Origin of the sequence: Paraglaciecola sp. MB-3u-78, from assembly GCF_002835935.1 — a bacterium.
GTDB lineage: Bacteria > Pseudomonadota > Gammaproteobacteria > Enterobacterales > Alteromonadaceae > Paraglaciecola.
In genome coordinates, this window is sequence record NZ_PJCF01000002.1 from 1 (window position 1) to 115,343 (window position 115,343).

A 115,343-nucleotide genomic window follows, 5' to 3' on the forward strand; every position below is an offset into this window, starting at 1 on the left:
TAATAAACGAGGTTTACTCGGACACGCACATTCAACTGGGTATTGTTGATATGGTATGAAACTCTATGGAATATAAAACGTCATTTTTCATAAGCTTTAAAATATACTTTAGCTCAAATTTTCTATTTCACCTCTTTTTCATATCAATGAAAGAGAGATAGTCAGCCACTTCTCTCCTATTACTCAACCGTTTTCATGTAATTCAGAATTCAAAATAAGCACCTCCCGCTGTTGTGCAAACCAGTTTTGAATATTGCTTTTATTCAAAGAGACTTATCTGAGGCGGCGCTCTACTTTATGAGGGCAATAATTCGGCGATCTCATCATTTTTTGTATTCAGGTGACTAAGTATTTTTTGGATCACCGATAGATGTTCATTAGACACATCCCTGAGTCTCGCCACAATGGGAAACATGCGCTGTGCAAATTGGCTTCCCTGGCGGTTTGATACCAATCACCTTAATTAATTTACCGCCTCGATCTAATCTCAACAGCATCCTCGACTGTCGGCAATGGTGGCATTCCTGCCGGTCAAAACCAGTTTGATCGAGCTACCGCTATGACGGCAATTGGCACAAGTTCTCCTTCAGGTTTAACGCTCGACTGTCCGGTATTAGGCTCTAAGCTGCCAGTCAACCGATTATCTATATGGCACATAGCTCTATGTCAGATTTGGTTAAGCTCTACTATTAATGACTATCAAGTAAGTTCACTAATTCATCTTAGTCAATTCACTCAGGCCTATAGGGAGGGGCGGGTTAAAAGTCTACAGCCTTTTTATGCAACACCGTCGCCAAAGCTTTTCTTACACACCCGCAACTTCAGAAACTTTTATTGAATTATTTTATTGAGTAAATCTATGCATTTTGGATAACAGGTGACTTTTATTTTTAGTGGGACACTTAGTGGTACATGGACATTTTATAGAAAATTTACTACATATTAATCAATAATTTAATTATTATGTTGAGTTCCCGCCAGCTCCACCACAAAATAAAAAAGGCTTATCGAAAGATAAGCCTTTTTTGTATCTGCTATAGGTACTTAAATCGCGACCTAAAGTATCTCAATCTGGCTATTTTCAAGCTCAGTGTTAGCTAACACCCCTGCGCTAGGGCATTGGGCCAGTACGTCCATACTTGCATCGTACGTACTGCTGTTTACTGATGTCATGCCAAGTAATGTATCAAAAAGATTATCGTGGGAAATAGGTTGCTCAGTCACAGACTTTATACACCCTGGGTTTTTATCAAGCATTTCTGATCCTTGCCAATAGATCATTGGTACGTGGGTTTGCTCACTTGGCGCAAACGCATAGGGTAACCCGTGCAGATAGACGCCTTTTTCGCCGAGTGATTCGCCGTGATCTGAGATATACAACATGGAAGTTTCAATATCTTTTATTTGCTCTAATTCTGTCAATTTTTCGATAACCTTACTCAACACAAAGTCGGTATAAGCGATGGTATTATCATAAGTATTAATGAGTTCCTGTTGTGTGCAGTTTTGAATATCACTGCGTTGGCAGTCTGGGGTAAAGGGCCTTTTATCTTGTGGGAAACGCCTAAAGTAGGTGGGCCCATGTGAGCCCATCATATGTAAAACGATGAGTGTATTGTTGTGAGTGAGATCATCGAGTTTATCTGCAAGCGGGCCAAGCAACGCCTCATCAAAACAATATTCGCCATCGCAAAACTGACTGTTAAGGTCTGGGGATAATTCAATACTTTTAACTCTGGCGCAAACGCCTTTGCAACTGCCATTATTATTATCAATCCATAACACATCTGTGCCCGCTAATTGAATAATGTCTAATACATTCTGTTGTGAGTCTGCTTTTTGTTTGTCGTAACTATGTCTATCTAGTCTGGAAAACATACAAGGCACTGATACCGCTGTTGCGGTGCCACAGGATCCCACTTTTGAAAAAGACATCACCCCTTTATCTTGGGTGTATTGATTGGTAGCTATGGCATAACCATTAAGTGAAAAATTTTGTGCTCTTGCCGTTTCACCCAACACTAAGACAGTAAGCTTAGCTGATCCCGCAGACTGAGAAATACTAGGGTCATTATCTAATAATTGGAAATCTCTATGGGGTGAAAAATAGCTTCGCTTGGTGAACTTGACCGCAGAGTCGAGCAATTTGTAAGGTGTGATATACGTAATTAAGTTAGAATTATTTCTACCAACGGCTGCATAATTCACATAAAAACACCCTGCGATCGCCACAATCAGCAGCAAAGTTACTCCAATCAACCGCAGTCTGGTTAGAATGTTTTGTCCAATAGATAATTGACGTATCGGTGCCCAATAGATTAACAATGAGGGAAGCACACCGAACAAAATCAAAAAACCTATCGAGTCAATATTTAAGTACGACAATGCTTCTGTTGTGTCTGTTTCGATGGCGTTTTGCACCATGGTATAGTCAAAAACGGTGCCGTAATTAAATATGGCGTAGAAAATAGTTGAAGATATTAAGACGGTAGTGATTAGCACTGGTTTCAACAAAAAGCCGATAGCCATAACACTATTAATCAATACAAATAAACTCAGAAGAAACAAGGGAACAGATAGTAAAAACAATAGGTTGTAATCATCAGACTTAGTGATCACCGATACAGTTTTAAGCAAAAAAGGTTCGTTGAGAACAAGAGCAACATAGGCACAGGTCAGAACAATCAGTAGGTTGCTTGATATCCTTATATTTTCAAAGGACTTAAACCCACGTTTTGAGCTGTGATAAACAGTATTATATAGCATTGTTCTACCAAGTGATTAACTTGGTAGAACAATAACGGTGTTAACTTAAGCAGCGCTTAAAAGATGCAGAGTATTTTCAATATCCGTATTTATATTCAGGCAAACTTTCAGAGCCCTGTGTACAGTTTTCTAGGCGACTAGCATGATTTAACAAAACCCAATCGACTCTATGGGCAAAACCTAGGTGAATCACTTTATTTGTATCATAACAATCGGTGACCAATTCAAAATTAATAATGACATACCCTTTAGGTCGCACTTTTTGCCATGCCCAAGCCGCAGTCAGTTGTTGTTGATGATCAGTATGATAGCCAAAATGTGTTGTTCGGTATGGCGAAAACAAAATAAACTGTTCGGAGAAATCCACTAAGGCAACTTCAGCATTGGGCTCAATGAACTTGCTCGCTACTCGATATATGTTTTTAGGGGTTTTCGCTTCGTTGAGTAACTCATACCCCAAAGTACTATAAGCCACCCACACCACTGTGATAAAAATCGGCCAACTCTGCCATTTATTGCCTTTCAAGCGTAACAGGCAACTGAGTAAACCCGCCCCACCGACTATGAGAAAAAACAGCCAAGGAACAACATTATATTTATCACTTAGTTGGGCCGCAAAATTAACCTCTGTCAGACCTGCGAGTACAAACACAAAAAAAGCGACAGAGAGCAATGCAACTGTTGCCCAGACCAGATTGATAAGCACCTTACTTTTTATTAACTGCGTAAAATATGGAGCGGTGATCAATGCAAGCATGGGCAATGCAGGCAACACATAAACGCCTCGTTTACCTGCACTCATACTAAAAAACACTATCACTAAAACAATCCAAGCAAGAGGCAAGATAATCCTAGCATCGACTTGTTTAATGGCCTTCCACCAAGGCTTAATTAACCAAGGTAAAGCCAGACTAAGGGGTAACCAAAAAACCGGAATAACAGAACTAACGTAGTACCAAAAAGGTTTAATGTGATGCCATGAATTGGCGTAACGTGTCACGGTTTGTTTAAACAGAATATTGTCACGATACACTTCATACAAAGGATTTTGACTTTGGTCTACCAACCACAGCATAGGTAAAAACCACAGGGATATGGCAAATAACATAACTAGCGGACCGAGATACCAAAGCCATTGCCGAGTGATAATCGGCGCCAGAGTATATGGCTTGCCACAAAAGCGTAACAAAAAGTGAGATATTAACATAAAAAGTGGTAGAAAACCCACACCTTTGGTTATCACCCAGGGCAATCGCATTAAAAATGGCTTGACACAGATCCCCTAATTTGATCTATTACTTCGCTTTACGCGACGTAATATGACCAAATACAAGCCCACACTTATCGAACATTTCAAAGACATTGAAGATCCTCGTCTTCTAAGAAAACAATTACATAAATTAGATGACATCTTTTTTATTACCCTATGTGCCGTTATCTGTGGCTGTGATGGCTGGGTTGCCATTGAAAAATTTGCCAACATTAAACGCACTTGGTTTGAACAATATTTATCCCTAGAAAATGGTATTCCGTCTCATGATACTTTGGGACGTATTTTTTCCTTAATTGATCCTGAGCAATTTCAAACCTGTTTTTCTAGCTGGATCAAAGAGATAGTAAAAAATGTCACGGGCGATGTGATCGCTATTGACGGTAAATGCCTTCGACGCACTCATGATAAGTCATCTAATAAATCAGCTATTTATATGGTTAGCGCATGGTCACATGATAATCAGCTGGCACTTGGACAAGTGAAAGTTGATGAAAAATCGAATGAAATAACCGCCTTACCTTCCCTACTCAAAAACTTAGACATCACAGGCAGTATCATCACAACCGATGCATTAAACACACAAAAGAAATCGGCTGAACTGATCGTGAGTAAAGGCGCTGATTATTTAACCGCACTGAAAGGAAATCAAAGCACCCTACATGATGATGTGATTTTATTCTTTGAAAATACCCCTAAAAGTTATGAGGGCACGTTAAATACTTATAAGAGTATTGATTCAGGGCATGGCCGTATTGAAGAAAGAACAGTGACTTCCTGCAACCGAATTGACTGGCTTACTGAGCATCATACTCACCCACACCTTGCCAGTATTGTTAGCGTCAAATCAAGAAGATTTCTTGCGAACGAATGGTCAGAAGAAACGCGATACTTTATTAGTAGCGTTAAGCATAACGATGCAGAGAAATTTGCTCACTATGTACGTGCTCATTGGGGTGTAGAGAATAATCTTCACTGGAGATTAGATATGGCATTTGACGAAGATCATTGTCGAATTCGTCAAGGATATGCAGATCAAAACATGGCAATATTACGCCACATATCTTTGAATTTATTAACGTCAGATAATGATAATAAGGTAGGTATTAAGATTAAGCGGCAAATGGCAGGTTGGGATAATGATTACTTGCTGAAACTGCTACAAATATTTTAATGCGATTGCCCTGGGTTATCACCCAGGGCAATCGCATTAAAAATGGCTTGACACAGATCCCCTAATTTGATCTATTACTTCGCTTTACGCGACGTAATATGACCAAATACAAGCCCACACTTATCGAACATTTCAAAGACATTGAAGATCCTCGTCTTCTAAGAAAACAATTACATAAATTAGATGACATCTTTTTTATTACCCTATGTGCCGTTATCTGTGGCTGTGATGGCTGGGTTGCCATTGAAAAATTTGCCAACATTAAACGCACTTGGTTTGAACAATATTTATCCCTAGAAAATGGTATTCCGTCTCATGATACTTTGGGACGTATTTTTTCCTTAATTGATCCTGAGCAATTTCAAACCTGTTTTTCTAGCTGGATCAAAGAGATAGTAAAAAATGTCACGGGCGATGTGATCGCTATTGACGGTAAATGCCTTCGACGCACTCATGATAAGTCATCTAATAAATCAGCTATTTATATGGTTAGCGCATGGTCACATGATAATCAGCTGGCACTTGGACAAGTGAAAGTTGATGAAAAATCGAATGAAATAACCGCCTTACCTTCCCTACTCAAAAACTTAGACATCACAGGCAGTATCATCACAACCGATGCATTAAACACACAAAAGAAATCGGCTGAACTGATCGTGAGTAAAGGCGCTGATTATTTAACCGCACTGAAAGGAAATCAAAGCACCCTACATGATGATGTGATTTTATTCTTTGAAAATACCCCTAAAAGTTATGAGGGCACGTTAAATACTTATAAGAGTATTGATTCAGGGCATGGCCGTATTGAAGAAAGAACAGTGACTTCCTGCAACCGAATTGACTGGCTTACTGAGCATCATACTCACCCACACCTTGCCAGTATTGTTAGCGTCAAATCAAGAAGATTTCTTGCGAACGAATGGTCAGAAGAAACGCGATACTTTATTAGTAGCGTTAAGCATAACGATGCAGAGAAATTTGCTCACTATGTACGTGCTCATTGGGGTGTAGAGAATAATCTTCACTGGAGATTAGATATGGCATTTGACGAAGATCATTGTCGAATTCGTCAAGGATATGCAGATCAAAACATGGCAATATTACGCCACATATCTTTGAATTTATTAACGTCAGATAATGATAATAAGGTAGGTATTAAGATTAAGCGGCAAATGGCAGGTTGGGATAATGATTACTTGCTGAAACTGCTACAAATATTTTAATGCGATTGCCCTGGGTTATCACCCCTATCCCCATAAAAAACCAGGCAATGAAGTACCAACGCCATTTACCGTCAACTAAGGTAAACCTTAGCAACCCATAACAACCTAGAGTGATCCAAGCACATACCATGGCATCAATCTGCGCCGTTTTGGCTTGTAACATAAACTGAAGACTAAAGGTAAGTAGCAGTCCTGCGATAAAACCAATTTGAGTTGACCATAACTTGCGTCCAATGTCGTAGACTAAAAATACGGTTAATAAGCCACTCAAAGCTGAGGGGATTAAAAAAGCAAATTTGATCGAGTCGGTTACCCAATAGAAAAACGCAATAGCCCACATGAAAACGGGGGGGTTGTCAGGATAGAGTTCCTGTGCCCTTGCGGGGAAAAACCATTGCCCTGTGTCAATCATTTCTTTAGCTACTAAGGCAAATCTGGGTTCGTCAGCAGGCCAAGGATCTCGTAAACCTAAGCCAATCAATATCAAACTAGCAGCAATCGACATTAACCAAAATAGTGCATGTCGATGCTCAGATGTGACATTATAAAAATACTCACCCCAGCTATGGTTCGGGCTCATTTTCTGACGGCCTCATTTTGTTGAATTTTTTTGGGGTCCACCAGCTCGATGTCGTCGATTAAGCTATCTGCTTTATATTGCTTATACAGTCTGACACTTAACAAACTTGAAATAACAAATAACGCAATACTTAAGACAACTTTCCAGATAGAGAGAACAATCACCCCCTTGCCCATCAAAGCAAAGATGGCCATTTGTGGTAGATAACCAATCATAGAGCCCATCACAAAAGACAACCCACTGACATGGCTGACACCTGCCACAAGGTTGGTGACTAAATTATTTCCAATGGGCAATAGCCTAATAACGATGGTTTTTGTGAAGGGACTTTTTGCCAGGAAGCGGTCGATCAATGTCATTAACTTAAGGATTTAACACATACGTTTATAATTCATTGGGTACTTATTTGGCTTGGTTCTCCGACCTTTTCGAACAAACTTACGGTTGGGTCGAATAACACTTAAATTCTTTGATATTTTATTTATCAGGAGTGCGTATAACTCAAGCTCAGCTAGCTTCATTGTGAACCGTACAACATTATCTTTGAGCTGATTTACTGCAAAGGTGAAATTGATTTTATATTCATAGAGCCTATTGTTTTTAGCTTTCTTTATTTTTGTTTTGCATCATGTATTGCACAAACGGCAAGGTTTTTAGTTAATAGCTTAGCGTGTAAGTCTTGTAAAACACCTTCAACAGAAACACTAGAATAATTCTCAATATTAAGGCGACTTTTCAATACTTTGTAATCTTCTTCAACTCCCCAGCGTTGGTGATATAAATCAGCAAAAAGAGCAGTAGGATAAGCTTGTAGATCTGTTAATGACGAAACTAAAATCTCCGATTCACCTGACGGCAGGTCAACTCGCACTAATCGTAAACGTAGTGATTCGGTCGATATTTTATCTTTTCTGCATCGGCGAAGAGACTTCTCAATACAAGGAAAGTCAACGATATCACTATATTTTCCACTTTTTAAGAAGGCTTTAACAACATTAGAGCTTTGAACAATGCGCATGCAGAAATCAACATTCTTTAGCCTATGGTACTTATAAAACCAAACGGCTGGATAACCTCTGTCGTAAACGACTAAATCGCCTGCTTGGGTTTTATTTAAATGCTTTAGTGCCATTTCACGCTCCCCTGTTGAATGACTTTCAACCTGTAAATCTACCGTAATATTATTCTTAACATCATAAAGTTGAGAAAGACGAACGGCAGGCATAGCAGCATGTGAGCGAGCTTTACCAAAATGCTTAAGTAGTTCGTTAGAGGTTGGTAATTGCGTGACTGACCCATCAACGGCTAACAGTCTGTGTCCTTGCCATTTATCGATGGTTGCAGCTTCATAGAATGCTTGAACTAAATCATTGTTTAACTCAATAAATGCCTGATGAGATAGTTTCATTCTTGCTTTACAAAAGGCGGCAGTGCTAACTGATTTTGTTGACAAGTAGCTATCATCGATAACATTGAAAAACCGAACAAGTTCAGCCTGAATTGAACCATTGAGAGCATTCAACATAAAACTCATTAAACGAGGGAAAGTAAGGGTGCGATTTCGAGTGAAATCGGTAGGTTTTTTGCGGTGATTTTCTAAAAACGCAGTTGAATGAATTTTATTGGTTGTTTTTTGTACTATTTGAATTAAATACTGAACAGCGCATTGGTAATTTCTCTAAATTTTTAATTCATCGACAGATTATCAACTAGGTAACTTGTTGTAAATACGCAAAATAAGCTTAAGTTAATGACATTGAGCGGTCGATAGCAGATACTTTTTGTGGGTAACGCTTTTTAACCTGTTCTCTGACTGCAAATCTTGCAAAATACATGCTCAAGATACAACCGAATCCAGCGGCTAAGGTCGATAGCAATGCGCCATTGATGAATCCAAATGCATAGCCCCCAAAAAAAGCTAACAATTGTCTTGGGCTGCCTAATGCAGTAGCTGCCGCTCCGAGTCCTATAAACAGCAACATGCCAGTCAAACCATTGTCCCTAATGTGGGCATCTATCCAATTTTCGTTGAAAGACTGAAATAGGACATGATTACTGACTATGGCTCCACCGAGCAAACACACCATTAATAACATCATGGCTCTTTTAAACCATTTAAAACGGATAACCGCCAGTAAACGTTTAGTCAAGATCATCAATCACTTCACTAGCTTTATATCGCCGCTGCAGCCACATTACACCTATCATATCAATCAACCCAACACCTAAACGCCCTAACATATTGTATTTCGATTGCCCAAACTGGCGATCTCTATGACTCACTTCCACTACCACAATAGTGCCGTTAAGACGTTTAATGAGGGCCGGTAGAAAACGATGAATATGATCGAAATAAGGTAGCTCTAAAAAGGTTTTGCGGGGAAATATCTTTAGACCACAACCCGTGTCAGGAGTCTCATCTCCAAGCAAATAGCCACGTACGCGGTTGGCAATTTTTGACTGAAAACGCTTCCAAGGTGTGTCTTTGCGATGTTTGCGATAACCTGCCACACAAAAATCTGAACCTTTTGGAAGTTTTAATGCTTCTGTCAATAACAATGGAATATCGGCTGGATCATTTTGCCCATCAGCATCCAAGGTAACAATTAAATCGCCTGTAGCTTTTGATACACCGGTTCTGATTGCCCCACTTTGTCCAACAGAAAAAGAGTGCTTATAAGGCCGTAACGCTGTGAATTTCTCAACCCGCATATAAGTGGCTTCTGCGTAGGTATCGTCTTCGCTACCATCATCGATATAGAGGATCTCAAATGTTGCAACATCCTTCAGCGCAGCGATTATTTCATTTACTAAGGGTTTGACATTCTGCCGTTCATTTTTGGCAGGGATAACGACATACAGCATTAAGTAAAGACTCATCAGCAAAATTAAATAAAAAATAGAATATTTTAATTATATTAAGGTTTACTTAAGGCACCCCAAAAAATATTATTTTAGTACTATTCAACCAAACAATGAGTTCATAACCCATTCATCAATTGTAAATATCAAAAAAGTTAAAACACATGAAAATACAATTGCATGAAAAGTCATTACTTTCCTAATTGTTAAACAACCGCATCTAGATTTTTAATATCGGTAAGTTGTAGCTCTTTTCTGCGTATCTTTAACCCACAATTAAACAGCAAAAGTATGATTTGATTGCAAACTGTATTAGCCAAAAATAAACAAGATTTCCATATTTATATTTCATAAAAACAGAAGACCTAGAAAAACCTGGCATCATAAAGCAATAGAACACATTAAAGAGCAGCAGTGTTAAGCCAGCAATCCTCGGTATTCCTCATATATCCAGCGCAATTAACTATCTTTCTCTTCTGAAACATCAGTGGTGTGAATTCTAATTGTTCAGTATTCTTTTTGGGCAGGTCTAGGCTTACACAGTGAAGTGCATTTAGGTACTCCGCGTTATTTACTCTCGTTTTACAGCGGTTGCGTCGTAATCATCCTCGTTAAGCAGAAGATCCATTAACTGTTCCCAGTCTTCGACTAGCAGTATGCGGATAGTCGAACGCAGGTTTTCCCACAGATGTCGTTTGGAGCCATAGGCTTTCCTACGCCTTATAACATCTTTCAGTTCGAAGACCTGGTGAAAGATAAAGGCTAGCAGGGTTAACAGATACATGTTGAAACTCAGGTTTTGTTCACCATGACTGACGTTGTGGTCTATTTCATAGCCCTGATTTTTCAGGCTGTTAAAGCACTCATGGTGAGGAGGCCGCAGGAGCTTCCCCCGCAGCCTCTCGCAGAACGGTACGTGAACCTCTCAATTCATACCGCTCCCATTAGGCAAACCCTCCTATCATCCCTGCTCGCCAATGGGCGAACAAATGAGGGCTTTGCTTTGCAATTCCTTCCAGAAATTGGATCGCTTTAACCTTGTGTCTACGAAGTGGTTTATATTTGCGTCTTGCCCACCTCACTAGGGCTTTGTTTACGTGGCGGCACATAGCATACAAGGCTGAACGACTATAACGCCCATAGTAACCTATCCACCCATTAATAAGAGGATTAAGCCACCAAGCCAGTTGTTCAATACTTCGGTTTGTTGCCATGCGTACACGTAGTTTTCTGATCTTCAACCGCATCGATTTTAAGGCATGGTTGCTGACCGCTGGCGTAAAATTACTAAATAAGCCATTTTGCTTGCGACTCCAACAACTTCTACGCCTGAAGGTATAACCCAAAAAGTCAAAAGCCGTATTTTCATACTGCCCTTTACGACTATCATCTTTACAATAAACGATTTTGGTCTTTACCGGATGAAGCTCAAGGCCACATTCAGTAAAACGCTGCCTTAATACATCAAGCATATGCTGAGCCTGCCCCTCACTGCGACAGTGCACTAAACCATCATCAGCATAGCGGCACCACAGCGTCTTCGGATAGTGCTTTTGTAGCCACATATCGAAAACATAATGAAGAAACAGATTTGATAAAATTGGACTGACCACACCGCCTTGCGGTGTGCCCCGCTCCCGTTTTATCAATTCACCATTTTGCATCTGCATCGGGGCGGTTAACCATCGTTCAATATACAATCTCACCCAAGGAGAGTCTGTATGCTTGCGTACCGCTTTCAATAGCAAGTCATGGGGAATGTTATCAAACAACCCCTTGATATCGAATTCTAATACCCAGTCATAGCGCCAACAGCGTTCGCGCGTTACCCCCACCGCATCTAATGCAGACTTATTAGGCCGATAGCCATAAGAGTCCGCTAGAAAGTGAGGCTCAACTTGAGGTTCAAATTCGAGTTTCACCACCATTTGTGCAATACGGTCGCTGACCGTTGGTACACCCAAAATACGCTCTCCACCGTCTTTCTTTGGTATTGCTACCGCTTTAACCGGTGGTGGTATATAGCTACCTGAGGATAGCCGGTTCCACAATTTGTAAAGATTATCTTTTAGATTTCCCTCAAAATCCTGAATTGATTGTTGATCAACCCCAGCAGCCCCTGCATTGGCTTTTACCAACTCAAAGGCTCGCATCACCTGCCATTTTGGGATGATATATGGTTTTGTCTTTGCCAACACTTCCTCCTGTTTTATCAACAGTTGAGCAGTAACTAAAGACTGCCTAACGTTACCCCTTCGCTCCACACTCATTACAATTGCTTCAACACTACTACGAGCAACTCCGCCCCAGTGCTACGTATTGGTACTCTCATACTCATCAATTCAGTGACTTGTATTTCTCCCTTAACACCGTAACGACTGGTTCCCACAGTTCCCATTGAAAGCCTAATATAGAGTCACGCCCACTATACGCCGGACACCGCTTGCACAGCATTCGGAATGTACCTGCAAACTTATCCCAGAAGATAGAAACGCCCCTGGTTTTGATGTCAAGTCTTTGGTTAACGACGCGTCAGCATAGGTTCGCCTTAACTCGTCTCTCTATATCTCACCTGCCGGACTATTGTCCGCACTTTGACTTCAACGCTTATGACCATTACTCTTAATAACAGCCACTTGAAGTGGTTTGGAGCCAGCTTCCGACAGCAGACTCCGGTGGGCCTACCACCATCTTTCAATGAGCTTATCCATAAGCAACAGCACATCCCTATGCAACTAACTTATGTGCCTGTGGCACACTCTCGATTTTCCATCTGCATCTGCCAGCTCTGGCTAATTGAATGGCATTCTCTTGAGTCACTGAGATATCGTTCACCCAACTGTTTCGGGATAAGCCATACCGTCCAGTACCCCTATTATCGGCCCTATCTTCGTTGAACTTGCTCACAATAGCGTGCGATTCCCTCACAAGCTCGCCTCGATAAACGCGATAATAGCAGCACTGGATGCTTTCAATGTCTTTGCAAACCAATTGGCAGCATCTAACATATTGTTTTTATTGCAATGACTTCTAGGGACGCGGCACGTCTTAACCCGTATATGGTTTTAGGTGATCGTGGTGACTAATACCAATCACCACAACGCTGCAGATTCACAGGAGACGGGTATATATTGAGGCGGGTAGGGTTTGTTTTGTTCAGGCAAAGGCCATTCGTGGCAGGTGTACCGTCTAAAAGAATAACTGCCAGGGAACGTTGAACAATAGTGGTCAGCGAACTTGTTCAATACCTTGAGAAAGAGAAGTTTTTTATTTGCGCATCTCCAGACAATAACGTAGTTTACACTCAGATGGCGAATCTTAAGTTCTTGCTAAGATTGGCTGAAGAATTTTCTTGCTAAGTCTATTAAATATGGACTTGCGGTAGTCTTGCGTAAATCTTCAGATTCTCTTAAGCGATTCTTAAGCTAATACTCCTAAGATGTATGCTATTCAATAATACATGGGCTGTGTATGCGAGCTGTTGGCAGTTGTTACCACCTTATTCGACCTTTTTTGACTTTTTTCACCATCGCATTAACGATACTCTTTATGTTTCGTTTAGGATTTTTGCTTTGGCAAATAGAGCGCATTGAGAACATCTCAACCGTTGTGCAGGTGATGGTCAATGGACTTAGAATAGACATCAGTACCCTGTGTTATTTACTTATTATTCCCGCCTTGCTGCATCCTGTTATGTTTCTCCTTAAACAATCAAAATCTTGGTTTTCTGTTCTGAGGTATTGGTTTTTGCTGTGTATTGTTTGCTTGGTGTTTTTTGAAGTGGCTACTCCGACGTTTATCAGTGAATACGATCTGAGACCAAACAGGCTGTTTATAGAGTACTTAATCTATCCCAAAGAAGTGTTTAGTATGTTGCTTAACGGGCATCTTGTTGCGGTATTATTCGCTTTAGTTGCATTGTTGCTCTGTTCATTTGTTTGCTGGAAAATCATCTATTTACAGGTATTGCCCAGGGCAAGCAGTGCCAAAGAGTCTAAACACAGCTTGCAAGCCCAAGGTGTTTCTCCTGCTGTGGCTGCGATTTCTTTTTTATTGGTTTTTATTGCTATGTTTGCTGGGGCGAGGGGGACGATGGGCCACCGGCCTATAAACCCCTCATTCGTTTATTTTTCAACTGACCCCCTAATCAACTCATTGACACTTAATTCAATGTACAGCGTTGCATTCGCCGCAAAACAACTTGGCAACGAGATCCATGCTGCCAAGGTTTATGGGCACCTAAGCAATCAACGAGTCATTGACCTGGTCCGCCAGGAAACAGGTCAAAATGTGACTGCATTCCAATCAGACTTGCTTCCCACGCTGAGTAAACAAATTCCTAGTCACAAAGGTAAACCCAAGAACTTGGTCATTATTCTTGAGGAAAGCCTTGGGGCACAATTTGTTGGGCATCTCGGGGGCAAGGGGATCACGCCTGAACTGGATAAACTTATGCAAACGGGATGGAATTTTGAGCGGCTTTACGCCACAGGCACCCGCTCAGTTAGGGGCATTGAAGCGGTTATTAGCGGCTTCACACCCACGCCAGCCAGATCGGTCGTGAAGCTGGATAAATCACAACGCAATTTTTTTACCCTTGCCAGTTTGCTATCACGTCACGACTATGAAACCCAGTTTATTTACGGTGGCGAAAGTCATTTTGACAATATGAAGAGTTTTTTCCTGGGTAATGGCTTTGAGGATATTGTTGATTTTGATGATATAAGTGAACCCCAATTTGTTGGGTCCTGGGGGGCCAGTGACGAAGGGCTATTCAATCAGGCGCATAAGGAGTTAACGGCGCTGCACAAATCGGACAAGCCGTTCTTTAGCCTGGTATTCACCTCAAGTAACCATGATCCCTTCGAAATTCCACAAGGTAAAATTTCAACAGTGGCAGGAGAAGACGATAGAGACCGTGCAATCCGTTATGCCGACTATGCACTGGGTAACTTTATCGAAATAGCCAAACAATCAGATTATTGGCAAGATACGCTATTTTTGATCGTTGCTGACCATGATGCCAGAGTGTTTGGTGCTGAGCTGGTACCGGTAAAATCATTTCATATTCCCGGTCTTATTCTTGGCAAAGATATCACGCCACGACAAGATACCCGTTTGGTGAGTCAGATTGATTTGGCACCGACCTTGTTATCGTTAATGGGCATTGCAGATTACCATCCCATGCTGGGCCATGATTTGATTAAGGAAGACGCTCCGGAGCGGGCCATGATGCAATTTTCCAAGAATTTCGCTTACATGACCAATGACAAAGTTGCGATACTGCAGCCAGACAAAGCCCCTTCCTATTTTGCTTATGATCCCGCAGCCAAACAGTTAGTGCGCAGTCCGGAAGACGCGAAGCTAGGTGAAGTCGCACTGGCACATGCATTATTTGGTAGCTTGGCGTATGACAAGCAGTGGTATGATTTGAAACCGGAGCCGGAGAGTTCAGGCAAGGCAGAAGTAATGGCCAGTAAAACCGATACTAGTGTTGATGGGGCTAACTCGGACTCTATAAGCGGAATACTGCCATCAATCTAAATTACAGCACCCATCATAAATGTTTAAGGGTGCTTTGACTGGTATTAGAAAGCTGAGTAAAGGGCTTCTCCCCAGAATAAGCACAAGTTGACAATTAAATCATCTGTAGCTTTTGATACACCGGTTCGGATTGCCCCACTTTGTCCAACAGAAAAAGAGTGCTTATAAGGCTGTAACTCTGTGAACTTCTCAACTCGCATATCTGCGGCTTCTGCGTAGGTATAGTCTTCGCTACCATCATCAATAGAGAGGATCTCAAATGTTGCAACATCTTTCAGCGCAACTGATTATTTCATTTACTAAGGGTTTGACATTCTGGCGTTCATTTTTGGCAGGGATAACGACATACAGCATTAAGTAAAGACTCATCAGCAAAATTAAATAAAAAATAGAATATTTTAATTATATTAAAGTTTACTTAAAGCACCCCACTATTAATTTCATCTTAATATTATTCAACCAAACAATGAGTTCATAACCCATTCATCAATTGTAAATATCAAAAAAGTTAAAACACATGAAAATACAATTGCATGAAAAGTCATTACTTTCCTAATTGTTAAACAACCGCATCTAGATTTTTAATATCGGTAAGTTGTAGCTCTTTTCTGCGTATCTTTAACCCACAATTAAACAGCAAAAGTATGATTTGATTGCAAACTGTATTAGCCAAAAATAAACAAGTTTTCCATATTTATATCTCATAAAGACAGAAGACCTAGAAAAACCGGGCATCATAAAGCATCAGTAGAACACATTAAAGAGCAGCAGCGTTAAGCGCTTTGACTATCCACCATGTTTATGTCATTCAGCATTCAAGAAAAGGAATGAGTGTTAAGGGTTAAAGCCTACTTTCCCCAGCCATTCAATCTGGGTTGTCTGCCTATGATAGGGCGATAAGGGAAGGGTTATAACAACCTAAGCAGACCGGATATAGTTGATTAGTTCCAACATTTACAATGAAAGCTGTTTTACTATTATTAGTATCTTCACTGGGTTGCGTTTTTGAAGTGACTGAGTTTATGCAGGTTTTAATGGGTACTGTCAAAACCTAAAATTTGACATCTATAGCGGCAGAATCGAATCATGTATGACCTAAGCAGCATTTGATAATAATGCTCGGTTCACAACTAAGAGCCATCTCTAAATTTATAAGGTTGATAAATTGATATCAAAAAAAGTACGTGAATTATTTGCCTCTCTTATGGAGGCCACCAACAATAACGCCACATCTATGGTGAAATTTGACCCTGAAACCGAGATTTATAGCGGTACGTTCAACGTGACGCTACTGAATAAATTCATTCATGAAGGAGTGTTTGAAATAGTTGATAGTCACGGAGATACTACAAATTTATTGATAAATAACAGAGATGATTTCTTAAGCGGTTTTGCATCCGGTGTCAATGAAGCAAAATTAGGAAGGGATCAGTATTACGCCGATTATAATGCCAATCCTTTTGCTTTTTCGGTAGGTTATGAGCATTTTTTGTATATGAATAAAAAACCCAAAAAGCTTGAAGATTATGATTGTCACGGGTTTTAGATATAGAGACTGGAAGTGTCTGCAGCCTTGGTAGAAAGGTATAGGCCCACTATGTTCATCTGGAAGCGCATCTCGTAAAACATTATCAGGAAGAGTTGCACCATTCACCAGTAAATAGTAATTGTTCAGCAACCTGAATGCTTCAAGGGTTGCTTATTAATGACCCGATACGGCAGGAAGTTGGACTTCATTTAGACTTTTTGCTGCTAATGGCCCAAGGTCCAACTTGTATCTCTTTAGCAATGTAATGATGATGCCCATCAAATGCCTTCGTCAGGAGACTTTTCTGATTAACAAATTGGGCTTCATTAACGCTATCATCGGTATCATCGAAAAATGAAGAGATGCTCTTATCACTCAATATTATTCGATAAAAGATATCAACAGCAGCGTCAACAGCAGCCTGTCCCCCAATATCTTCAAATAAATTGATGTTCATCATTTATTACCTTTTTAATATATGTAAACAAATTTAGGGTAACTGTCTTTTGGAAAATGAAATATAGGTAGTATTACTAGTTTTTGATTACCCCCACAAAGTAGAGCACCGCCTCAGATAATTCTGTTTGAATAAAAGTAGTTCATCATCATAAGCAATATTCAGGGCTGGTTTGCACAACAGCGGGAAGCGCTTGTTCTAAATTCTGAATTATGTAAAAACAGATTCAGATTAGTTTTTGTATAAATAACATCACTCTATTCTAAAAAAGGCAACTAACGACCTAAAACGGTCGTAAGAGAATTCGAACTGAGTGAAAAATCATCATACGATTAATTAAACTTGACTGACGGCAATGAGCGATCAAAGGACAGTCAGAACATTCAAGATATAGCGCACTGGCGGGTTTCTTTACACAATTTTGACTCATGAATATTTCGTTAAAATTGATAATTTATCACTGATTGAGTTAATCGGTATCAGTTGTCAGTCAATTTTTATCTACTTTCCAGCTCCTTCCAGTCATAACGGACAGTCAGATTATTTAAACAATTACGTTACTTAAAGGGAACATTCACTGTCTGGTTTCTTTACACAAATTTGACTCATGGATATTTCATCGAAAAATCTGTGCTAGATCACTGATTGATTTGTATGTCTCACCTGCCATCCATTGTTTATCTGCTATCCGCTTCCTTCGAGCGAGAAGCGGAGCATAATACTGAATAAAACGCGACTGTTCGGTGAGCGTCCAAAGCGTAGATAAGCGTAACGCTTACCAATATCCGGTATGTGCTAATTTGGATCGTTAACTGAAAGACTCAGTAATAATCGCTTTTGGCACTAACCTGCCCATATATTTGGAAAATAAAAAATTCGCTGACATATTGTATTATACAAAAAATATTATTGGCATGGTAAGTGCTTAACCAGGTCAATAATAAACGTATTATTTTTTAATAATTACGTATCACTAAAGACGAGGTTTTAAATGAACAAGAAATACAAATTTAGCACGCTGTTATTGGGGTTGGGTTTATTGCTGCTGACGGGTAATGCAGTTGCATCTAATACAGCAGCCATTATTCAAAGCCCCGTTATCGCAGGGGCCGTTGTCGTCGACGATTACCATGAAGATAAATGCACAGCGCAATGTTATATTAAAGCAGCAGCAGCAAAAGCTGAAGCAGTAGCAAAAGCAAAAAAAGCAGCAATAAAAGCAAAAGATGAAGCAGCAGCAAAGGCAAAAAAAGCAGCAATAAAAGCAAAAGACGAAGCAGCAGCAAAGGCAAAAAAAGCAGCAATAAAAGCAAAAGCTGAAGCAGCAGCAAAGGCAAAAAAAGCAGCAATAAAAGCAAAAGCTGAAGCAGCAGCAAAGGCAAAAAAAGCAGCAATAAAAGCAAAAGCTGAAGCAGCAGCAAAGGCAAAAAAAGCAGCAATAAAAGCAAAAGCTGAAGCAGTAGCAAAGGCAAAAAAAGCAGCAATAAAAGCAAAAGCTGAAGCAGTAGCAAAGGCAAAAAAAGCAGCAAAAAAAGCAAAAGCTGAAGCAGTAGCAAAGGCAAAAGCTGAAGCAGAAGTAAAAAAAGCAGCAGGCACACTAATAGGCGTTAATGGCAAGGTTATTATCGAAGAGAACCAGGTAGGTGCTTACTTAGATTATAATATTACAATCTTAGATGAACTCCTGAGTATTACGTCTTTTGGCGTTACCAACAGAGCCAGTGATTACTCTGCTAGCGCAGAAGGTAGAGATGGGTGGATGGGTGAATTTTTAACCAAGAAAGAATGGAACGATGGTTTCAAATTTGATTACCTTGGCAGTAGTCCTACTACAGCTGACTTGGCAAGCTTCGAGTCACTTTTTGGACTCGATGAAGAGGCAGTAGCATGGTTTTGGCTCAGTTCAGAAAACTCAGACACAGCATTAACCAAGGATGACGGCACAATCACCAATGTATTTAAATTATATGATGCAAGAGCCGCCTCTCAATTTGTGGCTTTCAATGGCAGTACGTTAGTCTCTCAAAGTGTTAATGTTTCAGAGCCATCAATAATTATAATTTTGGCATTAGGGATGACGGGGTTAGCCATACGTCGCTTTAAGAAAAAATCTTAAGCATTTTAATTTCACTATCAAAATTGATTGACGACGACGGTATGCCTGAATAAATCCATGTAATCCAATGTTGTTGATAATCATCAAGAAGCATCTTCCAGTTTTTGGTAGATGCTTTTTTTTGCTCATAAAGCTGCGATAAAAATAACGGGTGTCATCTGCTATCTGCTTATCTATACCCAAAGCCATTGGATATTATCCGCTAGCTGTTAAGCTTTGCAGAGCTATCTGGTGTTCAGCGTGTCCGACAGCTAACTGATAATCTAAACAATAGCGGATTTTGAACGTTATTCTTACCCGATTGATGATCAAGTTGCATCGAACAAAACTAAAATGTTTTAATATTGAATTTTGTTCCGTGATTAAACAATAAGGTAGTATTCGATTGTTAGTGTTTGAAAAGATCAGCCATTATTATCAAAACCGCTGTGTGTTCAATGATTTTTCCCTTGAGATCAACGAGCCCAGAGTCCTTATTAGTGGCCCAAACGGCAGTGGCAAAACCACTTTATTAATGCTGGCTGCAGGTCTCATTAAGCCAGATGCAGGTAAGGTGAGTTTCAATCAACAGTCGGTCCTAATGACAGCAAGTAAACAGTATATTGGTATTAGTGCATCTAAGGTGGCTTTACCGGGATTTTTGACTGTGGCTGAATTATTGGATTTTCATCAGCGTCAATTTAATTGTGAACCAGACGAGCATTGGCTCACACAATTTGGCTTAAAGCAGTATTGGCATACTAAAGTCGATAACTTGTCTTTAGGTAATCATAAAAAGCTCAGTTTGCTCACTGCAGTGATGCATCAACCCCCCTTGTTATTGCTTGATGAGCCAGCTAACGGTTTAGATGACAAAGCGCGATTAGCCCTTAATTTATTGCTTAGGGATTACCCAGGGCAGGTCATGATTGCCAGTCATGAAGGGGTTGCTGAAAAACATCAACAAGTAAGACACATTCAATTGCAACGCAGTGAGCCAGAGCCTGCATGAATTACTGGCAGTTTCGGCTCAAGCTCTATAACGCATCACTCAAACAGTGGTTAGACAGTATCAAGCAATTAAGTATGGGCATCGTTGCTTTGTTTCCCCTTGCTTTGCCCGCACTGATTTTTTTACCTTTTGTAGCTTGGGGCATACTGGCGGATAGCAGCAGTGAAAACACTCTGTATTTAAATACCTTATGGGCCTATTTATTGTTCATATATAGCTGGATGTTGATACAACGCCATGGAGTATTGGCCACCCAGCATCGTTATTATGTTGATAGTTTAACGGTGACTGACGTTAAGCGACAGTGGTGTGAAACGGGTTTAATTGTATACAGCGCGAATATTCTTCTGCTTGGGCCGCTGTGCCTGCTGTTATTGATGGTATATGGAGCAGCAGACCGCTTTTTCACTTTCACCCTGTTGCATATTGTTGAACAACTAGCACCTATTTTTGGGCTGGTAGTTTTAGTCAGTTATTACAGTGTTAGTGCAGTACGAGTGTCCAAATTGCCTTGGTTGAGCTTGTTGATATTGCCCTTAGGGGCAATTCCGATGGCGGATGAGCTCGCTAAAACGCAGTGGTTAGTATTGTGGTGTGTGGCAATCATAATTGAGCGTCAATTGCCTATACCTTCTTTTAGTTTAGGTAACTGGCCTAAAGGAATATTCAGGTTGCAACTACAAGCAGATTTACATAATCCTCGTTCTGAAGGATTACGTTTTGTTGCCCTGTTACTAATGACCATTATGTTAGGTATTATGTTCAACGGAGTGAAACTTGAGGCCCAGAGTTATGTTGCAGGCTTTCTCAGTTTTTGTGCCGCGTTACTGATGGCGAGCAGTTTGTTCGATTCGCAAGCTTTACTGCGTTTGTATCAGCCCTATTTTACCAGCTTGCCCATTTCTAAGTATGTATTGCAAAGCTATTGTTTGCTATATATTGGAATAAAAGCCTTACCGGGCTTACTGTTGCTTAGTTATGTTAACTTATTTTCGGCCATACATTGGGCATTGTGGTTATTGTTTTATGTCACGAGTCTAATGGGTATATTGTATCGACCGATATGGTTTTTTATCGCGCCAATTATGAGTGCCATAGCGGTGTTTTTGCTGGTGATCATGGGGGGCTGAATAACCATAAATGGTATCCGTTTGTTAGTTCCGATTAGTGAATTCAATCAATCCAAACTATGGACAGCGGATAGTGAACGGCAGTCAAAAACATCTGCTACCGTACGCTCTTACCCTTGTGAATAGGACGTTTAGAGCTAAAGTGGTCATTTCATCGGCTCATTTTTCAATGAAAAAATAAATAAGACTCTGGTATTTACTAGCAAAATGAGTGGCTATAGATTTCCAATAATCTGAAAATCTTCGGATTAATCGATTTTAGCCAATTGTTGCAATATGCTGCAGTCTGGACTGCTGTCACCACGGCAACTGGTCGCTAATTCAGTTAACACTTGCTGAATATGTTGCAACTCAGAGATTTTTGTCTCAATTTCGTGCAGATGCTGCTCAGCCATCAGCTTAACTGCTCGGCTTTCCCGTTCGGGATCCTGCCACAGGCTTAGTAATGATTTAATCTCATGTAACGAGAAACCCAGATTCCGTGCCTGTCTAATAAACTTTAGCTGATTAAGCTGTTCATTATTATACAACCGGTATCCTGCTTCGGTCCGTGCTGGCCTTTGCAGTAAGCCGGACTGTTCATAGTGGCGGATCATTTTAGCGGTCAAGCCACTCGCTTTGGCCGCATTCCCTATGGTGATTAATTGGTGCATATTTTATCCTCTTAAAACTTTTTACGTTGCAAGCGTAATGCATTGGTAACGACCAGTACGCTACTGACAGCCATCGCTCCACCGGCAATAATTGGATTTAAATACCCTAGCGCTGCCAACGGGATCCCGATGGTATTAAAGGCAAACGCCCAGAATAGGTTCTGCTTAATATTTCGATAAGTGGCTGCTGCAAGGGATATTGCTGCTGACACTAATGCAGGATCACCTCGCATCAATGTAATGGCTGCGGCGCTTATTGCGACTTCTGTACCTGTGGCCATGGCAATACCTAAATCGGCCTGAGCAAGCGCAGGAGCATCATTGATACCATCACCCACCATCGCCACTTGATAACCTTGCTGCTGGTAACGAGCAATGGCTGCTGCTTTATCTTGAGGTAATACTTCAGCCTGATAATCGTCCAGTTCCAGTTCACTGGCGACCTGCTGTGCACTTGCTGCAGAGTCACCGGTTAACATCGCTACTTTGATACCTCTTTGTTTTAGGGACTCCACTGCATTTTTAGCCTGTTCTTTAATTTTGTCGGCAAAACACAACAAACCAAGCAGTCCAATTTTATCATCTTGCTTTCTTGCCAGCCAGGAGACCGATGCACCTTTGGTGGTTATTTGCTGCAAAGGCAATGTCAGTCCCATCTCTTCCATCCAACGACGACTTCCGAGCAACAACTGCTTGCCATTTTCTTCGCCTTGAACGCCTTTACCTGCAATCACCTTAAAGTGTTTTATATCAGGTAATTTTATCGCATCTTGTTGTGCCCTGGTTACGACTGCTTTAGCCAAAGGGTGCTCACTATTTTGCTGCAGACCATATGCCAACATGAGTAGTTCTTGTTCATCGATTTGAAATGGGGTTAACTGAATCAATTCAGGCTTACCTTCAGTTAAGGTGCCCGTTTTATCGAAGACAACCATATCGGTTTGTTTTGCCTGCTCTAGTGCTTGGGCATCTTTTACCAATATACCGTGGCGAGCAGCTGTTCCGGTGCCAGCCATAATGGCAGCCGGTGTAGCCAACCCCAGAGCACAAGGGCAAGCAATAACCAGCACCGCAACGGCATGCAAAATACCCTGAGTCCAGTCACCGCTTATCATCCCCCACCCAATAAGGGTCAATAATGCAATAAGCAGCACTAATGGTACAAACACACTGCTGATTTTGTCGACTAAGGCCTGAACTGGCGCTTTGGCTCCTTGAGCCTGTTCGACCATGTGAATGATTTTCGCCAGTGTGGACTCAGCACCAACGGCAGTGGCCGTTAACTCAAGTACCCCATCAAGATTAATTGAGCCGCCTGTGACCTTATCTCCTAGCGTTTTTACCAAAGGCATACTCTCACCACTAATAAGCGCTTCATCAACATGGCTGTCACCATTGATGATCTTGCCATCAACTGGAATGCGTTCACCGGGTAACACTTTTACTTTTTCATTACGTTGCAGCTCAATTGCCGGAACAGATTGCCAGTTTTCATTTCGCCATACTTTGGCTGTAGTCGGTTGTACACTTTCCAATGCCCGCAACGCGTCTGTGGTATGACGTTTAGCACGCTTTTCTAATAGTTTCCCCATTAACACAAGAGTCAAAACGGCCGCACTACTTTCGAAATATAGATGCGGTGCTCCATGAAGGCCTTCAAAGCTATACCAAAGATACAGCGATAAACCGTAAGCTGCGCTAGTACCTAATGCGACTAGCAGATCCATATTGCTCGTCCCTGCTTTTAATGCATTAAAACCAGCACGATAAAAGCGGGCGCCAAAATAAAACTGTACCGGTGTTGCCAGCAACCATTGCCATAGAGATGGCATCACCCAATTGATGCCAAACAACATAGCTAACATCGGTAACACCAGTGGCAATGTGAGTATTGCAGCTCCGATAACGGGCCAGTTGTCACTGCGGTAAAATGGCAGTGCAGGCTCTTCCGTATCAGCTCGTTCAGCTAAACTTTGCAGCGCAACAAGCTGATAACCTGCTTTTTGTACCGCATCACTGAGCAAGCTCTGACTAAGATTGGCATCACTAATTTGACTTAGTAGCGCGATATTGACCTGTTCTGTTGCCAGATTAACATTGGCTGTCATCACCCCTGCCACATTCAGTAATGCCTTTTCTATGCGGCTTGCGCAGGAAGCACAAGTCATGCCTGTTACTTGGTACTGCCGTGTTTCAGTGCTAACTTGATACCCAGCCCCAGTGATGGCATTTAATAGCTCAGTCGCACTTGGGTTCCCCTCAACTGTTACGATTTCAGTTGCCAAATTAACCGTGGCCTGTTCCACATTCTTAACTTTAAGCAACGCTTTCTCAATACGACCTGCACATGACGAACATGTCATACCTTGCACTGCGAGTTGAATAGAAGATTGCATTTACCTTCTCCTGTTGATACCTAATAAGCGATATGACAAGGGTAAACCTTACCACGATGGCAAGGTCAAGTTGGGTTAGAAAATAAATTAAAAATACGCTGTGTACTTGATAACCACTTGATGATGGTGATGGCTTAGATACTGACAAAATGGCAAGAGGCTTTGCTTTATTTTTAATTAAATGGCATTGATTGGAACAGGGACGATGTATAGGATGTTCAGATCCTTCCACTTAATTAGGCTGGCTAATGAGTGCCCCAACAAGAAATCTATTCTAAATTAAGCTGCGAGTGTGGCCAATTTTTATTATTGAGCTAGTGACATAACTAGCTCAATAAAGTAACAACACAAACAACATGCTAGTAACTAATTTTCAACCCCCACCCTTGCAATACTCCAACGTCAGCAGAGGCTAAATCTCGGATCCTTAACTGCCAAATTCCAGCTATTGATTCATTCAGCAAACCTTGTAGCTGCGGTGTATCTAAAAAACTATAATGACGTTTAAGGTTATTTTTTGAAGCGCCCTCCTTGTCATGCAACAAAATAAGGCGTCCTGAGGGTGCTACCAACTCAACTTGTAGATCGCCGATATAACTATGCTCGATATCAATCCAAGTGGTGATTTCTTTTAGATGTCCCTTTTTGCTTTGGGATATGAGACTGGTAATACCTTGAAAATTGTTATCAGGGATCACCGAGTTAGGTGCAGACTCAATCTCGACTTCCCTCACTGACACTGGGTTCACTTCAATATTCAGCCGCCATGATAATAAACGTCCCACGTCAGCTGATGCGTTATCTTGCACATTAAGGGTCCATTCCCCCTCTACATTTTCCCCATGAAATACACTTAAACTCGCCAGTTCAGTACTGAACCAAGTTTCAAATATGTCATCGCCATCATGACCTTTTCGATCATGTAAAATAACAGAAGTGCCTGAGGGCGACCGTAAACTTAATTTCAAATCACTGATCCAGCTGTGGATTATTTGCACACTTATGGATAATGCTTGTATCTCTCCCGCAGAATTGACGCTCAAATGACTTGCCACACCAGCAGCATCATTGTCTGGAATAACTAAATTTGGAGAGGAGCTAACAATAACCTCACTGGGTATGGTAGACATGCCTGCAGAGAATGTTATGACTGAACCGGGTTCTGACACATCACGAATTTGCATACCAGAATCGGTATCGTCCCATTCACGACTTGAGGGCACAGTTTCATCAGAAATGACAATCCCACTTTGTCCCGAAAACAAGTCAGTATCGTCTCCTGTATTACGATTATTTTCCAAATCTAAATGCCCGTCAGCTTGCACCAAAGCACATTGATAATGTTTATTTCTGGTCCCTTGTTGCCACTCATTTGAGCCTAACGTGTCGCAATGCAAGACCGCTAGACCACTAGATGGCAAATGACTGTCCAAGTCTATTCTGGTGCGGTTTTCAATCACAAAATACTCGTTAGCTTTATCTGTCGTATATTTTAAGATGCTATTGTATTGCCCTTGTAAAGCTGAAAATTCTCCTGGGGAGTTCAAATCTATCACCTGATCCACCCACCCCGCCAACTCACGTAAATAACCACAAATGGGTGAAGGTGTGCGTCGATCGTTTAAATGATTTCCAGATCCCATTAAACAATATCGTCCAATACCTTGGCTTTTTTCAAAATCACCATCACGTTTGCCATAATCATACATATCGGGAAAACGGCACAATAAATGCCCGTTCTCGTGGCATATAGTGCCAATGCGTAGATCAACACTGTGCTGCCCTAAACCTGTCAATTGATAATAATGGGTCCTCATGTTTCCATAATTTAAGCTTTGAAAATGATTGTGTGGCCATAAATCTCCGTCGTATTGAGACTCCCCTGCATATAAAAAGTTAATGGCATCGACTACCCCCTCACTTTTCGAATCAAATTGTTGCAGGTCAATGCCAAGATCATTCACTACTATATCCATGGCCTCTTTTACCAACAGATTATTGATGTAATGACTGCGACGTTTGGACAACCTAATAGGTCCAACAACCAAGTTGCTGTAGGTTAATTTACCGCTGGAAACTATTTCGAAGTAACGTTTTACTGAACAAAAATTACCATTTTGACGGAAGTTATCGCTGTTAAACATAGCATCTACATCAGCATGGAGTATGTTGGTGCGTATATCATCAAAATCCACAATAACGGTAAGGCCTTGCACATTACCGAGATGCAGCTTGCGTCCTTCTAACAATCCTCCTTCTGCGCCAAGTGTTCGCATAACACTTGCGTTTCCTACCTCTTCAGGGGGTCTTAATTGTTGATAGCGTAATCCAAACTTTTGATTGCGTACTTTTGGACTGTCTTTTAGGTGTTTACGCAAAGTTGTGGGTTTATTTTTATGCAAAGGAATACCACTGGACACTAATCGGCCTTCAGCTAACTTTGCATAACAATATTCGCCTCTCTGAGTATCATATACAACTGTATACCCATCTAGCGTTTCTCTTCGAGCATAAAACTCATCACCAAATATTTTTAATTGTATTGAATCACCCACGCTTTGACCCGCAACGATGACTTCACCATTTAATGCACTCATGTTTAATTTCCTTTATATATTCATATAAACATCTTCAAAGAGACAGTGCCAAACCCTATGGGAACTTCCCTTTTCCTTGACAAGCTTAGTATTAATATCTCGTATGAGTGTATTTTCTAATACATTTGTGCCACTAAAATTTGATTGAGTCTTATTACGATGAGTATTCTTTATAAGGAAACGTTTCAGATAAAGTTGACCCCCACGGCATTGCCATAGGATCGGCTTAATTTGCAATGAGATATAAAACTAATTGATTGAATATTCTACATTCGGTTCGATATACATTTAGGACCAAGGCAAGAAAACACTTACCCCATGAGGCTTGGCATGTAGTTCAGCAAAAACAAGGAAGAGTGCAACCAACCTCGACGGCAAACGATAACGCTGCATTAGAAAAAGAAGCGGATATGATGGGTGCCAAAGCTGCTCGACTAGGTGCCGAGTAGAACTTAATTGTTGAGCTAAAAAAACCACCAAGATATTCGTTATAAAACAGCTTGGTGACAGTTCTGGATTTAGGTCATCGTATGCATACGTCATATAACTAACGGGAATTTATCCCCGCCCAAAAGATATAATACTAATGACCCATTTTGTTCCTAAAGTCACAACCAATCAGGATGTGTATCAAAACTAGCACTGTCGATATTTTTCACTAAGTTACCCCAGTGATACGTAAGAGGTAGCTCGCTATTGAAAAAATACTTCATGGCTTGAATTTTTCCGTGATAGAACTTTTCATCGTCACTATGGAGGGCCTTGCCTAGTTGCTTAGTCGCTATCTCAGCTTGTCTAAGCCATAACCAAGCAATAGTAAGGTGGCCAAACATATTCAGATAACTAACAGAGTTAGAGAAAACCAAATCAAGGTTCTGGGTCTTGGAAGCCCCCATTACACTGGTTGTCACTTCCTTGAGGTTGTCCACCGCATGCTGTAACGCAACAGCATAGGTCTGTAAACTTTCCGTCAACTTCACACTTTCGGCAGTGAGCTGTATTTCAGCTAAGAATGCTTGGTAGCCTTTAAAATCGTTCATCGGTACTTTTCGGCAAAGTAAGTCTAACGACTGGATCCCAGTAGTGCCCTCATGAATCGGGTTAAGACGATTGTCACGATAAAACATCTCGACGGGGTGTTCGTTAACATAACCGTGTCCACCTAATACTTGAATGGCTAAATCGTTGGATTTAGGTCCCCATTCTGATGGCCAACTTTTGATAATAGGCGTTAAAAAGTCCAGTATGGTTGATGCGTGTTTGCGCTCACTTTCGGTAGGAGCGGTTTTTTCATCCTCAGAAAGTTGATGCCCATATAGACACAATGCATATGCACCTTCAGAATACGCTTTTTGAGTTAGCAGCATTCGCCTCACATCAGGATGTTCAATAATATTGACTGGAGGTGCTAACGGGTCTTTTGCAGAAAGCAAACGCCCTTGAGGACGCCCTTTGGCGTAATCTAAAGAGTATTGAAACCCAGTTAATGCGGTAAGAGCGGCACCGGTACCGACTAAAATTCGGGCTTCGTTCATCATATGGAACATGTACATCAAGCCTTTGTTTTCTTCGCCTACCAAGTAAGCTTCAGCACCATTTTGTTCTCCAAAACTTAATGCCGTTGAGGTCTGCCCTCGCCCACCCATTTTATGAAACAAACCGGCCAAAGCAACTTCGTTGCGCTCTCCAATTTTGCCATCATCACCGACCAAATACTTAGGCACAATAAACAACGAAATGCCTTTTACGCCTTTCGGTGCGCCTTTCACTCTAGCCAGCACTAAATGCACAATATTTTCAGATAGGTCATGATCACCACCTGATATCCAAATTTTATTACCTTTGACTCGATAAGTGCCGTCTTCTTCTTTAGTGGCAGAGGTAGAGAGATCACCTAGACCAGAACCCGCTCCAGGCTCTGTCATTGCCATGGTGCCAAAAAAACGTCCTTCGCGCTGCGGGATGACCCATTTGTTTATTTGTTCAGGCGTGCCGTAGGCTTCAATCAAATTAGAATTGGCATGCGTCAGTGAAAGATAGCCAATACTGGTACTTGCTGCCGCCGCTAAGTAAGCAGATGCACCACTGGCTGCAATTTGTGGAAGTTGCATCCCGCCCATGGCGTAATCGGTTGTAGGTGCCGTTAGCCCTGCTTCAATAACAGCATCGAGACCTTCTTTAATCTCAGGAATAATATGGACTTTTTTACCGTCAAATGTCGGCTGGTTACTGTCTACCTTTAAACGAATAGGGACATAATATTTTTCGGCAATGGCCTGTGCAATATCGATTGCTGCATCAAAAGATTCACGGTCATGGTCTTGGTAACGCTCGCGAGTAGTTAAAGATTCAACATCAAACATCTCATATAAAAAGAATTCAATATCTCGACGACTTAAAATCGGTGCTGGCATTTATAGCTCCTCTAAAGGTTGAAACAGTAAAAATATAGATAAGTTAAATAAGTAGGCTTTAACACCACATAGTTGCACACAATACATCGCAAAATCACTGCAGACTATCACCATTTTTAATACTTCGATGCCGCTTTAACCGCATGTTTAGATGCGCTATGGGCAGCTTGTTAGCTGCACATAGCGCATCTAAACAAATTAAAAACTTTGAAACTATGGACCCTACAAGCAGACTATATAGACACTAAGAAAGGAACTGCTATTCATTAGGTGGCATCAGTAATTATCAGTGCTAGTTCATTATATTACTTTATGCTCTATCACCTAGATGGGTATTTACATGGGTTACAATGTCGTCGACTATGCTCGGTATTAATTCAACAGGAAAATCATGCCCCATGCCCGGATAAACCTTAAACTTGGCTCTAGGTATGGCATCTGCTGTGGCTTTACCTCCGGCTAAATTCACCAACCCATCACGGTCACCGTGAATAACTAAACTTGGTATATCCAGCTTAGATAATGCATCTTCTCTATTACCCGCGGCCATTATTGATAACATTTGACGGATGGTGCCTTTCACGGTGATCCCCCGCTGCAACATGCTTGCAACGTATTGTTGTAAATCAGTTTCAGATGATGGGTAGTCTGGACTGCCAATGACTTGCCATTTTTTGATGTGGTAATCCGCCTGGTCTTTGTAATCTTTTGAAGCGGGTTTTCGCATCAGCGTTTCACGAATATTTTTGTCAATCCCAGGGAGATTTTTATATCCCGTGGTGGACATGATGGAGGTTAATGTTTTCACTCTTTTGGGGTGATAGATTGCCATCAATTGCGCTATCATTCCGCCCATGGATGCGCCAACTACATGCACTTCAGCTAGGTTAAGTGCATCCAATAGTGCAATTACATCATGCATCATGTCTTCAAGCTGATAAGGCGTTTTAATTGAAAGCCCTAATTTTAACTTGGTTACTACCCACCCCATATTTGGGATAGGAAAATGGTCAAGTTGCTCAGAGCGTCCCACGTCACGATTATCTAAAAGTAAAACCTGAAAGTTGGCGGCAACCAATGCAGCAACCATTGTTTTAGGCCAGCCTGTTAATGGCGTACTTAAGCCATGAATGAGCAATAGTGTCGGGTGTAATGGGTTGCCATGGAGTTGATACGCAATATCAACTCCATTTACATTAATCACATTTTCACACATTACACTGTTATCCATTAATTTTTGGCTCATGCATTTACCATCGCCGATACCATGGCTTCGCGCATTTTTCCTTGAATGGGCGTTGGTTTTTGTGTCTGACGGTCGACAAATACATGGGTTAAACAACCCACTGCTGAAGCGGTGTCTTCGTCCTGCTTAAAAATACCAACACAGTAGTCTACGGAGCTTTTTCCAAGACGATCAACTCTAAAAGTGCCGATCAATTTTTCAGGGTAAGAAACAGAACGAATATAGCTGCAATTTGATTTCACAATAAAACCTATTTGTGCGCTGGTCATAGGTGCAAACCCCGCCTGCTCAATTAAAAATTGATTTACAACCGTATCAAAATAAGAGTAATAATTGATGTTATTCACATGACCGAACATGTCGTTATCCATCCACCTAGTGGTAATGGGAAAGAAAAAAAGGAAATCGGTTTTAGACTCAGTACTCATTTAATCCCTTCCTTGATGTGCTTGACGATAGATATCTTTTACGTCTTCCAAGGTCACAGGTTTGGGATTATTGACCAGCAAACGTGTTTGTAACATTGCATCTTTTGCTAACGTATTAATATCACTCTCGCCAATCCCCATTTCAGCTAAAGTAACCGGCAGTTTAAGTTGTTTTATCAACTCCGCTATAAAATCAATCAGTGCCTGCGCAGTCTGTTGATTACTGCCCTCAACGCTAATGGTGTTACTAATACTTGGCGCAAGTTCAGCATATAATTGAGCACAGTGACTTAAGTTGAACTTCATCACTTGAATTAACACCAAGGCGTTGCTCAATCCGTGAGGGATATGAAAGTGGCCTCCTAATGGATAAGCCAAAGCATGAACGGCTGCGACAGGCGCATTTGCAAAGGCTTGCCCCGCTAAACATGCACCTAGCAACATGGCTTGACGAGCTTCGACGTTGGAGCCATTAAAGGTGGCTTCAACGATATTATTTGATAATAACGTCAAGGCTTGTTTAGCCAACAAATCAGAGTATGGATTTTTCTTAATGGCACTGGTGTAGGCTTCAATGGCATGCACCATTGCATCAATCCCAGTTGCTGCCGTCACGTGTGACGGCAAACCTAAGGTTAAACTGGCATCTAGCAAGGCGATGTCTGGTAAAAGTGTAGCTGAAACAACACCCGCTTTAGTGGTTTCACCTGTAGTGACGATAGCGATAGGCGTCACTTCAGAGCCAGTACCGGCTGTTGTGGGTATCAATATAAGGGGTAAACGTTTACCTCGAATGGCATCAACACCATAAATATCAGCGAGTTGTTCATCTGAGTTGGCTAACAGTGCTACTAATTTTGCCGTGTCCAGTGAGCTGCCACCCCCAAATCCAATGATGCCGTCGGCTTCAACTTTCTGTGCATAGGCAACAGCAGCCAGAACAATATGTTCAGGTGGGTCAGCCACCACTTGGTCAAAGCAGAAATATTCTTTGCCTACTTTTTTAAACGCAGTATCTAATGGTTGAATTAAACCGACATCAACAATGCCTTGATCAGTAATGATCAACGGTTTCGAAATATCAAGTCTCGAACAAATGTCGGCAATACGTTCAATCGCGCCTATTTCACTAATAATGGATTTAGTGGTCGAAAAAATAAAGGGTTTCATGGGTACCTACCTATACACAAAAAGTTTATCGTCTAAATTAACTTTAGGTAGTGTATCTTTTTTTCTGACTAATAATCTTGAGTATGTTGCCAATCGCCCTCACGACCTTTTATTTGAATGCGCTTTGTTGAGCACCTATAGCCGAGGCTTTTTTAAAAGCGGGACGAGCCTGAAGCCTCGCCAGATAGTCTTTGACCTGTGGCGTATACCTGTTGTCTAACCCCAAAGATTGCCCCAAATGCAACGCATATCCCACTGCGATATCCGCTATGGTGAAACGACCATCACACAGGAATTCCCGAGATTCAATGTGCGCATCGAGGCGCCGTAAACGCGCAATAAACCAGGCCGCATAATCCTCTACGGCCTGAGGCAAGCGGCGAGCTTGTGGCTCTAATCTGCTGTAGCGCAACACAATGGTTTGCGGGAATGTCAGAGTGGCATCGCTATGATACAGCCAATTTAGATAATCGCCGTATTCAACATGATCCGGTTTCAGGCCAAATTCATGCTTGTTATATTTTTCAACCAGATAATGACAGATACCACTCGATTCCGTCATGGTGGTATTGTCATCTTCAAAAAAAGGAACGGTTCCCAGCGGATTTATCGCCAAAAATTCCTTTTTGAAAAAACGCGGCGGGAACGGAAGCACCTCCACCTCGTAGGGTAGTTGCATTTCTTCCATCGCCCACAGAGGACGCAAAGAACGAGCGTTATGACAGTGCCAAAGTTTCATTTTCATATCTACAATCCATATTGCCTTGCGGCCAAGTCGCACATAATTTATCCCGAACTGCCCACAATAGCATTGCAACGTACCTCTTGGTAGACACGCAAAATATGTCTGCTATTTCGATGCTAATTGCCCTTTAGATTAGAATATACCAATGACGCTGGTGGCAACCTATAAATACGATGGAGTGCTCCGTTTTCAAATCATTACTAACAACACAATTCAACGTTTAGCTGAAAATAGCTGCCTTAGGGAACGGTCGGTTTGTTTTCATCATGTGCGCTTCGAGCGATCATACGACTGAATGAAACGCGACGGGAAAGTGACCCCTTTGCTTATGAACCACTGACACTGCGCTCGACATCCCATGATTACTCAAAGTGACCACTTTCAGCACACCATAACCCACCATACCCCGCCATAACCCGCCATAACCCGCCATAACCAGACAAGAACATAAATCAGGGAATAGGGGCTGTATGTATTGATTTCGCCACGGTCAAAAAATACCTAACGTAGACTTGCTGGTATCTGCTGGATAATTTTGCGTAATGTAGGTTGCGTAATATTGAGTAATTTAGCCTTTAGCTGTTGACTAAAATCCTGTTGCAATACCGCTGAAAACAATAATTTTTCAATTTCACTCCATAGGTTTTCACCTGTATGGCTGTTTATTATTTGCGCTAACATCCTGGTACAGCGAACCGTCAATTCCTGGATTTGCGGCTGGTTAAATTGTATATCCCTAAGTTTAGCGTGACGTCGGCGCAGTGTTGATTCTGATTTATTTAACTGTTTCGCCACTTGATAAAGGCTATCCCATTTGGCTAAACATAACTCCAGCCATAGTTTTTCTAACCACAAACTGACACAGAGCACAGTCGGTTGTTGGCTCGCCATAATCACTACTTCGCTTAGCACCATGTCTATTTGTTGTAGATCATCATCAGTCGGGGCGGCAATAGATGCTATGGGCGCCCCAGAGTTAACATCGTTGTTAGCCGTGTCATTGCTATCATGCAGATCGTCTAAGTCTAAATGTTCAGGTTCGACAACAGACCCTGAACATAGGATCACGGCGCGCATGATGCAGTTTCGCAATTCACGAACGTTTCCCGGCCACCCATAAGCGCATAACTTACTGATAGCCGTATCCGAAAATCCCCTGATCTTTTTATTATATTGCTGACTAAATTTGTGCAAAAAGTGTTGTGATAATAAGAGCGGGTCATCATCACGCTGATGCAATGGCGGTAAATTGAGGGTAAATACATTGATGCGATAAAATAAATCAGCGCGGAAACGCCCTGCAGCGACTTCATCCGTTAAGTTACGGTTGGTGGCCAGTATCAACCTAACATCGACTTTTTGTACCCGTTGATCGCCTACAGCTACATAGGTTTTTTCTTGTACAAAACGCAATAATTTCGATTGTATATCTAAGGGTAGCTCCCCAACTTCATCAAGAAACAGTGTACCACCATCAGCCTGAGCAATCAGACCTGGCTGGTCACTGCTTGCCCCAGTAAACGCACCCTTTCTATGACCAAATAATTCACTTTCGATAAGTTGTCTCACTAGGGTACTGCAATCTACGGTGATAAAGGGTTTGTCAGGATGTAAACTTTGCTTGTGGATCTGCAAAGCAATCCCCTCCTTACCTGTGCCAGACTCACCAATAACCAGTACCGATACATCGGTAGGAGCGACAAGTTGCACCTGTTGCATCAATGCGTGCATGGCTGGCGATTCAAATAATAACGCTTGCTCACCAGATTGCTGAGGTGCCACAACCTGGTTGTTTTTATCTTGCTGCAAAAGGATGATACGGTCGATTTCGGCGGCTAAATTCGGTGTAACTTGTTGCAACTTTCCGATACACGTTTCAGCGAAACTCTGCTCTTGTCTTTTCCAAAAGACCGTCAACACACCTAAACATTTCCCCTTAATAACAAGGGGAATAACAGCACTGTAATAGGATACTAATTTATTAAAAGGAATAATGTCGCTAGCACACGCAGCCAATTTACTATTTTTTTGCACCCAGTGATGAATTTTTGCTACGTCTACCTCGTCGCTAATAGCACTGCAGGATAAACTCGTTAAATTATCACCTTGTTTCAAATACAGTCCGCTAAATTCGCTTTGCAAGCCTGTAGTGAGTAACTGGCAAATTTGTGTGGAAAATGAGTGTAAAGAGTGAGTAGTGCCAATAAGACGAATAATGTCCCACTGCAAAGTCATTAACCTAAAGTCATCCCCTGGCACCTCACAGAACTTGCCACTCATAGGATCCAAATTGGCCAATATTTTAGTATCTAATTGTGCTTGCCAACTCACAAGCTTACCACCATCTATACTACGAGCAGCTTGCATCGCAGAATTTGCGCGGCGAAATAATTCCAATGACGATTGCTGGCCTAATTGCTCTTCGGCTTCCATAGTGGCCAAACCCACACTGAACTCTAGATTGATTTTCTTGTGCGAAAATAGCTTATTACCCAGCATTTTTAGCATGCGTGTAGCCAAGATCTGCCCTTGTTGTTCGTTGGTATCAGGTAAATATGCTGCAAATACAGCCCCCTTATAACGACTAGCAAAATCATCTGTACGCAACATGTTAGCTATATTAAGCATGATCTCATTGAGCACCTGATCCCCCAGTTCCCGGCCATACTCTTGATTACAATCAGAGAAACCATCAGGATTGATCAGCAATAAGGTCACCGGTTCTCCAGGAGCCTTCAATTCATCGGCCCACTCCTGATTTTGCCAACTGGCCACCTGGCGCAAAATAAGGAGCGTCTCATCATTATGCAGCGGCCCAACAAAGCCGTCTGCCATTATGACAGTGTTATCTAACTGAATGGGAAAAGGCGGTAATCTGGTCATCGAATGCGTCCCCTTCACATCCGATAGAATATGCTGCATTCTGTTCTTAGCCATACTCGAGGGAATTTGTAAGCTAGCAAACCAGTCTTGGCCCACTGCAGGTTGCCCCGACGCCCCCAGCAAGGTTGACAACTGTGGGTTAAGCCTAACGATTTTGCCATCGGTATTTAAGATTAGCGATAACTCGCCAATGCAGTCAGACAATAAGGCGAGTTTATGCACAACACGTTGTCTATCTTGGATCTGGTTATTGTTGTGTTTCAACAAGGATAAAATCGTCAGTAATGCACCTGACGCTCGCCAATCCACAAACCAATGGCTGGGCAATGGGAGATGGCTGGCCAAATCGTCTGTATTATCAGCTAACCAATATACTTGCTGATTTGCCAAGCTGTGCTGGTGAGCAAGAGAATTTGCGTGCCCTTTATCCTGACAAACCACCAGCATCAGTCCTTGCGGCTCAGATTTACCCAGCGGCGTCACCTCAAAGTGAAATTCTGTTTTTGCCACTAGCGACTGTAACTCAGTGACGATGGGGCCATGGTCTTGCCCAACATAAAGTGTAATTCGCTCTGCACCATCAGCTTCAGGGGCACTAACCGGATAAGCTGTCAGCATACCTCTGACATCAGGTGGCTAAAGTCTTGGCTTAACAAAGCGGGAATATATTGAGCGGCTACCGGGCGAGAAAATAAATAACCTTGCAGTAATAACTGTTTTGATTTTTGCAAGATCGCAATCTGGCTGCTGTACTCAATGCCTTCAGCAATCACCCCTAGTTTTAAGCTTCCAGCCAATGCCAATATGGCTTCAACAATCGCCCGATCATCAGGTGCTGAATTGATATCGCACATAAACGAGCGGTCAATTTTGAGAATATCTATAGGGAACCGTTTAAGGTAGCTAAGTGAAGAGTAACCGGTACCAAAATCGTCAACGGCCAGCGATATACCTAAGGATTTTAACTCGATCAAACGCGCGATATTCTCTTCGGCATCACTCATGATCACCGATTCAGTTAACTCTAATTCAAGTAACGACGGGGGTAACTGACTTAATTTTAATACACTAGCTACAATCTGTGTAAAATCGTGTTGTCTAAATTGATGGGCCGAAACATTGATCGCCATGCGAACAGGTGTTCCCATGTCCATCCATTTTTTAGCCTGATAGCACCCTTGTTCTAACACTTGTCGCCCGAGTTCCGTGATCAAGCCTGTTTCCTCAGCAATAGGAATAAACTCATCTGGAGGAATCATGCCACCTTGGGGTGGAAACCAGCGCACCAAAGCCTCGACGCCTACAATACGTCCCGAGTCGGCACATATCTGGGGTTGGTAAAAAGGGACTATTTCATGGTTTTTAAGCGCCTGACGCAGGTCTTGCTCCAGTTGCAAACGAGCAGCCGCTTTGGCGTTCATAGAATCTTGATACAACTTAAAACAGCAACCACCGGATTGCTTGGCAAAATACATGGCGGTATCGGCATTTTTGAGCAAAGTTTGCCCATTTTCACCGTCGTAGGGAAATATCGAAATCCCTATACTTGGGGTGATCACCACCTCAAATCGATCTAATTGAAAAGGTCTACTTAAGCTACGGATAATACTTTCAGCCAGCAGCACGGCCTCATTAGGATCGTTTACGCGGCTCAGAAAAATAGTAAACTCGTCGCCGCCAAAACTAAAAAGTGGAGGTTCTTGGGTTGCTAATGTGCCCCCCATTTGAGCAAACACATCACCGTCTCGCAAATTGGCTTGTAAACGAAGTGCCACCTTTTTCAATAGCTGGTCGCCGTAACTGTACCCCATAGTGTCGTTTATACGTTTGAATCGATCGAGGTCAATAAATAGCATGGCCGCTTGATAATTGTTACGCTGTGCCATGGCTAAAGAATGTGGCAGGTCTTGCATTAAATACTGACGATTGGGTAGACCCGTTAGGGGATCGTAAAATGCAAGTTTATAAAGCTCCTGCTTTTGCGTAATCAAATCTTCAAAGGCTTGGCTGGCGCGCAAAATATAGTTAACGCGCTCACCCAGGATCGGCCACTTAATGGGCTTGGCAATAAAGTCTGTTGCCCCCACTGCGTAAGATTTGTGAATAGAATCCAGATCGTCGGAACCGGTTACCATAATAATCGGAATATGCTTGCCTTTTTCATGGCCGCGAATATATTGACAGACTTCAAACCCGTTCATTTTTGGCATAGACACGTCTAGCAATATTAAAGCTGGGGTATGTTTTTCAAAGAACTCGATTGCGCGCTGGCCATTTTCCGCTTCTAATACCTCAATGCTGTCGGTGGCGAGGGTTTCTTTCATTAAAATCCGAGCGGTGAGATCATCATCACACACCAGAATTTTAATTGTATTTTCCACTGTCATTTCTAAATATATCCAATTTCGCACAACTGATACTGAATGAAGCATCAAGGCTCTGTACTAACACGGTTATTTCATGGTGCTCATTATTGCTCAATTTGACTTCTAATTCTCTACACAATTCGTATAAGGCTTTGGCGCCAGAATTCCCGGCCATTGACTTCAGTGCATGGGTAATGTCTGCTATCACAGAAACATCGATGTCATCCTCACTCACATGCTCGTTAAGGCGCGCAATGAGTTTTTTGGCTTCTTGGGTAAAGGCATCCAATACGCGACAAAAGACCGGTTTGCCCGTCTCTCGCGAGATCTTCAACAAGGTGTCCACTGTCTCCATGTCCAACACCTGATCCTCAGAGTCCAATTCGTCTTCATTACTGGTGCACATAGAGGCGTTCTGCTCTGTTACCTGTCCTAACGAATACGGTAAACGAGACTCAGGCAAAAAACGTAAAAGCGTTTGTTCTAATTCTTGCAAAGAGAAGGGTTTAGACATCACTTCATTCATCCCCGCATCCAAACATTGCTGATTTAGATTATCCCCCATACCAGCGGTAAGGGCAACGATGGGAATATTGGGCCAATTTTTGCGGATCGCTTTGGTTGCTGCGTATCCGTCCATAACGGGCATCTGGCAATCCATTAACACCAGATCTGGTTTTTGTAAATTAACCTGCTCAACGGCTTCGGCTCCGTTATCCGCTAACCATACTTCACAGCCAAGTAATCCCAACATGCTTTTCGCCACTTCCTGGTTGGTCATACTGTCTTCTGCAACCAAAATGTTGGCCTGAAACTTCTGATAATTTCGGTAATGTTCGTTTAGGCAATTTTGCTCTTCGTGATCAATTCCTAAGGCAACATTAAGACTCTTTTGAAGACCGCTAAAGTGCACCGGAAGCGGTAAAACATTACGATATTCATGATCTTGCCACTGAGAAGTGGGCAGCAAACAAATCCAGTTTGATGGTGAAATTCCGGCCTCTTGTAACAATGATTCAGACTCTGGAAGACTAATCCATAAGCCTGTTTTAGCGGTTGCCAGTTCCGATTTAATACGTTGCACATGCACTGTTTTTATATGTAACTTCTTTAACATAGTGGCGATAGACAGTCCTAGCCCGGGGCTTAGATTAACCAAATGCACAGTAGGACACTCACTGATGGCCACTGGCTCTTCAACTGTGTGTTCGATTAGTGGTAAGTCAATAACTAAACAAAAACAACTGCCTTCGCCTATTTTGGAGTGTACCTCTAAGGTTCCCCCCATAAGGGAGGATAACTGTTTACATATGGCTAGACCTAGACCTGTTCCGCCGTATTTTCGAGTTGTCGAGGCATCCGCCTGGGTAAACATTTCAAATACTTTGTGCTGACGGTCAACTTCCATACCAATGCCAGTATCTTGCACACATATTTCAAATCTGCCGTACTGGTATCCCGATGCATCTTTGCCAGACTGAGGAGCACGATAAGGCAATCGCTTGACGATAACATTGACTTCTCCGCGCTCAGTAAACTTAATGGCATTAGTGGTGAGATTGGCAATGATCTGGCGCAGCCTGGCAGGATCGCCATAAACCTGGGGTAATGGCTCACCCGACAGAACAGCGTTTAAGTAAAGGCCTTTGGTATTAGCCGCTTCACTAAATAAATCACACACCTCTTCAAGTAAGGCTTCTAAATCAACAGGCACTGACTCCAATGTTGCTTTGCCTGCCTCTAACTTAGAAAAATCCAGAAGATTGTTCAGAAGATCCAATAATAATCGGCCGGAGCGGTAGACCTGCTGTGCAAAGTGTTGCTGCTTAGGTTTAAGATCTGAACTTAGTAACACTTCGGTCATGCCCAGCACACCGTTCATTGGGGTACGAATTTCGTGGCTCATAATGGCTAAGAAATCGCTCTTCTCTTTACTGGCTAGCTCTGCCAGTTCCCGCGCTTTTTGTGTCTCGTTCATACTAAGCCCAAGCTGTTGATTTGCATGAAGTAATTCAGCGGTGCGCGCTTCCACCTTATCTTCTAGTTCAATCAGACGCTCTATTGCTCGCAAGCGCTTGCGGCGGTATTGCCAAATAAAGTTCAATACTATCAACAGTACGATGATCAAATAAACGCTATAGGCCCATAAAGTTTTCCATGGCGGTGGCAACATATGTATGGGCAAGTTGATGCCTTGGGTATTCCACAATCCCTGGTTATTACTCGCTTGCACCTTAAGTACATAGTCCCCTGCGGGTAAATTGGTAAAGGTCGCTAAACGACTGTGCCCCAACTCTATCCAATTGGGATCTAACCCTTCAAGCTTGTAGCGATATTCATTTTGTTCTGGAGAATTAAAATCAAGGGCAGCAAATTCAAATGAAATGAAGTAGTCAGTATGATCCAATACCAACCCTTGTAGTGTTTGATAGGGCACATCAAACCAAACTTGCTCATTGAGTTTTTTAATACGCACCAACACGACCGGTGGTATAAATTGGTTATCTTTAATCTCATCCGGGTGAAAGCGCACAAACCCGGAATTGCCGCCAAAATACATAATACCCTGGCTGTCCTTAAAGCCAGCCCCAAAGTTAAACTCGCTGTCATTTAAGCCTTCAGAGGTGTCAAAATTGCGTACTACTGCGGTTTTGGGATTCAACCGTGTTAAGCCGGCTGTGCTGCTTAACCATAAGTGACCCTTGTCATCATCGAGGATGGCGTAAATATGACTGCTGGGCAGGCCATTAAAACTGTCGTAGTGGGTAAAATGGTTGTTCAATGCAGCAATATCTTCTGCCTGCCACTTGTTTACCCCCCCCCCTTGGGTGCCAACCCACAGTTGTCCCTTGGGATCTTGATAAAATGACCACGCCATTGAAGCCGACAAACTATCGACATTATCTGGTTGATGCTCAATGTGGTCAAAATCCAAGTTGACGGGATCAAGCAAATTAATCCCCGACACGGTGCCCACTACTATCGTACCGTCAAGGAGCTGATGAACCGCCAGTACGCGATCGCTGTTTAAGCTGCGAGGATTATTTTCATCAAAGCGATAATGGACAAATTCGTCACTTCCCGCCGGTAAGTAGTTTAAACCGCCACCAAAGGTGCCCACCCAAATATTCCCAAAGGTATCAGGGAAAACACTGGGAACCCCATTAAAACTTAAACTGGTTGGATCATCAGGATCATGTACGTAGTATTTAATTTGCTGATTATCAACATTCAGTCTGCCTAAGCCACCGCCGCGGGTACCAAACCACAACATATTGTGATCTCCACTGACTGTCATCACCCGTGCATCGCGCAGAGCCGGCTGACTGTCTTTGTTGAGCACCCGTAGCACGTCGCCATGACTGTTTAGTTGAGTTAACCCTCCATAACTGGCCACCCAAATCGCTGACTCCCCTGCTGATGACTGGGTTTCAGCAAAACCCTGGATAACATTGCTGGCCAGACCTGAATCTATATGTTCGAAGGCTACTTCGATACTTTTGGTAACGCCGCTATAGGTACCAAACCATAGTAAACCCGATGGATCTTGTAAGATTGACAGAACCTTACTATGACTCAATCCACTGTCTTTGTTGTAGGTCGTAAATTTGTCTCGGCCGTTCCACAAACTAGCTCCCGCTTCAGTTCCCAGCCAAATACGTTGCTGCTGATCTTGATAAATGGTGTGAACCAGATTGGCAGCCACACTATCGCCTTGGTTTTCATGATGCTGCCAAGTCGTAATGTTCCCCCCTTGGGGGTCGCCAACACTGATACCCGCATCATGACTGGTCAGCCATAAACGCTGCTGCGCATCGATAAATACCTGGGTTAATCGATCACTAAAAAGCGCCGTACTGGAGCCCGTATAAAAACGGGTCAGCTGTTGGCTGGTTTTATCCAGTTTGAGCAAGCCATTACCATCAGTGGCCAGCCAAATGGCATTGGCATCTTCAGTAATGGAGGTAACCGCGGCATCTTTGTCTAAGCCGGGTAAAAGTTCGCGGGTGTTAAAGTGCTCGAAAACCATATTATCAGGGTTGAATCGGCTAAAATTACCATCGCGATAACCAAGCCAGATGAAATTCTGCGAGTCTAAATAGAGGGACACCTGCCTATTTGAGGTAGGTTTAGCTGATGAATTATCGCCTTCCTGCCAGACTGAAAAAGTCTGATTGGCGGAATTAAATAAATTCAGGCCTCCCCCGTCCGTGGCTACCCAAAAGCGTTTTTTATGATCTTCGAGCACAGCACGAACATTATCAGAACTGAGTGAATCGGGTTTACGGGGATCAGAAATAAAGCTCAGCAGTTGATAGCCATCATAGCGACTCAAGCCTTCTTGAGTCACCACCCAGAAATAACCAGTACTATCCTGATAAATTTGTCTGACGGTATTCTGGGACAGCTGCTTATTCAGATCCGCTGGTGAAAACGTAAAGTTTGGACTCTGAGCAGATCGCAGGCCACAGCTGAAAATAAGGGTAAAGACTAGCCACAAAACCGCGTTTATATACATAAGTGCCTAACGTTTTTTATTTTTGTAAATAAACCATCCTAAAGCCTGATATAAGTCTATAAATCAGTTTTATATAACCCTTTGAACGGTAAAACCAGTGCATATTGGAAGAATTAAGGCCGTTGTAGCCACAATACAGACACTAATATGAACGATTGCTACTTGTGTATAAATAGCGACAAAGCAGTGATGCGTCAAGCCCGAGGATAGGCTTTTACACAGACCCCGTAATAACCATGAAAACACGGTTCCTGCGGTTATTACGAGGTTGGCACAACTTATTCTTGCAGCATGAAGTTTTCTTGATTCATGTGTGCTTCTTCCCACATAAAGGCCTCTTCCCACATAAAGGCTTCTTCCCACATAAAGGCTTCTTCCCACATAAAGGCCTCTTCCCACATGAAGGCTTCTTCCCACATAAAGGCTTCTTCCCACATGAAGGCTTCTTCCCACATGAAGGCTTCTTCCCACATGAAGGCTTCTTCCCACATAAAGGCTTCTTCCCACATAAAGGCTTCTTCCCATACCTCGAACTCGAACCCTTTGATGTAGTAGTTGCCGTTTACATCTTTACGGGCCGCGCCCATGTAGTGTTGCTCACCACTTAGATCAGCAGCGATATCCAAGCCGTTATTAGCGCAACCCGATTCTTTGGATTCAACAGCCCGAACAGCATTCACACTTCCCGCACCCTGCTGGAAAGGGCTATAAGCTAATTTCCCATCAACCTGAGCCATAGTGGTGCTGCTCATAAGACGACATTTCACATCGTTAGCACTCAAACCGGGATCGTTTTGCAGCATAAGCGCGACAATACCGCTTACTACCCCAGAGGATTGTGAGGTACCCGACATAATAAAGCGATCTTCTCCCACCTTATACTGGGGGAATTTACTTGGCACATACATATCTTTGCTGGCCAAACTAAACATATGGCCACCCGGTGCCACCAGATCAGGCTTAATAAAGGCTTCGTGCGTTGGGCCTTGTGATGAAAATGACAGTAAGGTGTCATCATTTTGGTTGTCTTGGGTATAATTATCGCTGATGCCACCTACGCTAATAACGTAAGGTACGTTTGCAGGCACACCAATAGTCATGGCTTTTGGTCCAGTATTACCGGCAGAGGTAACCACCACTATGTCCTTTTCCCATAACGTCATAACAGCTTGGTTTATAGCATCATTCCAATAGTTCGAACGGGGCGGCGCACCAAAGGATAAATTCACAACGCGAATATTCAGTGCTTCGTGATTATCAGCGATGTACTGTAACCCGCGCAGCACATTCAGATAGGTACTATGTCCATCTTCGTAAAACGCCTTAACTACCACTAAGTTGGCATCAGGCGCGACCCCCTGATAATAACTACGCATTTTGCCATCAACGACCACGCGGTCACTGTTAGCAATAATACCGGTAATATGAGTACCGTGACTGTTTTCATCGGTGACACTTTGCGCGGCAACGTCTCTATCCTCAATCGCATCGTAGGCCGCCTTGATCCTGGTGTTGTTAGCGGTGTCGTTACTTAGGGCGCTATGAGCAGCCCAAAGGCCACTGTCAACAACGGCGACAGTCACATTAGTTCCGGTAATACCTTTATCATGTAGCTCGTCAGCACCGATTTGGTTGACATAATAGCTGTTGCTGTCGCCTTCATTCGCTTGAGTGTCATAGCCTTTAACTAAGCTTCTGTCACAGTTTTCTTTGAAACTTACATCCATCGAAAAGTCGCGTTGCTGGTAATTTTTAACGCCATCTTTTATAAGCGAATTTGCAAACGAAACTTCAACCGTCACATCTTCATAAGGGTCTAATTTTGCAAAATCTTGTAGATATGTGATGTCGATAGATAATTCATTTGAATCAGTGCTTAATGCTCCCGAATAGACCGGTGTACCGTTCACTGCAACAGTAAGAACAGACCCTAACGCTTCGGGCCATTTGAATAGCATATGTTCAATGTTAGCCTGAATATCCCGGGCGTTATACAAATTCCAACGAATGCTATTGTCTGTCAACTGAGCAACGTGGCTGCCATATACCAGGCAGTTGTTAAGAGAGCCCGACGTAAAAACAGGCCCATTTTTAGTCACCGTCATTAACGTTGATAACTTTTTCAGTAACACTAATTGTTTGTCGTTAACCCGCGCCCCTATTCCATTTATTATGGGAAGTTCATGGGTGACAATCCCGCCAATTTTCTTTATTTGGTCCCGCAGCACGGCAATCTCAGCGCCTTGGATCAAGACTTCGTTGTGCCTTTCCAGGACGTTACTCAAAACCGGTTCCTGTTTAGGAGCTTCTAAAGGACCCGGCGTTTTAGAGGTATTGACACTTTTTACAATGTCAGTCACCCCAGAATCGGCACCGGTACCAACACCATCAATAAGTAGAGCAGCAAAGCTAACTAATACTGCAAACAACACTGCACTTTTCTTGCTAAATTTCAGTTTCACTTATATCTCCATCTAAAATTAATCACGCGCTAAATAACAGGCAGTAAACCATATTAGATATTACCGATCTCTCCCCTAGTAAAGCAAGTTACATACCAATTCATATACTGTTGATTTTAATGTGCTTTTATTTAAATTGAAAAAAATGACAGGTTTAAAGCGAAAATTTTGAATGTGAAAAATGACTGCAAAACCACTTTGATTGCAATCATATTTTTTAATCTATGTGGTAAAAGGCCAACTTAGCAAGTTATTAATGGCTTGCTAAGCAAGATTACGGGTGGATGTATGATTTTATTGAAAGTGGTTTGCTCAATTTTGTGGTCAAAAAATAAAAGAAAATGAGTACAAGAGTCAATTTAAATGAACTACACATGTTAAACATGTGTTCATTTTTTTGATTTTTCTATGGCAAAGAAGTTAGAGAGGCAATAATCACCAAGTCGTGTTTTGCAATGAACAAAATGTGAAAGCCTATGTGCCTTGGTTAAATCAGTACGCTATTAAATAAAAAGTATCTATTAACCCATGGGTTTTAATGACCAATCATGCTCACCTTTGATGCATGCATTCTCATGAGGCTAATTTAAAGGATGTTTTGGCATATAACCCAATTTTAGTGACGTCATTCAACAGTATAGTAGGTTATGAAAAGGTAGCCGAAATTGCTAAACTTGCTTACGCGACAAAGCGGCCTATCCTCGATGTAGCAAAAAAATGACAGATATAGATCATCAAGAACTTACTAAGCTATTGGATCCTAAAGATTTAATTTCACCATCGACGATGAAGATAAAAATGAGAATTTAACTTTCAAACAAAAGAGGAATCACAGTGAAGTCATCCAATAAATATATATCAACCCTGACGATACAAGATAAAAGCTATCAATATTTTGACTTGAACAGTGCCGGTAAAAACATAAAACGACTACCTCTGACTGCCAAAATTTTGTTAGAAAACCTGCTGCGCCATAGCAATGAACAGTATGTCCAGCCAGAAGATATTCAAACCTTGGCTAGATGGGACACAAGCTCTTCATTAGATACCGAGATCGCCTTTGTGCCTTCCAGAGTCATATTACAAGATTTTACCGGGGTACCAGCCATAGTTGATCTGGCCGCCATGCGCGATGCAATGTTAGATTTAGGCGGCGACCCGAATAAAATCAACCCACTAAAACCCGTCGATTTAGTGATCGATCATTCTATTATGGTAGATGAGTTTGGGAGCCAAGATTCGTTTAAACACAACACTGAAATTGAGGTGCAGCGTAACAAAGAGCGCTATCAGTTCTTAAAATGGGGCCAAAGTGCCTTTACTAACTTCAAAGTTGTGCCACCAGGTAAAGGGATCGTGCATCAAGTCAACTTGGAATATCTCGCCCGAGTGACCTTTGTTGAAAAACAAGACGGCATGGAAATATTGTTCCCTGATACGCTAGTAGGAACAGACTCGCACACGACAATGATAAATGGCTTAGGGGTTCTAGGTTGGGGGGTCGGTGGCATTGAGGCAGAAGCGGCTATGCTTGGCCAACCGGTCACCATGTTAATACCAGAAGTCATCGGTATGCAGTTGACCGGTAAATTGCCAGCAGGTGCTACGGCCACCGATTTGGTGTTGGCGGTTACTCAGCAACTGCGCAAATTTGGTGTGGTAGGAAAATTTGTTGAATTTTTTGGTACTGGGATACAACACTTAACCGTTGCTGATCGTGCAACCATAGCCAACATGTCACCGGAATATGGTGCAACTTGTGGTTTATTTCCTATCGATGAACAAACCATTAAATATCTAGCGTTGACGGGGCGCAGTCAGCATCAAATAGACATCATAGAAGCGTATTCCAAAGCGCAGGGAATGTGGGGAAGTGAAGCTCAGGAAGAAGCTCAATACCACGACACTTTACAGCTTGATTTAACCAAGGTTGTTTCCGCCATTGCCGGGCCTAAACGTCCGCAAGATAGAATTAATTTAGACGATGCTTCAAGGGCATTTAAAAAATGGATAACTGAGCAAAAAGATCTCGCTATTGCTCCAGAAGATAGCCAACAAGGTCGTTTTGAGAGTGAAGGTGGGCCATTAAATGAACCCTCAAAAACCAGTGTTTCTTGTCATTACAATGGACAAGATTTTGAACTGGATGAGGGAGCTGTGGTCATTGCCGCGATTACCAGTTGCACCAACACGTCGAATCCATCGGTATTAGTTGCTGCTGCACTATTAGCCAAAAAAGCCAATGAACTGGGTCTACAGGCAAAACCTTGGGTAAAAACAAGTTTCGCTCCTGGCTCGCAGGTGGTCACAGAATATTTAAACAAAGCGGGCTTATCTAAAGAGCTTGATCAAATGGGTTTTAACTTGGTGGGTTACGGTTGTACTACGTGCATAGGTAACTCAGGTCCCTTACCTGAACCCATCTCTAAGGCGATAAGAGAAGGTAAACTAACGGTCACCTCGGTATTGTCTGGCAACCGTAACTTTGAAGGCCGGATACATTCTGATGTAAAAGCAAATTACCTAGCGTCACCGCCACTAGTGGTAGCCTATGCAATTGCCGGTAATATGAATATTGATGTGACTAAAGAGCCTTTAGGAACTAGCAAAGAAGGCAAACCTGTTTACCTCAGGGACTTGTGGCCAGACCACGACACGATCCAGAGTATAGTCACAGAAGTTGTCAACGAAGCGATGTTTACTGATAAGTATGGAAGCATTTATGAAGGTGATGAGGTATGGCAAAACCTAGAAGCGGTTGATGCCAACATTTACAATTGGCCTGAAAGTACCTATGTCAAAAAGCCCAGCTTTTTTACCGATATGCCCGCTCAACCTGAGGATGTAAAAGCGATTGAGAATGCACGTTGTTTATTGAAGTTGGCCGACAGTGTCACTACCGATCATATTTCACCTGCGGGATCCATTGGCAACGATACACCAGCTGCCGAGTACCTGCGTAAAAACCAGATTGAGCCTAAAGACTTTAACTCTTATGGTTCCCGTCGTGGTAATCACGAAGTGATGATACGCGGTACCTTTGCCAACGTTCGACTTCGCAACGAACTCGCCCCTGGCACAGAAGGTGGGTTTACCTGCAAGCAGCCTAGTGGTGAGGAAATGACCGTGTTTGCGGCAGCGCAGCAATATATCGCTGATAATGTGCCTACAATTGTGGTTGCGGGTAAAGAATATGGCACCGGCAGCTCTCGTGATTGGGCCGCGAAAGGACCATTATTACTGGGAGTAAAGGCAGTCATTGCAGAAACTTACGAGCGAATTCATCGCTCTAACCTGATTGGTATGGGGATTTTGCCCTTACAATTTATGTCAGGAGATGGAGCGAACACCTATGAGTTGGATGGCACAGAGCGCTACTCTATTGAAGCGGTGCAAGCAAAGCAAAAACAAGCCAAGGTAAAGGTTACAAGGGAAGACGGTAGTGAGTTCAGTTTTAATACCGACATTCGCATTGATACGCCAAATGAGTTTGAATACTTCCGACACGGCGGCATTTTGCAATATGTGATACGTTCATTGCTATAGAAAAATTAGTTTAAAAGTGGAATAAGGCTCTCTTTACAGAGAGCCTTATTTAATAGCTTAGCCATGCACCGCCGCATAACCCGGCTCACCATTAAAATTGTATAAGTTCTCGGTTTTAACCACGTCGAATCCGGCTTCGTGAAGACGCGACTGCACGTTAAGTACTTCAGTAAAACTTAACTGCATTGTGGGTGACATAAATCGGCAGCGCCAGTGGTCCACACAATACGTTTCAGAAAAACCCTCTGGCCATACTTTTACGCACCGATTAGTCATTAACTTCAGCTCAAGCTTCGCAGTGCCATACTTTATTGATTTATCACCCAGTTTTTGAGGGATGCCGTCTTGCCACTGAAGAAAAATATCGATGCCGACTAATTCTTTTTTACAGGGTACTTTATGCCCAACCACAGGTAACTTAAGTGGTTTGCTTCCCTCATATGAAGGGGCATTGAGCTGCTTAGGTGATTGACCTAAATTGGCGATGACTGCGTCAGCGAATTCGAGCGTTCCCAATAGTGCTTTGCTTTTACCCTCTTTATAAATATCAGCGGTATGCAAACCTTGCTCAAGCGTAAACAACCAAGCATGATGGATTTTTTCAGCGACATCGTTCTGCCCAATATGAGACAACATCTGGATTGCGTCGTGCAACAAAGCGGATGGGTTGGCGATGTTTTTACCGGAAATATCCGGTGCTGAGCCATGGATTGCCTCAAACATTGCACAATGGTCGCCAATATTTGCTGAACCCGCCATACCTACAGAACCGGCTATTTGCGCAGCCACATCTGAAATGATGTCACCGTACAAGTTTGGCATAACAATAACGTCAAAGTATTCTGGCGTGTCTACAACTCTAGCAGCACCAATGTCGACCATCATGCTGTCATGTTTAATATCGGGATACTCAGCGGCAATATCTTTGAATACTTGATGAAACAAACCATCGGTTAATTTCATGATGTTGTCTTTCACAAAGCAGGTTACGCGCTTGCGATTTTGCTGTTTTGCATATTCAAAAGCATAACGGACAATTCGCTCACAGCCCGGTCGCGTGATCAATTTTAGGCACTGATAAACTTCTTCGGTTTGTCTGTGTTCAATACCAGCATACAAATCTTCTTCGTTTTCTCGCACGATAACAAGATCCATAACCGGATGTTTGGTTTTAACAAAGGGCGCATACGAAATGCAGGGGCGAATATTAGCGTACAAACCTAGCGCTTTGCGCATCCTGACATTTAGGCTTTTATAGCCGCCACCTTGGGGTGTGGTAATTGGGACTTTTAAAAAAACATTGGTTCTTCTTAATGACTCCCAAGAGCTAGCTTGGATACCATTGGTTTGCCCGCTTAAATATATTTTTTCGCCAATCTCTATAGTTTCAGGGGCAATTTGCGCGCCTGCGGCCTCTAAAACCTTGAGCGTTGCGTGCATAATTTCGGGGCCAATACCATCGCCATAAGCGACTGTGATAGGAACGATAGGATGTGTCATAAAACTCCAAAGTTGTTGACCAAATAGTATTAAATCGCGTTACATTGGGAGCATTGTAATGACAATTTTCATCTGTAATGAACGTTTATTGATGCGTGAAAATGGCTCTGGCACCAGATACGCTATCGAAGCCTTTTTTAAGGAAAGGGGCATTAAAGTGCAAAACCCAATTACCATTGCGAGCAACGAAGCAATTAAAGAATATGTGATGGCGGGCTTAGGTATTGGGATTATTGGCAGCATTTTGTTGCATTAAGATATGCAACCCTAGAGGTGCCAGACCTCCTTTAGCCTCTGATTTTACTTGTAACTGTTTAAAGAAATCCAGTGAAAAGTCACGACGATTGTTTTCTTGGAAGATGTCAAAACCGGCCTGCTGTGAAGCCTGTCTATAGTGCAATGGAGTCGATAATTTACTGGTACTGCTATCTGTGGCCCATGGAACAGGATACGTTAACTCTCCATCCTTTTGACGCATAATGTCATAAACACCAAACACCGCCCCAGGTTTTAATACTCTATATATTTCAGTAAATAGCGATACTTTATCGTCAATATTCATGCCCACATGAAGCATAAAGCCGCCATCAAATGCATTATCTTGATAAGGCATCGACAAGGCACTCCCTTGAACAAGGGATACAGATCTCTCAAGATTTAACCCGTGACATAACGCTTTACCGGTTTCTATGTACTCAAGTGCTAAGTCGATGCCTGAAACATGGTGTTTGTGTTTTAATGCCACATATCGAGCAGCCCCTCCTAACCCACAACCTACGTCCAGCAAGTCACTTGATTTAGCAAAATTAAGTTGCTTAAGCAGATGCTCAGTGGCTAAACGTCCGCCAACATGAAATTCATCAACAGCAGCAAGATCCTCGATGGTTACGGTATCGATAGTTTTACCCATAACCAGAAGCGCTATTTTAATAGCATCAAGCAAATTGCCATGTAAATAATGATCCGCTACCGATTTATCATACGACATAAATAGAGACTTCCATGATTAACGATTTAAAATGTAACAGCTGACTGGCACAACATTGTAGCCTATATATATCATGTCCTCACTGCAGCCTTGTTACTCGAGGCCCATGTTCCACTAATGACTAACCTCTAGTCACAATTTGATTTTCCACATATATTATATCGATACAAAAAACCGATAATTAAAAGAAAAATATATTGGAATGTATGCTGCATAGTCTTGGAAGTATTTTAATGCCGTGACAATATGTTCTGTAGCCCGTAAGGTACGCTGTTTAACAGAGTATTTATTAGTATGCATCGTGCTTCTTTTTTGATAAAAAAATCTGTACCTGCCTTTCTGCCTTATAAATGTCTCTATTTTTTATTAGGCTGTTTATTTCTCTCATCCTGTAGCGATACATCTCAGCTTAAGTCCCCTCCCGTTGCTCGCCAAGGGGTCATGGATCTTTCCCAATGGAATTTTGAAAAAGATGGTGTTGTCAGACTTGACGGTGAATGGGGATTTCATTGGAAGCAATTATTGGCCCCGGACGCATTTTCCACGCTAGACATGCCCCAAAAACAAGACTTTGTGAAATTACCAAGTTCTTGGAACGGGTATCAAGTGAATGGTGAGACACTTGGTGGTGACGGTTATGCCACCTACCACCTGCGTATCATCACAAACAACCGCCACAACAAATTGATGTTTAGAACCAGCTGGATGGGCACGTCTTACAATTTGTTTGTTAACGGAAAACTGATCGCCTCCAATGGTGTTGTGGCAACAACACTCGAAACAATGACACCTGAATACTTGCCTCTAATGGCAAGCTATCAAGCTGACGGTGACTCACTGGATGTGGTGTTACAGGTCGCTAATTTCTTCCACACAGAAGGTGGTGCTTGGTATCCTATAGAAATAGGATTAGAGTCCCAGATAATAAATATAAGAGAAAGCCATCTTTCCGTTGACCTATTTTTATGCGGCGCTATTTTCATCATGGGCATATATTATTTAGGTCTCTATCTATACCGCAGGAAAGAGAAGTCATCGCTTATGTTCTCAATATTTTGCCTATTAATGGCATTTCGCTCACTGTTAACCGGCGAACTCTATCTACCCTCTATTTTCCCTGGTATAGAATGGAGCCTATTGGTTCAACTGGATTATCTTAGCTTTTATTTGGGCGTGCTATTTTTTGCAACATTCATCCATGTGCTATTTCCGAAGTTATATTCTCAGTATTTTTTAAATGGCTACATTGTTATTTGTATCCTATTTTCACTGACAGTTGTGGTTTTACCCGTCAATATATTTACCCAATATATTCCTATCTTTCGAATGCTTACTGTCATTTTCGCCTTATATACCACTTATATACTTATAGTGGCCGCTTTGAAAAAAACACCAGGCTCTATGACACTGTTAGCAGGTGGCGTTTTTCTATTTCTATCGATTATTAGCGACGTAATTTATCAGCAAGGTCTAGTCGACCATTATTTTTTCTTTAGCTCAGACCTTGGATATTTTGTTTTCATTTGTTCTCAATCATTAATACTTATGATGAGATACACCAATGCTTTTAACGAATCTGAACGATTATTAGCGTCGGTTAATCGAGCTGAAAGCGCAACGCTGGCGAAGTCGCAGTTTTTGGCAAAAATGAGCCATGAAATTCGCACCCCCTTGAATGGCATACTCGGGGTTGTGCAACTTATGGGAAAAACAAAACTGACACAACTTCAGGAAGGTTATCTAAAACTAGTGGGTGACTCCGGTGCGTCGCTTCTGAACATTATTAACGACATTCTCGATTTATCGAAAGTCGAAGCCGGTAAAATGACCTTAGAGGAAAGATCATTCAATCTAGAGACGTTAACCCAAGACGTGTTATCTCTTTATCGTGCCCAGGCAAGCCAGAAGTCGCTGGAACTATCTCTAGAGTATGATACGAATTTAGCCAAAGTTTTTATAGGAGATTCTATCCGTCTCAATCAGGTGCTACTGAACCTAACAAATAATGCCATCAAATTTACCGAGCAAGGCGCTGTCACCATTCAAATAAGGGGCACGACATTCACGGAAACTCACTCTGGGCTGGAAATAAAAGTTAAGGACAGTGGTATTGGTATCTTACCCAATGATTTGGAAACGCTGTTCGATTCATTTAAACAAGCTGACGAATCGACAACACGAAAATACGGTGGAACAGGATTGGGGTTGGCCATCAGCAAACAAATTATCGATCTGATGGGCGGAAGTATCAGAGCACAAAGTGAGCCACAAGTAGGTTCGACATTTATAGTGTCATTGAATCTGCAGCGTGATGAAAACGACCACCAAGAAGAATCCGCTGAACATGACGATGACGATAAAGGTGAAGAATTAACCACTAAAACCAAATTATTAGGCCACGTACTGGTGGTAGACGATAGCGATATTAATCGCATTATTGTGCAATACATGCTCGAAGGTTTTGGGCTCACCGTGGCGACTGCTGAAAACGGACAACAAGCCTTAGATCAAATTCAACACCAGCACTTCGCGATGATACTCATGGATTGCGAAATGCCAATAATGGACGGTTACCAAGCATCAAGAACCATTAGAAGTATACAATCACCCAAAGCGCACACACCTATTGTTGCCCTTACGGCAAATGCCTACGATGAAAACCGAAAAAAATGCGAGGCAGCAGGTATGGACGATTTTCTCAGTAAGCCCATTATGGAGGACGCGCTATTAGATATTTTAAAGAAATGGATGAAACACCAGTAACCTACCCCAAGGATCCTACTTAACCTGAACTCTGGTTACTTACCTTTTTGCTCCCAATGCATGCATTGGCAATGACTTTAAAACACAGTGTTAATAATTGATGGCGATGGGCTAATGTTTGTTCACAGAAGCCGTTATCCACTCGGCGACCATGTAACTTTGATAAATAATTATCCTTTCAAACATTCATGCAATAGCACAAATACGCCCCCTATTTTTATCGTTTTAACCCTAAGGTGGCGATGGTGACTGACGTTCAACATTTTGAGTTTCTTTGGCTGGACTTGGTTTTTTCGTTTTCACAATTGGCCAAAACAATTGTTCAGCCCATTCTGCTTTTCGCATCCCCTCAACCCCATAACTTAACGGGTACTGGCGGGTTATTTTGGCAGTGCCAAATAAGATATCCCAAAAGAAAAACATATTGCCGTAGTTTCCTTTGTAGTTAGTTGCTGGGTCGTCTTTACGTAACCCGTGGTGGCCGCTGTGCGTGGAAGGCGTAGATATAATTCGTTCTAGCAGCCACATAACTGGGTGTAACAACGGGATTTCATAGAGCGCTTTATCCCATTTCCATTCTGAGTGTGCCCCCATAATAATGGCTAGTTTGGCAACGACGTAAAAGGCGTAGGCCCAGCCTAAGCCCAAGTAAATTAATATGCCTGAAATCCATAAGGAAGGCATAAGCAGGTAATAAAAGAAGTTATTACGATATACAATTCTAATACTCATATATTTTGCATTATGGTGAGCTCGATGCAATTTATACAGCGGTATATAATTATGGCTGGTGCGATGCCACCAATATTGTGTCATGTCATCAAATATAATCAGCAGAGCGAATTGCAGCCATATGGAAGTGTCGCTTAACACCCCAGCAAATTGCGGCACAAGTAACGTGGCTAACCAAGCCGCGCTAAATAATATAAACGGTTGCGTAAAAGCGAATAACAGCACACTTCCCACTAATTCAACGATACCGTCTGCTTTGACTTCATTGCTTTTATTAAAGAAACTTGAGTGGCGTGCTTCAATTAATGCAAAAGCAACAAAAATACTGATAATTAATATTTGATAATTCATGGTCTATCCTTTGTTTACATTTCAACTTTATCAGCGGCATACTGAGTAGAATATATACAAGCATAGAATTGAGTGAAATGAACACATCAAATATGGTTAACGCAGCTATGTCAGAAGAATTACTGATGTTATGTGCTAAGTTTGCCCCCATCAAAGAGTACTCAGACAGGTGCACTATCCATAACCGCGGTGAATTAAAATCAGGGTTATCGATTATTTACTGTGGCCAGGTGAAAATTGGCAATTATGGGCTGGATGGTAAGTATCAGCATATGGCGACATTGTCGAAGGCAGATACTTTTGGTGAATTCACCTTGTTTAATAACCTTCCTCGAACTCATCATGCAATGGCAGTAGGAGCAACTAAAGTGATTCAAATGTCTGCCAGTCAATTTAGCCAATGTTCAAAAGAAACGCCTGAATTGAGCTCCTACTTACTTAGTTCAATGGGCCTTAAATTACATATAGCTCTGGAGCGTTTAGATGATATTCAACGTTTACCTACTTATATTCGATTGGCAAAAGTCTTATTGCAATACACAGATAAACAAGGCCATGTGGTTTTGCGCCAAAAGGATTTGGCGGAACAACTGGGGGTAACCGTATTGTGTTGTCATAAATCCATTAAGAAACTTGCTGCTCTATCATTTATAGAAACCTCCTACGGCGCCATTAACATCAAGAATGTGACAGATTTTACGCTGTGGTTAGAGGAAAAAATGAGTTTAGGGCAATTGTAAAAAGTTAACTGAAGGATACCTAACAAGGAGGTTAATTTAACCAACATCCTTTTATTTTTTTGATAAAAATCTACATCCTGCATGTAACCGATTGCCTATATACAAAGCAATACTCTTCGAGTTGTAAGTAAAACATGCCAGACATTTTGGCTCTGGCATGTTCATTATCAATCAATTTATGTTGTGCTCTGTTGTGTATTTAATTCCCTTACTCAGGGCTTAAATCAATACCCAATGAGGCAGCCGCTTTAGCGACATATTTATTAGTTTGCATCCAACCAGTTTTAAGTTCTTCTGCAGTACTTTGATCTTCAAGTGCATCCCAACTGGCTAATAAGTTTTCTGGGGTTTGTTGCTCTGGCGTTAAGTAAATACCGTCAGTTTCTTTAATGACTGCCCTGGCGTATCCCCCTGCCCCGCAGCCTAAAATAGTGCGATTAGGCGCATTTTGTGCCACTAAAGCTAACAAACCAGTAGTCACAGATTCTACTGTCATAAGTTCAAGTACACGTTTGTCTTTAATGAGTTCTTCTGTCATCGCTGTACGCGCTGTGGGTGATAAACAATTCACATAAATATTATTTTTTTGGCCTTCAATACATAAAGTGTTCATTAGGCCCACGACTGCCATTTTAGCAGCACCGTAATTTGCCTGACCAAAGTTACCGTATAATCCTGAAGATGAAGTGGTCATGACGATACGGCCATAATTTTGTTGCTTCATAATATCCCATACGGCCTTAGTGCAATTCGCCGACCCCATGAGGTGTACATCAACAACCAGTTTAAAGTCTTCAATGGGCATATTAGCAAAGGATTTATCTCTTAATATTCCAGCATTGTTGACTAAAATATCGATGCGGCCCCATTTTTCCATTACTTGCTCGACCATAGTCTGCACTTGTTGCATATTCGCAACATTGGCACCATTAGCCATCGCTTCACCACCCAACTTTTCAATTTCGGCTACTACGGCTAAAGCCCCCTCAGACATTGAACCCTCTGCTGCAGCCAAATCATTGACCACCACTTTTGCTCCTCTTGCTGCTAAAGCCAATGCGTGAGAGCGGCCTAAACCGGCACCTGCGCCTGTCACTATTGCTACCTGATTGTCGTATCTAATTGTCATAAGGTCCTCAAATTATAAATTGTGAATGTGAATCTAAATACGCCCTAGAATGACTGATTACTCGAGGCTTAGGGGTTAATGATGATCATAGTTAACCATTGTGCAGTGAGTGCCGGTTTGTCTACCGAATCGATTTCAATAGTTACATCCCAAGTAAGTAAAAATTGCCCAGGTCTTTTTTCAAGCATGTTGGCCAACACCATATGTCCGCGAATTTTGCTATTGACTTTGACAGGCTGTAAAAACCGAATTTTGTCAAAACCATAATTTAATCCCATCAGGGCATTTTCAATATTCACCCCAGCGTCATAGGCAACAGCTGACAACAAAGATAGAGATAAAAATCCATGGGCAATAGTGCTACCAAAAGGCGTTTCTTTTGCCTTCACAGGGTCGATATGAATAAACTGATGATCGTGAGTGGCATCGGCAAAAGTATCTATTTGCTCTTGAGTAATGGTAAACCATCGTGACACACCGGTTTTTTTGCCAATATAGTCAGTTAAGTGTTGTGCTTGCATTGTAAGTGCCATAGAAAAATCCTTTATCCGTCTGATTTTAGAAATGCTTAAAGCAAATTTTGATAGTGGGCTTTTTAACCCTCGCGTGTTGATTTAACCCAGCCTAAGCCGGTAGTTTTTTGCTCAAGCTGCCAAATTTTAGTTGGCACTTTAAAATGAGCAATCAAATCTGAAAGAAACCACTTTAGACTATAATCGTTAATTTCTTTAATACTTTTAATATAGGTAACTGCCCAAGACGCTTATCCAAACTAGGATCGGGTAAGGCGAACTCTGAAGTTTCAATAATTTGAGGGTGTTGATACACAGCAGATAATAATGCCTTTGATCCTGTCTCCATTTAAATAAACCCGTCTTCATCTAAACCTCTATTATTCCACTAATGCAGACAAGGATAAAAATAGTCACGTTGTGTTAATTGACTTTACTCGTTATTCTGATCCCAGAAAAATATCCAGAGACCTAACAATGAAACCATTCGTTACTGCTGCCGCATTTATTCTTATGCTTTTTCATGCTTGTGTAAGCGCCACAACGAGCGTGCTATTTATTGGGAATAGTTTTACATATGGCTACGGCTCTGCCGCCAAGTTCTATGCGGCAGACTCGGTAACCGATCTAAACAATGAGGGTATCGGTGGCGTACCTGCTCTTTTTAAGTCTTTCACTGAACAAGCGGGTCTTGATTATGATGTTTACCTCGAAACGAGGAGCGGCAGTGCACTCGACTTTCATTTAGAAAACAAGCTGGCTGTCATTGGCACTCAACCATGGGACCAGGTCGTGATGCATGGCTTTAGTACTTTGGATAGCAACAAACCAGGTGACCCGGCTCTGCTTGTTGAGACCACAGTGAAAATGTCAACATTTTTGCAGAAGCTGAATCCAAACGTAGAAGTATTCCTTACCGCAACCTGGTCCCGTGCAGATTTGGTTTATCAGGCTGACCGTCATTGGTCAGGCACACCTATAGAAAAAATGGCGTTAGACGTGCGCGCTGGATACGACAAAGCAGCAGCAGCCGCTCCCTCCGTTAAAGCCGTAAATGGTGTGGGTGAGGCATGGTCTCGCGCAATGGCACTAGGCATTGCCGATACTAATCCGTACGACGGTATCGAATTTGGAAAAGTTAGTCTGTGGTCTTGGGATTATTACCATGCCAGCGCCTATGGTTACTATCTTCAGGCTTTGGTGGTATTTGGTAATTTAACCGGGATGGATCCTCGTTCACTGGGTGACAATGAATGCTCTGGTTTCGAGCTTGGCATGTCACGCCATGAAGTCAACATGCTACAACAGGCTGCCTTTGAGCAGCTCGAGAGCGAGAATAAGGTGAAAGCTGCGCCGTTAATATTACCGAAATCGGTTTATCCAAAACATTGTGGCTTAAGTCAACCAGAATGACGGCAATACCCATTTTAATGTAATCCGCAGATACAACAAAATTTAGTCCAGTAATTCTAAATAATCTTTGTTAAACATTTCATTTACGGTCACCAAATTTATTTATCGACATGAAACAACTGTGTATTTGTTTTAAAGGTATTGCAATCGCATGTTGAAATTAAACACATCATCCTTGTATCAGCTATGCTCAGATGCACTGTGGTGTTGTGGGTAATAAAACATCATCTAATCACAACATCATTGTGGACGAATTTATGTCACTTATTCATAGCGTATTCTATTGGGATAAATAGACTATAAATGTCACCACAACCGTTCAAAAAAATCTAAGTGTAATGTTATACCCATCGGTGTTAGAGATATCGTAAGCGCTTAATAAACCTACGTCCTTATTCCGACGGGCAATCTGCTGCATAATTTCCTCATTACAAACGTATGAGGAAAACAAAGTGACCGCAACATCAAATTTAAAGCAGGAAGCTCCGCTGTGGCGTGAGCATGTGACTCAGTGGCGTGACTCAGGTTTAACCCAAGCTGCCTATTGTCGAGATCACGACCTGTGTCCACACAACTTCAGCTACCACAAACGCAAATACTCAACCGCACTGGTACCCATTAACCACAAACCCTCCGGTTTTGTCAGTGTGCAGCGATTACCTGAGCCGCAACATCATGATCCACTCTCATTGCACTTTACCAATGGTGTTCGTCTGATAGGTATCACGGCAAGTAACGTGTCAGTGGTTAAACAATTAGCCGAGTTGTTGTCGTGAGCAAAGTGATGCGTCCAGGTGTGGAGCTCACTCAGGTTTTTCTTTACCAACAGCCGATTGATTTTCGCAAGGCACACTTGGGATTATCTGCCATCATTGAATGTGAGTTGGGGCACGACCCCTTTGCCGGTCACCTTTATGCATTCACCAATAAACGGCGTAATAAAATCAAGTGTCTGTTCTGGGAAGATAATGGTTTTGTGTTGTATTACAAAAGCCTGTCAGAGGAAAAGTTCAAGTGGCCAAAGCGTGATGATAAGGTGATAACACTGACCGGGCAGCAAATTAATTGGCTGCTTGATGGCTATGATATCAGTGCCATGAAAGGTCATAAAAAGTTGCATTATGAGGCCGTTTTTTAAGGTAATCAATGCGCTAATTTGGTATACTTTACGGCATGAAATTAGCGCCGCAAGACACTGAAAATAAAGCAAAATTACATCTGGATGCGATGAGCCAGATGACCGCATTGCTGTCTGAAAAAGACGATGTCATCGAACAGAAAACGGATGTCATTGCCGAGCAAAAGAAACGAATAGCGATGCTTGAAGAGTACTTGCGGTTGGCCAACTCAAAACGTTTTGGCGCCAGCTCTGAGCAAACACCACCACAGCAAGGTCACCTGTTTAATGAAGTAGAAGCGGTGGCTGAGCCTGAGCCTGTCGACTCACCTTTACCTACAGGCAACGAGCCAAAGGCCAAAACCGGTCGCAAGCCACTGTCCGACAAATTGCCCCGCCTTCAGGTGTTCGCTTATTTGAGTGATGAAGAAAAAGTGGGTGCCATTGACACCTTCTTTGTCAAAGTCAGGGAAGAGCTGGATATCATTCCCGCTCAGGTACGTGTATTGGAATACATGCAGGAAAAAGCGACCTTCAAAACACAAGATGATGGCCGCACGGTGAAAGCCGCCCAGCTTATCAAACATCCTGTCCCCAAGGCCATGGGGAGCGTCAACCTGATGACCTATATCATTATTTCAAAATACGCCGATGGCATGCCGCTTTATCGACTTGAAAACATCATCAAACGTTATGGCGGTGAAATATCAAGGGCCACACTGGCCAACTGGGTGATTGCCCTGTCGAAACAAGCCCAACCTTTAATTAACCTACTCAGGGAGCATCAACATTCGGGCCCACTGATTTGTGCGGATGAAACCCGCATTCAAGTATTGAAAGAGCCAGATCGTTCGCCCACTTCACATAAATGGATGTGGGTAACCCTGGGCGGGTTACCGCAGCAACGAAGTGTCTTGTTTGAATACGATCCCTCCCGTGGCAGGGAGGTACCCTTGCGCCTGCTTGATGGGTTTACCCATGGCTACCTGCAAACCGATGGCTGTGCCAGTTATAACGAGGTATGCAGACAAAATCAGTTAATCTCGGTGGGTTGCTGGGATCATGCACGACGAAAATTCCGTGAAGCCAAAGATGGGCAACCCAGGGCAATGAAAGGCAAGGTAACCAAAGCGGATATGGCACTGAGCCTTATCAATAAGTTGTACGTGGTAGAGCGTCAAATCAAATTGCTAAGCGCGGATGAAATTTATCAGGCCAGGCAACAAAGAAGTGTGCCCATACTCAGCGAGCTGAAAACATGGCTGGAGCTCAATCGCCCCAGAGTCGACAAAGGAGGATTGACGGGCAAGGCGATGACCTATTTACATAATCAGTGGGAAAAGCTAATGGTTTACAGTACGGATGGTCGGCTGAGGCTCAGCAATATTCTGGCTGAAAATGCCATTCGTCCCTTTGCTGTTGGTAGGCGCGCCTGGTTATTTGCCGATACCCCAGCAGGCGCTAATGCCAGTGCAATCCATTATAGCCTGATTGAGTCAGCCAAAATTCATGAGCTTGAACCTTACGCTTATCTCAATGCCGTGTTCAAGGCGTTACCCTATGCTGACACGGTTGAAAAGATCGAAGACCTCCTGCCATGGAATTTCAAAAATTCAAAACCCAGTTGGCTACCCCCGCACGTTCAATAGCGCTTACTGTGAACTGTTAGATTATGACAAGGATATTTATACTTGGAAAGTACGTCGGTTTATTAAGCGCTTACGAGATATCTCACTAGTCCATGAAATTTCAAGCGGTTGTATTTTAGACACCTACAATACAGGGAAATTTGAGCGAGTGGAAAGACTTCATATTGAAGATTTTAAGTAGTAATAATTGGTATATTAGTAAGTACTGAATGGCAAATACATAAAATATAACCAATAAGGTTGATTGCAGGATTTATCATGGGGTCCTGGTATTTTCATCGGAAATTATTCGCTATAAGTCGCCTTAGCTAATTGCAAATAGTATTGAGCCATAATATGTTATTCAACGTAAACATTTTGAATTCTAATTTAAGTCGAGGTACATGATTTATGAGTAAACCAATGAAACTATTTACTACACTGGGTCTGTTTGCGGGGATTGCAATTATTGTATATATTGCGGGCGAATTAGCTTTATCTGACTCCCCTCTAATTGCACTGGTGCCGGTTGGATTGTTGCTGTTGATTATCATACTTTATATTCGGGTAAAGGATAAAAAAAATTGAGGACTTAAGTCCTCAATTTTTAAATTTTTATACTAATAAACGGGTTATAGTATAGTTCTATTAACTCGGCTAGACCCCATCTGGGTACTGCTACGTTGATGTACATTCACATAATCTATGTGCTGTTCTAGTGTTTGAACGCTTTTTTTAACCGCTATAAAAAGCATTAAACATCAACTTAGGTAATATTTATTACGTTTAAATCCACAACAAACTCTTTTTGATTTTTCCCATTGAATATATTTCCATCCATTACGACTGAGTAGAAGCTCATCCTCCTCAGAATAAAAATATCAGCACGCAAAACGTTGTTATTACTCAGAAATTCAAATATCAAATCATGTAAAATATTTGTAAAAAAAGTGAACCCTCTAGTAATTTCAAGAGTACCTGTTTTGCTACTAATGTATTAATCAAGTAGAAATATAATTTTAATCCACAAAAAGAGAAATTACATGATGACTAATAACATCTTTGATAAAGGTAAAGGTTTTTCGTTAAGTCTTGCTAGCTTTAAAGTGAAAACGGTTCTGACCTTATTGTTCTTATTCTTGCTACCTACCTTTGCACATGCCGCAGCGAATCTTGCATCCGACGATTTGTTGGTATTTCGTTCTGGCTAATATCTATGGCGCTAATGGCGTCCACAGTCTTTTTCCTTTGGGAAACGCAAGGGGTAACAGCCAAATGGAAAACATCGCTGGTTGTATCGGCGTTAGTGACTTTTATTGCCGCGGTCCACTATTTTTATATGCGTGATGTGTGGGTTGCTACGCAATCAACACCCACAGTATATCGATACATAGATTGGTTATTGACAGTTCCATTATTAATGATTGAATTTTATCTCATTTTACGTGCTATCGGTGTTGCGTCTGCAGGGATTTTCTGGCGCTTATTAATAGGTACGTTAGTAATGCTGATACCAGGTTACATGGCTGAAGCGGGTTACTTAAACATTACGGTAGGATTTGTCATTGGTATGGCGGGTTGGTTCTACATCCTCTACGAAATATTTCTTGGAGAAGCGGGTAAAGCAGCCGAAGCAACCGCAAGTGAGGCAGTAAAGTATGCATACAAAGCGATGCGTTGGATTGTAACTGTAGGCTGGGCAATTTATCCAATTGGTTATGTCCTTGGCTATATGACAGGAACTGCCGACCAAGAAACTCTGAATATCGTATATAATTTAGCTGACTTGGTTAACAAAATCGCGTTTGGATTACTGATTTGGTACGCTGCAACTAGCGAAAGCCAAGCGTTAACAGAAAAATAAACTCGAATAATTACCTATAATAATTATTGTACTTGTGGGTTTGCAATTTCGTTAAGAGGTTGCAAACTCAATTACACATACGAGTAATATTTATGATTCAAACCGAAGTAAATATGCAATGCCAATCTTCATTCTTATTGAAGCAGTGTGAAGAAGACATGCTTTTTCGATTAAAAGGCAATGAACCTTCATGTTTTCATTTGGCAAGTGGTGGAAGTAGAACCCGCGCAAAATTATGTATCGAAGCCGGTTTAGCACTTCAGCTACCAACAAAAACAATTGTAGCTTTGGCCTGTGCTATTGAATTACTTCACAATGCCTCACTCGTTCATGACGATTTACAAGATGCTGATACCACTCGTCGGGGACGACAATCAGTATGGAAAAAATTCGGCAAGTCTCACGCAGTTTGTGCAGGCGATGTGATGATTTCCGCGGCATTTGGTTCGTTAGCTAATGTAGAGTCTTATAGTTCATTACCTTCTCTATTGACTCAGATTCAAGAGGCTGTTTCGCTAACAGTTAAAGGACAGTCCAGAGACCTTGATGCTCAGACAACAATAACTGAGCACGAGTACGAAGACATAGCCGCAATGAAGTCAGGTCCGTTAATCCAACTGACATTATCTTTGCCACTCATCGCTGCTGGCTACGATGACCATATCAAAACAGTTAATGATGCACTTAACAAGTTCTCAATCGCCTATCAGATACTTGATGACCTAGATGATTGGCAACAAGACCTACAAAGAGAACAGCTTAATATAGTGAATCTATTGGTATCCCGTTATTCCTTAGTAGAATCTATAACTATTGCTCGCAATCGTGTTCATTATTTATTGAACCGTTGTCAAAGACAACTTAACGTACTCCCCTCTAACTGCGCAGCATCAGTTATTACCGCTACTCACAACTTATTAGCAAAAGCCAAGGCAGACTTAAATGAATAAAGCCGTTGTTATCGGAGCTGGCTTCGGTGGAATAGCCTCTGCACTTCGCTTAAGAGCTAAAGGTTATGAGGTTGTGATTATTGATCAACGTGAAAAACTAGGAGGGCGTGCTCAACAATTTAATAAAGAAGGCTTTATTTTTGATGCGGGGCCGACGGTAGTCACTGCACCCTTTTTATTTGAAGAACTATTTTCACTGTTTAATAAACAGATGAAGGATTACATAGACCTAGTCCCAGTAGAGCCTTGGTACCGTTTTGTTTATCCAGACGGAAGTCATTTTGACTACGGTGGCACCATAGAAGAAACATTAGCTCGTATAGCTGAAATTGAGCCTGAAGATCAAGCTGGATATCGTTCACTTCTGGCACAATCCGAAGCCATATTTGATGTCGGATTTACTCAATTATCAGATAAACCTTTTCACAAATTTTCTACCATGATTGCTCAGGTACCGGCACTCATTCGCCTCAAGTGTTATCGCACTGTTTGGCAAATGGTCTGTGCTCATTTAAAAAGTGATAAGTTGCGTCAAGCCTTTTCAATTCAGCCATTGTTAGTAGGCGGAAATCCATTTGCAACAACCAGTATTTATAGTCTTATTCATTATTTAGAGCGCAAGTGGGGAGTTCACTTTGCAATGGGAGGCACGGGTGCCCTAGTTGATGGATTAGCTGAACTTATGAAAGAGCAAGGTATACAAATAAAGCTCAACACCAAAGTATCTGAATTAAGTATTCATGATAATCGTGTTACTGAAGTACACACTGACACTGGCTCTTTTTCATGCGACAAACTGGTATCTAACATAGATCCCAAATATCTGTATCGGCATCTTATACCCAGTCAGAATCAAACCATTAGTGCAAAAATTAAAACTAAACATGCCAAATTATCGATGGGGCTTTTTGTTTTATATTTTGGCACAACAAAACAATACCCAGACATAGTGCATCACACGATTTGGTTAGGAAAACGCTATAAAGCTCTTTTAAGCGATATTTTTGATAAAAAAGTATTGGCCGATGATTTTTCTTTATATCTACATCGACCTACAGCCACCGACCCCAACATGGCACCCAAAGGATGTGACTCCTTCTACGTACTGGCACCCGTTCCTAATAACTTGTCAGAAATTGACTGGCCTAAACAAGAAAAAGACTATGGAGACAGGATTATCAAAGCATTGGAACAGACCATTATGCCTGAACTTTCTTCGCATATAGTGCACCGTTTTGCTAAAACGCCAAATGACTTCGAGCAAGACTACTGCAGTGTTGAGGGAAGCGGATTTTCGATTGCTCCAACCTTCCAGCAGTCAGCTTGGTTTAGATTTCATAATAAAGCAGAAGGTCCAGAAAATTTGTATTTGTGCGGTGCCGGAACACATCCAGGAGCAGGCCTACCAGGCGTATTATCTTCAGCAAAAGTAATAGATCGACTTATTGATAAAGTTCAAACCTAAACAATGAATGATGACCCGACAGAGCTACTAAAAAAGCATGGTAAGACATTTAACTTCGCACGCCTGTTTTTAGGCTCAAAAACCGGTCTTGCCGCAGCGCGTTTGTATCGATTTTGTCGAATAGTCGACGATATAGCTGATGAAAGTCCAGACCCTGAAATTGCCAAGGTAAAGCTTAATGAACTGAAGGAGTCGATAACACAGAACACGGCGGTTCATCCTGTAGTAGAAGACTTTCTTAGATTATGTGAAGAATACCAGATTGAAAGAAATCACGGCATCACACTGATAAATGGTGTCAGCCAAGATCTTAATCTTGTTGCTTTGCCTTCTACGGAAACATTAATCCAATATGCGTATCAAGTGGCGGGTGTGGTTGGTTTGATGATGGCGCCCATATTGGGTGCCAAAAAAGTCGGCTATCCCTTTGCTATTGATTTAGGGATCGGTATGCAACTCACAAATATTGCCAGAGATGTGCTGGAAGATGCTCAAATGGGACGCCGTTATCTGCCTGGTGAATGGGTCAACACACTATCATCATCACAAATTGCGTTGGCAAGTTTTGAACACAGAGAACAGGTACAAGATGCTATAAAGGTTTTATTGAAGCTGGCTGAAGAATATTATCAAAGTGGATTGGCTGGACTCTATTATCTCCCGCCCCGCAACAGGCAAGCAATTGCAGTAGCCGCTTATGTCTATCGGGATATTGGCAGAAAGTTGTTGAAAAATGATTGCCGTTACTGGCTTGGCAGAGTGGTTGTATCAAAACCAAAAAAAACATTCTTAGCTAGCCAAGCGCTTTGGCATTTAAATATAGCCGTTATTCCACGCCATGAAACTGCTCATCAAGACGAATTGCATAGTCATCTGCAATTCGACATTTTGAACAAGTAACCAGCGCAATGTCCTATGACTATGATTTAATCATCATTGGAGCAGGCGCTGCTGGCCTGTCTCTGCTCTTAGCCCTCGATGAAACAAAATATACTCAATCAGTCAAACTGGTTGAACGAAGTTCTGGCCCTCAGAACGACCGAATTTGGAGCTTTTGGAATAACGATTCAGTTCCAGATTACCTCAAGGCAATCATTACGCGCGAGTGGCAAACATGGACGATTTCAGCAGATGACTGTTGTTATTCGATGTCCGATGCGTATCATCGATACTGCTCCATTAGGTCTGAATCACTGACAAAATTAGTACTTGAGCGGATGCAAACAAAAGCCCACTTTAATATTGAATTTGATTGTGACGTTGTGTCTGTGGATTCAGTTAATGACCATGCATTGGTGACGACTCAGAGTGGCCAGTTAACTGCACGATGGGTTGTTGACACCCGCCCTCCTCCATTAAAAACACATCATAATGGACTCCTTCAGTGCTTCTACGGTGAAGAGATTGTTACCGAAGGTGAGGTGTTTAATCCTTCTTCTGTCAAACTAATGCAACAGTTGGCAAGCTCAGAATTGGGGATAGAATTTATATATATTTTACCTTTCAGTGCAAATCACGCGTTAGTTGAGTTTACCTGTTTCAGTCCAACTGTCTTAGAGCGCTCAGTTTTACAAGCTCGCCTTAAAACTAGAATGCGGGAAATAGTAGGCTCGCAAACATATAAGATTGAGCGTAAGGAATGCGCAGTGTTACCTATGTATTATGTTAATGAAAATACTAATAATAAAAACCAACATCTTATCTATGCTGGGATAGCGGGTGGCGCAATGAGAGCATCAACTGGATACAGTTTTCTAGCATGCCAAAGATGGGCTAAGCAGTGTGCTTGTGAGTTAAAATCTAAACAGTCATTATCTGCATCAACTGCTTTGTCATCATTCACACCAATCGGCACCGTTTATCAAAAGATGGATAAGCTGATGTTAACGGTGTTAAGAAATGACATGAGCATAGGTGTGACTCTTTTTGTGCAGATGTTTAAAAAGGTTAAGCCAGCACGTTTTGCGCGATTTATGACAGAACAAGCGACTATTTTTGATTTCATTTGTGTTATTTGGGCCATGCCAAAACGTGCATTTTTTCGCGCTTTATTGTCCCGAGAGAAATTGAGTGACACGGGTGAGTAAATTACGCTACACCCAGTTTTATATCAGCGTTTGCACCTTAGCGTTCCTTGCCACACTGGCCAATATAAATATGGCATCGGACAATTTAATTATTGTATTAGCGCTGGCCGTAACCTTTTTAGGATTGCCGCATGGAGCTCTCGATTTTGCTGTCGCAAAATCATTAAATCTTGTGACGTCTGTCTCATCGGCTATCCGATTTGTGACTATTTATAGCGCAATAGCAGCATTATCTATCATTTTTTGGATTTGGATGCCTGATATAGCGTTAGTGTTATTTTTGTGTATATCGGTATTTCACTTTTCTGCCGACTGGCGAGTTACTATGCCGTTTTTATCACGTGTGGGCTTGGCTAGTACTCTACTGAGTGGCCCTTCCGTTTTATACTCTGCAACTCTTACCGATCTTTTCACTGCCTTATTATTAACAACCCAAGCCGCTAATTGGGTCATTCAAGGTATGCAGATAACGTTTTATGTTGGGCTCTGTGTTTTTATATACAGTGTCATTCAGTTATCGATGCGCAGAAAAAATCCCAGTGTATGGCAATACTCAGAGTGGCTGACACTACTTTTGAGTAGTATTATTTTGAGTCCGTTACTTCACTTTGGGCTCTACTTTTGCTTATTACATTCACCAAAACACCTTATGGATGTCGGGGTAAAATTACATGTGAGTGTAAAGCGTGCAATCGCTATTAGCCTACCATTTGTAATATTAACGATTCTTTTAGCGGCAGGTTTGTATGAATTGTTCGCTTCTAGTGAGTTAAATGTTGATTTGCTTCGTTGGATTTTTATTGGTCTGTTTGGTTTAACCATGTCGCATATGTTGTTAATTCACTTATGGCACAGCGCAGACTGAAAGCATTTGTTGGGGAATATTGTGTCTTGTATGCTCAAATACTTTTGGAAACCACGCAGCAAAAGTATTAGGGTTGTTGAAAAGCTGCTGTAAAACTTCCTGCTCACTCCACCAGCGCACCTCCATGACCTCATCAGAGTTTTGCTGCCAATGAACACTGTCCACTTCAGTTACCAGTATTTTATCTAACTCATGTTCAATCATATTATTGTCGAGCTGATACTTATATTGGATCTGACCTATGTGCGACATACTTAAAAACTCACTGATACCCAGTTCTTCTGATACACGTCTCCTTGCCGCATCTTGTATGTTTTCGTCTGGCAAAGGATGTGAACAACAGGTGTTAGCCCAAAGTCCACCACTGTGATACTTATGCAGAGCACGCCTTTGAAGTAGATATTCTACACAATGATTTTTACGACGAATTATCATCAAGGAAAAGGCCAAGTGGAGATCTCCACGAAAATGAGCCAACATTTTTTCTGCGTAGCCTGTAATTTTGCCTGTGTTGTCAACGAGGGCAACAAGTATTTCGGAGTTTTTGATTCTCATACAACTAAAACAGAGTTCGATACAAAAAAGATCAGTGTCTGCGAGCTTTATATGGAAATAGCTGTGTTTTAAAATAGATCGTAAAAAAATCTCTAAACGTGACTTCAAATGATCAGGTTATCGACTTACCTTAGTCCTTAACCATACCACCAGCCCTGCAATAACAAACAAAAATGGCAGTAAAAACAATATCACTATGACTTGGCGTTTCTGTTTACTGGTTAAATCTAAGCGTTCAACTTTTATCTCTTTAGCGCTGACATAAGTTTTGTAGTCAAGTTCTGCTAACCAGTTAACTATGTTGAGTCCCATCTGAGCGTTGCTATATTGATTAATGTAAACGTTGCTTAAGAAATCCGCGTCGGTGAACACTATCAGTCGGGTATCTAATGATTGATTACTTGGTGGCGCTGCATCTTTCTCTTCAATCACTACGTAAGCAAATGGCACCGGCCCGGCAGTATCGGTATTTGGATCAAATTGAATATCTAAGGTTCTGTTGGTTTCTGCCCAACTGTTTTCGGTTGATGCCGTTGAGACTATGACCGCCTGTTTAATGCTTGCACGACGCTGGGGTAAAACACGAATTGAGCGTGGGCGCACGTAAAAGGTGTAGTCCAAACCTTCGGTTAATGCCTTATGGCGCCCATAGTTTTTAGTCGCAGGGCTGCCAACATCATCACCAATATGGTTGGTAACATCGACCACAATGTCAGACTGAACATCTAGTCCCCATTGATTAAGAATGGCATTTAAGCTTGGGTTTTGTTGAAGTTGATCTATGCTCAACGGCTTGTCTGGAGTGGTAACCACAGTGTGCTCGATTAAAAATAATGCATCACCTCCCTTGGTTAAATAATCACTAATAAGGGTTTCTTCACTTGGCGTTAAGGCATTTTTGGGGCCGGCAATAATCAACACATCACAATCCGCCGGAATAGACTGGGTGATACCCAACATCAGTGTTTTGCTGGTCATGTTGTTGTCGGCTAACAATTGTTTGAATTTAGATAAACCGGCGTATTCCTGGTTTGAACTCGAATACTCACCATGCCCCGTCAGAAAATAAACCTTCCTTGGGGCGCGGCTAACACTGGCTATTGCATTGGTGAGTTTATCTTCTGACAACGCACTTAGGCTAAAATCAACATCTTTACGGTTAGCGCCAGATTGAACAATCACTTTTCGCTCATCAGCATTGATTGCATTCCCAAATTTTGCGGCATATGCAATCTGTTCAATAGGGTCGATAATTTCGGTTTTGATGACACCAGCGGACACTCGTTCATATTCTTTGAATAAATCTAGTAGGTACTTAGGTGGCATGCCTTCATGAAAGGCCGTTAACTGCAGCTCATTGGTCAAAGTGCTGACATACTCGATGGTATGGTTAGATAAGGTATGTTGTTTATCTTGGGTGACATCCCATCTGACGTTTGAGTGACTGGCCAAATAATGACTTATCCCAATAAACGCAATGCTAGCTGTGAAGATGCAAAAAACGATGACCAACTTCTTCCATCGTTTGAAGCTAAAAAGTGTTACCCATCCAGTCGATGCATCTTGTCCAACACTCTGCTTGATAATCAAACTCAGCAGCACCAAAAATGCAATGCCCCCAATTGCAGCAAGTGCACTTGCCAAATAACTAAATTGTTGTTCGATATAAAAAAGCGATAATCCAAGGATGAGGCTTAAGATTGATAAACCGCAAAACACAGGTAAAAGGCTACGATGATTCATTTAGTGCCACAACCTATTGTCGATACTCAGCCGTGTTAAGACTAAACACAGTAAAATACCGGCTAAATAATAAACCACATCACTAGGGGTAATGATGCCTATTGCGAAGTTTTCTAAGTGGGTATGTGTACTAAGCTGAATCAGAAAATGCTCAGCAGAGCCACTCACATATTGAGTAAAACTGGTGGCAAAGTAGAGTGAAAATAAAATCAAATAGGACACCATAGCGGCAATGATTTGGTTCGATGTCCAAGATGAAGCCAGTAAACCAACGGCAATAAAAAAGGCACCTTCTAACCAAATCCCTAGATATCCCGTTAACATACTGGATGGGTCGGGATCACCAAAATATTCAACGATTAAGTAGTAAGTACCCGTCAGGCCAATTAACAAGGTGAAGAAAATAAGCATACTAAAATATTTACCTAACACAATCATGGTAAGGGTTAAAGGAGCCGTGAGTAAAAATTCCATGGTGCCATTTGATTTTTCTTCAGAAAATAATCTCATGGTTAATAGCGGGATAAAAAACACCAACATAAACTCCATCAGTTGAAAAACATCCCGCAGGGATACTTCACGGTTTTGATCGATGATCAGAAAAAAGAAGATGTTAAACAAAGACAGCATCACAATTAAAATAATGTAGGCAATCGGCGAGCTAAAAAAGCTGTGTAATTCCTTTTTTGTTAAAGCAAAAATTTTATCCATGAGACACCTGATGTGTTGTTTCTGGTGTTTGTGGAGTATTTTCTGATGTCTGGGGTTGATGATGGTTGATGAAAACCTGTTCTAACGATAAAGGCTGTGATTGACTTGGATCTGTCCCTTTTAATAAGTCATCTAAAGGGGCATCAAGCACTATTCGCCCCGACTTAATCATTAATACCCGTTGAGCGACTTGCTCAATTTCAGTTAAAGTATGGGTGCTTAACAGAACCGTTCTCTGGTCTTGTTGATGCTTGATCAAGGCCAATACTTGTTGAATTTGCATGGGGTCAAGACCGCTAGTGGGTTCATCTAAAATGAGCAACTTAGGTTCGTGAATAATAGCTTGGGCGATGCCAACACGTTGCTTATACCCTTTAGATAAAGTGGCAATGGTTTTTAGTTTAACCTGCTCCAAGTCACATTCTTGCAATACTTTAGCAAGCTGAAATTTGCGTTTATGCTTGGGTACCCCTTTTATTTCGGCCGCAAACTTTAGGTAATACTGCACTGTCATATCGCCATACAGCGGTGGTTTCTCTGGTAAATAGCCGATTTTTTGCCGAATGGTCAATGAATGTTTATTCATATCATCACCATCAATGGTGACCGTGCCAGATGACGGGGTAATAAATGAGGTCAAAATACGCATCAAGGTGGTTTTCCCAGCGCCATTTTTTCCTAAAAGGCCGACAATATCCCCTTTATTCATTTCAAAGGAAACCTTGTCTAATGCTTGAAATGAACCGAAATTTTTACTGATGTGTTTAACAATCAACAATGAAAGTGCCCTTCCCAAATGAATACTAGATTAACCTATTACCTTCCCATTATTACCCTTTTGCTACCCGGGTTCGCAGCCGATGTAGATTCTGCTGCTTAAGCACTTTAATTGCAAAGGGCTTATAGAAAAAGTTAACTCTCAGACAAAGGTTAGGTTAGTTAACTTTTCTTTGCGTGAATTGGGTATGATGTTTAAAACAATCTTAAAGTTTCAAACATGTTGTGGCCTAGCTAATGAAAAGTCGTTTATTTGTGTTGTTAGCTTTCCTAATTATAGGGTGTTGGAGCAGCGCAATAGCATCATCCAATCAATATATTGGCTCAGATAGTTGTCAAAGCTGTCATCAAACTGAACACCAGCAATGGCAGACTTCAGATCATCACAAAGCTATGCAAGCACCCAACACCAAAACAGTCTTGGGTGACTTTTCTAATAAAACCGTTGAATTCCACAATATCAAAAGCCGGTTTTTTACTAAAGATAATCAATACTTTATTGAAACACTGAATAAACAAGGACAAGTACAAACCTTCCCCGTTATCCACACGTTCGGTTTTGATCCCCTACAACAATATATTTTGGACACAGGCAACGGGCATATGCAGGCATTTAATATTTCATGGGATACTCGACCAGAAACCAAAGGAGGACAACGTTGGTTTCATCTGCAACCCAACGAGCCTATTACCAGCGAACATCCTTTTTTTTGGCAACGTCACTTTCAAAACTGGAATAGCCGTTGTGCGGAGTGTCACACCACAGGTTATGAAAAAAATTATCAGGTAGAAACAAACAGTTATGCCACGCAATTTGCTGAAGCGACAGTAGGTTGTGAGAGTTGCCATGGTCCGGCTGCATTGCATTACACTCAGGCTAGAAGTGATAAATTTGATAACAACAAAGGGTTTACACAGTCACTTGCAAAACCACCAGTGTGGGGTTTTGCCCCAAAAGATCCCATCGCTAATTTAGTCAGTGATGGAAATAACCAATATATGCAACAATGCGCCGACTGCCATTCACGGCGCTTTCCTATTGCTGATAAAACCCAGAATGTCAGCAAACGTCCAGCTGACTATCACGATGTGAATACACTGAGACTAATGTCATCTGATTTGTATTTTGATGATGGCCAAATCAAAGATGAAGTATTTGTGATGGGCTCATTTTTACAAAGTAAAATGGCTAAAGCAGGTGTAACCTGCTCCAACTGCCACAATCCCCATACGGGTAGGTTAAAGTTTTCAGGCAACCAAACTTGTACTCAGTGTCATAGTGCTGCTAGTTACGACTTGCCAGAGCACCATCAGCATAAAGTGGATACCTCAGGTGCACAATGTGTTAATTGTCACATGCCAGCACGCACCTACATGCAAGTAGATGACAGGCGTGACCATAGTTTTGTGATACCCAATGCTGAAGTATCTGCTGCTATCGACTCACCCAATGCCTGTCTAAACTGCCATCAAACAGAAGGTTTAGCATGGGTAACAACGCAGCTTGCAAGGTGGCGTAGTAGCAAAGCAAAGTCTAGCCTGCTACATGCACCAACTGACCATTGGTCAAACATACATTTATTACCTGACGCCGAACAGCTGTCCTTTGCCAAACAAAAATGGCAAGAAACCTCCCCAATAGTTGCTGCAAAATTACTAGAGATCATCAATCGCCAACCTAGCCAAGCTTCAGTCTCATTGGCCATTGAGCAACTTAACTCAGAACAGCCTTTAATAAGGCGCGCTGCAATCGACGTGTTACGCAATTTGCCCCCTAATCAGGGTTACCAGTATTTATATCCTATGTTAAAAGATCCGCTGAAATCAGTGCGTTTTCATGCCACGTCATTACTAGCCTCTTGGTTATCACAAATGCCCGATACCTTGTTACCAGAGTTAGCCTTTGCCTTAAACGAATACAAAACCTCCTTATTACTCACTGCAGACTTTCCTACCTCGCAACTCAGTCTTGCTCAGTTAGCCTTAGCAACGGGCGACGCCAGCTCTGCCCAAAAACATTTTGAACAGGCGCTAATTATCGCTCCTAACTTACCTGTGGCCATGTTGTCGTTTGCCGATTTTTGGCGACAAACCAATAACCAAACAAAAGAACTCGCACTATTAGAAAAAGCCAGGGTTTTACATCCTGATTTTGCCGACGTATTACATCAATATGGTTTGTATTGGGTACGTAACAAAGAATATTACAAAGCCGCAGAATGGTTGGTCAAAGCCACTGAACTGGCAGACTCTCAGCCATATTATGCCTATGTCGCGGCGACTGCTTTAGACTCCATCAAACGAACAAGCCAAGCAATTGACTTGTTATCAGCTGCCAATCAACGTTGGCCCCAACAAACAGACTTACTGTATTCCCTTGCAATTTATGCTGATAAAACAAAAGATAAGGCAGCAATTAAAATCTCATTAGCCAAATTACAAGTGTTAATACCCAATAATCCTCAAGTTCAACAATGGTTGCAAAAATATGGTCAATAGCATCGTTCTTCCCAAAATCATGCAAATAGGCGCAGACGCTCTGAACTTGTTGCCCGATACGCTAGTCAGTTTAGGCTGTTGTTTTCCTTGTATTATTACCGATAAGACCATGGTTGAACTTGGATACATGGCCAAAGTCGAGGCACTATTAAGGCAACAAAACATACAGTTTGGCTTATTTGCCGAAACGATGCCCGAACCCAATGACACTTCGATACTCGCAGCTGTCGAGATGGTCCAAACAAACCACTATGATTGCCTCATTGCTTTGGGCGGAGGCAGTGCTATTGATAGTGCCAAAGCGATTGCCTTATTGGCATCTCATGGTGGCAAGATGCGTGACTACAAAGTCCCCTATCAAGTAAACGAAATCAGTTTACCTGTAGTGGCTATTCCCACTACGGCTGGCACAGGATCTGAAGCCACTAGAGTCACAGTTATTTCTGATTCGGCCACTGATGAAAAAATGTTATGTATGGGTTCGGGTTTAATTCCTGCTGCCGCTATTATCGACTATCAATTGACTTTGAGTTTGCCCAGCAGAATTGCCGCGGATACAGGGATTGACGCACTCACCCATGCAATTGAAGCCTATGTGAGCCGTAAAGCTAATCTGTTTAGCGATCAACAAGCTATTGCTGCGATGAAACTGATTGCGCCCAATCTGATTAAGGTGTGTCAGGAACCTGATAATCTTGCAGCTAAAGAGGCCATGATGTTAGGCGCGACGTTAGCGGGCATTGCTTTTTCGAATGCATCAGTCGGCTTAGTTCACGGCATGAGCCGACCTATAGGCGTACATTTTCACGTACCTCATGGCATGAGTAATGCGATGTTATTACCCACTATTACTGAATACTCTTTGCCCGGAGCCCCCCTTAAATATGCCGAATGTGCTATGCATATGGGGCTGATTAATAACATTGAAGATGAAGCTTTGGCTCATCAAAGTCTGATCAATGAGCTTAAACAGATAAACCAAATATTGGCAGTGCCCACGCTGGCTCAGTTTGGCGTTGAAAAAGCCCAATATGACAGTTTACTGACCAATATGGCTGAGCAAGCCCTAGCCTCAGGCTCACCCAGTAACAATCCTAAAACCCCTGCTTTGAACGATATCATCGAGCTTTATAGAAAAGTATGGGTTAACTCACCATAGTCGAGACGGTTTGACTTTTTCTTCACAAAACAACCTCTAATGCTATTTACTGTAATCTGTCCCTAAAACGGATAGGCTGATAACATTATATTAACAATAATAATAATTTTGGACTTTCGATGAATTTAGCAAATCTCGACATCGCGATTTTTGTGGTTTACGTAATAGGGCTTTTGGCCCTTGCCTTATATATCTCTAGAGCAGAAAAGAATCATGAAAGAGATACCAAGGATTACTTTTTAGCCAGTAAATCCCTGCCATGGTGGGCCATAGGCGCATCACTTATTGCTGCAAATATATCAGCTGAGCAAATCATTGGAATGTCAGGCTCAGGTTACATATTAGGGTTAGGTATTGCGTCATACGAATGGATGGCGGCGATTACGTTGATCATAGTGGGGAAATACTTTTTGCCAATTTTCCTCAAAAATGAAATTTATACGATGCCCCAGTATTTGCAGCAACGCTTTGATGGCAGAGTTAAAACCATCATGGCGGTGTTCTGGTTAGCAGTGTATGTATTTGTTAATTTGACCGCGGTGTTATGGTTAGGGGGTTTAGCCATTACCACTATTACCGGGGTTGACTTAGCTTACGGCATGATTTTTCTTGGGTTGTTTTCTATTGCTTATTCATCATACGGCGGCTTAAAAGCCGTTGCCTACACCGATATAATCCAAGTGGTGTTGTTAGTTTTTGGTGGCCTAGTCCTGACGTATATTAGTTTAGATTTAGTCTCAGATGGCAAGGGTGTGTTAGCAGGGTTCTCAATATTGACAGAACAGGCCCCCGAAAAGTTTGACATGATATTTGCTGCTGATAGCCCGCACTATATTAGTCTACCGGGTTTGTCAGTGTTGATTGGTGGCATGTGGGTAATGAACATTTCTTACTGGGGTTTTAACCAATACATTATTCAGCGCGCACTAGCCGCGAAAGACTTAGCCGAAGCACAAAAAGGCATCGCTTTTGCAGCCTATTTGAAAATTTTAGTGCCATTCTTTGTGGTGGTTCCAGGTATAGCAGCGTCTGTACTGTTTACTGATTTAGACCGTGCGGACCAAGCCTATCCAAGTTTAATGAACCTGATGCCAGTGGGATTAAAAGGGTTAGTGTTTGCCGCATTGTTTGCCGCGATAGTCTCTTCATTAGCCTCTATGTGTAACAGCATATCGACTATCTTTACTATGGATATTTACTCCCATTTCAAAAAGGATAAAAGCCAAAGTCACTATGTGAAAGTAGGTCGTATTATGAGTATTTTAGCGCTCATTATTGCGATGATATGTGCCAAACCATTACTCGGACAATTTGAACAAGCGTTTCAGTACATACAAGAGTTCACTGGTTTCTTTACCCCTGGCATAGTGGTTATTTTCTTACTGGGCATGTTTTGGAAAACCATGAATTCAGTGGGTGCTATTACTGCAGCGGTAGGCTCAGCAGCGTTATCTATCTTGTTTAAAATCACCTTACCCGCTTTACCCTTTATGGACAGAGTGGGCATAGTATTTTTAGCCTGCATAGCACTGGCAGTATTAGCCTCTTTTGCAACCCGTAAAAACTATGTAGCTGGAGGCACAGGCGTCGTTTCGCTCGATAAAGTGAATTTTGATACAACCGGCTCGTTTAATATCCTTGGTATAGGAATAGTCGTTATCTTAACGGCGCTATATGCCACTTGGTGGTAAACGTAATCAAACATTAACGTTAAAAAATCTAAGCTTGCCAGTGTTTTACCCATGCATATAATTTGGTAGAACACTGCGCTTTGTCCCCTTTCATTCACTTAACGTCCTAGTCATAAATGGGTAATAAATAGGTAATAAAATGAAAACGTATTTTAGTGTTTGGTTGGCTTTCACAACGAGCATGTTTACTCTAGCCGTACCAGCACAATCCTTAGATTGGCAAAACCCTGAAGTGTTTAGAATAAACAAGGAGCCCGCTCGGAGCTTTTTTTATAGTTATGACAATGCGCAAGCCGCTTTTTCAAAAACACCTTGGGATCAAGCCAACCATATACTGCTCAATGGCCAGTGGAAGTTTAATTGGGTGGACTCTGTTAAGAAAAAACCCAATGATTTTTACCAAACCAATTTTGACGATAGTCAATGGGGCAAAATTGCAGTACCCGCTAACTGGGAAGTGAACGGTTACGGCACGCCTTTTTATCATTCCCACCAATGTTTTAAAGCCAATGCAGTGCCACCCGAAATGCCCGCTCATTACAATCCTGTAGGCAGTTATCGAAAAACATTCACCTTTCCAGATAACTGGAAGGCAAAACAAGTATTTGTGCATTTTGGCGCAGTTAAGTCGGCCTTTTATTTGTGGGTAAATGGCCAAAAGGTGGGTTATTCACAAGACTCAAAAACCGCTGCTGAGTTTGATATCAGTACATACCTGCAAACAGGTGAAAACCAATTGGCTTTGCAGGTGTATCGTTATTCTGATGGCTCTTATTTTGAATGTCAGGATATGTGGCGAGTCAGTGGCATTGAGCGTGATGTATATTTGTTTGCTACTCCCAAAGTACATGTTAAAGATTTTCATGCCTACACCACTCTCACCCATAATTACAGTAAGGGTGAGTTACAGCTCAGTGCGCTAATTGACAATAACCAAGACCGAGCTGTGAGTGGATATCAGTTAAATGTTCAGCTATTTGATCACCAGCAAAAGGTGCTATTCGAACAAAAACTAGATATCAAAACACTTTCAGAAGATAAAAGTGGCGTTGTTAAATATACCACCAGCATCGATTCACCTCGTCTATGGAGCGCTGAAGAGCCAAATTTATATGACTTAAAACTCACCTTATTCGATCCCCTAGGCAAACCCATTGAGCATATCGGTCAACACATTGGCTTGCGCTCTACTGAGCTTAAAAATGGCAATATATTAATCAATGGTAAAGCTGTTTTGTTTAAAGGGGTCAATCGCCATGAGCATGATCCGGTAACCGCCCATGTGGTGACCCGCGAATTGATGCTCAAAGATGTGCAGTTGATGAAACAATTCAACATTAATGCAGTACGCATGGCCCACTATCCTAACGATCCCTATATGTATTATTTAGCTGATTTGTATGGCTTATATGTAATGGATGAGGCCAATACTGAGTCCCATGGAGTGGGTGCGGCCAATCAAGGCCCATACAACCCTGATACACACTTAGTCAACAAACCAGAGTGGGCGGCAGCCTATATTGACAGAGTGAGTAACATGTACCATGCCACAAAAAACAATCCGTCTGTGGTCATGCGTTCACTCGGTAATGAATCTGGTGATGGTCCAAATTTAGAAGCCACCTATGACTGGTTAAAACAACAAGAGCCAAATAGCCCTGTCATATCAGAGCAAGCACAAATGCGCCGTCACACCGATGCTTATGGTCAAATGTATGCGCCTATCGGTGATATTGAGCGATATGCTAAACGCAAATTCGATACCACCCGTCCGGTTATTTTAATTGAATACGAACATGCCATGGGCAACTCTCTTGGAAACTTTAAAGAATACTGGGACAGCTTTGAAAAGTATCCTTCTTTGCAGGGTGGTTTTATTTGGGATTGGGTAGATCAAACCTTTGCTATGAAAACCCTCGATGGAACACCTTATTGGGGTTATGGCGGTGATGTAGAACCTGATGCTACCGTTTCATCTTTGAGCTTTTCAGCAAACGGCTTAGTATTTGCTGATCGCACGCCCTACCCTTATTTATGGGAAGTTAAAAACGTTCAGCAAAATATTGGTTTTAGTAGCTATGATATTGAGTCCGGTGTCCTCACTGTCACTAACAAACATTATTTTGTTAGTTTGCAGGGGCACAGTTTAAACTGGCAGTTATTAGCTAATGGAAAAGAAGTGGCACAAGGACAAAGTCTGCCTTTGAGCGCTGCTGCTCAGCAAAATCAACAGATTACACTTGATTACGGTATCGACCGGAAACCAGGTGTAGAATATTTTTTGAATTTGCAGGTGACCAGTGACAAAAACAATGGCGTCATTCCCAAAGGACATATTATCGCTTGGTCTCAATTAGCCTTGCCTTCTATCGCAGTAGCTGCAGAAAAACAGCCTGAGATTAGACTATCCATCAATGACAAAAAACAGGCCTACCACTTTAATGGGCTGGATTTTAGTTTAAGTATTGATAAAAAAACTGGGTTAATTAGCTCAATGGAATATTTTGGCGACGAATTGTTAAAAGCGTCACCAAGACCCGATTTTTGGCGCGCGCCAACCGATAATGACTTACCTATTAAGGACTATGGCGACAAATTTGCCCCATGGCAAAACGCGGGAAAAGACACTAAGTTAGTGTCACTAAAACTAACAACAGAGTCTAAGTATCAGGCCAAGGTTGAAGTTGAACATTATATGAGTGCAATAGGTAGCCGCTACTTCACCACTTATCATGTGTTTGGCAATGGTGAAGTAAAAGTGGATGTATATTTCTATGCTGCACCACACAAAAAACAATCTGACATTCCGCGTTTGGGCACCTTATTTGAGTTACACAAGCAATACTCTCAAGTTAGCTGGTATGGGCGGGGTCCACACGAAAACTATATGGACAGAAATACATCTGCTCATATCGGTCAATATCAAAGTAACGTGGCAGACTTGTATGTTCCTTATGTACGGCCACAAGAAAATGGTTATCGTAGTGATGTGCGTTATGTGTCGTTCCATAATCAAGATGGCAAAGGTATAACGTTTAAAGGTGCTCCGCTGATTGGTTTTGGTGCTCAATATTATGATACGGCCGATTACCAGGCCACTGCCGCACGAGTAAAAGCTAAAAACCTTCACCCCCATGAACTGCCTAAAAAGCAAAGGATTTATGTCAATATAGATTATATGCAACGTGGTGTAGGTGGGACGAATACTTGGGGTGCCAAACCATTATCTGATTATATTATTCCCTATTTGGACTATCAGTATTCGTATTCGTTTGAGCCTTATACCCAGGCAACAAGGTAAATCATCATGAAAATGGCCGAATTGAGTCACACTTTCTGGCAACAGGGTTATGTTGTTATAGAAGACTTTTTTTCAGTTGAGTCAATGAACAGCCTACACAGTATATTACTCGGGCATTATGGTTTAAATCCTGAATATGAGCATGACGCGGCGTTCTTATCAAAATCAGCAACTGAGGTTATTCCTTGGTTTCCACAAAGGTCTGGTGAACAAGCATTTGACGAGATTGAGCAATGTAATCACATGGAAACGCTCACTGAGTCAATCTTAGGAAGAGGATGGAAAGCACTCTATTGCATGGCGATGTTTTCAAAAAAAGGCACTAAAGGCCAAGCATGGCACCAAGACTGCCCACCCGATGATCCTCAACAATTTAACCTTAACCGCCTTGTTTACACCATGGATATTGATGACCAAGTGGGTGGAGAAGTGTTAGTGATGCCTGGCAGTCATCGACTAGGTAAACTGCCAGCGAGTGAAGTAAACGAAAATTTTTCTGAACAAGTCATGTTGACCCCGAAAAAAGGCACTTTAGTCATAATACATGGACATACATGGCACCGCGTTTTGCCTATTAAAGGCGAATATCGTTTATCCACTAATTACCGAGCAGTACCACAAAATACCCCTGAGGATATCACCGATATTTGTGTGTATCGCAATATGCTATATCAATTTTCAACGTCTAAAGTACTAGAAGACAGATTAGTTTAAATTATTCAGCCACAATTTGGGGTTACCTAAAGATCGCTCTAATGCAGACAGCTAGACAGGTATTTGCTGTTGCAAAAAATCAATAAAATGTTGTTCTGGCAGTGGATGGCTAAAGTAAAAACCTTGTATTTCGTCACAGCCCATTGAAGCGAGGATTGCTTGCTGCTCAAGGCCTTCAACCCCCTCCGCTATCACTTTTAATTCTAAGTTACGTCCCAATTCGATGATAGTGCGCACAATCGACTGATCCGCTGTTTGATGTTGAATATCATGGATAAAAGATTGATCAATTTTGAGTTTATCGATATTAAATCTTCGAAGATAACTGAGGGAAGAATAACCGGTACCAAAATCATCGATGGCCAAGTTCACGCCCAATTTTTTGAGTTGAGCTAAGGTTTCTATAGCCTCATTTTCATTATATATAATAACCCCTTCAGTCACTTCTAATTCTAAATTTTTAGCCTCCAGCCCAGTAACTTTCAACACATTGGTCACTTTACTCAGGAAGTCTTTGCGGCCAAATTGAAGAGGTGAAATATTGACGGCTATGACTAAGTCACTCCAGCCTAAACTCACTAGGTTTTGCGCTTTTTGACATGCAGTATGCAAAATCCAATCGCCCAGTATGTCGATAAGTCCAGAACGCTCCGCCAAGGGGATAAACTCGCTAGGAGACATCCATTGTCCGTTTCTCTGCCAGCGAATAAGCGCCTCAGCACCAATTACTTTTTCACTAGAAAGTGACATTTGAGGCTGAAAATACAACTCAAACTGAGCCATCTGAATAGCAACACGCATATCTTCAATTAATTGTTGTTCATGGTACAATTTTTCGCCTAATTGAAGATTAAACAGCACCTGACTCCTATCCCCACTACTTGCCGATTTATCTAATGCCGCAAGTGAATTTTTGTGCAATTGTTTATAGTCATTGCCATGCTGTGGATAGTTGGCAAAGCCAAAATCAAGTTGCACTTGGTATTGGCAATGGAAAATCGTAGCGGCAATTTTTTGGTCTATTTGCTCAACCAAACTGTCTATCTTTTTGTTATTTAAATCAGTGGTACAGACCAAAGCAAAGCTTTTTTCGCCTACATAAAAAATGCGACAACCTGCCTTGTCTATACTTGACAGAATATTATCTAAAGAAGTGGCGACTTCATTAACAACAGTCGAAGCCACTGTTACCCCTTGCCCCGAAATTAACTGACTAAATGAACGAATTTCGATTAGTCCAAATGTGAATTTTTGCTCGGTTTTACACAACTGGGTAACTGTTTTTTCTAATTCATAATGGTTGAGTAGGCCCGTTTGCAGATGATGGCTTGCTCTATATTGTAATTCTAGTTCGAATTTTTTGCGCTCGGTAATATCAGTTAAATGCATATCCCATTGCCGCTGATCTTCTAACCAATGCAGATCACATTGAAAGTACAATTGTGCAATTTGATATTCAAATTGTTTAGAGTCTGCAATACCCTCATCTAGGATTTCTGTTTGATACACTTTAATGTCTTTGGCCAACAACAATTCAGCGTTGCCCATTCCCAAGTCTAATTTTTTGAGTAAGTTTTCAGTCGCTGGATTGCAATAAGTTACGGTATTTTGGCTATCAAGACTAATAACAGGGTTGGGATTGCGAGTTGAAAAAAGTGATAGACGTTGATTATTGGCCGCAGTAGACAAATAAGCTTTTATAGCCTTAGCCACTATATAAGCCAAAATCAGGGTCGCTAAGCCATATAACACAACAAAAAGTCGCACTAACTCAAGACCATTTGTAATAACGTGTTCTGATTCCTCCACTTTATTTTCTGTGAGGGTAATTAATTGTTGAATTTGAGGACTAGTTGCACGTCGTACATCGCTAATAATACGCAGTTGTTGACGCGCCAAAGCCCAATTAGTTTGAGAGGCAGTAATGTTTTGCACAAACTCATCGGCCAGTATGTTTAACTCGTTCAAGCTAGTCTTAGTGATTTGTAAAGGAGGAATATCACCAAATCTAACCATCAACTCATCAAAAACACGCTGAGCTTGTTGATTGGTTTCAGAATAACCACGTTCGAACTGCTGTTGCTGCTCAGTAGCATAAAATTCATACAAAAAGCGTTCTTTTTCTATTAAACTATTATTTAATTTACGCAACAAATCGTATGCAGGTATTTGTTGGGAAATAAGCTCGACCGCTTTTTTGGCGATAAAGTCGCCTTTGTAAAAGACCACGCCGCTGACTGCAATTCCTAAAACCAACACAATGGCAAAAATAAGGTTAATAAGCCTGTGGGAGAGCTGGTTGACAATATTAATCGACAATTCAAAAACCTATTTAGGTATCATTTATATGAGGGTGGTTGCTAAGACAACATTGCAACAAAACGATATGCAGATGTTGTCCACAACCCAGTTAAGTTTCTAACGTGGAGGAGGCATACCGCCCATTCCTCCTGGTCCACCCGGTGGCATCATGCCTTTCATACTGTGCATCATTTTTTTCATGCCGCCGCCCGACATTTTTTTCATCATTTTTTGCATCTGAGTAAATTGTTTTAGCAATCGATTCACATCTTGAATTTGGGTACCTGAACCTGCCGCTATGCGGCGTTTACGTCCGCCTTTTATCACATCAGGCCGTGTGCGTTCACCTGGCGTCATAGAATTGATGATAGATTCCATTTGTACAAAGGATTTATCGTTAGCTTTTTCTTTGATTTGCGCTGTCATATTGCCCATACCTGGCATTTTATCCATCATAGACATCATGCCGCCCATGTTACGCATTTGCTCGAGTTGTTCTTTAAAATCTTGTAAGTCGAAGCCTTTACCTTTTTGTACTTTTTTGGCTAGTTTCTGCGCTTTATCCTTATCAACTTTGCGTTCAACTTCTTCGATCAAGGTGAGCACATCACCCATACCCAAAATACGCGAGGCAATACGTTCTGGATGAAAGGCTTCCAGTGCATCCAGTTTTTCGCCCATACCAATGAACTTAATGGGTTTGCCTGTGATGTGCCTTACCGATAACGCAGCTCCACCTCTGGCATCACCATCAGCTTTGGTTAGGATCACACCGGTTAAAGGTAATGCGTCATTAAAGGCCTTGGCGGTATTGGCCGCATCTTGGCCAGTCATGGCGTCTACCACAAACAAGGTTTCAATGGGATTAATCGCTTTGTGTAATGCTTGGATTTCTCCCATCATTTCGCCATCAACATGTAAACGACCAGCGGTATCCACAAGTAATACATCGAAGAAATGTTTGCGGGCAAAATCTATTGCTGCATTAGCAATATCAATGGGTTTTTGATCCTCTGACGAAGGAAAAAAATCAACGTCGACCTCTGAGGCCAGTGTTTCTAGCTGTTTGATTGCTGCTGGACGATATACATCGACACTCACAACTAACACTTTTTTCTTTTCACGCTGTTTTAATAGCGCCGCTAACTTACCCACACTGGTGGTTTTACCTGCTCCTTGTAAACCAGCCATTAATACTACGGCTGGAGGCTGAGCAGCTAAATTAAGTGATTCGTTAACTTGCCCCATCACCGACTCTAATTCGGACTGGACAATTTTAATAAAGACTTGGCCAGGATTAAGACTTTTACTGACTTCGGTGCCTACCGCACGCTCTTTCACTTGGCCGATAAAATCTCTTACGACAGGCAAGGCAACATCAGCTTCAAGCAACGCCATACGCACTTCGCGTAAAGTATCTTTAATATTATCTTCGGTGAGTCGCCCTTTTCCGCTAATATTTTTAAGGGTTTTGCCTAAACGTTCGCTAAGATTTTCAAACATATACAGTGCTACCAACAATTTTCTATGGGGTTATTATACCCATGCCATCTCAAAATGCACGTTTCAGAACGATTGGGGCGCTTCAATTCAAGGCGTGTCAATGACTGACGCAACGAAGAAGTGGAGTGCCCCAGTCGTTCCCTTTAGGGCGAGTTTTAAAGCGATTTATCCTGCGTTGGCTATTTTTGACTTAGATTACTAAGCCTACAAATGTCCGCCTTGCCTGGGAGGCCCCGCCTAAACCGCTTTAAACTCTCGCTGAACCGGCACTTTGAGGTGGCATGGGTATATTAGAAGAAGCTAACAGATAAGAATGCTCAAGCCCATATCTAGTTAGAGATTTTACCAGTTAATGCTTAAAACTGAGTTGAGCTATGTAATGTGGTGAGTATTAGTGTTATTTTTATGTTCATTACGTTGTCAGTTTGTTTATGGAAAATTTAGTTAGCAAAATGTATATCTCAACTCTTCCCAATGTCGTTTCAAGAAATCTATCATGTTGATGGATGTCATTTGTTTTGTTTTTTATATTCTGGCGTCCGGCGTCATAGTTACAGGTATGTTTCAAGAAAGAGGCCCCAATAAACTCGCAGCCATTATAAGTGTTCTGGTGGCCATGGGGTTACACATCACTATTTTAAGAAGCGGCATCCTTATGGGATCTGGGATGGGACAGAACATGAGTATGCTAAATGTAGCCTCATTGGTGGGTTGGCTAATTAGCGTCACTATGCTGGTAGCTTCATTTAAATTACCCAACACTATTTTGTTACCTGTCGTTTATAGTTTTACTGGCCTGATCGTTCTGCTGAGTGGTTTGATACCCAGTGCCCATGTCATACAAATCAGTGTAAAACCTAATTTATTAATCCATATTAGTTTGGCTTTGTTTGCTTATGCATGTTTGGCTATTGCCTCTTTATATGCGGTGCAATTGTCATACATCAATTTTCGCCTAAAAGAAAAAAACGCGTCTCTTCTGCATTCATCTCTGCCTCCTTTAATGGCAGTAGAAAATATTTTATTTAAATTATTGTTAGTCGGCACTGTTTTACTGACCTTATCATTAGTCAGTGGTTTCATGTTTTTAGATAACATGTTTGCCAAAGAGCAAGCTCATAAAACCGTTTTATCTCTTTTAGCATGGGGGCTGTATAGCGTTGTATTGATGGGGCATTTGGTGTTCGGATGGCGTGGAAAACCGGTAATATGGTCGACTATTATTGGGGGAATATTACTCACCCTAGCCTATTTTGGCAGCCGCTTTGTTAGGGAAGTGATACTTAACGCTTGAATAGCATCTAAATAGCCCTTAAAGTGCGAGTTCATTTTTACCATAGGATTTCCATAGTTGGAAGACATTGCCACCAGTAGTTTATTCATAATTCTCGGTGTTTTGATTTTACTCTCTGCATACTTTTCAAGCTCAGAAACTGGCATGATGTCGATTAATCGATATCGGCTCAAACATCTTGAGAACCAAGGGCATAAAGGTGCCCTCAGAGTACAAAAACTGTTACAACGCCCAGATAGACTAATTGGATTAATTCTAATAGGTAACAATCTCGTGAATATTGCTGCCTCTTCTATCGCCACCATTATTTGTATGCGCTTGTTCGGACATTTAGGTCTTGGAGTAGCGACGGCCATCACCACACTTTCTTTAACGTTAGTCATTTTAATCTTTGCCGAAGTGACACCAAAAACACTCGCAGCTTTATACCCAGAAAGAATATCCTTTCCTAGCTCGTTTATTTTATTGCCGTTACTGACGTTGCTATACCCCTTTGTATATTTGGTTAATGGCATATGTAACAGTTTATTAGCACTTTTTCGAGTTCGAAATACAGGTGAAGATGGAAATAGTCTTAGCCGCGAAGAATTGCGGACTGTTGTGCATGAAGCAGGGGCAATGATCCCGAAAAAGCACCAAGATATGTTAATGGGTATACTAGACCTCGAAAACGTTACTGCTGAAGACATTATGGTGCCGCGCAGCGATATTGTGTCTATCGACATTAATGACGAATGGAAAGATATTCAAAAACAATTGGTTAACTCGCAGCACACTAGGGTTTTGTTGTATCGAGATAGCATAGATGATGCAGTTGGTTTTGTGCATGTCCGTGACGCACTGAGATTACTCTCAAAAGATCAGTTCACTAAAGCCACATTGCTCAGAGCGGTACGAGAAATCTATTTCACACCTGAGTCCACCCCATTACACACTTTGATGTACAAATTCCAGGAGGAAAAAGAACGTATTGGTTTAGTGGTGGATGAATACGGTGATATTCAAGGGTTAGTGACATTAGAAGATATATTGGAAGAAATCATCGGTGACTTTACCACCAGTTTTTTGCCTGATCACAGTAAAGAAGCTAATTTGCAACAAGACGGCAGCGTGTTAATAGATGGAAGTGCCAATATTCGAGAGCTCAATAAAGAATTGGATTGGAAATTTCCTACAGAAGGTCCTAAAACCTTGAACGGGTTAATATTAGAGTATTTGGAAGATATTCCAGAAGCCAATATCAGTGTACGTCTTGCCGGTTATCCCATCGAAGTATTGGAAATGAAAGACAATATGGTCAAAACGGTGCGTGTAATACCTGAGTTCTATCGAAGTGATGAAATGAAATATTCTGAATAAATCAGCTCTTGTTTTTATCTCGGTTGTTTTTGATTTTATTTTTTAAGTATTCGACTTTTTCGTTCAAATTTGACAGGCGATCATAGATATCCTGAAGCTCAGTATCGTGAGTCAGTTGCGATTCATTTACATGATATTCCAACGCCTGTTGTAAGACTGCTGGCAAACTTTTGCTGATCATATTCAACGTATCGGTAGATCAATCAGTTTTCTTAAGGTTAATTGATTCAATTTCTCAATATTTAAACCGGATGATAGATACTTTCTATCGTGCCCGCACCGGCAGCCAGATCATAATCAACAATCACCACACTAGAGGTATCAAATAACATCGACTTTTTATCAAAGAGCACTTCTTCCAAAAAGTAACTAACAAAGGGCATATGACTGACAACCAAAATAACATGTGGTTGTGATGCTGTTTCATACAAAACCTTAATAAAGTCATGAGCGACCTTAGGATCGCCTTCGGGTATCACGTCTTCACATATTTGCTTTTTTATCACTACAACGTGTTCGCTGAGCTGCTCATAGGTTTGCTGTGCACGCACATAACTGCTGACTAAGGCAATATCAATCGGTAGATCCGCCCCTAGGTAATCATATAACCATTTACCTGCTGTAATCGCTTGTTTTTCACCTAGGCTGGTTAAGCTTCGGGTATTGTCCTGTTCGCGAAACCTTTCAGCTTCTCCATGACGCATGATAATTAACTTCATAATTCTCGCGGAATTTATAATTGAAACATTAGAGTCTATTGTGCCTAATATAACAAAAAATATAATTAAAAAACTGCACCATTAAAAAATTAGTTTATGCTTGAAATGTCTTTCAACATAGGGAAAGAGAATTTTGCTTAAAAGTGCCTACGATAATCGTCAATTCAAGCATATTGAATTGGATAACGGCCTGCGAATTTTGTTAGTGCAAGACCCAAACTGTGTAAAAAGTGCCTGCTCTGTTACCTTTAACGTGGGTCATTTTAATGATGACAAAGATTGCCACGGTATTAGTCACTTATTGGAGCACATGCTTTTTTTGGGTAACGATGAGTTCACACAAGCCAACGGGTTTAATGATTTTATTGCCACCCACGGAGGTAGTATTAATGCGTTGACAGGCACAGAATACAGCAGCTATTTTTATGAAATTGCAGCTGAATATGAACAACAAGCCTTAACCCATTTATACGCAATGCTCAGTAAACCTTCTTTTTGCGAGACGCTTATCGAAAAAGAAATCAATGCGATAAACGCCGAGTTTTTATTAAAACAAAAAGACGATTTAAGACGTCTTTATCAAGTGCATAAAGAAACATGTAACCCTGCTCACCCTTTTAGTCAATTTTCGGTGGGTAATCATCAAACATTCGAGCCTTTTAGCCCATTTCAACTCAAACAAAAATTACAACGGTTGTTTGAGCGTTTTTACCAACCGCAAAATGCTTGTTTGTGTTTAGTTAGTCAGCAACAGTTGTCAGTAAGCGAAGAGTCTGTTCGTCATCAGTTTAGCAATTGGCCGTCAAATAATAAGTTACCTGACGAACCGCTGCCAGCACTTTACCTTGAACATAATCTAGGTGTGCAGATCAATATTTTGCCTTTGCAAAAAGCCCGCAGAATGATTTTAACCTTTGCGCTGCCTGAACAGCATTCTCATTACAGAAGCAAACCTTTAAATGTGCTAAGCCATATTTTAGGGGATGAAGGTGAAGGGGGGTTATTACATTTTTATAAAACAAAAAACTGGGCCACTAACCTAAGTGCCGGTGGTGGCATAGAAGGCAGTACTTTCAAAGACTTCAATGTGAACCTTCAGCTTACAGACGATGGTATTCAATATACTGACGAAGTGATTACTGCGCTCTTCTCATATATTCAATTAATCAAAGAAAACGGTATTGAAACCTGGAGGATCGAAGAAACCGCCAACCTCAATCAACTCATGTGGGATTTTCCTGATCAAGCAAAAGCTATCGACGAAGCATCACACTACAGTCAGTCAATGTTCGAATACCCGCCACAACACCTCATTGCAGGCGACTATATTCTGGATAAACCCGCAGTGGATATTGTGTTTCAGATGCTAGCGTTTTTCTGCCCCGAAAATATGCGCATAAAAACAATTAATCCCTTTGTCAAAACCACTCATAAAGCCAAGTGGTATAATACGCCTTATAGTGTTGAACCTATTGAAGCAAGCCGCATGGCGTCTTTTTTAAGTGGCAATTGGCAATCAAGTTTTGTGCTTCCAAAAGCCAATCAATTTTTACCCCCTTGTAAACCAGTCAAATCCATTGCCCCTGAATTTGTGATACCTAAACAAATTATCAGCGAGAATGGATTAGACATTTGGTATGGACAAGACGATAAATTTCAGCAACCCAAGGGAGATTGTTTCTTAACGTTTGATTGCCAAGCGGTAAATGAAGGTATTCATGTCACTACGGCTAAACGATTATGGGTAGCTTTGTTAAACGAAAAGCTCAACCAAAAATATTATCAAGCGAACCTCGCTGGCATGCATTTTCATTTGTATCCACATCAAGGTGGGTTTTCTCTGCAAACCAATGGTTTTAGCGCAAACCAGTTAGAATTCTGTACTAACCTTTTAACCCAAATAGTGGTCAATAAAGATTTTTCTAGTCGTTTTTCTCAAATAAAAGCCAAACAATATCAGGGTTTATGCAATGCACTATTAAATAAACCTATTAACCGACTTTTTTCAAAACTCTCCGTGCTTATGCAACAACAAAATCACGCCCCATCAGAGATGGCTCAGGTTATGCTAAACTTGACGCCTGATGATATAGGGGTAACGAAAGAAAAGTTACTCAGCCAATTTCATTTAGAAGGACTAATGTTTGGTGATTGGAACGCAGAAGAGGCATACAAAGTCAGTGCTGATATTAAAACATTTAGAATGAAGCATGGCACCAGTGCCAAAATCCACAGAGGGGTCGCAGATATTAGACACGGTAGAGTCATTTCCTACCCAGTAGAGTGCCAACATAAAGATCCCGCAGTGGTAATCTACTTTCAAGCCCCTGACGCGAGTCTCAAAAATGTGGCTCTGACCATTCTTGCAGAACAATTAATTGCCACCCCATTTTTTAATCAACTGCGCACCGAGCAACAACTCGGTTACTTAGTAGGTAGTGGCTACATACCCTACAATCAACATCCTGGTATAGGCTTTTACATTCAGTCACCCCATTATCCTGCAGAATACCTTATTAATGCAATCCATGTATTTCTACAGAAAATAGTTGAAAATATTAACCAATACAGTCCTGTATGGGATGCGCTCAAAAAAGGCGTGATGAAACAATTAATGGAGAAAGACACAAATCTAAGCATGAAAAGTCATAGGTTGTGGATGGCTATTGGCAATCAAGATAGAACATTTACATATAGCTCTCAAATGACGAAAACCATCTTAGATATTGATTTTTATGAGCTCAAAGCCTACCTGATTTCACTCGTATCACGACAAGGTTTTGGAGAAGCGATATTGTACAGCTCAGAGCAGCATGCCCCTATCTCATTCAAAACCGAAGTAATAACAGATATTCAAAATTTCAAATCCACCAGCCAATACCTTTGATATTTGTGCAAATTAGCTAAAAAAACAGCAAACAAGCACATTTCTCATTAAGACTCCCGTTTTAATAAGATTAATACTTGTAGCAGCCCTATAAATTAGGCATATTTAGACTCGAGAGATATGGATATGCCTACGATTAAATCTAAATATTATAAGGTAGACCACTACCACTGGGTGAGAATTACATATTTTCTATTTATTAACATTCCGCAGTTTTTTATTGTCTCTTCTACTGGGACTTTTTTTGGTCCCTTATTCCCACGCTGCAAACAATGTTTTTGTTAAGTATTCTAAATCTGATGGCTTAGTAAATAACACAGTAACCAACAGCCTAGAAGATACTCACGGATTTATGTGGTTTAGCACTTTTGAAGGTCTAAGCCGTTTTGATGGTTATGAGTTCAAAAACTATAGGCATTCTAGAAAAGATCCTAATTCCTTACCAGACAACTTCACTAAAAAACTACTTTTAGACTCTCAAGGCAAACTTTGGGTTGCTACTCAGAATGGACTGGCTAAATACAATCCATTAAAAGATAACTTTACGAATTATAACAAAGACAACAGTCAGTTGAACAGTAACGAGATTTTTACTATCGCCCTTAATAAAGATGGAAATTTGTTGGTTTCTACTGCTGCAAACCTTTACCTTTACGATAATTTGGCTAATTCATTTCTACCTTTTACAGTTAACGGTGAAAAACTACCCGTAGACATTAAGGTAATATTTAGCGAGCCAGATAAAACTTGGTTAGGCGGTATTGGCCAAGGCATTTTTATTCTTGATCATAGCACTAACACTCTGTTCAGTTTACAAGAAGCCAATCCTTGGGATCTCATAGTTGAAGCCAAAACGCTACTAGAATTGAAAGTTATTGATGATAATTATTGGTTAGGAACAGAAATCGGCGCCTACAAAATCAATAGACAATCGTTAAAAGTGCAGCTTTTAAACACACAAAGCGAACCATCTATACTTGGCGGTCGCGTTAACAGCATCGTCCAAAATCAGGATAAAAAAATATGGTTAGGAACGGAAACTGGCATCAGTATTTGGGACAGTGAGACCAAACATGTTTTTTCATTCAATGAAAAAAATAGTACAAACTTTGGATTAGAAAGTAGTTTCATTCATAGCTTATTTATAGATTCAAATAGCTCCATCTGGTTAGGCACATATTCTGGAGGTTTATATCGTTACAATGCCGATAGTTCACAGATAAAATTCTTCCAGAAACAAAGTAATAATCCAAACGGACTTTCAGGGGATATAGTTTGGGGCATAGACCAAGACTCTAATGGGAAAATATGGATTGCGACACAATCAAAAGGGTTAAACCGTTTTGACTCAGAAAACCAAATATTTAAAAGGTATCTAACTGATTTTAAACATAATATATGGGCAATTGAAGTCGACCAGTTTGACAATATATGGGTCGCCAGCTCAGGTGGTATATTTATTTATCGTGAAAAGAACGCAAACGAACTGAGTCTAGTCAAAACACTCTTACCTGGTACTAACGTAATGAAAATCAAATATTTTTCAGAACGCATCTGGTTACCCACCGAAAATAATACTATTAGCTGGATAGAGCCACAAAATTTTGCTGTGATCTCAGTTGAGTTACCAAATAAAAAAATCAATTATGTTGAAACATTATTCCTCGATAGTGCACAAAACCTATGGCTCGAAACTAATTTGGGCTTAATGCTCTACAACATCAATGACAAACAGTTGCAACGTTTAGCCCTTGGTTTTGATGACTCTATCCGATCTTTTAATTCAGTTGACGAGACAAATGATAGTTTTTGGTTATCTACTATCACCCATGGAATCATTCGGTTAAATAAAGATTCATACAAAGTGATAGATAGAGTACATAATGAAAATGGCCTCGCAAGTGACCAAGTCATTAAATCAATCATTTACAAAAATAGCTTATGGGTATCGCACACTAGTGGTGGCATTGATGAGATATCCTTAGAAACGGGCAAGGTTTTGCAAAATATTGCGCCTGAAAGACTCATGTTTACCGAGCTAAATGAAGACTCCGGCCTGCTTTCCGAAGCAGGTGATATATTATTTGGTGGCTCAGATGGAATATTAATGTTTGATCCCGATGAGTTGTCTTTTGAAGCTAATCAACAGAAAGCATCTAAAAACCAGCTACAAAATAATAAAGCGCCCACTATTACCCAATTACGCTTATTTAACTTGCCCATCTCGTTTCATTCGGATAATTCGCCACTTATTAAACCAATTAACTTGTCTAATAGTATTGATCTGCCCAATGAATCTTCATTGCTTAGCATTAAGTTTGCTCAAGTGAACCCTGTTAACCCTGAAGCTGTAAAATATCGCTATCGACTATTAGGTCTATCAGATAAATGGATAGAGACAGATGCGGAATCCTTAAGGCGTGCTGATTTTTCAAGTTTGGATTTTGGCAGTTATGCATTTGTTGTCCAGAGTAAAAATCCCTTAGACGATTGGTCTGAGCCAAAATCGCTGCAAATCAACATAGCTCCCCCCTTATGGCTAGAGCAAAACGCCTTAATTTTATATGGCATATTGAGTATTCTAATTTTGCTTTATTCATTCAAGCAAATCCGCTCTAGAAATGCGATACGTCGATCCATATTGGAGAATGAAGAACGATTAAAGTTAACCCTTTGGAGCAGTGGCGACGAACTCTGGGATTGGGATATTTACCAAGGGCAAGTATTTCGTTCTAACACTTGGGGTACCTTAGACTTCCCCCAAGATGATATTAGAGTCAACAGCTCTTACGAAGCCAATATCCACCCTAACGATATTCAACGAGTGCAACAGTCTTTAAATGAACATCTCAGCGAAAAAACGGAACATTACGAAACCACTTATCGCGCTAAAACATACAAAGGTGACTGGCTGTGGGTGCTTGACCGAGGCAAGGTAGTAGCCAGAGACAATAATCATCAACCACAAAGGATGACGGGCACATTAAAAAACATAAGCCATTCAAAGGAAGCTGAGGAGCAGCTGAAATTATTTAAGCGTTCTATCGAAACTATTTCTGATGGTGTATTTATTACCGACACCTCTTTTAAATTTATCTCAGTGAACAATTCCTATTGTAAATACACGGGCGAAACCCGTGAGCAAGCCCTAGCCAGTTATTTAACCTTTCACCAATATCCCGGAGCCTTCACCGAAGAAGTCAAAAAATCCTTGCAGCAAAAAGGTAATTGGTTTGGCGAAGTAGAATCCCGCCGTGGGGCAGGAGAAAAATATGAGATGGATTTAAACATTGATGCCATCACTGATGAGGATGGCAAAATCAGCCATTATGTGGGGGTCTTCTCAGATATCACTTCCCGTAAAGTCACAGAAAAAGAGCTGCTCAAATTATCGAATACCGATCCCTTAACGGATTTACCTAACCGCTCCTTCTTTCAAGCGAGTCATAGCAATATTGTGCGCAGGGATACACAACATGCATTGATATGTTTGGATATGGATAATTTTAAGAAAATCAACGACTCTTTAGGCCACCAAACAGGTGATGTGTTGATTAAACAAATTGCTAAGCGGCTACAAAAAATAGCCGGAACTAAAGCCACCTGTTACCGATTAGGTGGTGATGAGTTCAGTATATTGATTGATAATTCCACTGATATCCACCACATCACTCACTTTGCACAAACCATATTAGATAATATGGCAAGACCTTTTATTATGAACAAACAAGAGTTTGTATTGGGTGCTAGTTTAGGCATTGCCTTCTATCCGGAAGACGGCAGAAATCCTCAAGAACTGCTAAAAAATGCCGACACAGCCATGTATTTTGCTAAAAATGCTGGGGGCAATAAGTATCAATTCTTCAGCGGTGAAATGAACCAAAATGCAGTGCGTCAATTACAAATAGAAAATCTTATAAGGCATGGCTTAAAAGAAGATTTATTTACGGTTTTTTATCAACCTAAAGTCGACATTGCTAGCGGCAAGTTAGTCAGCATGGAAGCCCTAGTACGTTACGAGCACCCTGAAAAAGGTTTAGTTAGCCCTGCGCAATTTATTCCCTTGGCCGAACAAACCGGACAAATCATTGAAATTGGTGAAGTTGTTCTTAGAAAAGCTTGTGAAGACACAAAACGCTGGGTTGAAGCGGGTCTGTTTACTGGCCGTGTTGCCGTCAATATCGCGGCCAGACAGTTTGAGATCCCAGATTTAGATGAACGTATTATGAGTATTCTACAAAAATCGGGCTTGTCTGCCTTACATTTAGAATGTGAAATAACAGAAGGCACCTTGATGCAAAGTCCTGAAAATGCCCTAAGAATGATGCAGCGCTTACGTGAGCGTGGCATACACTTAGCATTAGATGACTTTGGCACAGGCTACTCATCCCTTGCATATTTAAAACGATTCCCTATCAACACATTAAAAATTGATAAAGCCTTTATAGACGATATTGCCACTAGCGCCGAAGACCGACATATGGCACAAGCCATTATTGCCATTGCCCATAACCTTGGCTTAAAAGTGGTTGCCGAAGGAGTGGAATATGAGAATCAACTGGCAATTTTACGACGTTATAAATGCGAAATGTTCCAGGGCTACCTCTACAGTAAACCATTAAACGCAGTCAAATTTGAGCGTTTACTCAAAGAAAATCATGAACTGCAAAAAGTTATCCAAAATTCCAGTATCTAGACTCACTTTGACTCACCTCACACTATTAAAAAAATTTTTTTTCTAAATAAATGGCTCTGTTCCATATCAATGTTGGTGTTGATAAGCAGCAGCCAATATTTGCTGTTTATCTAGCTTATCCCTCGTTTCTTTAAACCAAGCAATATAATGCGCTAAATACTTAGTCGCCCCCTCGATTTTTTCTTTCTGTCCAATCTTTTAAGTGAGCTATGGCACCATTTACAGTCTGAATATGATAAACCTTATCAATGACTCTCCTTTGGTTACTAATGAGTCGTTTATGCGCGCATTGGGTGACCTTCACTATTTCCTCATAGGCGTGAGCGCCATCACTACATAAAACAGAGACTTCGGTTATATACCTGAACATCTTCAAAATGCAGGTTTGAATTGTTGAAAGTTGTCATTAATGGTACTGCCAAGTGAATCAGCAATGACAGGCAAGGTAGTCGTAAAAAATTGATTTATTCGCCGTCGAAATTCTTTGGTCGTTGCAAAGTACTGACTATTTCTGGCATATTTATTCATGACCTTCCAGAGTCGTTCTATCGGATTTAAATTGGGACTATAAGGCGGTAAATAGTGTAAGGTGATATCCAGATTTTTTGCTGCCTCTGTCACCAACCTCGAACGATGATACCCTGCTCCATCAAGTACCATATGGATAGTCCCACTTGTTTGATAAACGTTTCGTGTCCTGGTAAGAAAATCAACAATCGACTCACCGTTAACGGTCTTATCATATTGCTCTATCACCGCTTTCTCTAAATGCCCCAGTCTGATTGCGCCGACAATATTGAGTTGCGTGCGGCTGCCGGTCGTCTCTATCGGTTTATCAACGCCTTTTTTTATCCATCCTGATGTTATTTTGGTGGCCTGAGTAGGATGCACTGCATCCATGAATAACAAGGGCTCATTCTCGCTGATGTTGTCTTTTAACTGTTCATAATACTCAATAAACGCTGCTTGTTTATCCACGTCAAACTTATGGGGAACACCTTTAGGCTGCTTGTAGCTGAACTGATGCTGATGCAACCATTTGTTCAATCCTGATACCGTATACTCCACCTCAAAAGTCTTTTTTATGTAGGCAACAATTTGGTGGGTGTGTAAATACGTCACCTCACAAAGATGGGTAATCAGGCACTTCGTTTGTTCGGTATCCAGATACCCACTTGAGCCACCGCTTGTAGAAGTCAGTTTCCCAAGGGTGAGTATATTCCAATTAACAAATGAGTCTTAAGTAAGTAAATTTTTAGGCTCGTTTATTCTGTTCAAAGATCTGGTTAAATAATTCATTACGTTCTTTTTGAAGTAATTCAGCACAAGCATTATCTGTCATTTCCATAGCTTGCTCATCTAGTATTTCAAAATGAAAGTCTGCTTTCAAATATGTTTTGGCATTGGGTAAAGATTTTAGTTTTTCATAGGGCGTCATCATACTTTTGTAAGGGTAAGTTTTACGTTGTTTCCCTTTATCATCAGTGGTGACTTCAGGAAAGAAACAAGGTCTATGATAATTGATATACGGGTAAAGATATTTTAAATTAAACGTATTGATTAACGGTGCCCATTTCTGTGGAATATGTGTGTAACCAAACTGTTTTCTTACAATTGATGCATTTTTACTTTCTGCTAAGGCATTATCGTTTGAGTGTCTTGAGCGTGATTTAGTGAGCTCTATTTCAAGTTTGGTGAGTAATTTACACACGTGTTTGTTGATGTATTCAGAGCCATTATCTGAATGAAACCCTTTGATAATAAAAGGAAATGCGGCCATCATTTGCGTTAGTACTGGAATGAGGTAACGCTCACTAATACGTTCAACTGAGCAAACAACCTCAAACTGTGTCACCTCATCAACTGCATTAATATGATACACGCCTTTTTGTTTATCTAGGTCTCCTTGGTGCACGGTATCAATACGAATATAGCCAGGCTCGCCGTTGGGTTGAGGTTTACGCCGTTCGCCAATAGGCACTTGTCTTGATTGTGTTTTTGTGAAGTGTCTGCGTTGTTTTTGGTAGCCTTGAGAGTGCCTCAAGTTATATAAATGTGAAACAGAGATAGTGGCAAGCATTTGGTATTCTGATTGCTCAAACGTATTGTAGGCACGCTCCAACAGCTTTTTAGTGGCATGACCACAGATATCATCATGCCTTGCGTCCATTTCAGCCAGTAGCTTAATATCCTTTGTACTGTAAATGGTTGAAAAGCCGTTAGTTCGGCAAGGTTGCCAGTTAATTCTGCCGACGTCCTTGTATTGTTTTATCAATCGAGTGAGTTGCTGCCGCGAGTAGCCTGTCACCTTTTTAAGGTATTGATTGACGATCCCTTTGTCGGTTTTTTTTAACGTGATATAGCGAAATTTTATCAATGTTTTTTGAATGAATTGATATCGCTGATTTTTATCACCTAAAACGGTAAAGGCGACGGCTTGGTTACCTTGAATAAAGCGTTCAAGCTCTTCAATAGTGGTGAGGTTTTCTATATTCATGATCGCTTGCATCTTATGATCATGAACAGAATTTAAGTCTTTAGACGCATTTCATTTTGGAAACACGCAATTAGTTAAGACTCATTTCATATTGGACAAGGCTGGGTGTTGAAATCATTTATGTGTCGGGTAACACTGGTTTCATGCAAGAGTAACGCGTCTGCAATGGATGCTATTGACCAGTCTTTTGCGTATAAGAGAACAGCTTTAATACGATCGCACTCACGCTTATCCCGACATTTTTATGGCGTGATATCAGTGTCTCTTTTTGGTCTGGTGTGAGGGATATTTTCTTCATGACTCAATCATGATCTTTTTAGTGAAGAAATCTAGTTTTCTTTGAAAAATACTGCATTTTCAATGATCACGGGTATATAAGGCTGTAAATGTAATGTGACTTCCGCTTTGGTATCGGTTGCTAGCACTTAACTCACCCTATGTTCGCTGCGATCTATTGAGAGTAAACAGTGACTTTACTTTAATTATATTTCTGACTCATTTGACCACCACGCTTATTGGCTTTTCTATTGCTTTTTAAGTGCTTACTTCCTTTTTTTGAGTACGACATAAAAAACTCATCGGCTTCAATTATCCCCGATAATATTTCATGATGATGCTCAGATTGAGCCATCAAAAAGCGGTGTCGCCAAAGAAAGGATGTTTTTCAGATTAATGTTACAAATAAAAGCGGCTTCACGTAACGTGAGTCTTAACGTCATACACTGGGCGTACTTTTCCCAAAGCTCAAATTTATGTCATGGCTAAAAGTGTTTTCGTAATGTGATTGAGCTGACATCGAAATGATTCTGTTTTCATTGTCTTTACCTTCAATAAGTTAAACTCACTTTTAAGCATAGCCAACAATTTGATGGAACATAGCCAAATAAATAGTATTCGCTTATTCACAATATCAACTTGATGACGCTGTGAAAGGCAAAACATTGACGCTATAAAGGCAAAATATTGCAGGGCGACCGCCAAAATAAACCATTTATTGCAGTCAAATTTGAAGGTGAAATCATAGAAAACCCCAAACAGTAGCTCACCCCTAAACAAAAGCCAAAATTTTCATTTTAACTCATCGTTCTCTACACCCTGACATGCATCGCATGCAGAGTATTTAACGACTCGAAAAACCAAATTGATTTATATTCTTCACGGTAAATATACTTTACAGGTACGTTTGGCACACATCTCGCAGTCAATATATTGACCGACAAAATAATGTCGGCAAATAAACGTCAATAAAACAACGAGGAATTAAACGATGTTAAAATCTTATGCAGTAGCACTAGTACTAGCCACCACTACTCCGGTCGCCATTAAATCTGAAGAAACTGTACAAGCACCTGTTAAAAGTCAGGCTGCCACTACAACAACTGCAGATACGAGTAAAAATGGGATAAAAACTAACGGCCGTTGGTAGAAAATTTCAACGCATAATTTAGTAATAAAGGATGCTTGATTAAACGGTTGCAATTAGTTAAATGATGACAAACTATCGCTTTAAGATGAAATATCTAATTAAGTATATTTCCAACTAAGTTGACTTAAAAACCTAAAGAGAGGGATCTCTTTTGTTTTCATGCCCTGAATAAAGTATTGCCAAAACCTCTTGCCTTGAGCAATTTTATTCTTTGCCTTGATTTGAATAGCGGATAAATAGTTGGACCAAACAATAATCCAGCCAACGCCCACCTCTTAGCACTTAGTCCCGTTTTAAAAGACTGCACATAATACATCACGCTAAAAAGCACCGAACTTATAAAAAACAAAATCATCTATTACATCCCGTATTGAGTCCACTCAAGTCATGACCATAATATTGGTCAAAAAGATGGCAACGCCTATTAATTTTGAATTCTTATTTTACCAAAATACAACACATAAAAAAGCCCAACTTTGATATATGAAAGTTGGGCTTGATATAAAAACGGCGACTTGTATCAGCTCATTTAGTAAAAAGAACGTCCTTCTTCTAACATTTTTTTCAAGCTATGGGCTGGAGTAAAATTATCTCCGAGTAACCCTTGATAGTGCTCTAACCTAGCAACCACATGAGCAATGCCTAGAGTATGCATATAGCGGAAAGGCCCTCCCAAAAAGGGTGGAAAACCGATACCAAATATGGCACCAATATCGCCATCACGAGCATTACGCACCACACCTTCGTCTAAACACATAGCGGCTTCATTTAACATTAATAACACACAACGTTCGGATATTTGTTCGTGACGCATTTTGCTGGCTGGCGAAATACCTAATAATGTATAAACAGACTGATCGACTTCTTTGCCTGGTTTTTTGCCAGAGTAATCATAAAATCCACGTTTATTTTTCTTACCTTTGCGATCATCCGCCAAAATTTTGTCAAATCCTGGGTTAGACGCAAAACGGTCACCAAACTGAGCCTGTAAAATAGGACCAATCTTAGTACCTACATCAATGCCTACTTCGTCTAACAATTTAACGGGTCCCACGGGGAAACCAAATTTCACTAAAGATTTATCAATATGCTCAATAGGCTCTCCACTGAGTAACACTTCTGCAGCCTCGTTCATATAAGGCGCTAAAATACGGTTAACATAAAAACCTGCACCGTCTTTAACGACTATAGGGGTTTTACCTTGTTTCTTGGCTAACTCAACAGTAGTTGAAATAGTTTTGTCAGAGGTTTTGTCATGGGCAATCACCTCAGCCAGAGGCATTTTATCCACGGGAGAGAAGTAGTGTAGGCCAATTACTTGTTCTGGTCTTTTCGCTTTCGCAGCGATTTGGGTAATCGGGATTGAAGACGTATTAGAAGCAAAGATAGTATGCTCGGCACAGTTTGCTTCGACCTCTGCGACCATATTTTGTTTCAATGTTAAGTCTTCAAATACGGCTTCAATCACTACATCGGCATCACTAAAACCAGAATAGTCCACCGACCCTGTTAATAACGCCATTTGTTTTTGCATCTCTGACTTGTGCATAAAACCACGTTTTACTTTTTTATTCAGAATATCAAAACTGTACTTAATCGCGTTGGCAATGCCTTCAGAGCGAATATCTTTGATACGTGCTGGCAACCCAGCTTTGGTCGCGGTGACAAAGGCAATACCACCACCCATTAAACCACCACCTAATACCCCCACTTTTTTTAGACGTGCTGGTTGCACCCCTTCCACACCGGTTTCTTTTTTCATGTCGGTGGTAGCGAAGAACAAACTTCTGAGGGCTTCAGATTCAGAGCTCATGACTAAGTTGCCAAAATGTTTGGCTTCAACTTCTAAGCCCTTTTTAAAACCTTTACTCAATCCCGTTTCAATACAATCGATAATTAGCTCAGGCGAGGGATAATTTCCTTGAGTTTGGCTAGCCGTTTGTTTACGGGCTTGCTTAAACATCAAGTTTCGGCCAACTGCGGTATTCTCTAAAAACTTGCCCATGACATCTAACTTAGGGCCTTTACGCTTAAGCTTAGGCTTTTTCGCCATTTCAATGGCCACATCCAGCAGAATGGATTGGGGTACCATGTCATCAACAATGCCGTACTTTTTAGCTTGTTTTGCGCGGACTGAAGCACCTGTCAGCATCATTTTCATGGCTTGTTGCACACTGATCAGCTTCGGTAAACGCTGGGTGCCACCGCTACCAGGTAAAAGGCCAAGCTGAACTTCAGGCAAACCCAGTTGCGTTTTTGCATCGTCGCTACACACCCGATAATGACATGCCAACGCAAGTTCTAAACCGCCACCTAATGCAGGGCCATGAATAGCTGCAACAAATGTCACAGGCATATCCTCGATACGTTGAAACATGTCCTGGCCACCTTTCGCAATAGTGGTAGCGTCTTGTGCACTTTCACAGGCTGCCAACATACTGATATCGGCACCGGCTACAAAAGAGTTTTCTTTACCGCTTATAACCACTACACCTTTAATGCTGCTATCTGCATTAATTTGCCCAAGCACTGTATCTATTTGTTCGGCGAATTCCACTTTAAGGGTATTCATACTCTCGCCGGGCACATCCATAGTCAAAATGGCCACACCGTCTTCGCGCACATCAAGAGTAAAGGCGCTGTTTGTTTGTGTTGTTTTGTCTTCTGTTGTCATGTCAGTCACCCTATTCTGTTTCAACTATCATGGCTGCGGCTAATCCGCCAGCAGCACATGCGGTAAGAAGGCCTGAGCCACCTCCCCTGCGATTCAACTCATTTAACATCTGCGTGATCATACGCGTGCCCGTTGCGGCAAAAGGATGTCCGTAGGCCAAGGAGCTGCCCATGACATTAAATTTATCTATATCAATTTCACCCGTCGCTTTACTACGGCCTAACTTTTCTTGGGCGAATTTATCACTGGCGAACATTTTCATATTGGCTAAGGTTTGAGCAGCAAATGCCTCATGCATTTCAATTAAAGTAAGGTCGTTTAGGGTCATACCTGCTCTATCCAGTGCCATTGGAGTGGCATAAGAAGGTCCCATTAACATGTCTTGCCTCACGTCGATGGCTGCCCAAGCGTAACTTTTAATATATCCGAGCGGGGTATAGCCTAATTCTTTAGCGCGACTTTCTGTCATCATTAAAACAGCAGAGCCACCATCGGTTAACGCTGTAGCATTAGCCGCGGTTACTGTGCCATGCTTTTTATCAAACACAGGGCGAAGTTTGGCATATCCTTCAATTGTTGAGTCAAAACGCACATTATTATCTTTTTCTAGTGCACCTTTAAATGGTTCAGCATAAGCCGTCATTACTTCATTGGCTAACTTGCCATCGTTCCAACTTTTTGCGGCTAAGGTATGAGAACGGTGGGCCAAGGCATCTTGATCTTGACGACTGATGTTATGAGATTTCGCCATTTGTTCGGCGGTTTGTCCCATGGATATTCCGGTGGAGTATTCGGCTACTGCCGGCGGAACAGGCATCAAATCTTTAAAGCCTAATTTTTTAAGCACTTGCCATTTTTGGCCAACCGTTTTAGTTTTTTGTAAATCAGTTAAGGCTCTGGCTAATTTTTTGGAAACACCAATAGGCGAGACAGAAGTTGAATCCGCTCCCCCTGCCACACCTACACTAATATTACCGGCCATCATTGACTCAGCAATATTCACGGTAGATTGAAAACTGGTGGCACAGGCTCTAGATACACTGTAGGCATCGGTATGTACATTCATGCCAGTGCCTAATACTATTTCTCGGGCAATATTCGGCGCTTCTGGCATTTGCACTACTTGGCCATAGACCAATTGCTCAATAAGCATAGGATCAACGTTATTACGTACTAACATTTCGTTGACCACCATCTTGCCTAAATCAACAGCTGGAACGCCATGAAAGTAAGTGGCCATTTTCGCAAATGGCGTTCTTAGACCTGCAACAATAGCGATCCTATCGCCTTCTCTCGTTTTGACTATCTGTTTAGCTGTCATTTTATGCCCTTATAAATGCCCAAACCCAGTGGTCTGACCTGTGAAATATAACTGATTGTACCTAGTTACCATTATGACTTCAAGACCACCCTTAATCCTTCATTTTCATTCAAATAAGGATCTCATGTTTTTTATGTCAAATGCTGTGAAACTCTAGGTGTAGATGACATATATAGTTTTCACCAGTTCACCCATTGTATTTTATAAGATGGGTCGCCGACTCTTTAAAAAATTTTATTTAATTCCAAATAAAGGTTTTTTTAAACTTTGTAACATTGTTTTTCAATAGGGGAACCTTATATCGGTTAGCATAGTCAGTAATCTGGGTTGTGATTCTATATTCCTTAGTTAGCCCGACCCAATATTGATTCGACTTAATTGATTCGAACTAATTTTAAAAAATTCTGAACATTCGTAAATTAGAAGGAAGTAGTTAACACTATGGCAGCCGCACAATTTAAACAGTTACAAGCATACCTAGACAGCCAAGTGGTGGGTCAACAAACACTGACACAAAATATTTTAGTTGCGCTTTTAGCGGATGGACACCTGTTGGTAGAAGGCCCTCCAGGTTTAGCAAAAACCCGAGCGGTAAATGCACTAGCAAATGGTTTAGAAGGTGATTTTCATCGGGTGCAGTTTACGCCTGATTTACTACCTGCCGATTTGACCGGAACAGATATCTATCGTCCAGAAAATGGTAGTTTTGTATTTCAAAAAGGACCACTGTTTCATAATTTAGTCTTGGCAGATGAAATCAATCGTGCTCCCGCTAAGGTGCAGTCTGCTTTGCTTGAAGCGATGGCAGAAAGGCAAATCACTGTGGGTAACACCACTTATGCTCTGCCTGAACTCTTTTTAGTTATGGCCACACAAAACCCTATTGAACAAGAAGGCACCTATCCGCTACCAGAAGCTCAGCTTGACCGCTTTTTAATGCATTTAGAAATAGATTATCCAGGCGCTGAAACTGAATTAGAGATATTGCGCTTAACTCGCAACGAAGCCATGCATGCAAAAGCCGTTAGCCCGCCTAGCTTAAGCCAATCAGATATTTTAAATGCTCGTCAAGACGTATTGAAAATTCACTTAGATGAAGCCTTAGAGCAATACATAGTGCAATTAATTATTGCCACTCGCCAACCACAGCGCTACGACGCAGACTTAGCCAACTGGATAGAGTTTGGAGCCAGTCCGCGTGCCACTATTGCTTTAGACAAATGTGCTCGGGCACATGCATGGCTAATGGGTAGAGATTTTGTTGGACCTGACAATATTCAAGCGGTATTTCATAACGTGTTACGCCACAGATTATTACTCACTTATGAGGCAGAAGCCGAAGGGGTCAACAGTAATCAAGTGCTGGACAAAATTATGCAGCTAGTGCCTGTTCCTTAGACTACCTAGGTTAAAGGAAGCAGTATGCAAGACATTATAAAGTGGTTATCTAAATACCAAAGCGACGGTGTGAGTCTTGGGATAAAAGAACTTATCCACTACCAAGGTAAAACAGCATTATTAAACTTGTCACCACGCAAAACCGTGCAAGCCAAGCTTGCTGGGGCTTATTTGGCGAAAACCAAAGGCCGTGGTATGGAGTTTGACGAAGCCCGCCATTATCAGGCTGGTGACGATATTCGAGCCATAGATTGGCGCGTCACCGCTCGTACCGGAAAAACCCATACTAAGCTGTACCGTGAAGAAAAAGAGCGCCCTGTATTTGTGCTCACCGACTTATCTTCAAGTATGCAGTTTGGCACCCAATTTTTATTCAAATCAGTACAAGCGGCTCACTTAAGCGCCCTCATTGCCTGGTCGGCCAGAAAGCGTGGTGATCGTATTGGTGGTTTGGTATTTAATCAACATCAGCATCTCGAATGTAAACCCTATACCCGTCAAAAAGCGGTGTTGTCACTATTAAATAGCATGATAAAAGTACAACAAGGCGCGCAAAAAGGAGCGCAACAGGAGGCACAAACAACCAACCAAGAGCAGATTACGCTTGGAAATGCATGTGCTAGGTTGCGAAGGCTTGCTCACCCGGGAAGTTTGATTTTTATACTAAGCGACTTTAGCCAACTAGACGAACTGGCTAAACAACATATCGCTCAGCTTAGTAAACATTGTGAGGTGATTGCTTACCCTATCAGTGATCCTTTTGAACATCAGTTGCCACAAGTCAAAATGAGCCAAAGGGTGACCTTGAGTGATGGACACAATAGACAACAAATTGTGTTAGGCGAAAAAGACACTGAAATGCAGTACAGCAACCAACATCAGGTCCATTTCAATAATATTGAAAATACTCTAAAACAATGTAAGGCACAGGTGATCCCCATTGACGCTGGCCAACCCCTAGAATTGCAGCTTGATCGTTTTTCTGGGAGTAAAAACAGATGAATCCACTACAAGACTTAAAAGACATTCGCACACCCGCTTCAATAGAAAACTGGCCACCAGCCTATGGATGGTGGTTACTTGTGTTCTTATTGGTAGTAAGCATATGCCTGCTAACAATATGGCTAATTAAAGTGCAAAAAGTGGGGCACGTTAAACGCCAAGCGTTGAAAGCCCTGCAACGAATAGACACCTCAGACCTAGACTGTGTGTCACAACTCAACCAATTATTGAAACGTGTGGCATTGCACTATTTCCCTAACCAAAACGTGCAACAAATGTATGGCCCACAGTGGACCGCTTTTTTAATTAGGACACTTCCTATCAACAAAGCTAAAGAAGTGTCTGAAACATTTGAGTCGATGCAACAAACACTTTACCAACCTCACACCTCAGAAAATTCTGAATTTTCACGTTACTCTAAATCTGTTGAAACTTGGATTAAACACGCCCTGCCCCCTAACCAACATATGGTTACCCAATTGGAGCAAAGCAATGCTTGAATTTGAGTGGATGTGGGCATTTTTTCTATTACCTTTACCTCTATTGGCGATATTGCTACCAAGCAAAAAACAAGGTCAAGAAGCAGCATTGCGTGTGCCTAGTCTAACGACTGGCATCGAAGCAAAAAGTCAACGTAAGGGTACAAAAAAACTGAGTGTATTATTGGCAACATTGGCATGGGTTGCCCTCGTGGTTGCCACGGCTAGACCCCAGTGGTTAGGTGATCCTGTTAGTATTCCTGCCGAAGGGCGAGACTTAATGATAGCGGTCGATTTATCTGGCAGTATGAAAATTGATGACATGCAGGTCAATGGTCGTCAAGTAGACCGACTCAAAATGATTAAGTTTGTACTGAGTGATTTTATCAAACGCCGCGTGGGAGACAGATTAGGTTTGATTTTATTTGCGGATACCGCTTATTTACAAGCTCCCCTAACCTACGATAGGGAAACAGTAGAACAGCTACTCAACGAATCCTTAATAGGTTTGGTCGGTGAGCAAACTGCTATTGGTGATGCAATAGGACTGGCTATTAAACGCTTTGAAACCCGTAAAGAGTCAAATAAAGTATTAGTTTTACTGACAGACGGTCAAAATACAGCAGGAAATATCACCCCAGAACAAGCCAATGAACTAGCCATCAACAATGGTGTGACTGTATACACTATAGGTGTGGGTGCTGACAAAATGTTGGTTCAGAGTTTCTTTGGTAATAGGCAAGTGAATCCTTCACAGGACTTAGACGAAGGCATGTTAACTGACATTGCAACGTCAACTGGCGGTCGATATTTTAGAGCCCGAGATGCTGAATCTCTGAAACAAATTTATGCCACACTCGACGAACTTGAACCCATTGCCCGAGAAAGTAAACAAATGCGGCCTTTACAAGCCTTATACTATTACCCTTTGGGTTGCGCTTTGTTGATTACCATTTTGATGGGGTTATTTCCTCTGATTAAACAGTTTGTTTTAAAGGAGGCAACAAAATGATTGAGTCTTTTTCTGTCTTAAATGAATTTCATTTTATTCGACCTCATTGGTTGTGGGCGATCATTCCACTGTTGATAATAGTTGCGCTGATCCGCTATGTACACAAACAACAATCGGGATGGCAATCAGTACTTGCAAGTCACTTGTATCAACATTTGATCACAACAGCAGGCATTAAAAAAGTCCGGCCTCCCTTATTATTACTAGGTTTTTGCTGGATCCTTGCCACTATTGCGCTAGCAGGACCAACTTGGGAAAGATTACCGCAACCGGTTTATCAGTTAAATACCGGTAAAGTGGTGCTCATTGATATGTCGCTATCTATGCGATCGACTGATGTTAAACCTGACAGGCTAACGCGTGCCAAATATAAAGCCATCGATTTAGTGAATGCAATTACCGAAGGAGAGACCGGGTTAGTAGCTTATGCAGGCGACGCGTTCACTATTAGTCCATTGAGTTCAGATGCACAAAATCTTACCACCCTGATCCCCAGCCTGACGCCTGAAATAATGCCCATAGCCGGCAGTGATCCTGCGTTGGGTTTACAATCCGCTATCGAGTTACTCAGTAATGCTGGGTATCAACAAGGTGAAATATTTTGGATCACCGACGGGGTTAATAATCAACAAATGAAGGAGATCAGTGAAATATTCAATGATTCGAAGTTCCGCTTATCGGTGCTGGGTGTCGGGACCGAAGAAGGGGCACCTATTCAGATGGTTAATGGGGAATTGTTAAAGGACAGCCGTGGGGCAATTGTTGTTCCAAAACTCACGGTTAATAACTTAAAGTCTCTGAGTCGCAGTAGCGGCGGACGATATGCACCTATGCAATCTGACGATAGCGATATTAATTATTTAGTTGAACAAACTCTAATTGAACAAGACCCAAATGAGAATGATAACGCTGAGCCGGAAAGCTTCGGTGATAAGTGGCAAGAAATGGGCCCTTATTTACTGCTACTTATCCTGCCCTTTGCAGCATATAGCTTTAGACGAGGTATTGTGACCTTAGTGTGTATTGGCGTGTTACTACCAGCCTATTCTCCAGAGGCTCGTGCAGATTGGTGGCAGGATATGTGGAAAACACCTGATCAACAGGCCATGCAAGCTTATGATAAAAACGAGTATGAGCAAGCAGCCAATACCTTTGATAATAGTTTATGGCAAGGCACGGCCCATTATAAAAATAAAGATTATCAAGCGGCCTTAGAGTCTTTTTCTCAAATTAAACCGAGGGATAAAAGCTATACAGATGCCACTTACAATGTGGGTAATGCGTTGGCGCAATTGGGCGAAATAGACCAAGCGATTGCCGCCTATGACAAAGTATTAAAGCAACAACCGGAACATGAAGAAGCCTTAGCCAACAAAGCCTTGCTTGAAAGGCTCAAAGAACAACAAGAACAAGAACAACAAGACCAGTCTGGCGAACAGTCTGAAGATCAGGAAAATGGCGAACAAGATGGTGAGCAGCAAGACGAACAGCAACAAGATGGTCAAAAAAGCGAGCAGGAGCAAGAGGGAGAACAATCTCAAGATCCCCAGCAAGGTGAGAACTCAGAACAAAGTGAGTCAGAGTCACAAGATTCTGAAAAACAAACCCAAGCAGAACAAGAGCAGCAAGAAGCAGAACAACAGCAAGCCGACCAAGCTGAGGCCGAGAAACAAAAATCCGAGCAAGAACAACAAGCTCAAGCACTGCAACAAGGTGAAGAAGAGCTAACCGATGAACAACGAGAGCAAATGCAACGTATGCAAAATCTGCTCAATCGGGTACCAGACGATCCTGCATTTTTATTAAAACGTAAAATGCAAATTGAGTCACAACGGCGAAAAAGAGAAAGATTGCCAACAAATATACAGGGGAATTGGTAGTAGTGAGTATGTCTAAAATGCCCAAATTAATAGTCTGCTTAGGTTTCTTAATCCTAACAAGTATGGCCCAGGCTCAATCGATTCAAGTGAGCGCATCTGTCAATAAAAATCCAGTGATGGTGGATGAGTCGTTTATTCTGTCGATAGTCGCCAACGGTGAGGTAGATAGAGACGCCTTTGATTCCTCATTCTTAATGAAGGACTTTGTTGTTGGTCGTACGTCAATTAGTTCGCAAACAAAAATGATCAACTTTGACACCACCAGAACAACCACTTGGTCAACAGTCCTGATCCCAAGAAACAAAGGTCGTTTCACCATCCCCGCCTTTAACGTTGATGGCTTTATTACAAAACCACTAGAAGTATTAGTAGTACCTGCCACAGCCAGTTCTTCCTCTAGCAGCCGGGATCTGTTTATCACTACTAATCTTGATGTGGCAGAGGCATATCTACAACAACAAATTCGCTACACCGTTAAATTGCATTTAGGTAAAGACTTGCAAAGAGGCAGTCTTTCTAGTCCTACTTTGGAAAATGCCGACATCAGGCAAATAGGTAAAGACAAAGAATATAACGAAGTGGTTGAGGGGCGACGCTATCGTATTATCGAGCGATCGTTTGCAATTATTCCACAGCAAAGTGGTACCTTCACCATCGAAGGCCCTCTGTTTGAAGGTGAAGTGATTGATAACTCTCGGCAGAGTTTTGGCTTTTTTAACCGCAGCAAAGCGGTCAATCGAGTCGGGCCGAGCCAGACTATTACCGTTCTGCCAATCCCTAGTAATTACGACCAACATTGGCTGCCTAGTAACTTTGTGCAACTAGACGACGAATGGCAGGGCAATACACGAGAGTTTATTGCTGGTGAACCTATCACCCGCACAATTACGTTAACCGCAATAGGTGTGGTCGAAGAGCAACTGCCGCAAATTACCAGTATTTACCCTGACTCGGTGAAAACGTACCCAGATCAAGCCGAAACAACAACAGTCGAAAAAGATAATACCTTGATCGCTCAGCGCAAAGAAAGCATCGCCATTATACCCAGTCAAGCTGGCCAACTTGTTATCCCACAAGTTAGGATACCTTGGTTTAATACCATGACTCAAAAAACTGAATTTGCGGTATTAGCAGAAAAAATATTGCAAATATTGCCAGCGACAACACAACCAACTAGTGGTATTCCCAGCAGTCCGGTCATTCAAGCGGCCGCCGAAAGTAAGCCACAAACATCAATGCCAACTGAATTAAAGAATCAAAATATGACCATGTCTCAATATTGGATGTGGCTAACAGCCGGTTTATTGGTGTTATGGCTGCTTACCTTGGTTTTTTGGTACAAACACGTTATTGCATTAAAAGCGGCGACTAAGCATGCAAGTAACTCACCTGCTAGGAATTCGCAAAATGAACAATCCTTATGGAAAAATCTTGAAAAAGCCTTGGATAAAAACGCCTCTCTAGAGACCCAAACCTATCTTGCACTATGGCTAGGCCACACGACCCAAGACAAACAAGCAACGTTGGCACAAAGCTTAAAGTGTATTGATAATCAATCACTTAACGAGGCAGTTAACATTCTTTTAGCCTCACGTTATTCAAAAACTCAAACCGAATGGCAAAGTACAGCTTTGCATCAAATATTGCGTAAACTGCGTAAAGAAGGCAGTATCGAAAAGTATAAAAAGCATAATTTGTCGCCGCTGTATCCCGATACTTAAAAATTAGGCTACCGACATCGACAATTTTTTATGTATTTTATACCCGTTGAATACCAATTTTCGGTATCCATAGCGTTGCAGAATAACTCTCTTGGGTATGCAATAAAACACAAGCCAAAGCTATGGTGGAATTAAAAAATGTTTTCTCGAAAGCAAAATAGTCAAGCCTCGGTCTCTAATGACATGGCAAATAAACAAAAACGTTATGAAGTGTTAGTGCTAGCCCTTCATCGTGACATATTCCGTTATGCATATTGGCTTGTGAAAGACAAAGCAGTAGCAGAGGACATAGTACAGGAGACCTTTCTTCGCGCGTGGAAATCTTTGGATTCTCTCAAAGATGAAAGAGCAGCGAAGTCTTGGTTAATTACCATATTGCGCCGAGAAAATGCTAGGCGCTTTGAACGCAAAAGATTTGACTTAGTCGATATAGATGATGTGTCGGTTATCGATGACCAACTGTCCAATGAAGTTGAAATTGAACATAGAGAACTCCGCGCTATTATGGCGTCGTTAAGTGAAGAGTACAGAGAACCACTGATGTTACAGATAGTATTTGGCTATAGCGGTGACGAGATTGCACAGCAGCTTAATTTAAACAAGAATACCGTAATGACACGATTATTCAGAGCACGTAATCAGGTTAAAGAAGAACTAGATAAAGGCAATGACAACAGGGGGCGTAAAAATGGATGAACTAGAGTTTCGTCGCACCTTATATGCGGATCCCAATTGCACAGATCCACGGGTGCTAGCAGCGATTGCCGACGATCCTAAAAAGCAGGAGTTCTGTAAAGAACTTAAGCAACTCGATAAAAACATGCACCAAGCCAGCCAAGTAAAAGTACCCGATGACTTAGTGCACAAACTAATTTTACGACAAACGATGCAATCCCATAAGGCGAGTAAAGTACGTAATCGTATACAGCTAGCTATGGCAGCGTCGGTTGCTTTTGTGGTGGGAGTGAGTTTTACCATGTGGCAACAAAGTAATTTATTGGATCTGTCAAAACAAGCTATTGCCCATGTGCATTACGAAGGTGGTTATGCGCTGGACGCTCAAGATAATTTTTCACTACAACAAGTGAATGCCAAGCTAGCTCAGTTTGGTGGAGAGTTCACAGAAGAATTAGGTCACGTTTACTACGCCAACTTTTGTGACTTTGAAAACGTTAGAAGCTTACACATGGTAATGCAAGGTGAAAACGGCAAAGTCTCAGTATTCGTGATCCCTCACGACGATACTCACAATGCCAAAGGCTCAGCGTCAGGTAAGGGATACCAAAGCCAAGCCATGGACTTCAATCGTGCGAGTATTGTAGTAGTTGGCGAAGAAGGTTCTGATATTCAAAGAATGAAAGAGCAACTTAAACGCAATATTCATTTTTCTGCTTAGCTTTTTCGATACACAAGTTGTTATTTGAAATTGTAAAAATGCTTCATTTTAGGATAATGCCGTTCACTTAAGGTGAACGGCATATTTGCTTTTGGCGGTAGGGTATCTGTTTTTAGATACCTTTAAACATCGAGGATAACTTCGCTCTCGCTTTCCTTCTAGCTTAAATTGTGCTGCATTACGTTCGATATCTAATATTATTCGTGGAACGTTTCCTGGGGCATAAATAGGCATCATTGTCAGTGTGTGTATGATGTGCGAAGACGCATCCCTAAAGCTCAATTGGTTCGGAAATACGCTTTTCAGTGACTTTGCCATCAATATCATCTTGTATCGAATCAGATTGTAAGCCAGTAGTACACCCCATAATTCCTGATTAATAAGCTCGGGTCAGTAGTCTCGCTTCAATCACGTCAGGTAAATGCGGCCGTTTCTTTCTTGATTGCGGGGTGGTTTTAATACGAACGAGTTTGTCTTGCTTACCTAAACTTCTCACTTCTTCAAATTGTGTCCCTTTTTTAAGGGGGAGCAACCAGTGAGTGTTGTGGCCTTTTTGTTGCCAGTCATGCAATAAACCTAGGGAATAAAATCCCTTATCAAAAAGAGTGAGGCTATTGTCTGGCACCTTATCGACGAGTTTAGCGGCCAGATTCATTTCATTTTCAGCCACACTATCAAAGGCACTATCGAGTATTAAATGACTACTCAGCTCCATCATGCACACCATGCGGACTTGTGGGTAACCTGCCTCATAGGCTTTATTCGCGGTACGTGCAAACTACGCACTGTTCCCTTTAGTATCGGGGGTTCGCCAAACCACACCATCAACACAGTACAAATTTAACCCACACCAATGAGGATGCTCTGCTCGTTCATGCCATGTGTTTGCTGATTGCTGAAAAACGTCGCGAACAACATCACTGCCCAACTTCTTACGTGCTTGAGTCACCGCACTTCTGGCGACGTAATCGACTTCTTGTGGCAATAAAATGTCGAGCTTGTTGATAAGCTGACGAACCGACTCTGTTCTAAACAGTGACATGCCAATGACGGCCCACACCATGGCATCCATTGGCAGTTTGCGTTTTCTCAATGTAGCAACACCATTGGAGTCAAGGCAAGATTGGATAACATCAGGCTCTAATACGTCTGACAAGGAACTGAATTCAGTGAGGCGATTTATTGATGTACGGGCGAGGGCTTCTGAGAGTTCCATAAAAAAATCCGATAACAGTATACTGATATCGGATTTTGGACTGTTCTAAAGATCGGTCAACCGATCGCTAAAATATTTCTTAACTGATTGGCATTATCCTTTTAGGAGGCATTTTTTTATTGTTGATAATGTGGAGTGAAAAGAAAAATTATTTAAATCGCAAAAATTATAATTCCGGAGCACATTTATAGTGCTTGGGCTTTAATAAATTAACTCGGTAAGCCAGCCGTGCTTAGCTTAAG

79 protein-coding genes and 7 pseudogenes are annotated in these 115,343 nt (G+C 41.5%); 42 read left to right on the forward strand and 44 right to left on the reverse strand.

The window, feature by feature from the left end; genetic code table 11:
- Positions 1-1,056 precede the first annotated feature (1,056 nt).
- Together CXF95_RS01875 and CXF95_RS01880 are read right to left on the reverse strand one after the other, a co-directional pair.
- Positions 1,057-2,766, reverse strand: a complete 1,710-nt coding sequence (locus CXF95_RS01875) for a phosphoethanolamine transferase (RefSeq protein WP_101197147.1) — start codon at positions 2,764-2,766, stop codon at positions 1,057-1,059.
- Positions 2,767-2,842: 76 nt separating this feature from the next.
- A complete protein-coding gene (locus CXF95_RS01880) occupies positions 2,843-4,024 on the reverse strand; it encodes a hypothetical protein (RefSeq protein WP_232787589.1) in 1,182 nt (393 codons plus the stop codon).
- A 61-nt stretch (positions 4,025-4,085) separates the two neighbouring features.
- On the opposite strand from CXF95_RS01880, the gene CXF95_RS01885 reads away from it, so the two are divergent.
- Positions 4,086-5,210 carry an ISAs1 family transposase gene (locus CXF95_RS01885; protein ID WP_101197148.1) on the forward strand — a complete coding sequence of 375 codons (1,125 nt, stop codon included), beginning with the start codon at positions 4,086-4,088 and terminating at the stop codon, positions 5,208-5,210.
- A gap of 98 nt (positions 5,211-5,308) precedes the next feature.
- The gene (locus CXF95_RS01890) at positions 5,309-6,433 is read left to right on the forward strand and encodes an ISAs1 family transposase (protein WP_101197148.1); all 1,125 of its coding nucleotides are present in this window, start codon (positions 5,309-5,311) and stop codon (positions 6,431-6,433) included.
- A gap of 7 nt (positions 6,434-6,440) precedes the next feature.
- On the opposite strand, the pseudogene CXF95_RS01895 reads toward CXF95_RS01890, so the two are convergent.
- From CXF95_RS01895 to CXF95_RS29870, 7 genes and pseudogenes are all read right to left on the reverse strand, one after another.
- Positions 6,441-7,013, reverse strand: a pseudogene (locus CXF95_RS01895) (ArnT family glycosyltransferase); the annotation flags it as partial.
- Positions 7,010-7,363, reverse strand: a pseudogene (locus CXF95_RS01900) (TVP38/TMEM64 family protein); the annotation flags it as partial. The pseudogenes CXF95_RS01895 and CXF95_RS01900, both read right to left, overlap by 4 nt.
- A 260-nt stretch (positions 7,364-7,623) precedes the next feature.
- Positions 7,624-8,661, reverse strand: coding sequence for an IS4 family transposase (locus CXF95_RS01905; RefSeq protein WP_369809276.1), 1,038 nt, complete (start codon positions 8,659-8,661; stop codon positions 7,624-7,626).
- Positions 8,662-8,755: 94 nt separating this feature from the next.
- The gene (locus tag CXF95_RS01910; RefSeq protein ID WP_232787590.1) at positions 8,756-9,169 is read right to left on the reverse strand and encodes a TVP38/TMEM64 family protein; all 414 of its coding nucleotides are present in this window, start codon (positions 9,167-9,169) and stop codon (positions 8,756-8,758) included.
- Positions 9,156-9,878, reverse strand: a complete 723-nt coding sequence (locus tag CXF95_RS01915) for a glycosyltransferase family 2 protein (RefSeq protein WP_101197149.1) — start codon at positions 9,876-9,878, stop codon at positions 9,156-9,158. Before CXF95_RS01915 ends, CXF95_RS01910 begins: the two co-directional genes overlap by 14 nt.
- Positions 9,879-10,819: 941 nt before the next feature.
- Positions 10,820-12,070 carry a group II intron reverse transcriptase/maturase gene (gene ltrA, locus CXF95_RS01925; RefSeq protein ID WP_232787592.1) on the reverse strand — a complete coding sequence of 417 codons (1,251 nt, stop codon included), beginning with the start codon at positions 12,068-12,070 and terminating at the stop codon, positions 10,820-10,822.
- Positions 12,071-12,602: 532 nt separating this feature from the next.
- Positions 12,603-12,782 carry a hypothetical protein gene (locus CXF95_RS29870; RefSeq protein ID WP_198556471.1) on the reverse strand — a complete coding sequence of 60 codons (180 nt, stop codon included), beginning with the start codon at positions 12,780-12,782 and terminating at the stop codon, positions 12,603-12,605.
- Between the two features lie 642 nt (positions 12,783-13,424).
- Here CXF95_RS29870 and CXF95_RS01935 point away from each other — a divergent pair.
- Positions 13,425-15,419 (forward strand): LTA synthase family protein, encoded by a 1,995-nt coding sequence (locus CXF95_RS01935; RefSeq protein WP_101197152.1) that lies wholly within the window; start codon positions 13,425-13,427, stop codon positions 15,417-15,419.
- A 44-nt stretch (positions 15,420-15,463) separates the two neighbouring features.
- On the opposite strand, the gene CXF95_RS30265 is transcribed toward CXF95_RS01935, so the two are convergent.
- A complete protein-coding gene (locus tag CXF95_RS30265; protein ID WP_369809277.1) occupies positions 15,464-15,697 on the reverse strand; it encodes a glycosyltransferase in 234 nt (77 codons plus the stop codon).
- A gap of 887 nt (positions 15,698-16,584) precedes the next feature.
- On the opposite strand from CXF95_RS30265, the gene CXF95_RS01945 reads away from it, so the two are divergent.
- Positions 16,585-16,965 (forward strand): hypothetical protein, encoded by a 381-nt coding sequence (locus CXF95_RS01945; RefSeq protein WP_101197153.1) that lies wholly within the window; start codon positions 16,585-16,587, stop codon positions 16,963-16,965.
- Positions 16,966-17,152: 187 nt separating this feature from the next.
- On the opposite strand, the gene CXF95_RS01950 is transcribed toward CXF95_RS01945, so the two are convergent.
- Positions 17,153-17,407, reverse strand: a complete 255-nt coding sequence (locus tag CXF95_RS01950) for a hypothetical protein (protein WP_232787594.1) — start codon at positions 17,405-17,407, stop codon at positions 17,153-17,155.
- 1,036 nt (positions 17,408-18,443) lie between these two features.
- Between CXF95_RS01950 and CXF95_RS29875 the strand changes: the two genes are divergently transcribed.
- The 3 genes from CXF95_RS29875 (at position 18,444) to CXF95_RS01965 (ending at position 21,641) form a co-directional block, all read left to right on the forward strand.
- Positions 18,444-19,520 carry a hypothetical protein gene (locus CXF95_RS29875; RefSeq protein WP_198556473.1) on the forward strand — a complete coding sequence of 359 codons (1,077 nt, stop codon included), beginning with the start codon at positions 18,444-18,446 and terminating at the stop codon, positions 19,518-19,520.
- 391 nt (positions 19,521-19,911) lie between these two features.
- A complete protein-coding gene (locus CXF95_RS01960; protein WP_232787629.1) occupies positions 19,912-20,511 on the forward strand; it encodes an ATP-binding cassette domain-containing protein in 600 nt (199 codons plus the stop codon).
- Positions 20,508-21,641, forward strand: coding sequence for a DUF6136 family protein (locus CXF95_RS01965; protein ID WP_101197155.1), 1,134 nt, complete (start codon positions 20,508-20,510; stop codon positions 21,639-21,641). The genes CXF95_RS01960 and CXF95_RS01965 overlap by 4 nt, the downstream gene beginning before the upstream one ends.
- Positions 21,642-21,889: 248 nt before the next feature.
- On the opposite strand, the gene cueR is transcribed toward CXF95_RS01965, so the two are convergent.
- The 3 genes from cueR to CXF95_RS01980 form a co-directional block, all read right to left on the reverse strand.
- Positions 21,890-22,294, reverse strand: a complete 405-nt coding sequence (gene cueR, locus CXF95_RS01970) for a Cu(I)-responsive transcriptional regulator (protein ID WP_101197156.1) — start codon at positions 22,292-22,294, stop codon at positions 21,890-21,892.
- Positions 22,295-22,305: 11 nt separating this feature from the next.
- Positions 22,306-24,690 carry a heavy metal translocating P-type ATPase gene (locus CXF95_RS01975; RefSeq protein ID WP_101197157.1) on the reverse strand — a complete coding sequence of 795 codons (2,385 nt, stop codon included), beginning with the start codon at positions 24,688-24,690 and terminating at the stop codon, positions 22,306-22,308.
- Between the two features lie 359 nt (positions 24,691-25,049).
- Positions 25,050-27,287, reverse strand: coding sequence for a M6 family metalloprotease domain-containing protein (locus CXF95_RS01980; RefSeq protein ID WP_101197158.1), 2,238 nt, complete (start codon positions 27,285-27,287; stop codon positions 25,050-25,052).
- 257 nt (positions 27,288-27,544) lie between these two features.
- On the opposite strand from CXF95_RS01980, the gene CXF95_RS30270 reads away from it, so the two are divergent.
- A complete protein-coding gene (locus CXF95_RS30270; protein WP_101197159.1) occupies positions 27,545-27,736 on the forward strand; it encodes a hypothetical protein in 192 nt (63 codons plus the stop codon).
- Positions 27,737-27,895: 159 nt separating this feature from the next.
- On the opposite strand, the gene CXF95_RS01990 is transcribed toward CXF95_RS30270, so the two are convergent.
- The 9 genes from CXF95_RS01990 to CXF95_RS02030 form a co-directional block, all read right to left on the reverse strand.
- Positions 27,896-29,701, reverse strand: coding sequence for an acyl-CoA dehydrogenase (locus CXF95_RS01990; protein WP_101197160.1), 1,806 nt, complete (start codon positions 29,699-29,701; stop codon positions 27,896-27,898).
- 310 nt (positions 29,702-30,011) lie between these two features.
- Positions 30,012-30,947 (reverse strand): alpha/beta fold hydrolase, encoded by a 936-nt coding sequence (locus tag CXF95_RS01995; RefSeq protein WP_101197161.1) that lies wholly within the window; start codon positions 30,945-30,947, stop codon positions 30,012-30,014.
- Positions 30,944-31,375, reverse strand: coding sequence for a thioesterase family protein (locus CXF95_RS02000; protein WP_101197162.1), 432 nt, complete (start codon positions 31,373-31,375; stop codon positions 30,944-30,946). The genes CXF95_RS01995 and CXF95_RS02000 overlap by 4 nt, the downstream gene beginning before the upstream one ends.
- Complete coding sequence (locus tag CXF95_RS02005) at positions 31,376-32,545, reverse strand: iron-containing alcohol dehydrogenase (RefSeq protein ID WP_101197163.1); 1,170 nt, start codon at positions 32,543-32,545, stop codon at positions 31,376-31,378.
- Between the two features lie 109 nt (positions 32,546-32,654).
- Positions 32,655-33,290 carry a glutathione S-transferase family protein gene (locus tag CXF95_RS02010; RefSeq protein ID WP_232787595.1) on the reverse strand — a complete coding sequence of 212 codons (636 nt, stop codon included), beginning with the start codon at positions 33,288-33,290 and terminating at the stop codon, positions 32,655-32,657.
- Between the two features lie 501 nt (positions 33,291-33,791).
- Positions 33,792-36,791, reverse strand: a complete 3,000-nt coding sequence (locus CXF95_RS02015; RefSeq protein WP_101197164.1) for a sigma 54-interacting transcriptional regulator — start codon at positions 36,789-36,791, stop codon at positions 33,792-33,794.
- Positions 36,785-38,554 carry an EAL domain-containing protein gene (locus CXF95_RS02020; protein WP_369809265.1) on the reverse strand — a complete coding sequence of 590 codons (1,770 nt, stop codon included), beginning with the start codon at positions 38,552-38,554 and terminating at the stop codon, positions 36,785-36,787. Before CXF95_RS02020 ends, CXF95_RS02015 begins: the two co-directional genes overlap by 7 nt.
- Positions 38,538-43,058, reverse strand: a complete 4,521-nt coding sequence (locus CXF95_RS02025) for a hybrid sensor histidine kinase/response regulator (protein WP_101197166.1) — start codon at positions 43,056-43,058, stop codon at positions 38,538-38,540. Before CXF95_RS02025 ends, CXF95_RS02020 begins: the two co-directional genes overlap by 17 nt.
- 278 nt (positions 43,059-43,336) lie before the next feature.
- The gene (locus CXF95_RS02030) at positions 43,337-45,520 is read right to left on the reverse strand and encodes a S8 family peptidase (protein WP_101197167.1); all 2,184 of its coding nucleotides are present in this window, start codon (positions 45,518-45,520) and stop codon (positions 43,337-43,339) included.
- A gap of 565 nt (positions 45,521-46,085) precedes the next feature.
- On the opposite strand from CXF95_RS02030, the gene CXF95_RS30275 reads away from it, so the two are divergent.
- Positions 46,086-46,241: a hypothetical protein gene (locus CXF95_RS30275; RefSeq protein WP_232787597.1), complete on the forward strand. Its 156-nt coding sequence runs from the start codon at positions 46,086-46,088 to the stop codon at positions 46,239-46,241.
- Positions 46,242-46,354: 113 nt separating this feature from the next.
- Positions 46,355-49,066, forward strand: a complete 2,712-nt coding sequence (acnA, locus tag CXF95_RS02040) for an aconitate hydratase AcnA (protein WP_101197168.1) — start codon at positions 46,355-46,357, stop codon at positions 49,064-49,066.
- A gap of 57 nt (positions 49,067-49,123) precedes the next feature.
- On the opposite strand, the gene CXF95_RS02045 is transcribed toward acnA, so the two are convergent.
- A complete protein-coding gene (locus CXF95_RS02045) occupies positions 49,124-50,566 on the reverse strand; it encodes an NADP-dependent isocitrate dehydrogenase (protein WP_101197169.1) in 1,443 nt (480 codons plus the stop codon).
- 58 nt (positions 50,567-50,624) lie between these two features.
- On the opposite strand from CXF95_RS02045, the gene CXF95_RS02050 reads away from it, so the two are divergent.
- Complete coding sequence (locus CXF95_RS02050; protein ID WP_232787599.1) at positions 50,625-50,822, forward strand: LysR substrate-binding domain-containing protein; 198 nt, start codon at positions 50,625-50,627, stop codon at positions 50,820-50,822.
- On the opposite strand, the gene CXF95_RS02055 is transcribed toward CXF95_RS02050, so the two are convergent.
- Positions 50,784-51,554, reverse strand: a complete 771-nt coding sequence (locus tag CXF95_RS02055) for a class I SAM-dependent methyltransferase (RefSeq protein ID WP_101197170.1) — start codon at positions 51,552-51,554, stop codon at positions 50,784-50,786. The genes CXF95_RS02050 and CXF95_RS02055 overlap by 39 nt on opposite strands.
- Positions 51,555-51,995: 441 nt before the next feature.
- Between CXF95_RS02055 and CXF95_RS02060 the strand changes: the two genes are divergently transcribed.
- Positions 51,996-54,317 carry an ATP-binding protein gene (locus tag CXF95_RS02060; protein WP_232787600.1) on the forward strand — a complete coding sequence of 774 codons (2,322 nt, stop codon included), beginning with the start codon at positions 51,996-51,998 and terminating at the stop codon, positions 54,315-54,317.
- 231 nt (positions 54,318-54,548) lie between these two features.
- Here the strand turns inward: CXF95_RS02060 and CXF95_RS02065 are convergent, their stop codons facing one another.
- A complete protein-coding gene (locus CXF95_RS02065; RefSeq protein WP_101197172.1) occupies positions 54,549-55,400 on the reverse strand; it encodes a sterol desaturase family protein in 852 nt (283 codons plus the stop codon).
- Between the two features lie 77 nt (positions 55,401-55,477).
- On the opposite strand from CXF95_RS02065, the gene CXF95_RS02070 reads away from it, so the two are divergent.
- Complete coding sequence (locus CXF95_RS02070) at positions 55,478-56,140, forward strand: Crp/Fnr family transcriptional regulator (protein ID WP_101197173.1); 663 nt, start codon at positions 55,478-55,480, stop codon at positions 56,138-56,140.
- A 208-nt stretch (positions 56,141-56,348) separates the two neighbouring features.
- On the opposite strand, the gene CXF95_RS02075 is transcribed toward CXF95_RS02070, so the two are convergent.
- The 3 genes from CXF95_RS02075 to CXF95_RS29435 form a co-directional block, all read right to left on the reverse strand.
- Entirely contained in the window at positions 56,349-57,269 is a 921-nt protein-coding gene (locus tag CXF95_RS02075) for an SDR family NAD(P)-dependent oxidoreductase (RefSeq protein WP_101197174.1), read from the reverse strand.
- 68 nt (positions 57,270-57,337) lie between these two features.
- Positions 57,338-57,802: a MaoC family dehydratase gene (locus tag CXF95_RS02080; RefSeq protein WP_101197175.1), complete on the reverse strand. Its 465-nt coding sequence runs from the start codon at positions 57,800-57,802 to the stop codon at positions 57,338-57,340.
- 172 nt (positions 57,803-57,974) lie between these two features.
- On the reverse strand, positions 57,975-58,130 hold the full coding sequence (locus tag CXF95_RS29435; protein WP_157828044.1) for a hypothetical protein: 156 nt from the start codon (positions 58,128-58,130) through the stop codon (positions 57,975-57,977).
- A gap of 128 nt (positions 58,131-58,258) precedes the next feature.
- Here CXF95_RS29435 and CXF95_RS02085 point away from each other — a divergent pair, with 128 nt between their 5' ends.
- From CXF95_RS02085 to CXF95_RS02130, 11 genes and pseudogenes are all read left to right on the forward strand, one after another.
- Complete coding sequence (locus CXF95_RS02085) at positions 58,259-59,194, forward strand: PEP-CTERM sorting domain-containing protein (RefSeq protein ID WP_101197176.1); 936 nt, start codon at positions 58,259-58,261, stop codon at positions 59,192-59,194.
- 452 nt (positions 59,195-59,646) lie between these two features.
- Complete coding sequence (locus CXF95_RS30280; protein WP_232787551.1) at positions 59,647-59,970, forward strand: hypothetical protein; 324 nt, start codon at positions 59,647-59,649, stop codon at positions 59,968-59,970.
- Positions 59,967-60,332, forward strand: a complete 366-nt coding sequence (gene tnpB / locus CXF95_RS02095; protein ID WP_101197177.1) for an IS66 family insertion sequence element accessory protein TnpB — start codon at positions 59,967-59,969, stop codon at positions 60,330-60,332. Before CXF95_RS30280 ends, tnpB begins: the two co-directional genes overlap by 4 nt.
- A gap of 35 nt (positions 60,333-60,367) precedes the next feature.
- Entirely contained in the window at positions 60,368-61,960 is a 1,593-nt protein-coding gene (locus CXF95_RS02100; protein WP_198556450.1) for an IS66 family transposase, read from the forward strand.
- Between the two features lie 390 nt (positions 61,961-62,350).
- Complete coding sequence (locus CXF95_RS29880) at positions 62,351-62,527, forward strand: hypothetical protein (RefSeq protein ID WP_198556474.1); 177 nt, start codon at positions 62,351-62,353, stop codon at positions 62,525-62,527.
- A gap of 518 nt (positions 62,528-63,045) precedes the next feature.
- A pseudogene (locus tag CXF95_RS02105) lies at positions 63,046-63,803 on the forward strand (bacteriorhodopsin-like).
- A gap of 92 nt (positions 63,804-63,895) precedes the next feature.
- The gene (locus CXF95_RS02110; RefSeq protein WP_101197178.1) at positions 63,896-64,753 is read left to right on the forward strand and encodes a polyprenyl synthetase family protein; all 858 of its coding nucleotides are present in this window, start codon (positions 63,896-63,898) and stop codon (positions 64,751-64,753) included.
- Positions 64,746-66,218, forward strand: coding sequence for a phytoene desaturase family protein (crtI, locus tag CXF95_RS02115; protein ID WP_101197179.1), 1,473 nt, complete (start codon positions 64,746-64,748; stop codon positions 66,216-66,218). Before CXF95_RS02110 ends, crtI begins: the two co-directional genes overlap by 8 nt.
- Before the next feature lie 3 nt (positions 66,219-66,221).
- Entirely contained in the window at positions 66,222-67,118 is an 897-nt protein-coding gene (locus tag CXF95_RS02120) for a phytoene/squalene synthase family protein (protein WP_101197180.1), read from the forward strand.
- A gap of 8 nt (positions 67,119-67,126) precedes the next feature.
- Complete coding sequence (locus CXF95_RS02125; RefSeq protein ID WP_101197181.1) at positions 67,127-68,305, forward strand: lycopene cyclase family protein; 1,179 nt, start codon at positions 67,127-67,129, stop codon at positions 68,303-68,305.
- Entirely contained in the window at positions 68,298-69,170 is an 873-nt protein-coding gene (locus CXF95_RS02130) for a Brp/Blh family beta-carotene 15,15'-dioxygenase (RefSeq protein WP_101197182.1), read from the forward strand. The genes CXF95_RS02125 and CXF95_RS02130 overlap by 8 nt, the downstream gene beginning before the upstream one ends.
- Here CXF95_RS02130 and idi read toward each other — a convergent pair.
- The 4 genes from idi to CXF95_RS02150 all read right to left on the reverse strand — a co-directional run bounded on the left by idi (position 69,150) and on the right by CXF95_RS02150 (position 72,957).
- The gene (gene idi, locus CXF95_RS02135) at positions 69,150-69,725 is read right to left on the reverse strand and encodes an isopentenyl-diphosphate Delta-isomerase (protein WP_101197442.1); all 576 of its coding nucleotides are present in this window, start codon (positions 69,723-69,725) and stop codon (positions 69,150-69,152) included. The genes CXF95_RS02130 and idi overlap by 21 nt on opposite strands.
- A gap of 117 nt (positions 69,726-69,842) precedes the next feature.
- The gene (locus tag CXF95_RS02140) at positions 69,843-71,468 is read right to left on the reverse strand and encodes a GldG family protein (RefSeq protein WP_101197183.1); all 1,626 of its coding nucleotides are present in this window, start codon (positions 71,466-71,468) and stop codon (positions 69,843-69,845) included.
- The gene (locus CXF95_RS02145) at positions 71,469-72,179 is read right to left on the reverse strand and encodes an ABC-2 transporter permease (protein ID WP_101197184.1); all 711 of its coding nucleotides are present in this window, start codon (positions 72,177-72,179) and stop codon (positions 71,469-71,471) included. It lies immediately after the preceding gene.
- The gene (locus tag CXF95_RS02150; RefSeq protein WP_101197185.1) at positions 72,172-72,957 is read right to left on the reverse strand and encodes an ABC transporter ATP-binding protein; all 786 of its coding nucleotides are present in this window, start codon (positions 72,955-72,957) and stop codon (positions 72,172-72,174) included. The genes CXF95_RS02145 and CXF95_RS02150 overlap by 8 nt, the downstream gene beginning before the upstream one ends.
- Positions 72,958-73,193: 236 nt before the next feature.
- On the opposite strand from CXF95_RS02150, the gene CXF95_RS02155 reads away from it, so the two are divergent.
- From CXF95_RS02155 to CXF95_RS02175, 5 genes are all read left to right on the forward strand, one after another.
- The gene (locus CXF95_RS02155; RefSeq protein WP_232787601.1) at positions 73,194-75,455 is read left to right on the forward strand and encodes a multiheme c-type cytochrome; all 2,262 of its coding nucleotides are present in this window, start codon (positions 73,194-73,196) and stop codon (positions 75,453-75,455) included.
- Positions 75,445-76,614 carry an iron-containing alcohol dehydrogenase gene (locus CXF95_RS02160; protein WP_101197186.1) on the forward strand — a complete coding sequence of 390 codons (1,170 nt, stop codon included), beginning with the start codon at positions 75,445-75,447 and terminating at the stop codon, positions 76,612-76,614. Before CXF95_RS02155 ends, CXF95_RS02160 begins: the two co-directional genes overlap by 11 nt.
- 119 nt (positions 76,615-76,733) lie before the next feature.
- On the forward strand, positions 76,734-78,305 hold the full coding sequence (locus tag CXF95_RS02165) for a sodium/sugar symporter (protein ID WP_101197187.1): 1,572 nt from the start codon (positions 76,734-76,736) through the stop codon (positions 78,303-78,305).
- A gap of 139 nt (positions 78,306-78,444) precedes the next feature.
- Positions 78,445-81,606, forward strand: a complete 3,162-nt coding sequence (locus CXF95_RS02170; protein ID WP_101197188.1) for a glycoside hydrolase family 2 TIM barrel-domain containing protein — start codon at positions 78,445-78,447, stop codon at positions 81,604-81,606.
- 6 nt (positions 81,607-81,612) lie between these two features.
- Entirely contained in the window at positions 81,613-82,320 is a 708-nt protein-coding gene (locus CXF95_RS02175; RefSeq protein ID WP_101197189.1) for a phytanoyl-CoA dioxygenase family protein, read from the forward strand.
- A gap of 51 nt (positions 82,321-82,371) precedes the next feature.
- On the opposite strand, the gene CXF95_RS02180 is transcribed toward CXF95_RS02175, so the two are convergent.
- Together CXF95_RS02180 and ffh are read right to left on the reverse strand one after the other, a co-directional pair.
- Positions 82,372-84,639, reverse strand: coding sequence for an EAL domain-containing protein (locus tag CXF95_RS02180; RefSeq protein WP_101197190.1), 2,268 nt, complete (start codon positions 84,637-84,639; stop codon positions 82,372-82,374).
- 99 nt (positions 84,640-84,738) lie between these two features.
- The gene (ffh, locus tag CXF95_RS02185) at positions 84,739-86,124 is read right to left on the reverse strand and encodes a signal recognition particle protein (protein ID WP_101197191.1); all 1,386 of its coding nucleotides are present in this window, start codon (positions 86,122-86,124) and stop codon (positions 84,739-84,741) included.
- A gap of 496 nt (positions 86,125-86,620) precedes the next feature.
- On the opposite strand from ffh, the gene CXF95_RS02190 reads away from it, so the two are divergent.
- Both CXF95_RS02190 and CXF95_RS02195 read left to right on the forward strand, forming a co-directional pair.
- Complete coding sequence (locus CXF95_RS02190) at positions 86,621-87,418, forward strand: inner membrane protein YpjD (protein WP_101197192.1); 798 nt, start codon at positions 86,621-86,623, stop codon at positions 87,416-87,418.
- Positions 87,419-87,475: 57 nt separating this feature from the next.
- Positions 87,476-88,777: an HlyC/CorC family transporter gene (locus CXF95_RS02195; RefSeq protein WP_101197193.1), complete on the forward strand. Its 1,302-nt coding sequence runs from the start codon at positions 87,476-87,478 to the stop codon at positions 88,775-88,777.
- A 242-nt stretch (positions 88,778-89,019) separates the two neighbouring features.
- Here CXF95_RS02195 and sixA read toward each other — a convergent pair whose 3' ends face one another.
- Positions 89,020-89,496, reverse strand: coding sequence for a phosphohistidine phosphatase SixA (gene sixA / locus CXF95_RS02205; protein WP_101197195.1), 477 nt, complete (start codon positions 89,494-89,496; stop codon positions 89,020-89,022).
- A gap of 133 nt (positions 89,497-89,629) precedes the next feature.
- Here sixA and CXF95_RS02210 point away from each other — a divergent pair, with 133 nt between their 5' ends.
- Complete coding sequence (locus tag CXF95_RS02210) at positions 89,630-92,383, forward strand: insulinase family protein (RefSeq protein WP_101197196.1); 2,754 nt, start codon at positions 89,630-89,632, stop codon at positions 92,381-92,383.
- A gap of 244 nt (positions 92,384-92,627) precedes the next feature.
- Complete coding sequence (locus CXF95_RS02215) at positions 92,628-97,079, forward strand: EAL domain-containing protein (RefSeq protein ID WP_369809267.1); 4,452 nt, start codon at positions 92,628-92,630, stop codon at positions 97,077-97,079.
- Positions 97,080-97,145: 66 nt separating this feature from the next.
- On the opposite strand, the pseudogene CXF95_RS02220 reads toward CXF95_RS02215, so the two are convergent.
- The 5 genes and pseudogenes from CXF95_RS02220 to CXF95_RS02235 all read right to left on the reverse strand — a co-directional run.
- Positions 97,146-97,440, reverse strand: a pseudogene (locus CXF95_RS02220) (IS1595 family transposase); the annotation flags it as partial.
- An 11-nt stretch (positions 97,441-97,451) separates the two neighbouring features.
- Positions 97,452-98,297: an IS630 family transposase gene (locus tag CXF95_RS02225; protein WP_198556490.1), complete on the reverse strand. Its 846-nt coding sequence runs from the start codon at positions 98,295-98,297 to the stop codon at positions 97,452-97,454.
- 37 nt (positions 98,298-98,334) lie between these two features.
- The gene (locus CXF95_RS02230; RefSeq protein WP_101196919.1) at positions 98,335-99,588 is read right to left on the reverse strand and encodes a DDE-type integrase/transposase/recombinase; all 1,254 of its coding nucleotides are present in this window, start codon (positions 99,586-99,588) and stop codon (positions 98,335-98,337) included.
- A 98-nt stretch (positions 99,589-99,686) separates the two neighbouring features.
- Positions 99,687-99,874: pseudogene (locus CXF95_RS30285) on the reverse strand (IS630 family transposase); the annotation flags it as partial.
- Between the two features lie 130 nt (positions 99,875-100,004).
- Positions 100,005-100,362 (reverse strand): annotated as a pseudogene (locus CXF95_RS02235) (IS1595 family transposase); the annotation flags it as partial.
- Positions 100,363-100,843: 481 nt separating this feature from the next.
- On the opposite strand from CXF95_RS02235, the gene CXF95_RS29885 reads away from it, so the two are divergent.
- Entirely contained in the window at positions 100,844-101,002 is a 159-nt protein-coding gene (locus CXF95_RS29885) for a hypothetical protein (protein WP_198556475.1), read from the forward strand.
- A 529-nt stretch (positions 101,003-101,531) separates the two neighbouring features.
- On the opposite strand, the gene fadJ is transcribed toward CXF95_RS29885, so the two are convergent.
- A complete protein-coding gene (gene fadJ, locus CXF95_RS02245) occupies positions 101,532-103,676 on the reverse strand; it encodes a fatty acid oxidation complex subunit alpha FadJ (RefSeq protein WP_101197199.1) in 2,145 nt (714 codons plus the stop codon).
- A gap of 10 nt (positions 103,677-103,686) precedes the next feature.
- Positions 103,687-104,997 carry an acetyl-CoA C-acyltransferase FadI gene (fadI, locus tag CXF95_RS02250; protein ID WP_101197200.1) on the reverse strand — a complete coding sequence of 437 codons (1,311 nt, stop codon included), beginning with the start codon at positions 104,995-104,997 and terminating at the stop codon, positions 103,687-103,689.
- 441 nt (positions 104,998-105,438) lie between these two features.
- On the opposite strand from fadI, the gene CXF95_RS02255 reads away from it, so the two are divergent.
- From CXF95_RS02255 to CXF95_RS02290, 8 genes are all read left to right on the forward strand, one after another.
- On the forward strand, positions 105,439-106,395 hold the full coding sequence (locus CXF95_RS02255; protein ID WP_101197201.1) for a MoxR family ATPase: 957 nt from the start codon (positions 105,439-105,441) through the stop codon (positions 106,393-106,395).
- A gap of 24 nt (positions 106,396-106,419) precedes the next feature.
- A complete protein-coding gene (locus CXF95_RS02260) occupies positions 106,420-107,397 on the forward strand; it encodes a DUF58 domain-containing protein (protein ID WP_101197202.1) in 978 nt (325 codons plus the stop codon).
- Positions 107,394-107,897, forward strand: coding sequence for a DUF4381 domain-containing protein (locus tag CXF95_RS02265; RefSeq protein WP_101197203.1), 504 nt, complete (start codon positions 107,394-107,396; stop codon positions 107,895-107,897). The genes CXF95_RS02260 and CXF95_RS02265 overlap by 4 nt, the downstream gene beginning before the upstream one ends.
- Positions 107,890-108,888 carry a VWA domain-containing protein gene (locus CXF95_RS02270; RefSeq protein WP_101197204.1) on the forward strand — a complete coding sequence of 333 codons (999 nt, stop codon included), beginning with the start codon at positions 107,890-107,892 and terminating at the stop codon, positions 108,886-108,888. The genes CXF95_RS02265 and CXF95_RS02270 overlap by 8 nt, the downstream gene beginning before the upstream one ends.
- Positions 108,885-110,768 (forward strand): VWA domain-containing protein, encoded by a 1,884-nt coding sequence (locus tag CXF95_RS02275; RefSeq protein WP_101197205.1) that lies wholly within the window; start codon positions 108,885-108,887, stop codon positions 110,766-110,768. Before CXF95_RS02270 ends, CXF95_RS02275 begins: the two co-directional genes overlap by 4 nt.
- Before the next feature lie 8 nt (positions 110,769-110,776).
- Positions 110,777-112,489 carry a BatD family protein gene (locus tag CXF95_RS02280; RefSeq protein ID WP_198556476.1) on the forward strand — a complete coding sequence of 571 codons (1,713 nt, stop codon included), beginning with the start codon at positions 110,777-110,779 and terminating at the stop codon, positions 112,487-112,489.
- Positions 112,490-112,627: 138 nt separating this feature from the next.
- Positions 112,628-113,185, forward strand: a complete 558-nt coding sequence (locus CXF95_RS02285; protein WP_101197207.1) for a sigma-70 family RNA polymerase sigma factor — start codon at positions 112,628-112,630, stop codon at positions 113,183-113,185.
- On the forward strand, positions 113,178-113,885 hold the full coding sequence (locus CXF95_RS02290; protein WP_101197208.1) for a DUF3379 domain-containing protein: 708 nt from the start codon (positions 113,178-113,180) through the stop codon (positions 113,883-113,885). Before CXF95_RS02285 ends, CXF95_RS02290 begins: the two co-directional genes overlap by 8 nt.
- A 63-nt stretch (positions 113,886-113,948) precedes the next feature.
- On the opposite strand, the pseudogene CXF95_RS02295 reads toward CXF95_RS02290, so the two are convergent.
- Positions 113,949-115,101: pseudogene (locus tag CXF95_RS02295) on the reverse strand (IS4 family transposase).
- Positions 115,102-115,343 lie beyond the last annotated feature (242 nt).

What these genes read in the sequence shown, in the direction of transcription:
- CXF95_RS02145 (WP_101197184.1), bottom strand. Translation starts at nt 72,179, where the DNA reads ATGGATAAAATTTTTGCTTTAACAAAAAAGGAATTACACAGCTTTTTT.
- CXF95_RS29880 (WP_198556474.1), top strand. Translation starts at nt 62,351, where the DNA reads ATGAGTAAACCAATGAAACTATTTACTACACTGGGTCTGTTTGCGGGG.
- CXF95_RS02155 (WP_232787601.1), top strand. Translation starts at nt 73,194, where the DNA reads ATGAAAAGTCGTTTATTTGTGTTGTTAGCTTTCCTAATTATAGGGTGT.
- CXF95_RS02190 (WP_101197192.1), top strand. Translation starts at nt 86,621, where the DNA reads ATGTTGATGGATGTCATTTGTTTTGTTTTTTATATTCTGGCGTCCGGC.
- CXF95_RS01885 (WP_101197148.1), top strand. Translation starts at nt 4,086, where the DNA reads ATGACCAAATACAAGCCCACACTTATCGAACATTTCAAAGACATTGAA.
- CXF95_RS01910 (WP_232787590.1), bottom strand. Translation starts at nt 9,169, where the DNA reads ATGATCTTGACTAAACGTTTACTGGCGGTTATCCGTTTTAAATGGTTT.
- CXF95_RS02230 (WP_101196919.1), bottom strand. Translation starts at nt 99,588, where the DNA reads ATGCAAGCGATCATGAATATAGAAAACCTCACCACTATTGAAGAGCTT.
- CXF95_RS01890 (WP_101197148.1), top strand. Translation starts at nt 5,309, where the DNA reads ATGACCAAATACAAGCCCACACTTATCGAACATTTCAAAGACATTGAA.
- CXF95_RS02175 (WP_101197189.1), top strand. Translation starts at nt 81,613, where the DNA reads ATGAAAATGGCCGAATTGAGTCACACTTTCTGGCAACAGGGTTATGTT.
- CXF95_RS02290 (WP_101197208.1), top strand. Translation starts at nt 113,178, where the DNA reads ATGGATGAACTAGAGTTTCGTCGCACCTTATATGCGGATCCCAATTGC.
- CXF95_RS01875 (WP_101197147.1), bottom strand. Translation starts at nt 2,766, where the DNA reads ATGCTATATAATACTGTTTATCACAGCTCAAAACGTGGGTTTAAGTCC.
- CXF95_RS02255 (WP_101197201.1), top strand. Translation starts at nt 105,439, where the DNA reads ATGGCAGCCGCACAATTTAAACAGTTACAAGCATACCTAGACAGCCAA.
- crtI (WP_101197179.1), top strand. Translation starts at nt 64,746, where the DNA reads ATGAATAAAGCCGTTGTTATCGGAGCTGGCTTCGGTGGAATAGCCTCT.
- fadJ (WP_101197199.1), bottom strand. Translation starts at nt 103,676, where the DNA reads ATGACAACAGAAGACAAAACAACACAAACAAACAGCGCCTTTACTCTT.
- CXF95_RS02005 (WP_101197163.1), bottom strand. Translation starts at nt 32,545, where the DNA reads ATGAAACCCTTTATTTTTTCGACCACTAAATCCATTATTAGTGAAATA.
- CXF95_RS02110 (WP_101197178.1), top strand. Translation starts at nt 63,896, where the DNA reads ATGATTCAAACCGAAGTAAATATGCAATGCCAATCTTCATTCTTATTG.
- CXF95_RS01935 (WP_101197152.1), top strand. Translation starts at nt 13,425, where the DNA reads ATGTTTCGTTTAGGATTTTTGCTTTGGCAAATAGAGCGCATTGAGAAC.
- CXF95_RS02160 (WP_101197186.1), top strand. Translation starts at nt 75,445, where the DNA reads ATGGTCAATAGCATCGTTCTTCCCAAAATCATGCAAATAGGCGCAGAC.
- CXF95_RS02140 (WP_101197183.1), bottom strand. Translation starts at nt 71,468, where the DNA reads ATGAATCATCGTAGCCTTTTACCTGTGTTTTGCGGTTTATCAATCTTA.
- CXF95_RS01880 (WP_232787589.1), bottom strand. Translation starts at nt 4,024, where the DNA reads ATGCGATTGCCCTGGGTGATAACCAAAGGTGTGGGTTTTCTACCACTT.
- fadI (WP_101197200.1), bottom strand. Translation starts at nt 104,997, where the DNA reads ATGACAGCTAAACAGATAGTCAAAACGAGAGAAGGCGATAGGATCGCT.
- CXF95_RS01980 (WP_101197158.1), bottom strand. Translation starts at nt 27,287, where the DNA reads ATGAGTGCATTAAATGGTGAAGTCATCGTTGCGGGTCAAAGCGTGGGT.
- CXF95_RS02080 (WP_101197175.1), bottom strand. Translation starts at nt 57,802, where the DNA reads ATGGCACTTACAATGCAAGCACAACACTTAACTGACTATATTGGCAAA.
- CXF95_RS02060 (WP_232787600.1), top strand. Translation starts at nt 51,996, where the DNA reads ATGGATCTTTCCCAATGGAATTTTGAAAAAGATGGTGTTGTCAGACTT.
- CXF95_RS02265 (WP_101197203.1), top strand. Translation starts at nt 107,394, where the DNA reads ATGAATCCACTACAAGACTTAAAAGACATTCGCACACCCGCTTCAATA.
- CXF95_RS02055 (WP_101197170.1), bottom strand. Translation starts at nt 51,554, where the DNA reads ATGTCGTATGATAAATCGGTAGCGGATCATTATTTACATGGCAATTTG.
- CXF95_RS02065 (WP_101197172.1), bottom strand. Translation starts at nt 55,400, where the DNA reads ATGAATTATCAAATATTAATTATCAGTATTTTTGTTGCTTTTGCATTA.
- CXF95_RS29435 (WP_157828044.1), bottom strand. Translation starts at nt 58,130, where the DNA reads ATGGAGACAGGATCAAAGGCATTATTATCTGCTGTGTATCAACACCCT.
- idi (WP_101197442.1), bottom strand. Translation starts at nt 69,725, where the DNA reads ATGAGAATCAAAAACTCCGAAATACTTGTTGCCCTCGTTGACAACACA.
- cueR (WP_101197156.1), bottom strand. Translation starts at nt 22,294, where the DNA reads ATGCACCAATTAATCACCATAGGGAATGCGGCCAAAGCGAGTGGCTTG.
- CXF95_RS02050 (WP_232787599.1), top strand. Translation starts at nt 50,625, where the DNA reads ATGACAATTTTCATCTGTAATGAACGTTTATTGATGCGTGAAAATGGC.
- CXF95_RS02015 (WP_101197164.1), bottom strand. Translation starts at nt 36,791, where the DNA reads ATGCTGACAGCTTATCCGGTTAGTGCCCCTGAAGCTGATGGTGCAGAG.
- CXF95_RS02070 (WP_101197173.1), top strand. Translation starts at nt 55,478, where the DNA reads ATGAACACATCAAATATGGTTAACGCAGCTATGTCAGAAGAATTACTG.
- CXF95_RS02025 (WP_101197166.1), bottom strand. Translation starts at nt 43,058, where the DNA reads ATGTATATAAACGCGGTTTTGTGGCTAGTCTTTACCCTTATTTTCAGC.
- CXF95_RS30275 (WP_232787597.1), top strand. Translation starts at nt 46,086, where the DNA reads ATGCATTCTCATGAGGCTAATTTAAAGGATGTTTTGGCATATAACCCA.
- CXF95_RS02010 (WP_232787595.1), bottom strand. Translation starts at nt 33,290, where the DNA reads ATGAAAATGAAACTTTGGCACTGTCATAACGCTCGTTCTTTGCGTCCT.
- CXF95_RS01995 (WP_101197161.1), bottom strand. Translation starts at nt 30,947, where the DNA reads ATGAGCCAAAAATTAATGGATAACAGTGTAATGTGTGAAAATGTGATT.
- ffh (WP_101197191.1), bottom strand. Translation starts at nt 86,124, where the DNA reads ATGTTTGAAAATCTTAGCGAACGTTTAGGCAAAACCCTTAAAAATATT.
- CXF95_RS02270 (WP_101197204.1), top strand. Translation starts at nt 107,890, where the DNA reads ATGCTTGAATTTGAGTGGATGTGGGCATTTTTTCTATTACCTTTACCT.
- CXF95_RS02275 (WP_101197205.1), top strand. Translation starts at nt 108,885, where the DNA reads ATGATTGAGTCTTTTTCTGTCTTAAATGAATTTCATTTTATTCGACCT.
- CXF95_RS01965 (WP_101197155.1), top strand. Translation starts at nt 20,508, where the DNA reads ATGAATTACTGGCAGTTTCGGCTCAAGCTCTATAACGCATCACTCAAA.
- CXF95_RS01915 (WP_101197149.1), bottom strand. Translation starts at nt 9,878, where the DNA reads ATGCTGTATGTCGTTATCCCTGCCAAAAATGAACGGCAGAATGTCAAA.
- CXF95_RS02045 (WP_101197169.1), bottom strand. Translation starts at nt 50,566, where the DNA reads ATGACACATCCTATCGTTCCTATCACAGTCGCTTATGGCGATGGTATT.
- CXF95_RS02260 (WP_101197202.1), top strand. Translation starts at nt 106,420, where the DNA reads ATGCAAGACATTATAAAGTGGTTATCTAAATACCAAAGCGACGGTGTG.
- CXF95_RS29885 (WP_198556475.1), top strand. Translation starts at nt 100,844, where the DNA reads ATGTTAAAATCTTATGCAGTAGCACTAGTACTAGCCACCACTACTCCG.
- CXF95_RS02120 (WP_101197180.1), top strand. Translation starts at nt 66,222, where the DNA reads ATGAATGATGACCCGACAGAGCTACTAAAAAAGCATGGTAAGACATTT.
- CXF95_RS02170 (WP_101197188.1), top strand. Translation starts at nt 78,445, where the DNA reads ATGAAAACGTATTTTAGTGTTTGGTTGGCTTTCACAACGAGCATGTTT.
- sixA (WP_101197195.1), bottom strand. Translation starts at nt 89,496, where the DNA reads ATGAAGTTAATTATCATGCGTCATGGAGAAGCTGAAAGGTTTCGCGAA.
- CXF95_RS02125 (WP_101197181.1), top strand. Translation starts at nt 67,127, where the DNA reads ATGTCCTATGACTATGATTTAATCATCATTGGAGCAGGCGCTGCTGGC.
- CXF95_RS02100 (WP_198556450.1), top strand. Translation starts at nt 60,368, where the DNA reads ATGAAATTAGCGCCGCAAGACACTGAAAATAAAGCAAAATTACATCTG.
- CXF95_RS02280 (WP_198556476.1), top strand. Translation starts at nt 110,777, where the DNA reads ATGTCTAAAATGCCCAAATTAATAGTCTGCTTAGGTTTCTTAATCCTA.
- CXF95_RS01990 (WP_101197160.1), bottom strand. Translation starts at nt 29,701, where the DNA reads ATGCCAGCACCGATTTTAAGTCGTCGAGATATTGAATTCTTTTTATAT.
- CXF95_RS02285 (WP_101197207.1), top strand. Translation starts at nt 112,628, where the DNA reads ATGTTTTCTCGAAAGCAAAATAGTCAAGCCTCGGTCTCTAATGACATG.
- CXF95_RS02085 (WP_101197176.1), top strand. Translation starts at nt 58,259, where the DNA reads ATGAAACCATTCGTTACTGCTGCCGCATTTATTCTTATGCTTTTTCAT.
- CXF95_RS02075 (WP_101197174.1), bottom strand. Translation starts at nt 57,269, where the DNA reads ATGACAATTAGATACGACAATCAGGTAGCAATAGTGACAGGCGCAGGT.
- CXF95_RS01975 (WP_101197157.1), bottom strand. Translation starts at nt 24,690, where the DNA reads ATGCAATCTTCTATTCAACTCGCAGTGCAAGGTATGACATGTTCGTCA.
- CXF95_RS02000 (WP_101197162.1), bottom strand. Translation starts at nt 31,375, where the DNA reads ATGAGTACTGAGTCTAAAACCGATTTCCTTTTTTTCTTTCCCATTACC.
- CXF95_RS02165 (WP_101197187.1), top strand. Translation starts at nt 76,734, where the DNA reads ATGAATTTAGCAAATCTCGACATCGCGATTTTTGTGGTTTACGTAATA.
- CXF95_RS01950 (WP_232787594.1), bottom strand. Translation starts at nt 17,407, where the DNA reads ATGATGAACATCAATTTATTTGAAGATATTGGGGGACAGGCTGCTGTT.